The following is a 100,707-nucleotide window of genomic DNA, read 5'->3' on the forward strand; positions in this document are numbered from 1 at the left end:
AAATGGACAATGCCGATTCAGAACTGGAAACTGGCGATGAATCGATTTATGATTGATTTTGCTGATCGCCTAGACGATCACCGTTAAGTTGAAATGGGTGTTTACACAGAATTTGGGATAGGGTCGTTATAAGTTATCCCCAATAATTTGACAATGCCCTCTAATTTCCTCTGTGGAAATTTCAGTCATTAATTTATGTCCAAAATACTTCTTAATTTCCCTTTCGTAAGTCGCAAGTCTTAATGATCTTGTACTTTCCGCAAAATCAGTTTCGGCAATATATTTAAGTGCAAACGCTTCAAAATTATTCGCACTTTTTATTTGATTTTTCTTCTTCCGTTTTTCTGTGGCTGGAGAAATCCCATCACTCACCATTTTACGAGCCATCATTAGCTTTTCTCTTGCTTCAACAAGAGATATGCCGTCCTTTCCATATTTTCCTATTGTTAATGTTTCTCTTCGTCCGTTAATACGATAATCATACCTAAACGTAACCGTGCCGGCAGGAGATACAACAACGTACAATCCATCACGATCTGCTACTTTATAAGCCTTATCCTTTGCTTTTAAAGATTTAATTTTACTATCTGTCAGCATTCTCCCCCCTATTTTAAAATACCGTCAAATTAATGACGGTATTTTGATATTAAGGGATAAACAGGTCAATCTTTACCGACAATTTTTACGCAAAAAATTGAAATACTATGAAAAGCTGTGAATAAGTGGGATATTATTCCCACTCTATCGTAGCTGGGGGTTTTCCGCTAACATCATACACCACTCGAGAGATCCCGTTCACTTCGTTGATAATACGATTTGAGATTTTGCCTAATAGATCATAAGGTAAATGCGCCCAATGTGCGGTCATAAAGTCGATAGTTTCCACTGCACGTAATGAAACAACCCAATCATATTTACGTCCATCGCCCATTACGCCCACTGATTTGACTGGTAGGAACACAGTAAAGGCTTGGCTGACTTTGTAGTACCAGCCTGAAGCGTGTAGTTCTTCCATAAAGATCGCATCGGCACGGCGGACTAAATCGCAGTATTCTTTTTTGATTTCACCTAACACACGCACGCCTAAGCCTGGGCCTGGGAATGGGTGGCGGTTGAGCATTTCAACTGGTAAGCCTAGTGCCAAGCCGATTTTACGCACTTCGTCTTTGAATAATTCACGCAATGGCTCAACTAAGCCTAATTTCATATAATCCGGCAAGCCACCTACGTTGTGGTGCGATTTGATCACGTGTGCTTTGCCTGTTTTGCTGGCAGCGGATTCGATCACATCTGGGTAAATCGTGCCTTGTGCTAGCCATTTCACTGAAGTCAATTTTTTCGACTCATCATCAAACACATCAACGAAGACTTTACCGATGGTTTTGCGTTTCGCTTCAGGTTCATCAATGCCTTTAAGAGCATCTAAGAAACGATCTTCAGCGTTTACACGGACAATGTTTAAACCAAATTTATCGCCGAACATTTCCATCACTTGATCGCCTTCGTTTAAGCGTAATAAGCCGTTATCCACGAATACGCAGTGTAAGTTTTTGCCGATGGCACGATGTAAAAGTAGTGCGGTAACAGAGGAGTCCACGCCACCTGATAAGCCTAAAATCACTTCATCATCGCCAACTTGCGCTTTAATGCGAGCCACAGCATCTTCAATGATGTTTTCCGCTGTCCATTTGGTTTCGCAGCCACAAATGCCGACCACGAAATTTTTCAGTAGTTCTAAACCACTTTTCGTATGGGTCACTTCTGGGTGGAACTGCACACCATAGAAACGGCGATTTTCGTCCGACATTGCTGCAATTGGGCAAGTTGGGGTGACGCCTGTCACTTGGAAGTTTGACGGTAAACGAGTAACTTTATCGCCGTGGCTCATCCAAACGTCTAATTTTGGTTGAGAAGCGGTCAAATCATCGTTTAATTTTGCAAATAAACTGTCGGTTGCTTTTAACTCAACAGAGGCATAGCCAAATTCACGATGATCTGAAGTTTCAGTCAAACCGCCTAACTGCATCGCCATAGTTTGCATACCGTAGCAAATGCCAAGCACCGGCACGCCGGCGTTAAACACATATTCAGGCGCACGTGGGCTGTTTTCTTCGGTGGTACTTTCAGGACCGCCAGAAAGAATAATACCCGTTGGGTTAAATTCACGGATCTGTTCTTCCGTCACGTCCCAAGCCCAAAGTTCGCAGTAAACCCCAATTTCACGCACACGGCGTGCGATCAGTTGGGTATATTGTGAACCAAAGTCCAAAATTAAAATTTTATGGTTGTGGATGTTTGTCATTTTGTTTCTCTTGATATTTGATGGTTAAATTTTCTCCTGCTACAAGTTTTAGTAATGTGTAGCTTTCAGGTAGTATGGCATTAACTTCAGTATTTAGCTTGCTTGCTTTATTAGCAACAATAAGATTGCCATGTCGATTAGATTTTAAATTGCCCCCAAACTTATTAATTAATTCAATAATTTTACAATATTGAGCATCTATATTTGCTTTATCTTTTTTGTCAAATTGATAAAAATACATAATTGATTTTTCAACATTCCAAAATTTATTTAATAATTGATTATGGTAATTTAAAAAACTTTCAGGAGTTGAAGTAAAATCTTCTGAGCTGAATTGATAGATATAATTATCAAAATCTACGATAGCATTTATGAAATCTTTTCTTGCTTCAGGGATACGCTGAGCTCGCCACGACAAGGCCGTATAAAGTGCGACAATAAATAATAAAACTGTGCCGAATGCAATTATCCAATTTGTAACACTACCAGTATCAATTCTACTCCAGTCAGAAAAACCTAAACCAAATAGTATTCCAATTATTATACCAATAGATATTAAAAGAATTTGTTCTGTTATATTTTTCATTTTTTGTCAACCAAGCGGTCAAATTTCCACAAATTTTTGCAAAAACTAACCGTAATTTTGCCCCTACACACGGAAAAACTCACATGATTACGAGGCTCTAAGGACCTATGAGTTACTATGCAACTCTTTGTTCATTTGTAACTCCCAGCTCCGGAGGAGCTGAACTATGCGTAACCCCGTACGGCTTGCCGTGCGGGGAAAATATCGTTATTTCAACTTCTTTTTACTTTCCGCAATCATTTTCTTCGCCGATAAATCACTCACGACTTTTTTACCTGTTTTGCTCTCTAACTCTTGTAAAGCCACTTTAGCAACATTGCCACCTTGTTCGGCGACTTTTTGATTTTCTTCAAAGGTTTCAGGATTTACTGCTTGCGAAATATCTTTGGTTGAGGCTTCTGCAAGCATATTTAAAATCAACTCGGTGTTCGTCATATTATCGCGTAAGTTTTCTTTTTTTAATCCTTTGAATTGCTTATATTCTTTGGTAGTTTTTCCGCTCCACGCTTTAGTGATAATATCGGTTAAAACGGCAAATTGTTGCCCTTCTTTCACACCGCCCCGTTTCCATTCGTCCGTCAATTCTTTGCGGATTTCAATGCTTTTTAAACGTTGGTTAATCCAATTTTCCGAATAGCCTAATCGCAAGTAATCCTGCATTGCTCGATTGATAGTAAGTTCTGGATCTTGCAATTCATCTAAACGTTCACTTCCCACTTGTGCTAACCAAAGTTTAAATGGCTCAGCTTTCGGGGACGGAATGGATTGAATTAAGCGCAGTAGTTGCGGTACATCGGCTACGTCAGTTAGTCGTAACTTGCCATCTTCCGCTCTCATTTTCAACTGGTTACAATTTGTAACCGTTTCATTTCCTTCTTTTAATAAACGGCTTTTTAGAACTTTCCAATAGTTCCTTGCACCTTGATAATTGGGTTGTTCCGTCAAAATTTCGATTACATCAATAATCGAAAAATACCATTTTTCTTGTTCTTCGTCCCAAACGGAACGCACTTCTTTGTGTTCAAAAAGTTTGATGTCCATATTTTCAACCATTATTAAATTGCTAACTTAGTTTTGCTTATGCTGATTAAACCACCCAACATAATCAAACTGATCGTAAAAACGTTTCCCATTCAAACCGCAATACTCAAACAGATCGCCTATTTTTTGCTGTTGTTCAAAGCCTTGAATATAAACTGCGGAGGTTAGTTCTGGATATGGTTTATGGGTAAAGACAACTTTATTCTTAAACGGTAGTTGTTCAAATTCAAGCAGATCTTCATAGCGACAGCCATCTCGCTCTGCCATCATAATGAAAAGATTATTGAGATCCATTCGAGCGGTGCGTTCTTGCCATTTTTTTACAGCTTCTTGCTCTGAATGATAGTGCATAAAATAAATGTGAATATCGCCTAGTAGCCCAACGGGGTATTTTCTTTGAATTTCTTTGGGGAAAGTGATTTCTTGGGTTTGGTAGTGGGCAATATTTTTTACATATTTAATAAAATCAGTGGGGGTTAAAAATAAATTTACAAAAGGGGAATTAAAGCGTAAACCTAAATCGTGCAACATAAAAGCCCCTGTGCAGTTACTAGCAATTACAGTCAGGGTGTTAGTGTTTAATCGTTGGCGATTTTTGGCGTTGTGTTTTTTGCGAAAAAAATCGTTGATTTTATTTGTTATTTTTCTGATTAAAGGCATTTATATTCCTTGTTAGCGGTAAGATTTTCCCATTATTTTACCGCTTGTTTTCAGTATTATGTATCAAAGAAAGAAACAAGGGGCATCACGCTTGGTGTCCATCGAATAAAGCAGGACACCAAGCGTAGCAAAAAATTAACTCATTCGATAGTTCGGCGCTTCTTTCGTAATGGTTACATCGTGAACATGGCTCTCTTTGATACCTGCACCACTAATGCGGACAAATTGTGCTTTGGTGCGAAGTTCATCAATGGTTGCACAGCCAGTTAAGCCCATACAAGAGCGTAAACCACCCATTTGTTGATGGATAATTTCTTTGAGTAAGCCTTTGTAAGGAATGCGACCTTCGATACCCTCAGGAACTAATTTATCTGCGGCATTATCGGATTGGAAATAGCGGTCAGATGAACCTTTTGACATTGCCCCTAATGATCCCATTCCACGATAGGCTTTGAATGCTCGCCCTTGGTAAAGCTCGATTTCACCTGGAGCTTCTTCTGTGCCTGCAAACATTGAACCCACCATTACACAAGATGCACCTGCAGCAATTGCCTTAGCAATATCGCCTGAATAGCGGATACCACCATCTGCGATGACAGGAATGCCACGATCTTTTAAGGCTTCCGCCGCATCAGCAATTGCTGTGATTTGTGGCACACCTACGCCTGTAACAATACGAGTTGTACAAATTGAACCTGGACCGATACCAATTTTAACTGCGCTTGCTCCCGCATCAGCAAGGGCAATCGCACCTTCAGCAGTTGCCACGTTGCCTGCGACAATAGGTAAGTTCGGGTATTTCGCACGGGTTTCACGCACACGTTGTAACACACCCTCAGAGTGACCGTGGGAAGAGTCGATAAGCAAGACATCAACACCAGCCTGAACAAGAGCATCAATACGTTCTTCATTACCTGGACCAGCACCGACTGCCGCACCGACACGCAGACGACCTAACTCATCTTTACAGGCGTTCGGTTTTTGTTCAGCTTTTTGATAATCTTTAACGGTAATCATCCCTTTTAGTTTGAAGTTATCATCCACCATTAACACTTTTTCAACTCGGTGATCGTGCATAAGTTCTAAAATTTCTTCACGATTAGCCCCTTCTTTGATCGTCACTAAACGCTCTTTAGGTGTCATCACTTTAGAAACGGGCTTATTTAAATCACGCACAAAACGGGTATCACGAGCGGTGATAATACCTACAAGGTTATCTTCTGCATCTACGACAGGATAGCCTGCAAAACCATTTTTCTTCACTAATTCAGCTAACTCGCCTAATGTTAAATCAGGGGAAACGGTCACTGGTTCAGAAACGATACCGCTTTCAAACTTTTTCACTTTACGCACACGATCTGCTTGGCGTTCAATTGACATATTTTTATGGATAAAGCCAATTCCGCCCTCTTGAGCAAGGGAAATCGCTAACTTAGCTTCTGTCACGGTATCCATTGCTGCAGAAAGCATTGGGATATTTAAGCGAATGTCTTTGGTAAGTTGAGTAGAAAGGTTTGCGGTATTTGGAAGCACGGTAGAGTGTGCTGGGACAAGAAGAACATCATCAAAAGTCAGTGCTTCTTTAATTACTCGTAGCATTGCAATAGTTCCTTAATTTGAAAGTTAAAAAATAAAACTGGAAAAATTGCGAGCGGATTATACAGAGATTTAGTTGAGTTGTAAATTTACAAGTGGTTAGATTTGTTAAATTTTTTGCCAAAAAGATGGGCTATTAGCCCATCTATCTTTGTTAGACAATCTCGTAATACAACTCTTGATACTGCTGTGCCACTTTTGCCCAACCGAAATCTTGAGCAAGGGCATTTTGGCGTACACTCGACCACAATTTATTTTTACCCCATAAATTGATCGCACGCAGTACGGCATCGTAGAAATTATCTGCGTCAGGATAGTTAAACACAAATCCTGTTGCTGTGCGGTTTTCAATGCTTTCTTTGTGTGCGTCATTGACAGTATCGGCTAAACCACCTGTTCGGCGAACTAATGGTAGAGTACCGTATTTTAAGCCGTAAAGTTGGGTTAAACCACAAGGTTCAAAGCGACTTGGGACTAAGATAACATCACCACCTGCGATAATTTGGTGTGAAAGAGCTTCATCATAACCAATTTTTAAGCCGATTTTATGTGGGTAACGAGATTGTGCATCACGCAATGCCCATTCTAAGTCAGGCGATCCACTACCAAGCACTACAAGTTGAACGTTGTGTTGCATCATTTGGTCAATGCGTGCAAGTAAGAAATCTGCCCCTTTTTGTTCGGTTAAGCGAGTAACCATCACAAATAAGAGTGCATCTTTATCTTCTGGCAAGCCAAAGTAACGTTGTAGTTCCGATTTGTTTTTACCTTTACCTTGCATATAGTTCGGGCGGTAATTTGCCACGATGTTTGTGTCGGTTTCAGGGTTCCAAACAGCATCATCTACGCCATTTAAAATGCCACGCAATGCCCCTTCTGCAAGGCGTTGTTGCAGTAAGCCGTGCATTCCTGCCCCTGCAATTTGCTCAGTAATTTCACGAGCATAGGTTGGGCTTACGGTTGTTACACGATCTGCGTAGAATAAACCTGCTTTAAGATAGGAAATTTCGCCGTAAAATTCTAAACCGTGAACATTATAAAATTCCCAAGGCAAGGCTAATTCTGCTAAGTGGTAGGCTTGGAAACGTCCAGGGTAGGCGATATTGTGAATGGTGAAGACACTTTTAACAGGGCTGTTCCAGCTTTTGAGATAAGCACAAGCTAAACCTGCTTGCCAGTCGTGAGCGTGTAACACATCACTTCTGCCCCACCAATGATCTAAACCTGAAGCAAGTTGTGCTCCGAGATAACCTAATAGTGCAAAACGTTTGTAGTTATCGGTGTAATCTTGGTAGTTGTCGTCGTAGTAAGGTAAACGACGATCAAAGAGATGTGGGGCATCAATCACATATACGCCTAAGCCATTCAAATAAGCAAAACGAACAGTGACAACACCTGCAAAGGTACCGACGGTCGCAACTTCAACGGTTTCGCCTAACTTGGAAGCCACTTGTGGATAATAAGGAATTAATACTCGAACATCATTTCCAGCTGATTGTTGTGCATAGGGTAACGCTCCCATTACATCAGCAAGTCCGCCTGTTTTGATAAGCGGGTACATTTCTGAACAAATATGTAAAATTTTCATTAACTATTTACCAATTTAAATAAATTCTTCCCCCACTTGTGGGGGAAGTGGTTGAGTGAAACGAAACCGATGGGGGCAAATAATCCCCCATCCCCACCTTTGGTGGGACTTCCCCCGTAAACGGGGGAAGAATTATAAATTAAGCAGCCGCTTTATCTTTTGCCAATTTATCTAACATTTTTTGGCAAACTAAGACGATACCACCTTTACTGATACGGAAATATTTCGCATCTTCTTCTGGATTTACACCGATTTGTAAGCCATCTGGAATATCACAGTGACGGTCGATTACTGCACGTTTAATTACACAGTTTTTACCAATGTTCACTTGTGGAAGGATCACTGATTGTTCAATAATGGAATCTTCATGGACATGAACACGGCTAAAAAGTACTGAATTACTGATCTCTGCATCGGTAATCACACAGCCCCCTGCAATCAATGAGTTATCAAGGGTATGCGCACGCGCTTTTTTATAGAAGAAACGAGCTGGTGCAGTTTGTTGTGGACGACCGTGGATCGGCCAAGATTCGTCATATAAATCTAATTGAGGTTTTTCGCTGACTAAGTCCATATGGGCAGACCAGTAGCTATCAATCGTTCCTACATCGCGCCAGTAGATTGTTCCAGTGGTGTTACGACCTTCACAAGAACGCTCAAATGGGTGAGCATAAATCACTCCTTGTTCAACGGCTTTTGGAATAATGTCTTTACCAAAGTCGTGTGAAGTATCTGGGTTGCTGACTTCTTTTTCTAACATTTCATAGAGATAATCTGCGTCAAACACATAGATCCCCATAGACGCAAGAGATGAGTCTGGTTTGTCTGGCATTGCTGGTGGATCTGACGGTTTTTCCACGAAGGCTTTGACTTTTAATTTTTCATTAACCGCCATCACACCAAATTCCGTTGCTTGTTCACGTGGCACTTCGATACAACCTACGGTACATTTTGCCCCTGAATCAACGTGATCTTCAAGCATACGGTTGTAGTTCATTTTATAGATATGGTCACCCGCAAGAATAATCACATATTTTGGACGATAGTGCGATTTCATCATTTCCATATTTTGATAAACCGCATCAGCTGTACCACGATACCAAGTGTTCTCATCAATTTGTTGACGAGCTGGAAGCATATCAATGTATTGATTACGCTCATAAGGTAAGAATGACCAACCACGTTGTAAGTGGCGGAGTAGTGAATGCGCCGCATACTGTGTAATCACCCCAACTTTCAATAAGTTAGAGTTAATACAGTTGGAAAGGGCGAAGTCAATAATACGACGGCTACCACCAAAATAAACCGCAGGTTTTGCACGTTTGTCGGTTAATTCATAAAGGCGTGAACCACGACCGCCTGCTAAGATAAGAACTAAAGTTTGTGCAGTAAGATTACGTCTGTCAGTTGATGCTTCCTGTTTTAGCATATTGTTATCTCCAAATTGGGATGGTGAATATTAATTCCTTTGAAGTACACATACCTCAATGTGATTGAGAGTAACCGCAAGCGTATCGGTCATTAGAGTGGTTTCTTTTTCACCTAAAAGTATTTGCCAATCACCCTTAGGTAATAAAAATTGTTGCATTGCTTGTTTGGCATTGACCAAAATAAGCCATTTATCTTCTAATAGTATTTGTAAGGCTTTGGTTGAATAGTCTTGCCAATCTTTAAATTGAATAACATTCGCATCAGGGCGTAGCCACTGAACTTTTTCACCAGACCACCATTGATTATCACGAGATAACAAAGGGATCTGCTTACGAATAGCAATCAGCTTTGACGTATAATCAATCAATGCTTCGTCAGCGGTTTGCCAGTCAATCCAGCTAATCTCGTTATCTTGGCAATAGCTGTTATTGTTACCTTGTTGGCTATGCCCTAATTCATCACCAGCCAACAACATCGGTGTTCCGCCCGAGAGCAACATCGTCGCCAGCAGAGCTTTTTTCGCTAACTGCCGTTGCTCAATAATCGTTTTATCGTTGGTATCGCCTTCTACCCCGAAATTATGGCTGATATTATTTCCGTGTCCATCTCGATTTTGTTCACCATTTGCCAAATTATGTTTTTTGTTATAGCTGACTAAATCGTGCAAAGTAAAACCATCGTGAGCCGTAATAAAGTTCACACTGTTTGAAGGTAAACGATGGCGAGCAAAAATATCATCACTGCCTGCAAATCGGCGAACAAACAGCCCTAAATCACCGCTTGTTTGCAAAAAGAAACGACGCATATCATCACGGAAACGGTCGTTCCACTCGGCGAATGGTTTAGGGAATGCCCCTAATTGATAACCACTCCAGCCAATATCCCACGGCTCTGCAATCAACTTAACGTGAGATAATTTTGAATTACTATATACCGCCGTAAAAAAGGCGGATTTTTCCGAAAACGTTGGGGTACGTCCTAAGACTGCCCCTAAATCAAAACGGAAACCATCAACGTGACACTCTTTAACCCAATAGCAGAGGCAATCAATCACCCAACGCAACACCGCCACATCAGACGACACATTGAGCGTATTGCCACAGCCAGTCCAGTTTAGATAGTCACTATTATCAGTAAGCCAATAATATGCTTCATTATCAATGCCACGCTGAGATAGCGTTGGACCATCTTTACCAGCTTCCGCCGTATGATTAAAGACCACGTCCATAATCACTTCGATCCCTGCTTTATGAAGCGTTTTGACCAACTGCTTAAATTCCGTTAGCGGATCGGCTTTGTTATAAGCTAATTTAGGATCAACCGCAAAATGCCCTAAAACGTTATAACCCCAATAGTTGCATAACCCGATTTTTTGCAAATGCGGTTCATCAATGTGATAGGTAATCGGCAATAATTCCACTGCCGTTACCCCTAAACGTTTCAAATGAGCAATTGACGTTTCGTGGGCTAACCCTGCAAAAGTGCCTGCAATTTCGCTCGGCACTTTAGGATTAAGTTTACTAAACCCTTTAACGTGCGTTTCATAAATAATCGTTTCAGCCCAAGGGGTAAAAGGTTTATAGTCACCTTCCCAATCAAAAGTATCTCGTGCAACCACGACAGATTTTGGGGCTAGGTGAGCATTATCTCTCGGATCATTCCACTGAAACCATTTCACCGCTTCATCACTGGATAAATCAGGTTGTCCTACAATGCCATTTGCATAAGGATCTACCAGTAATTTATTGGGGTTAAACAGGTCGCCTTTTTCTTCATTTACACACCCTGTTACCCGATAGCCATATTGCGTCCCTGCTTTTAGACCGACCACAAACAAATGCCAAATTTCATCGGTTTTGATCATCGGTAAACGAATTTCTTTACCGTCGCAAAAAATTGCTAATTCCACACCGCTTGCACGGCGAGAAAACAATGCAAAATTTACGCCTTTTTCTCCATTTATTTCAGTTAATCGGCTACCTAATGGAAATGGTCTGCCTGCAAGGTACTTCATATACAGCCTTAGTACTTATTGTAGGGACACACTGCGTGTGTCCGACATCTTAAACAATTATATTATTTGAAATCTTCGCTCCCCCTGTTTACGGGGGGAGCTGGGCGAAGCCCTGAGGGGAGAACAATAATATCCCCCCTTCCGCCTTCGGCACCTTCCCCCGTAAACGGGGGAAGGGAATTTAATCAACTTTTTGTAACTACTACATAATGTAGAACATTTGAATTATTAGATTTGTAATTAATGGACACACGCAGTGTGTCCCTACATTATTTTGCTTTTTTTGCTTTTACTGCTTTGACTTTTTCCACTTTCGGCTCTTCCGCTTTTTTTTACCACTTTATGTAGATTTTTTCGCTTTTTTCACCGCTTGTGGTTTGGCTTCTTTGACGATAAAAATCGTCGCAAGCGGTGGGATAGTGAGCGAAATGGAATAAGGTTTGCCGTGCGACTCAATCTCTTCACATTGAATAGTACCGAAATTCCCTAAGTTACTACCCATATAGTAAGCTGAGTCTGAGTTGAGAATTTCTTTATATTCCGCATCTTCGTGAACGCCAAAACGGTAATTATCACGAGGGATCGGGGTAAAGTTACTGACCACAATAATGCTTGCTCCCTCTTTTGCTTTACGTTCAAAGGCAAACACAGACTGCTCTGCATCATCAACCACCAACCACTCAAAGCCAGCAGGATCGTAATCCAACTGATACAGTGCTGGATATTGACGATAAATACGGTTCAAATCACGCACCCAGTTCAACATACCTTTATGCCAACCGCCGTGTTCATCGTTAAGCAAGAACCAATCCAAACTCTCTTGATAATTCCACTCACGCCCTTGAGCAAACTCATTGCCCATAAAGAGCAATTTTTTACCTGGATAACCCCACATATAACCGTAATATGCTCTTAGGTTTGCAAACTGTTGCCAGCAATCCCCAGGCATTTTACCGAGTAACGAATATTTACCGTGAACGACTTCATCGTGGGAAAGCGGTAACATAAATTTTTCGCTATACTGATAAATCATACCGAATGTCATCAAATCGTGATGATATTTACGATAAATCGGCTCGGTCTTCATATAGCGTAATGTATCGTTCATCCACCCCATATTCCATTTATAATCAAAGCCTAAGCCGTGATGTTCCGTTGGGTGAGTAATACCAGCAAAAGAAGTGGACTCTTCCGCAATAGTCACACCGCCTTTGCCTTCTTTCGCTAACATATCATTCGTTGAACGTAAGAAATCTAACGCTTCCAAATTCTCACGACCACCATAGCGATTTGGGATCCACTCGCCATCTTTGCGAGAGTAATCACGATAAATCATTGAGGCAACCGCATCGACGCGCAATGCATCAATACCGAAACGCTCAATCCAATAAAGCGCATTACCCGTCAAATAGTTACGCACTTCGTGACGACCATAATTGAAAATCAAGGTATTCCAATCTTGGTGATAACCTTCTTTTGGATCGGAATGTTCATAGAGATGAGTACCATCAAAATACGCCAGACTATGTTCATCGGTTGGGAAATGTCCTACCACCCAGTCTAAAATCACATTAATCCCTGCTTCGTGAGCCTTACTGATTAAGGTGCGTAAACCTTCAGGTGAACCAAAACGACTGGTTGGGGCATAAATTCCTGTTGGTTGATAACCCCAAGAGCCATCAAATGGGAATTCTGTGACTGGCAATAACTCAATATGGGTAAAGCCCATTTCCTTCACATAAGGAATTAGCTCATTCGCAATCTCTTCATAATTTAGCCAATAGTTATTTTCTAAATTACGTCGCCAAGAGCCTAAATGCACTTCATAGACAGAAATCGGCTGATCAGGATCGTTCGCACGACGACGTTTCTCGTCACTCTCGACAATCGCAGGTAAACCAGAAGCAACAGAAGCCGTATCAGGACGGAATTGAGCTGAGAACGCATAAGGGTCTGATTTCAAACGGATTTGTCCATTTCTATCTAAAATTTCAAATTTATAGAGCGTTCCTTTTGGCAAGTTTGGCACAAAAATATCCCAAATACCGCTGTTTGGATGAAAACGCATTGAATGGCGACGACCGTCCCAATAGTTAAAATCACCCACCACAGATACACGGCGAGCATTCGGCGCCCAAAGGCTAAAGTGAATACCGCCAACTTCATTTTGGGTAACAAGATGAGCACCTAATTTTTCATAAGGGCGAACGTGGGTTCCTTCAGAAAGCAACCAATTATCTAAATCGGAAAAATGGGACTGGAAACGGTAAGGATCTTCAATATCAATTTCAGTGTGGGCATAACGCACTAACAAGCGGTAGGAAAGGTCAGTTTTTTCACCAACCAAATTCGCAGCAAAGAAGCCACGATCATCAATTTGCTCCATCTGCACAATCGGCTCACTGTTATCATTAATAACTGTTACCTGTTCTGCTTCAGGTAGATAAGCCCGAACAATCACGCCATCATCAACTTGATGAACCCCTAAATAAGCAAAAGGATCTTGGCAACACCCGTTCGCAAGCTGTTCTATGAATTGATTATCTTGCTTAAGTGAGGTGGTATTTTTAACTTTTTCTTTCATTTGCTCTCCTTGGCTGATTTATATACGCTGGGAATGATGAAATAAACGTTTGCGTAGCATTCTATTAAAAATAGCTTTACAAAACAATCACAATTTTTGATATAGATCATAATCTCATAGAGAAAAGCTCCAATAGTTAAAAATCAATAAGTTAAATAAAAAATGATAGATATAAAAAATTTTTCAAATGTATAAAAAATTTCATTTGAAATATGGAACTTAACTTTGTAAATAAAAGTAAATAAAGATGAATTACTTTATACTAACTCAGCAGTGCGGCACTGCCTAAAAGATAGGGAACGACTTCCATCGCATCAGATAAATGCACAAATAAGTGGCTGGTTTCCACCTTTGCATAAGCACAAACGCCCTGCGTTAAGCTGAGCGTAAATACAACAAAAAAGCGGTTAAAGTTGTTCAAACAATGATTTACCCAAGTAATCATTTTCATCTTTAACTCCTGCAAAGCACGCAAATAATCCGCTACCGATATGGGTAATGTATTCGTTCATCTTGTCGATATTGCCAAGGCTGTTTTGAATGGTAATAAATTGTTGCGGATCTTTTTGGAACGAGATAAACAACAAGCCTGCATCAAACTGCCCTGTTTTCGGATCAACACCGCTGGCATAAGAGAAGGAACGTCTTAACATCTGTAACCCTGTCTTTTTCGCCAAATGCAAATGGGAAATTTCAGGAATTACTGGATTGCCTTTTTCATCTTTCTGCTCAAGATTAACCGTATCAAACTCCTGTTTTTTACCAATCGGTGCACCGCTATCCCGATGGCGGCCAAAGGTTTCTTCCTGCCCGTTAAGATTTGTGCGATCCCAAGTTTCCAAATGCATTTGAATACGGCGAGCGACTAAAAATGTACCGTTTTTCAACCAGTTATCGCCCTGATACCAGATGGTTTCATCAAGAGCTTTGCCTTGCGGATTACCCGTACCGTCTTTAAAACCAAACAGATTGCGTGGCGTGTCGCCTCCTTCAAAGGAATTAAAACCGGCTTGGCTCCAACGCATCGTAATGTTCGCACGAGCAGCTCGCACCAAGTTACGCACGGCGTGGAATGCTACTTGCGGATCATTGGCACAGGCTTGAATACAGATGTCGCCTCCCGTGTAATGCTCTTTGAGCTGATCACGCGGAAAGTGCGGTAGATCTTTAAGCTGTTTTGGCTTGAATTGTGCGATACCCAGTTTATCAAAGAAAGATGCCGTGACACCAAAGGTCAGCGTGAGATTATACGGATAATAGATATTTTTAATTTTAGGCGTTGCTCTCGGCTCCAAGGCAAAAGCGGTGCCAGCCATCACGCCAGCACCCAATACCGCAGCTTGTTTAAGGAAGTCACGACGAGCAGTAGAATTTGTTCCGCTCATAACTTATCCCTATTTACCAAGAAGAATACCCATTTGAGCTAAAGGCTCGCCCAGTTTGTTCACTGCTTCTGCCAGTGCTTTAATCTCTTTATCCGTCAAAGTGTTGTAAGGCACGTAATCATAGCCGTCTTTTGACTTATTATGTTTCTCCAATAACACATTCACATCTTGGAAGCGATCAGCAATCTCTTTTGCCAATTTCGCATCTTTTTTCTCTAATTTTGCCTTAAAGATCTCATAAATTTTTTCCGCCCCTTCAATGTTGGCTTTGAAATCGTAAAGGTCAGTTTTTGAGAAAATCTCTTCTTCGCCCATTACTTTTGTGGTGGATACTTCATTTAACAAATCCACCGCACCGGTAATCATTAAATCAGGGGTTACTTCCTCCGTTGGAATTTTCGCACGCAATTCTTTCACATCTTTGATCAACTGATCAGCGGTCGCTTCTGTGCCTTTTGTGGTATTTTGCTCCCAAAGTACTTTCTCAATTTTATGGAAACCAGACCAATCTTTCTCGGTTTTTCCTTCTTCGCTTAAATCCGCAAGACGAGTATCAATACGAGGGTCTAAATCGCCAAAACTCTCTGCAATCGGCTCTGAACGCTCAAAGTACATACGTGCAAGCGGATAGATTTGCTTCGCTTTTTGCACATCACCAGCTTTCAAATACCCCACAAATTTCTCGGTATCTGTCACTAATTGATCGATTTGCCCAACGACAAATTCCTTATAAGTTTGGGTTTCTTTCGATAAATCCGTTGCAAAGACTGAACTGGCAACAAATAAACTTAAAATCGCAAGGGTGAGAGATTTTAAACGCATAGAAAGCTCCTTTGGTTTGTCTCATTAAGAGAAATAAATAAAACTTATTATCAATAAGAATAAAACTTTCATTTACGTTTTACAATTGAATTTACTACAAAATTAATAAAATTTTAATTTAGCTTAATTTTTAAGCTACAAAACAGTCAAAATAAAAACAGATTCTTTAAAAAGAAAAAAGCCGATCAACTATTTAGATGATCGGCATACAATAATTACATTTAATTTGACGTTACCGTTTCTTCGCAAACTCTTTTTCAAGTTCAGGTAACACTTCTTCACGATACCAACGAGGGTGGTGTTTCTTCGCCCAGCGGACTGTAACCCAACCTTCAACCATTCCTCGAATTGAACCTTTCACCCAGAATGCCATATACATATGCACCATGATGCCAGTGAACAACATAAAGGCACAAGCTGAGTGGAATAAGATCGCAATACGAATTACTGGAATTGAGAAATTATGTGCGAAATATTGACGCCACATAATAATTCCTGTAATCAGCAAGGTGAACATTGCAAGGATCAAAGTCCAGAACAACATTTTTTGACCAAGGTTATATTTGCCGTTGTCGGAAACTGCGTGTTCGTTACCTTTTAATACTTCCACAATGTTGATCAACCATACCCAGTCATTTTTCTCTGGAATATTATGATGCCAGTAAATACGAACCATATTTACGAAAGCAAGGAACATAATAATCCCTGTGAATGGGTGGATCATTCGGGCTAATTGTGGTGTACCTAAAATATCCACTAACCACGCAAAATCAGGGAAGAAGAATGCTAACCCTGATAAGCCAGTTGTGAAGAAGCAGATCACCAGTAACCAGTGGCTCCAACGAGCAGGCAATTTATGGCGAACGATTCGGTAATCGTTAGGGATTTGAATCTTACTCATCTTTGCCTCCTTTATGTTCTTCACCCTGTTCACCGTGGTGTTCTTCGTGTTCGTCAAGATCCTCTGTATTTGGACCGATTGCGATATAGTGTGCAATTTCAGAAAGAACCAAGCCGCCCATTGCCACTGCAGCAACTGGTTTGAGTACGTCTTTCCAAAGGGTGACACTTAAATCAATCTGCGGATCTTTCGGTAAACCTGAGTATAGCTCTGGCTTGTCTGCGTGATGTAACACATACATAACGTGTGTGCCGCCCACGCCTTCTGGGTCGTATAAGCCTGCATTTTCGTAGCCACGAGATTTGAGATCGGCAATGCGTTTAGACGCATATTCTTTCATCTCTTCTTTGCTACCAAAGCGGATTGCACCCGTAGGGCAGGTTTTCACACAAGCTGGCTCTTGTCCCACAGTGACACGATCCACACAGAGTGTACATTTGTACACACGGTGATCTTCAGGGTTCATTCGTGGAATATTAAACGGACAGCCTGCGATACAGTAACCACAGCCGATACATTTGTCTGATTGGAAATCTACAATACCGTTTGCGTATTGAATGATTGCACCTGGTGATGGGCAAGCCTTCAAACAGCCTGGCTCAGAACAGTGCATACAGCCATCTTTACGGATCAGCCATTCCAAGCGGTCGTTTTCTTCCACTTCGTTAAATCGCATTACCGTCCACGCTTTCGGATTGAGATCCGCAGGGTTGTCATAGACCCCAGTACAAGCTGCATCTGGGGTTGAACGAATGTCGTTCCACTCTGAACAGCCCACTTGACAGGCTTTACAGCCGATACAAGTGGTGACATCAATCAATTTCGCTACTTCCACTTGATGACTACGAGCCTGTGGCGGTGGAGTTAAGAATGAAATTGCAGAGGATTTAATAATATCTTGAGATTGAACTGTACTCATATTATGCCCCCACAATCTTCTCAATATTGACTAACATACATTTCGATTCAGGCGTTTGTGTATTTGCATCACCTGCACGAACCGTTAAGTTATTGGCAAAGAAACCTTTTTTCGCTCCAGTGGTTGCCGCAAAGCCCCAGTGGATTGGCACACCGATAGTGTGAATTGGTTTTCCATCTGACACTAATGGACGGATACGTTTTGTCACCACTGCGACCGCTTTAATATAGCCACGTTTAGAGCTGACTTTCACCATATCACCGTTATTAATGCCTTTTTCTTTCGCGAGTGCCTCGCCGATTTCCACGAATTGCTCCGGTTGAGCAATCACGTTTAAGAGAGCATTTTTCGTCCAGTAGTGGAAATGTTCCGTTAAGCGATATGTTGTCGCAACATAAGGGAACTCAGCAGAAGTACCAAGCTGTTCTTTATCCGTTGGAAAAATACGAGCAACTGGGCTTGAAACCACATTCGGGTGTAATGGGTTTGTGCCGATTGGCGTTTCCATTGGCTCATAGTGTTCTGGGAACGGACCATCAACCATACGCTCACGCACGAATAAGCAACTTACCCCTTCAGGTTGCATAATGTATGGCAATGTCGGGCTATCTGGCGGTGCAGCACCAAAGTCGGCAACGTCCACATAGTTCCAGTTTTTACCATTCCATTTAACAAGCTGACGTTTCGGGTTCCACGGTTTGCCTGATAAATCCGCAGAGGCACGGTTATAAATGATACGGCGGTTCATTGGCCACGCAAAGCCCCAACCTAAGGTATTACCTAAGTTAGATGGGTCTGAGTTATCGCGGTTTGCCATTTGGTTGCCTTTTTCTGTCCATTGACCCGTGTAGATCCAGCACGCACCTGAAGTCGTACCGTCATCACGCATTTGTGCAAAGCTTGAAAGTAGCTGACCTTTTTTCAAAATAACATTGCCATTTGCATCTAAAAGATCTTCTAAGGCATAGCCGTTATTCTCTTTTGCCACTTCTTCTGCTTTTGGTTCAAGTGGATTTGCATAGTTCCAGCTCATTGCCTCCAACGGTTCAAGCGGTGCTTTTCCGCCTTCTTTATGATAAAGGTGAATTAATTCCGCACGCAATTCAGAGAGGATTTCGCCGTCTGTTTTCGCCTCACCTGGTGGTTCTGCCCCTTTCCAGTGCCATTGTAACCAACGTCCAGAGTTAGCAATTGAGCCATCTTCTTCAACGAAACAAGTGGTTGGCAAGCGGAATACTTCTGTTTGAATTTCTTCGGTTTTCACGTCGTTAAATTCGCCGTAATTTTTCCAGAATTCAGAAGTATCGGTAATAAGCGGGTCGAAAATAACTAAATATTTCAAATTGCTTAATGCTTTAACAATTTTTTGAGAATTTGGATAAGAAGCAATTGGGTTCATTCCTTGACAGAAGAAACCTGTTACCTTGCCTTGATACATTTCTTCAATGTAACGCATATGATCCATTCCGTCTTTTGGTAATTTAGGCAAGTAATGGTAGCCAAATTCATTATCTTTCGTCGCTTTATCACCATAGAAGGATTTCAGCATACTCACCATAAATTTCGGTGTATTTGCCCAATAGTTCACCTGATCTTTCATCATCTGTTTCGGCGTAATACGTCCTAAGAATTTCTCTAAAGAAGTATCCGCTTCCGTTGGTAATGGAAGATAAGCTGGTAAACGATTTGGGAATAAACCTAAGTCGGTGATACCTTGTACGTTTGAGTGCCCACGCAATGCGTTCACACCGCCACCTGCAACCCCAATGTTACCTAATAACAACTGGATAATTGCCATTGTACGGATATTTTGTGAACCCACAGTATGCTGTGTCCAACCTAACGCATAAAGGAACGTTGCCGCTTTTTCTGGTGCAGCAGTTTTCGCAATTTCTTCACAGAAAATGTGGAAATCTTTTTGTGGTGTACCCGTAATACGTTCAACCATTTCAGGCGTATAACGTGAAACGTGTCCTTTTAGCATATTGATCACACAACGTGGATCTTGCATTGTCATATCACGTTTTGGTTGCCCTTCTTCATCAAATTGATAACCCCAAGTTGAACGGTCGTATTTACGCGTTTCAGGGTCATAACCTGAGAATAAACCGTCTTCAAACTTAAAGTTTTCATTCACTAAGAATGTCGCATTGGTATAGTGTTTAACGTATTCGTGTTGGATCTTATCGTTTTCTAAGAGATAACGAATAACACCCGATAAGAATGCAATGTCAGTACCTGGACGAAGTGGCATATAAATATCCGCCACAGCAGCAGTACGGTTAAAGCGTGGATCAACCACCATTAACTTCGCACCGTTCTGTTTTTTCGCCTCAATCGCCCAACGGAAGCCAACAGGGTGGGCTTCTGCGGCGTTACCGCCCATTACAATAACGAGATCAGCGTTTTTAATGTCAACCCAGTGGTTAGTCATCGCACCGCGACCAAATGATGGAGCAAGACTTGCTACCGTTGGTCCGTGTCAGATACTCGCTTGGTTGTCAGTAAAAACGATACCGAGAGAACGTACAAATTTTTGAGTAAGAATACCCGTTTCATTACTACACGCAGAGCCTGCTAAGAAACCTGCTGTCATCCAACGGTTTACCGTTTCACCCGCTTCATTTTTCTCAATAAAGTTAGCATCACGGTCATCTTTCATATGGCGAGCAACACGCTCAATTGCTTCGTGCCAAGAAATACGTTTCCACTCTTTTGAGCCTGCTTCACGCACTTCTGGATAACGTACACGGCGATCACTATTTACATAATCTAACGCACCAGCACCTTTCGGACATAACGCCCCACGGCTCACTGGGTGGTCTGGGTCCCCTTCAATATGAATAAGTTTCCCACGACTATTCATTGCTCCATCGCCAAGACTGTATAGCAACATACCACAGCCTACAGCACAATAAGTACAGGTGTTACGAGTTTCTTTTGCTCGTAATAGTTTGTATTCACGAGGTGCGGCTAATGCTGTTGCTGGGGCAAATCCCAACATAGCAGCAGACGTACCTGCCATACCACCTGCACAGATCTTGAAGAATTTTCTTCTACTGACCTGCATAAATCACTCCAAACCGCATTTGCGGTGTTTATTAATAAATAATAAAATTTTGTCTATTAACTAGGATTAAATACTAAATGAATTTCAGAAGGCGATTAGTAAATAAAAAATCTCCATAATGCCTTATTTTACAATTATTATGTATCAGATATTTTTCTGTTAAATAAGCCCCTTTGTAATAGTACACATCATCGGAAATTTTTATAATAGGGTTATTTTTTTTATTTTCTCAAAAAATAACGCTTGATTTTCTCTTGTTTTTTGCCTTTGTTTTTTAGCATCAACAAATGCCAAAATGGAAAATGTAACAAGTCCTAGGCAAAAAACAAAGACTAAATATTTAATAAATAACATAATTTAATCCTTTATAAAATAGTTTTAACAACCTAACAAAATAATTAATGATATTATCCTACTAAACCAACTTAAAAAGCAGCACTATTACGGATTAATTACCATCTATTTGATATAAGCTAAAATTCTGTAAATGATACAATTTTTTAACAAAATAAACTACTTAATAAACAAATTTTTTCGAGGAATAATGTGAAGAAGATCACAAAATCTGATGTAGATCGACTTTTTGTTGAGAATGGTTCTCTACAACAGCAATTTCAACAAGATAATATCATCAGAGAAGTGCCTGTGGCTCTCGTTTATAATGGAATTTCACATACAGTTATGATGTGTACCCCCGACAATTTAGCCGATTTTGCCTTAGGTTTTTCCCTTGCCGAAGGGATTTTAAAACAGAAAAGCGACCTCTACGGCTTAGACATTGTTGAAAGTTGTAACGGCATCGAAATCCAAATGGAAATTTCCACTCGTCAATTCACTCAATTGAAAGAGAAACGTCGTTCAATGGCAGGCAGAACAGGCTGTGGCATCTGTGGGGTTGAACAACTTGAACAAGTCAAACAGAGTTACCAAACTTTTCCACAATCGCACCGCTTGTCAAATATATCCCCTTTAATCTTAGATGATTGTTTAGCTCAATTAGAACAGGCTCAAACTCTTGCTAAAGAAACTGGGGCAAGCCACGCTGCTGCTTTTTTTAGCCCTGACGGCACACTCTTAGCTATCCGAGAAGATGTAGGGCGACACGTTGCCTTAGATAAACTGTTAGGCTGGTATGCAAAAGAAAATGCCCCACTTGGCTTTGTGTTTGTCACAAGCCGAGCCAGTTTTGAAATGGTACAAAAATGTTTAGCTTGTGGCATTGAAATGCTTTGTGCGATTTCGGCTACCACTGAAATGGCAGTCAATATCGCAAGGGAAAACGACTTTACACTACTCGCTTTTACTCGAAAAGGAAAGGCAACAGTCTATTCGGGGGGTAATCGTTTGTATTTTATTAAATAACCCATAATAACATCCGCATACAAAACATGCGGATGTTATTTTATCTCAAAGAGAAATTAAGCATTACCGCCAGTGATTTTCGCTACTTCTGCTGCGAAATCTTCTTCAACTTTCTCAATACCTTCACCTACTTCTAAACGAACGAAGTTAGCTACAGAGGTATTAACTGATTTTAAGTAAGCACCTACAGTTTGTGATGGATCCATAACGAATGGCTGACCAGTTAATGAAACTTCGCCAGTGAATTTCGCCATACGACCTTCAACCATTTTCTCTGCGATTTCTTTTGGTTTACCAGAGTTCATTGCGATTTCGATTTGGATTTCACGCTCTTTAGCAACGACTTCCGCAGAAACATCTTCTGGGTTTACGAAATCAGGTTTAGACGCAGCAACGTGCATTGCAACTTTCTTAAGTTCTTCTTCAGCACCTTGACCAGCAACTAATACACCGATTTTAGCACCGTGTAAGTATTGTGCAATCACTTGACCTTCTAAGTATTGAACACGACGGATGTTCATGTTCTCACCAATTTTAGCCACTAATGCAGCACGTTTTTCTTCGAATTGTGCTTGTAATGCTTCGATTGATGTACCTTTGTTTGCAAGTGCATAATCTGCCACTTCGTTTGCTAAACCAACGAAACCTGCATCTTTTGCTACGAAGTCAGTTTCGCAGTTCATTTCAACTAACACACCGAAACCTGCACCGATACGAGCAAGGATAACACCTTCAGCTGCTACACGACCTGCTTTTTTCGCTGCTTTCGCTTGACCTGATTTACGCATATTGTCGATAGCTAATTCGATATCACCGTTTGCTTCTACTAACGCTTTTTTACATTCCATCATACCAGCGCCAGTACGCTCACGAAGTTCTTTTACTAATGCTGCTGTAATTTCAGCCATTTTTTATTCCTCTCTTAATAGATAAAAAAGCAGGGGTATAATTGCCCCTGCTTCACAATGTTGAATGTGTTTTAAGGGCTTGCCTTAAAGACGATTACTCAGCCGCTTCTTCTGCAACAAATTCAGCAGCAACGGTTTCTTGACCACGACCTTCTTTGATTGCTGCTACTGCTGCATCTAAGTAAAGTTGGATCGCACGCGCTGCATCATCGTTACCTGGGATAACGTAGTTTACGCCAGCTGGGCTTGCGTTAGTATCAACGATAGCAAATACAGGAATACCTAAGTTATTTGCTTCTTTGATTGCGATATGCTCGTAGTCTGCACCGATAACGAAAATTGCATCAGGAAGACCAGACATATCTTTGATACCGCCTAAGCTTAATTCAAGTTTAGCCATATCACGAGTACGGTCTAATGCTTCTTTCTTCGTTAATTTGTCGAAAGTGCCGTCTTGTGATTGCGCTTCTAAATCTTTTAAGCGTTTGATTGATTGACGAACTGTTTTCCAGTTAGTCAACATACCACCTAACCAACGGTGGTTTACATAGAATTGTTGGCTTTCTACTGCTGCTGCTTTAACTGCGTCAGATGCTGCACGTTTTGTACCAACGAAAAGAATTTTACCGTTGTTGCTTGCAATGCGAGTTAATTCTGCTAATGCATCGTTGAATAATGGTAATGTTTTCTCTAAGTTGATGATATGAACACCGTTACGAGCACCGAAGATGAAAGGTTTCATTTGTGGGTTCCAGTAACGAGTTTGGTGACCGAAGTGAACGCCTGCGTTAAGCATATCGCGCATAGATACTTGTGCCATAAGAATAGTTTCCTTGTTGTTGTTTCTGCCGCGGCAGAAAGGGTTTTGCCTCCACATATCCTAAGTCATCGACCGTTTTTCAACAGCACCCCGACGCTTAGTCTGCGATATGTGTGTGATTTAGTGAATAAAAAATAAAATGTTTTTTGCCTACATTAATCTGCAAGGACAAAAAACGGGCGGATTTTACTTGAATCTGAAGCAAAAAACCAGTACTTTTCAATAAAACGTGTACAAGATTTTGAAAATTTATATATTAAGAAATTATTCCAATAGAATAACAACTAGTTTCGTAACATTATGCTATTGTTCCTCACGTTTAAACACCAATTCGGTGTCTGTTGAAGCCGTTTCATCAAACCAATAGCCACCATAATTAAAGGCTTTAAGCTGTTCAACGCTGGTTGGTTGGGTCTGCAACATAAACCGCACCATCATTCCACGGGCTTTTTTCGCATAAAAGCTAATCACTTTGTATTTGCCATTCTTTTCGTCTAAGAAAACGGGTTTGACAATTTTTGCGGTTAATCTCTCCGCTTGCACCACCCCGAAGTATTCATCAGAAGCAAGATTGACTAAGATGTTATCTTCTTGTGCATCAATAGCTTGCTGGAGATGTTGAGTAATGATGTTATCCCAAAAGTGATATAAATCTTTGCCTTTTGGGTTAGCCAATTTCGTTCCCATTTCTAAACGGTACGGCTGCATTAAATCTAAAGGTTTTAATAAGCCATATAGCCCCGATAACATACGCAAATGGCGTTGAGCATAGTCGATTTCAGCATTGGTTAGTGTTTCTGCTTCTAAGCCCGTATAAACATCACCTTTAAAAGCAAATAATGCCGCTTTGGCGTTTTGCTCATTGTGTTCCATTGTCCATTCGGCAAAGCGAGCAACATTTAGGCTTGCCAGTTTGTCGCTAATTGACATCAATGATGCCACTTCCGCAGGGGAAAATTGTTTGCAAATATCAATTAATTGCTGGCTGTAAGCGGTTAGTTCAGGCTGAGAAAATACAAATCCGTCAATTTTAGTTTCAAAATCAAGGGTTTTGGCTGGGGAAATAATGGCAAGCATTTTGACCTCAAATTAGTTTGATAGATAGAATTAAATGGCTAGCTTCTTAGCTCTAATACTGTTTCTGGGTGGCGAGCAGCAATTTTTAATAATGTGGCAGCTGCACCTGTTGGCTTACGTCTGCCCTGTTCCCATCCTTGTAAAGTGCGTACCGAAATGCCCATCACTTTCGCAAAAGCAGATTGTGATAAGCCTGTTTTCTGGCGTGCTTCTATTACTTCATTTGTTATCTGTCTCTCTGCACATTTCCCCATTTTAATTTGTCTTACGGAGGCAAGAAGTAACTCGCCCAACTCATCCTCAGTAAATTCATATTCCACTGCGTTAATATGGTTCAAATCTATAGCCATACTTCTAACTCCTGTTTCAATTGTTTCAATATATGTGCTGGGATATTTTCAGATTTAGCTTTCGTATAAATCAATAATAAACAAATTTTGCCATTTTCTAGGCGATTAAAGTAAATTACTCGACAACCACCCTGTTTTCCCATACATTGACGATGCCAACGTAATTTTCGACAACCACCTGAAGCAGGAATAACATCACCACATTCTGGCTCAGAAGCAATAAATGTCGCAAGTTCCTCTTGCTCTTTTTGCGTTAAAATATCAGCAACTAACTTAGTATAAATCTCAGACTCAACGATAGTGTACACCTCGATTCCCTCATTTTCATACGTCATTGTAGTATAATAAAAAATAATGTCAAAATACCTTTATTTAAACAGTATTTAAAATAGTTATTTCCAAAAAGCACAAGGGATACTAACTAAAGTAGTATCCCTATTTGCTTTTATAATGGGTAAATAAACCTATTTCTGACGCATTGCTGGGAATAGGATCACATCACGGATTGACGGTGCGTTAGCAAAAATCATCGCTAAGCGGTCGATACCTAAGCCTTCGCCTGCTGTTGGTGGTAAACCGTGTTCAAGGGCGACAACGAAATCGTCATCGTAGAACATCGCTTCATCATCACCCGCTTCTTTTGCTGCAACTTGTGCTTGGAAACGTTCCGCTTGATCTTCAGCATCATTTAATTCTGAGAAGCCGTTACCGATTTCACGTCCGCCGATAAATAATTCAAAACGGTCTGTCACTTCTGGATTTTCATCATTACGGCGTGCAAGCGGTGAAATTTCCGCTGGGTGAGCCATTAAGAAGGTCGGCTGAATTAATTGATGCTCTGCCACTTCTTCAAAAATCGCATTGACGATAGAACCTAAACCCCACGATTTTTGGATTTCGATATTTAAGCCTTTTGCAATTGCCACTGCTTTGTCGAAATCGTGTAGGTCGTCCATTGAAATACCGTTGCCATATTTCACAATCGCTTCGTGCATTGTGATACGTTCAAACGGTTTACCGAAATCAAACACATATTCGCCGTAAGGCACGGTCGTTGTACCTAAAATATCTAAGGCTAATTTGCGTAATAATTCTTCGGTGTTATCCATTAAATCGTGGTAATCTGCATAGGCTTGGTAGTATTCAATCATCGTAAATTCAGGATTGTGACGAACAGACACCCCTTCGTTACGGAAGTTACGGTTTAACTCGAATACACGCTCAAAACCGCCAACCACAAGGCGTTTTAAGTAAAGCTCTGGAGCGATACGCAGATACATATCCACATCTAATGCGTTATGGTGAGTAATAAAGGGTTTTGCCGCTGCACCACCTGGGATCACCTGCAACATCGGCGTTTCCACTTCGATAAAATCTTTCTCTAAGAAGAATTGACGGATACCTGATACCACTTTTGAGCGGATAACAAAAGCACGGCGAGATTCTTCATTCGCAATAAGATCTAAATAACGCTGACGATAGCGAGTTTCTTGGTCAGTTAAGCCTTTATGTTTGTTTGGTAACGGACGAAGCGCTTTGGTGAGCAGTTGTAATTCGGCTGCACGAACAGTTAATTCACCTGTTTTGGTTTTAAATAGCGTGCCTTTTACACCGATAATATCGCCTAAATCTAATAAGCCCACCGTGTTTTCATATTCACCTTCGTGCAAATTATCGCGAGCCACATAAAGCTGGATCTGACCGCTTACATCTTGAATAGTAACAAATGTCGCTTTACCCATCACACGACGCAACATAATACGCCCTGCAACTACCGCAGGAATTTCTTTGGCTTTGAGTTCTTCGCCGTCGACTTCATCATATTTTGCGTGAAGCTCTTCAGCTTTATCTTCACGACGGAATGTGTTTGGGAACGGATTACCACGCTCACGCAATTGAGCTAATTTTTCACGGCGAGCGATCATTTCGCCATTCAGATCTAATTCTTGGTTTTCGACTTCTGACATTGTATTACCTTAACATTTTAAAAATAAATTCGGTTTAATTCATTTAAGTTTGAAAGGGCGAGATTATAAGCGATTTTGGAAGATTTTGGTAGAAAACAAGCGGTAAGATCCGCTAAGTTTTTACAAAAAAATCAAGGTTGGAAAACCAACCTTGACTTAGAACATTTTAGATTAATTGTGCTTTTTGTAATGCTGCAGTAATTACCGGATGATACTGTTTAGATAATACTGTAAGCGGTAAACGTAAGCACGGATCACTAATTAATCCCATTTTATGAGCTGCCCATTTCACTGGAATCGGGTTGCCCTCAACAAACAGATTTGTATGTAAATCCATTAAGCGTTGGTTGATCTCTTCTGCTTCATCAAATTTACCTTCAAGAGCAAGTTCGCACATTTTTGCCATATCTGCTGCAGCTAGGTTATTAGTTACAGAAATCACACCTTGCCCACCTAATTTCATTGATTCTAAACCAGTCGCATCATCGCCACTTAAGAAGATAAAATCTTCGCCAGCAAGTGCTTTGATTTGTGCAACACGGCTTAGATCACCAGTTGCCTCTTTCACTGCAACGATATTTGGAATTTTAGCCAAGCGTGCAATTGTTTCAGGTTTTAAATCTGTTCCTGTACGACCTGGCACGTTATATAAAATCTGAGGTAACGATGTGCATTCTGCAATCGCTTTGTAATGTTGATATAAACCTTCTTGGGTTGGTTTATTGTAGTAAGGTACAACACTCAAACAGCCAGCAACACCACTGTCTGCAAGCAATTTTGTCATTGTAATTGCTTCACTTGTTGCGTTTGAACCTGTACCTGCAATAACGGGAACGCGTCCTGCTGCAAATTCAACAGTTTTCTTAATCACTTTCACATTTTCATCAATACTTAATGTGCTACATTCACCCGTTGTCCCAACAGAAACGATAGCGTGTGTACCCGCTTTAATATGAAACTCAACTAACTCTTTTAATCCATCAAAGTCAATTTCTCCGTGTTTCATTGGGGTAACCAAAGCCACAATACTGCCTGAAAAAAGAGGTTTTGACATAATTCTCTCCTGCATATCTTTTTGTAAAATAATGCGATAGCTTGCAAAATTCGGCTTCAATATGCAAGTATTTTCCACCAAAATTGCAAATTTTTTCTAAAATCCTACCGCTATTCAATGCCCTTTTGATAAGACATCATCACTAATGTTCTCCATTTTTCATTACCATCGCTGTCTTTCCCCATATTCGCAATATTTGGAAAACGCCCCCAACACTCAAAGCCGTGTTTTTTCATTAAATTCATACTTACTTGATTTAATTCAAAAACATATGCCATCAAAGTATGAATTCCACGTTCTAACATCTGTTCTTGCATATACTGGATAATTTTCGAGCCATAGCCTTTACCTTTTGCTTTTTCATCAAGGTAAAGGCTGATTTCTGAAGTATGCACAAATGCTGGGCGTTCATAATATGGGGAAAAGCTAAACCAGCCGATTACACCATTTTCATCTTCCACTGTCCATAAGGGATATTTCTCACTAGATAGATGAAATTCAAACCACGCTTTGCGTGTTTCTCTTGTTGCAAAATAAAGATCTGCAGTCATTTGGTGAGTCGGAATCGCTTGATTATAAATGGCTAAAATAGCATCAAAATCCGTTTCAACTGATTTGCGAATATGCATTCATAGATCCTTTTAATTTAGCTGTAATAATTCATTTAGCGTTTGAGCAATACTGTCTTCGTTATTTGAGCCGATCACTTTTTTCGCACTTTGCTGGACTTCCAGCTCTGATTCGCCCATTGCAATCCCCATACCAACCAGTTTTAACATACTAATGTCGTTAAAATTATCACCAAAGGCAATCACATTCTCTGTGTCAATTTGTTCACGTTTTAATAATTCTGCCAAACAAGCCCCTTTGCTATTTCCTGCTTTAGTAATATCGACACGATCTACCCAAGACCATTCAGCACTCACCTCAAGCGGTAATGTTTCGACAAATTTTTGCATTTTCTCTAGGTTAGGATCGCTAATTAACACTTTCCAAATGGTTGTGTCATTATCAATAAAGGTTTGGAAATTTTCGGCTTGATACACATTAGGGCGAACATTTTCAGGACAACTTGCCACCCATTTTAAGAATTTGGTGAAATGAGCATTTAGCACTTCATAGGTCATCGCATCACGAGTATAAACAGCAACATGAATCCCTTCTGCTTTTGCTGAATGAATTAACTTTTCTGCCAATGCATTACCTAACGGGTTAGCCGATAACACTTCATCATTATGAAAATCATACAAATAAGTCCCGTTACAACAGACAACAGGGGTATCTAACCCAAGTTCTGCATAATAAGGACGTACCGCCGTATGATGACGACCCGTTACAATATAAACCTTTAGTCCTTTCTCTTGTGCTTGCTTAATTGCTTTTTTACTTGATTCTAAAATGGTGCCTTGACTTGACAGCAGTGTGCCGTCAAGGTCGAATGCAATCGCTTGATAAGACATTACTTCGCTCCTTATAAAACAAAAAAAGGGTCATTCCCTTATGAATTGACCCTTTTATTTTACTACGTCATAAACATCAAAGCAGCAAATTATTTAGCTGGATTATATGAAGGAGTTTGATAAAGCGGAGCTGGGCCTTGAGGACCTGCAACATTACGACTTTCGTTCTGTTTTAATACACCACCATTAGCTGTAATTTCCACACGACGGTTTGGACGTAAACAGTCACGTAATGCTTGACCTGATTCACCATCACAAGCTTTAACTTGGTTTGCTTTACCATAACCAACAGCCTCAATCGGCGCTTTAATACCTTGCTCTACTAAATGAGCTTTAACCATATTAGCACGACGTTGTGACAAATCTAAGTTATATTCCTCAGAACCTAGGCGATCAGTGTAACCCACAACTTTAACCTTCTCTGCACCTGAAGATTTTAATTGTTCTGCAACATCATCAACAACCTCTCTGCCCTTTGTAGTTAATGTATCTTTATCAAAATCAAAGAGGAAATCACCGACTAAATTAAATGAAGAATTACCATTACAACCATTTGGATACCAAAAGAAACTTTGCGCATTCATATTTTTATCAAACAAAATTTTGAATTGACAAATTTTGTGTACGCCCTTTTCTCTATAGTTAAAAGCATAGTCCCACTCATGTACTTCATAAAGTCCTTCAGAAAAATGAGGGCGACCAATCAAATTATAAAGCTGATCTTTGTTCATCCCTTTTTCAATTTGACGAACATTTTCCCAATTCGGCCATGATCCAAATTGAGAGCCATCATGATTAAATTTTGATTCCGAAATTTTTGGAAATACCGGTTTTTCTGTTGTACCCTCATCAGACACCTTACTCAAACTACCACAAGCAGTAATTGTAATCGCTATAGCCGATAACACTCCACGAAAAAAAATTGTTTTTTTCATTCTTTACCCCTTAAATATCAAATTAACTATCTCTTAATATAGAATATTATCAGAAATATCTATACTTCTTTCTATAATAAAAACCTAGCTTAATTCTACTATACAAAATAGTCTTATTCTATCTTTTTTTATTTGAATTGATCCTCTTCTAATAAATATTCAATAAGTAGTTGGAGGTTTTTTCCTCCCCTAAATTCATTAATATCCAATTTATAAACAAATGTTGCCTGTTTAATAGATAAATCAGGATAGCATTTTACATCAACATTAAACCAGATAGCATCGAATAGCGTACCATATTCATTTTCCACCATCATTTTCAGATGTTTTCCAGCCAAAAGTTTCTGTTGCAAGATACGAAACCGTCCCTCAAACGTCGGCTCTGGAAAATGTTGTCCCCAAGGACCCGCTTGTTTAAGTAATTCCGCTGTGGCTAAATTAAATTCATGGGCGAACAACTCGCCGTCCGTATAAATCACACCTTGTAACCATTCAGGTTCCGCAACTTCATTTACTGTTTCGTCAAATACAGTTTGAAATTGAGCTAAATGATCTTGGTGTATGGTCAAACCAGCCGCCATTGCGTGTCCACCAAACTTGACAATCAAATTGTCATATTTAGCATCTATACGTTCTAGTAAATCTCGCATATGTAGCCCAGCAATAGAACGAGCAGATCCTTTTAAATATTCACTTTCATCACTTTCCTGAGCAAATGCAATAACAGGACGGTGAAACTGATCTTTAATGCGAGAAGCCAAAATACCAATCACTCCCTGATGCCAATCAGGTTGGTATAACACGATACCTTGTGCTTGATTTTGCTGAGAGAGCGTTGGCAACTTAGCACAAAGGGCTAAGGCTTCCGCTTTCATCTCTTGCTCAAATTCTTTACGAGTCTGATTTAATGAGTCCAGCTCTAAGGCAAATTGACGAGCTAAAGCGAGATTATCGGAAATCAATAGCTCTACACCTAAAGACATATTCTCTAATCGCCCAGCCGCATTTAATCTTGGGGCAATGGCAAACCCTAGATCACTGGCTTGCAAAGCATAGAGATCTCGTTTAGCCACTTCTGCCAATGTTTGAATCCCTACTCGGCAATGTCCTGAACGAATACGATTTAACCCTTGATTAACCAAAATGCGATTATTGTGATCAAGCGGAACAACATCCGCTACTGTTCCTAAAGCAACAAGATCTAGTAATTCTGCAATGTTAGGCTCTTTCTCTTTGAAATGCCCAAGCTCACGCATTTTAGCTCGCAGAGCCATCATCACATAGAAAATCACCCCGACACCTGCCAAAGACTTTGAGGGAAAAGTACAAGCGGCCAGATTTGGGTTTACCATTGCATCTGCATTTGGCAGGCTGTCTGCAGGTAAATGGTGATCGGTTACAAGAACCCGAATCCCTTGAGCTTTAAGTAAAGCAATCCCTTCAAAAGAAGAAATGCCATTATCTACCGTTAAAACAAAATCTGCCCCTTTTGCAATGACCATTTCCGCAACACTAAGGCTTAAGCCATAGCCTTGTGAAAAGCGATCAGGGATCAAATAATCAACCTGCTGAAAACCGAACTGCCGTAGCGCCAAAATCGCCAAAGCAGTACTGGTTGCACCATCTGCGTCAAAATCCCCCACAATCACAATCCGATCTTGTCGAGTTAAGCTATCTAACAACAAATCAACTGCTTGATCAATATTGGCAAGCCCCTTAGGGTGATGTAAACCTTTGAGAGATAAATCCAACTCTGCAGGGCTTTTTACCCCTCGACTTTGATAGATACGGTTTAATAGAGGATTTTCTGATAATCGTCGTTCTGTTAATTGGGGACGACGTTGGACTAATTTCTGCATAAAACCAAACTTAGTTGTAATAATATTTATCCATGCTTTAAAGTAGATATCATTCCGTTTGCTTACGATCTAGATAATGATAAGACTGAATTTTACGAATAGTACGAGAACGTCCTCGAATAAGTAAGGTCTCTGTCACTGCTAAATTTCCTTGACGTAGAATACCTTTAAGCAAATCTCCTGAAGTAATCCCAGTCGCAGAAAAAACTAAATTATCATCTCTAACTAGATCTTCAAGCTTCAATATTTCATTAATCGGTACATTCAATGCTTCGCAACGATTTATCTCTTTTTCCGCATAAGCAAAATTCTCTAAGGTATTGCCTTTAACTTGGTTCCGTGGAATTAATCTCGCTTGCATATCACCGCCTAAAGCACGAACTGCTGCCGCAGCCACGACACCTTCTGGGGCACCACCAATGCCATATAACATATCTAAATCTGCTTCAGGTAAACAGCACTGAACTGCTGCTGCCACATCACCATCAGGAATCGCCATCACACGAACGCCTAATTTTTGCATTTCAGCAATAACCTCTTTATGGCGTGGTTTATCTAATACAGCAACAGTTAATTGAGAAAGTAGTTTCCCTTTTTTAGAGGCAACACGGCGTAGATTTTGCTCAATAGGAAGACTTAAGTCGATCATACCTTTAGCTTCACTGCCTACCACCAATTTTTCCATATACATATCAGGAGCTTGTAAAAAGGTTTCTTTGCCCCCTGCAGCTAATACCGATAATGCATTCGCTTGCCCCATCGCTGTCATGCGAGTACCATCAATCGGATCAACCGCAATGCTGACTTCTTCATCTTCAGGACGGCATAAACCAATTTTTTCACCAATATAAAGCATCGGAGCTTGGTCAATTTCCCCTTCTCCAATCACGACTTCACCACGAATTTCCATTTGATTTAACAAAAAACGCATCGCTTTTACTGCAGCATCATCGGCAGCATTCTTATTGCCACGACCAAGCCAAGCAAATGCAGCCAGTGCTGCCGCTTCTGTTACACGGGAAAATTCGATAGAAAGGGATCTTTTCATTTTAGGTTCCTTAAATAGAGATGTGTTTGCAAAATTTTTGAGGAATCCTACCGCTTGTAGGAAGTTATGTGCGGAATGAAATTGTAGGCGTTAGAGATTTTTTAGTCAATTTTTATCGTAATTACTTGAACCATTTTGCGTTAAGCGTAATCAAGTGTAGAATGCAATGATATTTTTATTAAATGAGAGTAAATATGAGCAACGAAGAAATCTTAAACAACGAACATCACGATGTTCGAGCCAACTTTATTACCCATATTATTGATGAAGATTTAGCCTCAGGAAAACATGATAACGTTTATACTCGTTTCCCACCGGAACCAAATGGTTATTTGCATATCGGTCACGCAAAATCTATTTGCTTAAACTTCGGGATTGCAGAAGATTACAAAGGCTTATGTAACCTACGTTTTGACGATACTAACCCTGTTAAAGAAGACGTAGAATACGTTGATTCAATCAAAGAAGATGTGAAATGGTTAGGCTTTGAATGGGAAGGTGAGCCACGTTATGCGTCTGATTATTTCGATCAACTTTACGGCTATGCGATTGAATTAATTAACAAAGGTTTAGCCTATGTTGATGAACTATCGCCTGATGAAATGCGTGAATATCGTGGTACATTAACTGAGCCAGGTAAAAACAGCCCATATCGTGATCGCCCGATTGAAGAAAACTTAGCGTTATTCGAGAAAATGAAAAACGGCGAAATCGAAGAAGGAAAAATGAGCTTGCGTGCGAAAATTGATATGGCTTCACCATTTATCGTAATGCGTGACCCTGTATTGTATCGTATCAAATTTGCGAGCCACCACCAAACAGGCGATAAATGGTGCATTTACCCGATGTACGATTTTACCCACTGTATTTCGGACGCGATTGAGCGTATTACTCACTCAATTTGTACATTGGAGTTCCAAGATAACCGCCGTTTGTATGACTGGGTATTAGAAAACATTTCGATTGAACGTCCATTACCGCATCAGTATGAATTTTCACGTTTAAATTTAGAAGGCACATTAACCTCTAAACGTAAGCTGTTGAAATTGGTAAATGACGGTATTGTTGATGGTTGGAACGACCCTCGTATGCCGACAATTTCGGGCTTACGTCGTCGTGGTTATACCCCTGCTTCTATCCGTGAATTTTGCCGTCGTATTGGTGTAACAAAACAAGATAACGTAGTGGAATACAGTACGTTAGAGTCTTGTATTCGTGATGACTTAAATACCAACGCACCGCGTTCAATGGCTGTGATTAATCCGGTTAAAGTTGTGATTGAAAACTTTGAAGGCGAAGAGTGGCTAACCGCACCAAATCACCCAAACCGTGAAGAGCTTGGTAGCCGTGAATTGCCGTTTACCCGTGAACTTTACATTGATGAAGCAGACTTCCGTGAAGAAGCAAATAAACAGTACAAACGCCTTGTATTAGGCAAAGAAGTACGTTTGCGTAATGCTTATGTGATTAAAGCAGAACGTGTGGAAAAAGATGCAAGCGGTAAGATCACTACAATTTATTGCACCTACGATCCTGAAACCTTAGGTAAAAACCCTGCGGACGGGCGTAAAGTGAAAGGCGTAATTCATTGGGTGTCTGCGGTACATAATAAACCTGCGGAATTCCGTATTTACGACCGCTTGTTTACCGTTGCAAATCCAGGGGCTGAAGAAGACATCTGCTCTGTGGTAAATCCAACATCGTTAGTGGTTAAACAAGGTTTTGTTGAGCCAAGTTTAGCGAATGCAAAAGCAGAACAAGGTTATCAATTTGAACGTGAAGGCTATTACTGTTTAGACAGTAAAGACGGCAGTGCAGATAATCTTGTCTTTAACTTAACGGTAAGTTTAAAAGAGAGCGTAGCGTTTTAAGGCTATAAATAAGATAAGCAAATAAGCGGGCGGATAGCCCGCTTATTTTGTAAATTTTCTTGATCAAAGTAAACATTGGCTATAGATTTTCTCAAATTATCACAAGGAGATATAAATGAGAAAGCTCACATATCTAACTTCACTTGCTATTTTTACAAGTGCTTTACTTGGTTGCAGTTGTAGTTGTGAAAAAACGCAAAAACCACAGGAAGAGAAAAAGGATGATCAGGCGTTATTTGAGGAAACGCTAAACCCTACGCCCCCTTTACCAACAAGTCTGTTAAAACTGCCTGGTCCACCAACGGTCAATTTGTTAGCAACCAGTCCATCAAATACTGCCGAATTTAACGACTTTATCAGCATTATGGGACAAAATGGGGCGGTGATTACGATGTGGTCTGTTGATCGTCGTAGCTGGCTTTGGATGTATCCGCCGCTTAATTCTCAAGATTTTGGCAAATTGCGTAATTGGCGAATTGAGCGGAGCTTCCGTCAAGAACATTTCCGCTTTACTAATCAGCAGATGGGATCTTGTATGCAGGCTTATGGAAATGGTGTGATTCAAGATAGCTGTGATCCAAATAATTTAGATCAAGATTTTGAGTTACTGCCAACCTCGACAGGAGCGGTGTTCATTAAAAGTGTTTCTCAACAACGTTGCTTAACTTACAATGCGGTGAGTACCACTGGCTATTTTACGCTGACTTTGGATCGTTGTGATGATAAACGTATTACACCGTTACACGATCAAACGTTCTATCTCACACCACCATTACTTAGTGCTAATCCATTATAGGAGGAAAAATGACGTTATTTAATCGAGTTATAGCATTGGTATGTTGTTTACTTCCTCAAATTGTATTAGCAAATTTGGAAAACTATACGGTTGCAACGTGGAACTTGCAAGGTTCTTCTGCGATTAATGAAAGTAAATGGAACATCAATGTTCGTCAGCTTTTGACGGGGCCTCAAGCGGCAGGTATTTTAATGGTTCAAGAAGCTGGCTCATTGCCATCTACCGCCGTTCATACACGCCGAATGGTTCAGCCCGAGGGGGTTGGCTTTCCAATTGATGAATATGTGTGGAACTTAGGGACAAGAAGTCGTCCAAATAATGTTTATATCTATTACTCTCGCTTAGATGTCGGGGCAAATCGAGTTAATCTTGCGATTATTGCTCGTCGTATGGCAAGCGAAGTATATGTGATTAACTCTGGTTCTAGTGTATTAACCTCTCGTCCAGCCATAGGCATTCGTATTGATAATGATGCTTTCTTTAGTATTCATGCTCTTTCATCTGGAGGAGCAGATTCACTAAGTTTGATTCAAAATATTCATACGTTCTTTAATACTGAGGAAAGACGACATATCAATTGGATGGCAGTAGGTGATTTCAACCGAGCACCTGGTCGTATGCAAGAGGCTTTAGATTCTGAACCACAGCTTCGCAATACAACATTAATTGTTGCACCAACGGAACCTACCCATCGTTCTGGCAATGTATTGGATTATGCAGTGTTACACAATGCGAATCAAACCACACAAAATACAACGGTCAGTGCCAGCATTATGTTTAATCAGATGAGATCGCAGATTACCTCTGATCATTTCCCAGTCAGCTTTGTGAAAAAACGTTAAGGGGGAACTATGTTAAAGCGTTTTACTTTATTGATGACATTAGGACTATGCCAGTTTTCCCTTGCAGAAACACCACCGATGCCACCTGCACCTACGCCAACACCATCAACTTATCCTGATGTTGTTGAAATAAAGCCCCCTATTATCTCTTTACGCAGTTTAAATACGGGGGAGCCAGTATCTAATCGGAGCTACGATCGGAATGATCCAAGAGAGGTGCAGTGGAGACTTGTCGATGCTATTGTTAAAAATCGTCGGTTCGTACAATTTAAAGTAGTTGATAAAGAAGAGCGTTGCTTGGTTGGAGATGGTGGTACTTTGCCTTGTGGACAAACAGACACTTTATTTAGGTTAGTCCCAACCGACACGGGAGCATTTATTCTGACAGAACCCAACACAGGAAAATGTTTAACCAGCGAGAATTATGGCAGTTATGGTTTTCAAAACTGCTTACGGACTTCTTCAGCAGAACCTAGCAATATTCCGTTAAAACATCTTTGGATTATTGCTCCGCCTTTTGGACCTAGTAGGTTATTATAACATTACAATTTTTAGGGGCTAAATTGATTAGCCCCCATTCCAAATCAGTGCCTTCCTCAATGCCATAAAAAATCTATCATTTTCCTCTGCCAACCCGATACTGACACGCAAGGTTTGCATGCCATAACCTGCATCCAAACTATTACAATTAAACGGCTGACTCAAATCGTATCCCAATCTTTTGCTGGGATTTAACGTGCTATCTCATCAATCTCTTTAGGGACAAGCAGAATAAGCAAATTTTGTACAGATATCAATCAATTAAAATTTATTTCTATTTAGTAGGATAAATTTCATTTGACAGCGAAATAACAAAACGTTATTTCTATGCAAGTTTTTCGTGGCTGACGAAAGAAAGTTATAATGCAAATTATAGCGGGAGAGGTGCAACACTCAGATAGCTTATTTTAGGGAACTAGACCGTTTGAAGAATAAGTAACGGGGGTGATTGCCGAGGTGTGAATTCACTAGATAGGAATGATCATCGGCTGTATAGGTTGAATCTTATCAGCTGTCGTTTAACAACCGTTAAGCGGAGTGCTCTTAAATTTGTTTTTCAACAAACCAAAAGTAACTCAAAAATCCCATTTCCTATCTTTTTCACTTCATTGCAAACACAATTTTATTTATAGGAAATTTTCATGTCTCATCTTTCTGTTGCTAAATTTGGTGGAACTAGCGTTGCCAATTTTGAAGCAATGTCTGCCTGTGCAAATATCGTTACTACAGACGCAAATACTCGAGTTGTTGTGTTATCTGCTTCCGCAGGTGTGACAAACTATTTAGTTGAGCTGGCGAATGGTTGTGAAACAGAGCGTCGTGAAGAAATTTTAGCGGCAGTTTGTACCATTCAATACAACATTATCGAAAAATTACAAAACCCTGCTGCAGTTTCTGCGGAAATTGACGCATTATTAGAACACATTTCAGCCCTTGCCCTCTCTGCAAGCCTTGCAACCTCAGCAGCACTGACCGATGAGTTAATTTGTCACGGCGAAATGATGTCTACTAAAATCTTCACTCAGCTATTAAAAGAGCGTAATTATCCTGCGGTGTGGGTTGATGTGAGAGAGATTGTAGCTACCAATAACCATTACGGCAAAGCTGCACCAAACGATGAGAAAACCCAAGCTCAGTCAGATGCAATCCTTAAGCCATTAATTGCAGAAGGCAAAGTCGTTATTACTCAAGGCTTTATCGGTCGTGATGATGAAGGCAAAACAACCACATTAGGACGTGGCGGTAGTGACTATTCAGCAGCGCTATTAGCAGAAGTATTAAATGCAAACGATGTGTTAATTTGGACTGATGTACCAGGTATTTACACCACCGATCCTCGTGTTGTACCAGCAGCAAAACGCATTGATACAATGAGCTTTAACGAAGCCGCAGAAATGGCAACTTTCGGTGCTAAAGTTTTACACCCAGCGACCTTGTTGCCTGCGGTGCGTAGTAATATTCCAGTATATGTTGGCTCAAGTAAAGCCCCAGAACAAGGTGGTACTTGGGTAACTCGAGATCCACAACCTCGCCCAACCTTCCGTGCATTAGCACTGCGTCGCAATCAAATTTTGCTTACGCTTTCAAGCCTCAGCATGTTACACGCCCAAGGCTTCTTAGCCAATGTCTTTGCGATTTTAGCAAAACACAAAATCTCTGTTGATGTGATTACGACATCAGAAGTTAGCATTGCATTAACGTTAGATAAAACAGGTTCAGCATCGTCAGGTGCAGATATGTTATCCCCTGAATTATTGGAAGAGTTACGCCAATATTGCAATGTGAAAGTAGAAAACGATCTTGCTTTAGTGGCAATTATTGGAAACAACCTACATACACAAGCGGGTATTGCGAAACAATTATTTGCAACACTCTCACCATATAACGTTCGCTTAATCAGCTATGGTGCAAGCACAAATAATGTATGTACCTTAGTACAAAATAGTGAAGCAGATGATGTAATTCGTTCGCTACATTCTGCGTTGTTTGAATAATTGGCTCGCCATATCGAGGAGCCTCTCCCACAATTTGTGTAAATACCTGTTTCTGAGATAATACATTCAGACACAGGTATTTTATTATGAACGAAAAACAACCTCACGCCTTGGCAGCGGAATTTGCCAATTACCATTAAAACGGCACAGCACATTAATTTCCCCTTGAATTTGGGTAAGTTCAATAAGGCGGTCAAGATAGTCCATCATTTTTCATTAATACAATAAGCATGAGCTATCTCAACTTCATCTGAAAAATCACCGCTTCCGCTTGGCAACTAAATAAGAATTTCGCTTGTAACAAAAAGCCATCTTCGGTTTGGCTGATTTGGCTACTGATATTGCACGGATCGCTTTCAACTTCTCTTGCTTTTGCCGTTAATGTGGCCAGTCCTTGTTCTGCATCTGCTTGGGTTGGATAGACAAGGGCTAATTCAATGGTGCTGTCCGCATTGTCGAACATAGACGTGCTACTTGGTTTACAAATACCACCACAACAATTGGCTTGGTCACTAAAGGTTTTTGACATATTTACTCCTTGATATTTTGAAATTTAAGTAAAGCGTATCATAATATGGTAATCAATTCATTGAGGGGAAACAAATTATGTCTATTTCTAAACAAGCTATTCTTGATGCCTTCCATTATCGCCATGCTTGCAAGCAATACGATCCAACGAAAAAAATCAGTGATGAAGATTTCCAATTTATTTTGGAAACAGGGCGTTTATCGCCAAGTTCTTTTGGCTTTGAGCCGTGGCGATTTTTAGTGATTGAAAACCACGCTATCCGTGAGCTTATTCGTGATAATGCGTGGGGGGCAAAGGATAAGGTGATGGATTGTAGCCATTTTGTTGTGATCCTTGTTCGTCAGCCTGAAACTCTGCTTGCTGACGGCGAATATGTACAACATATTATGCGAGATGTTCACCATATTCCTGAAGAAGCGTTAAAAATGCGTCAAGGTTTTTATCGTAACTTCAGTGAAAAGGATTTTGGCTTGACCCAAGATCCTGTGGCGTTTTATCACTGGGCTTGTCGCCAAAGCTATATTGCATTAGCCAATATGCTAACAGCTTCAGCAATGATTGGCATTGATAGCACCGCGATTGAAGGTTTCCCATTGGAAAAAATGGATCAGCTTTTTGTCGAAAAAGGGTTGTATGATCCGAAAGTCTATAAACTTAGTGTGATGGTCGCCTTTGGTTATCGTGCGGTAGAACCTAAAGCGAAGACCCGTCAAGCAATCTCTGATGTGGTGGAATACATAGAATAATGCTTCTTAATACACCAATCCTAATATATCCGAATTAATATACCTATGATGATATCCACTACAAATATCTACCTTGTCGGTGGTGCAGTACGGGATCAACTACTCGGCTTAGCAGTCAAAGATCGTGATTGGTTGATTGTTGGGGCAACGCCCGAACAGCTTTTAGCTCAAGGCTATCAACAAGTCGGTAACGATTTCCCCGTATTTTTACACCCTAAAACCAAAGAAGAATACGCCCTTGCCCGTACCGAACGCAAAAACGGCAACGGCTACAACGGTTTTATCTGCGACTTTACCCCTGAGGTTACTCTTGAACAAGATTTAATCCGCCGAGATCTTACCATTAATGCGATTGCTCAAGATCTTGACGGCAACTACCACGATTTTTACGGGGGGATTGCAGATCTTAAACATCGCCTGCTTCGCCACGTTTCCCCTGCCTTTGCTGAAGATCCGCTACGGGTGTTGCGTGTGGCTCGCTTTGCCGCACGCTTCCATTCTCTCGGATTTCGGATTGCTCCTGAAACGGTAAAATTAATGCAAGAAATGACCGCTTGCGGTGAGTTAGCTCATTTAACAGCGGAGCGTGTTTGGCTGGAAACCCAAAAAGCCTTCGCCACCGACACACCACACATCTATTTCCAAGTGCTACGAGAAGTCGGGGCATTGAAAGTGCTATTTCCTGAAGTGGAAGCACTCTTTGGCGTTCCACAACCTGAAAAACATCACCCTGAAATTGATAGTGGCGTTCATACTTTGATGGTTTTGGAACAGGCGAAAAAATTAGCGGTTCAAGCAAATGATCCTGAAAGTGTGTTATTTGCCGCACTCTGTCACGATCTTGGCAAAGCTCTAACCCCAAAGGATATTCTGCCCCATCATTATGAACACGGACAGAAAGGCGTTGCCCCAACAGAACAACTGGCAAATCGCTTGAAAGTGCCAGCTCATACTAAAGCATTCGCTAAACTGGTAACGGAATTTCACACCCATAGCCATAAAATCACAGAGCTACGCCCTGAAACCGTGGTGAAATTGTTTAATAAACTTGATGTATGGCGTAAACCCGAACGTTTTTTTGATTTTTTATTGGTTTGCGAAGCGGATAGCAAAGGGCGTTTGGGCTTTGAAAATCGGGAATACCCACAAGCGGATTATGCAAAACAGCTCTATCAAGTCGCTTGTGAAGTGGATATTCAAGCGGTGATTAACGATGGCTTCGAGAAAGCGGGGATTAAAAGAGAAATTGATCACAGAAGACAGCTAGTTATCCTAGCTAGGAAAGAGGAAAACCTGAACTGTAAGAAGCCAAAAACATAGCTAAAAATAAAGTAGCTTTAATCCCCTACTCTCCAAGACTTAAAGCTACTTTTGTCTACTAAACCCTCCCAAACCCCTTCAATCCAACAACGTGTACATACTCTTGGTTATTGGTGATCTTACGCACTAACTTGTAGGTTGTACCACGTTCTGGGCTGATGTTTTCTGGGGCAGCGATCAGCAATTGCATATCCAAACGCTCGCAGAGTTCAAACAAGGTATTGATAGAAGTTGCGTCTAAACGAGCTGCTTCGTCAAGGAAAAGCAAGCGAGCAGGCAGAATATCTTTAGCACGCATACGGCGAGATTCTTCTTCCCAACTTTGCACCACCATTAACAAGATCGACATACCCGTACCAATCGCTTCTCCTGTCGATAACGCACTACTTTCCGCACGCATCCAACCGTCTGCACCACGGAAGGTTTCAACTTCCAGATCGAGATAATTACGGTAGTCCAATAGCTCTTCGCCAATGGTCTGCGGCGTACGTTGCCCTAGTTCAATATGTGGATTAACACGCTTGTAGAGCATTGCTAACGCTTCTGAGAAACTGAGTTTTTGGTTCTCAAACAGATCGCTATGTTGCTCACGGTCATTTGATAAAGCATTGAGTAAAATCGCGTGTGTATCACGAATGTTTACCACCAAACGCACCCCTTTCACCTGACCGAAGGCAATATTTTGCAAGCCTTGGTTCAGTTGCAAAATACGGTTTTGCTCACGCTGAATGGTTTTACGCAAGATATTTGCCACACTTTCAGAGCTGATCGCCAATTTTTTCTCACGGCTAGTCAGTTCGTTGGTTAAGCGAGATAGCTCAATTTCCATCTGCTCAATCGCATCAATCGGATCGTCCGTTTTAATGATGTCTTGGCGAATACGCTCACGCAAATGTTGGTAAACCAAAATAAAGAACGCCACTTTATTTTCAGGTTTACGGCTATCTTCTGACGCACGCAAGCTATCACGCAAGTATTCGTTATCTGCCACAGCGGTTCGCAACGCCCCAAGGGCTTTATCGGAAATCGAACGCAACTCTTCTGCCGATTGATAAGCAAGCTCACGACGATTTAAGCGTTTTTCTACATCGCTATTACGAGAGAGTTTCAGCACCAAACACCAGCTCACTTTTGCCTGTACCACAATTTCACGTTGAGTATGGTAATCACGCTCTGCTTTACGTACCGCTTTATTAAGATTATCCATTTCCGCTTGAATAACCGCCACTTGCTTATCAATATAAGATTTACGCATACGGTGTTGGCTTAAGCGTTGTTGCAATTCATCACGGCGTATTCTCGCACGCTCTTCTGCTCCATCATCATTGCGGATACCGTATTCGTCCATCTCTTGCAACAATTCTTGAAGCATCTGATTTTTCGCATCAAAGGCACTGCGTAACGACGTTAAAACTTGGTTATATTCGCTAAATTGTGCCGTCGCTTGGCGAAGCTGTTCACGAGCCTGCTCACGCTCACGTTGTGCATTGTCTAAACGTTGGCGAAGCTGTTCGTTAAGAGCCGAACCTTCCGCCCCCACCGTTTCTTGATAGCTGAAGTGCAAACGGCGGTTCATCACATCAGCAAGGGCAAAGACTTTCTGTTGTTGCAATTTTTGTTGCTCAACAGACCGCTTGTAATCCGCTTGTAGCTGTTCAAACTGGGTCGGATCGCTCTTTAACGCCACTGCAATCGGCTCAAGTTGTGCTAACGCATTGCCGAATTGACGGATAAATTGTTCGTCTTCCTGTGCTTCTAGTAGCTGTTCACGACACTCTTCCACACGATCTTGTAAGGTTTCATCGGCAAGAATGTTGAGTTGTGGCAACACTTTATTCAACAGTTGCAACTGTGCTTTGCTGTTTTCCAGCTGGTGACGTAATTGCTGTTCCGTACCGCTTGCTTGATTGAGTTCACGCTCAATTTCAACCCGTTTTTGTGCAATCTCTTGCATTGCCGCTTCAGGATCAGGCTGGAAAGCTAAAGCTAAATGCGTACCGACAAACTGGCTTAAATGTTGGTATAAACGTTGGCATTTCTGCACATCAAAGGCACGTTCTGCGTGTTTTTCTGTCGTTTCATCACGTTCTGCTTTTACTTTCTCAAGCTGTTTCTCACGAGAAGCACGACCAAAGACCGCAAATTCAGAGAACTTAGAGTAACGCCATTGACGGTCAGACAGTTGCACCACCACGCCATCGCCCAGTTCTTCCGATTTAAAGACATTATCGTCAAAGGCATTCGGATCACCTTCGATCAAATAGAGATTTTCAGGACAATCATCAAGTTGCTGTAATTGTGCTTTAACCGCTTCCAAATCACGCACCACAATAGCGTGGCGAGCGTCGCCATAGAGTGCTGAGAAATAAGGTGCATCTTCAATCGACACATCTTCATATAACTCTGAAATCAGCACACCGCCAAATTTTTCCGCCAGCTGATTTAAGCGAATATCTTCCGCACCGTCAGGCTGGCTTAGGCGTGAAATTTGCTCATCTAATAGCTGTTCACGGCGAGCAAGTTCATCACGTTCAAGGGTTGCTTCACGCTCACGGCTTAAGGTATTTTGCATAAACTGCATAACCGCTTGGCTACTGTCAAAGGTTTCGCCACACTGCTCTTGCAAGCGGGCTAATGCCGATTGTGCCGTATGCCACGCAGGTGCAGTTTGTGCAAGTTGTTGATATTGTTGATTTAATTGCTCACGTTGCTGACGTTGTGTTGAACGTACTTCAACAAATTCAGCCAGCTCTGCTTCCAAATCTTCAAGACGAGCTTGTTGCTCTTCATAATAGCTTTCAAGATCTTCTGCATCTTCCAACTCTGCTTGTGCTTTTTGATTAAACTCAGCAAGCAAACGTTCTGCATTATGTTGTTGATGTAAACGCTGTTCTAATTCTGTCAATTTTTGACGCAAAGCCACCGCTTGTTGTGCGTGGGCTTTTTGGCTTGGATACGCACTCAGCAATTCACGGGCAACGCTGTCTGCTTGTAAGCGGTCAGTTTCCCCTGCAATTTTGCAAACAAGTTCATAGGCTTTATCAAACTGGCTTTTCGCCATATCGGACACTGATAAACGCTGTTCAAGCTCAAACACCTTGTCGGTGATTTCGTCAGCTTGAGCCACAAATTCAGCGTGATAATCTTCGACATTGTGTAAATCTAAATTAGCCAGTCCGCTGATCTGTTTCGCTTTTTCTAACGCATTTACCGCTTGCTGATATTGCAATGCTCGAGTTTGCTGTGCGTCCAACGCCTGTTGATAATCCGCCATTTGAGAACGCAATTCTTCAACTTGATCTTCGGCTTCTGTTGCACGAGCTTGAGCCATCTCTTGACGTTCCGCCACTTCTTCCAACGCCATTTGTTGTTCTTCTAGGCGTTCATTTAGCTCTGCAACATCATCTTGATAACGTTCCACTTTTTCTTGATGACGAACCGCATTCATCACTAAATTGAGATGATCGGAAGCACTATTGTACTCGGCTTCAAGACTACTTTCGCCCTGTTCCAGATCTTGCATTTCACGGCTAAATTCAACCAAACGTTGCTGTTCAAGGGTTAATTTAGATTTAGACTGATACCACTCTTGACGCTTTTCAATCGCCTGTTGCACATTGCCACGGCGTTCGTTGGCGTGTCGCATATAGTCTGCCGACACATAATTAGTGGACTCGGTAATCAGCTTTTTGAACATATCCCGATCTGACTGCGTAACCTTGATTGCCTCAAGGGTCATACGGTTTTCACGCAATGCCGACTCCATATCCTGAAAGGCTTGGCGAACGCCAGTATTTTCAGGCAAAAGATAATCACGCAAAGATTTGGTAATAACGCTAGAAATACCGCCGTAAAGGGAAGCCTCAATCAACTTATAGAACTTGCTACGGTCGCCTGATGTGCGTAAACGTTTTGGAATAACGCCAAGATCAAAGAGAAAACTATGATAATCAGTAATCGAATGGTACTGTTTAAATTGCACCTCACTACCATCAAATTTCTCTTTTAGATCATTTAACGCCAGCACTCGTGCATTTTTCTCACCAACCTGCTCAGTTAAAATAGAGATAACCGATTGATTTTCATTGATATTTTGTAATGAAAACGAACGAATATCGACTTTCTTATCACGCCCTGCGATCTGCTGTAAACGCACACCACTAATCACACGTTGTCCACGGGAATTTTCGCTTTCCAACACCGCATAACAAACGCCTGCTTTCAATTTACCGTACAACCCTTTATCACGAGAGCTAGAAGTTGAACCTGCTTCGGTGGTATTACGGAAGTTAAGCAAGGTGAGATCAGGAATTAACGCCGTCACAAACCCAGCCATCGTGGTCGATTTACCCGCCCCGTTACCGCCTGAAAGGGTCGTTACCAGTTCGTCCAAGTCAAAGGTTCGAGCAAAAAAACCGTTCCAGTTGATTAAGGTTAGGGAACGGAATTTGCCACGCACAACAGCATCTTGGCGTTCATTTCGGATAACAGCCGGGGAAATTTGTTCATTATTTTGCAATGTGAAATCCGTGTTTTCCATCAGGATTTTTCCTCTGTTCGATTTAATTCTGTATTAATAATGGTCGCAAGTTGCGTAATTGATGTCGTATTAAGATCAAAGAGTTTTGACGTTCGAGAATAAACTTCAAAATAATCAGGCTTTCCTTCTCTTAAAACTCGTTCCGCATTTAAAGCAAGCTGTGCAACGACAACATCAAAATGCTCTCTTGGTACATACCGAGGCTGAATACCGCTACGTTGTTGTTCTTCTGCTCGCTTTAATGTACTTAGCCAACTGACCTCTTTTGGGCAAGTACAAATCAACACGGCGGTTTTATAGCCTTGCTGCTTAAATAAATTTAGTTCATTTAATGGAATATCGGCGGTACGAAAAGTGCCTTCAATTAACACATTAAAACGGTGCTTAATCGCCTCGTTGCGAATACGCTGTACCATTTTCCCAGTAAATTCAGCCGTATATTTTGCTGCTTCTTTTCCATATTTTTGGTAAATTTCGTGATATTGTTGATGATAGGGGCGAAATTCATCTCCATTGATAATCAATAAATCAAAATTTAACCGCTTACTCATTTCAAGCGTACCAAAAGATTTTCCAGCACCAGGCTGCCTACCTAGAAGAATGACAATAGGCTCTTTCTGGGGTGTAGTGTGATTTTCTGCCATTAAATTTGCCCAAATTTTGGCAAACTTACTTCCTACATCTGCATTAACATCATAATCTTGCATAAGATCGCCCTAGATCAATGGCAAATAATGATATTTATCGCTAATTTGCTTTACCTGCGTTGAAAGCAGTTGAAAATCGAGTGCATCTGGTTCTGAGCGATAAATTTCACTTCTCAATCGGCTTAAATAAATTTGGTCATCATTTAAAGGCAATTCCAGACGTTTACTCAAATCAGCCTGTGCCGTTGCGATTAACTCGATCAAGACATCTTTTTGCATTAAGGTACACATCTACTCTTCCTCACCATTCAATTCTTCTTCATTTGCAAATTCTTCGTCAAAACTGACCGCTTGTTCTTTAATAGCGGTAGGGTTTGTCGCCTCACCATCACGAATTAAACGAAGTTGAGCTTCACGAGGATCGTCCCCTGTTCTCACATCTGCGCCAAAACGGAACACAGACTCCGAAATCACAAATTTTTTGCTGTTTTGATCGCCAACACGAGTAATCATACCCAAACGCCCTAAACGGCGTAATGCACCGCCCACTTTCTCAGCTAACTTCGCTTTGTCTAAATCTGATCCTGTTGAACGTGGATTGATTGCTTTAAGCAACTTGGTTTCGTCCGCCAAATTAAGCAACTCATCGTACACTTCGTCATAGTGGAAAATCCCTTGCTGTGCAAGGCGTTCTGGACTGAGATAGAGATAACACAACACTTTTCCTACCAACATTTCCATTTCAGACATCGCCGAACGAGCAATCAAGGTACTTGCCTTAGGTCGAAGATAGAAAAAGCCTTCAGGCGCACGAATAAGCTCGACGTGATAACGGCGATAAAACTGTTCAAGCTCGCTTTGGTAATCCATCAAAAAAGCGTGTTCATCAAGGGCTTCTAAACTAATATGTCGCCCAGCTCTTAATTGACTGTCAAGTTGCGGAAAAATCGGGTTAGCAATCGCTTCAGCCAATTTGGTTGAGATAAGTTCTTGGGTGTTTGTCATTGTCGTTCTCTATTTTTGTAAAACTTTAATTAAAACTGACCGCTTGTTATTTATTGTATTGGTCAATCACATTCGCCTGTACTTCTGCGCCTTTATCATTAATCGACTGCCATTCTGGGTAAATCGCTTGGCTGTCTTGGCTTGCCATACCGAGTTTAACGGCTTGATCGACAATAATTCGTGCCACATCAAAATGGCGAGAAAGCGGGTACATTGCCAACTGTTCACGCAAAATCGCACCGAGATCAATCGGCTTGCCTTGTTCACGGAATGGGGCGAGATGGGCTTGCATTGTCGCAATAATCTGCTCCTGCACTTGGGTGAGGGACTCATATTCTAGCTCAGTCGGTAGCTCGCCTACGGCTTCCGCTTCATTTAATTCGGTTTCATCATCACGCAGATCCATCAAAGGATCTGCTTTGGCAATGTAAAGTTGCCACGGGCTTTCAAAATAATCTTGAATAGACTGGCGTAAACGTTGCCCAAAAACACGATTTTTATCCATATCAATGGCGGTACGGATAAATTTATGGACGTGGCGGTCATAGCCGATCCAAAGGTCAATTGCCTGCTGTCCCCAACTGATAATACGGTCAAGTTTATTCTGCAAATTCACAATCAACTGATCGACAAAATCCAAATCATCACGCCCAATCAAGCAACTTTGAATACGCAATAATTGGGATTGCAACTTATCCCCTGACGCATTTAATACATCTTGTAGCTCACGCAAATTCCCCGAAGTTTCGTCTAACAATTGCTGACAAGTCGCAATAGCTTCGTGCCAATTTTGGCTTAACAACATTGCAATACGTTCACGGATCTGCTGTTGATTTTCGTCCATCATACGCTGGGAAAGATCAATGCTGTCAAAAATTTCTGCAACCGAGAATTTTAATGGCGCAAACACTTGATTACGCCAGAAACGTTCATCACCGCCTTCTTCTGCTGCATTAGACGCACGCTGAATTTCATCGGCAACAATAGAAAGTTGGATCGATAGACGTAAAGTCGAAAATTCACGTTGGCGAATATAATATTCAGATACGCCTACACCAAGTGGTGTTAAGCGATAAATCGCCAAACCTTCGGTAAATTCGCTCGAAAAACGGTTTAAAAAACGTTGTCTGACAAGATCGTTGATTGCATTATTCGCGCGCTGTGTTTGTGTTGCTTCAGACTGCTCAAAGGCATTTGAAACATGACGGAAAATATCTTGTAAATCGCTTTCAAGCAATTCACCGTCAGTGCGTTCGTTATTATACAGGGCTATCGCCAATAAAAATGCCAAGCGGTCGGAAGAAAGGGAAAGCGAAAATTCTCGCTCTTTTGTCCATAAAATCAGTTCTGGGATCGTTTGTGCTAATTCGTGTTGCATAGGCGATATTATTTAAATATAAAAATAGGCATTATTGTACCTTAATCAGAGCAGAATGGAAAAGACAAGCGGTGAGATTTGTACAATTTATTACAGTTCTCACCGCTTATAGGCTATTAACTAAATTATCTCAATAAATATTGGATCATTAAATCTGCAATATCCACTTTAGTCACCTGCTCAATCATTTCAAGCCCAGGGCTTGCATTGACTTCTAACACCATTATGCCTTGTTGAGAACGGATAAGATCGACACCTGCCACATCTAAGCCGATAGCTTTTGCTGCTTGAACTGCGATTTTTTGTTCTGCATCAGACAGTTGAATGGCTTGGGCGGTGCCACCTCTGTGAATATTGGCTCTAAACTCACCGCTTGCACCAGTGCGTTCCATTGTTGCAACAACTTGCTCACCAATTACAAAAGCTCGAATATCTTGCCCTTTAGCCTCTGCAATAAAGGTTTGTAAGAGGCTTGGTACTTTGGCACTTTTTAATGTTTCAAGTAAACTCAAGGCACTGCTATAGCTTTCTGCCAACATTACGCCTACGCCTTGAGAGCCTGACAGTGTTTTAATAACCGCTGGCAAGCCTGATTGACTTAAACCTTCAGCAACGCTGTAAAGCTCTCCCATTAATAGCGTATCAGGTACTGGAATGCCACAGGCGGCAAGTCGCTGTAGGCTTTGCCATTTGTCACGAGCGAGTGCAAAAGCTGAAGATGAATTTAAAATGGGTATCTGTTTTTGTTCAAAATGCCGTAATACATTACAGCCTATTTCTGTGCTAGTTGTACCAAATCGAGGCAAGATACCTGCATATTCCCCGATTTTTTCGGGTTTTGCTCGAGTTTTGTCGTAGCTTTCCCCAGTTTGATAATAAAGCTCGAACCGCTCTTGCTGCAGTTGTAGCAAGAAGCGGTTTGGATCGAGAATATCCAGTTGGTAGCCATTCTGTTCTGCCGCTTGTTTAAGTCTTTGACAACTATATAAACGAGGATCACAACAGAGAATTAATAATTTTTTAGCATTCATTATGCGTAAGGCTGTAACTCAGGGTTAATTGGTGTGTCTGCGAGGTTGTTTGCATAATTACACAAACTAGCTAGACTAACACCAAGTACCACATCTAGGGCGTTTTGTTGGGTGTAACCTACAGCAAAAAATTCATTAAGTAGCGTTTCGCCAACTTTGCCTTTAGTGTTGATAACAGCGAGCGTAAAGCGTGCAAGGGTATCTAATTTGTTATCTTGAATTGGCGTAGCTTTGCGTAATGCTTGCAGTAATTCGTCAGGCATTTTGATCTGTTTAATGGAAATTGCGGTATGCCCTGCTACGCAGAAACCACAACCATTTGCGACCGCTGCGGTAATTTGTACAACTTCTCTCTCTGTTGGCGTTAAGCTGGTGCGTTGGTTAATTGCCCCGACGGTGCGATAAGTTTCTAATGCGGTAGGTGCATTTGCTAATACTCCGATTAGGTTAGGAATGAAGCCGTTATTATTTTTAACCGCTTGTAATGCTTCTTTTGCTGCTTCAGGTGCAGTGTCGATAGTATGAATTTGAAATTTAGACATAGTGAACCTCTGTAATAAAAAATAAAATCTGTCAAAAATTTGCGATTAATCTACCGCTTGTAAAATGTTTTTTAATTGTATGAGATAGTCTATTACCCCCTTGGAATTACCCCCCCAAAATAGCCCTGAGTGTCAGGGCTAATAGCTACAATTTTTCTAAATAATTTATTCCGCCAAGATTATTAACCTGTCGAATAATCCACTGTTGCCGAGCTCGCATTGTTTGGCTTGGCATTTTAACCCGATAAATCATCGGATTTGGCAAAGAGGCTGCTAATAAGGAAGCCTCGTGTAAACTAAGCTGGCTTGCTGATTTCTTAAAATAATGTTTAGCTGCCGTTTCTACACCAAAGATGCCATCGCCAAATTCAGCAATATTGAGATAGACTTCTAACACTCGCTGTTTATCCCAAAGTAATTCCACTAAAAAGGTCAAAGGCACTTCGATCCCTTTTCTTAGCCAACTTGTTCCGTGCCATAAGTAAAGGTTCTTTACCGTTTGCTGAGAAATAGTGGAAGCACCGCGAGGTTTCTTTTGAGATTTACTATTTCGCTTAATTGCTGCTTCAATCGCATCAAAATCAATCCCAAAATGAATTGGAAATTTTTGATCTTCCCCAGCAATAACCGACATTTGCATTTGCCACGAAATACGATCAAGACTAACCCACTGATATTGAATTTTATATAAGTCCCCTTGTATTAGGTGTTCCACTTTTTTCTGTAGCATATAAGCTGAAAAAGGCACGGGAATTACTGAAAATATCAATGTTAAAGAAACATAGAAAGTTGTGACTGCCACACCAATACGACTAACGCCAAACCAAAGCCAACTTTTTAAAGATAGCATCTGTTTGGGAATAAAAAAGCGGAAAATAGATTGTAGCAAGGATTTTTGCTTAGGTTTTGGTGCCATTCAGTTTTGTATCTATCCACTTTAAAATATCTGGCTCAACAGTTTTTAACATATTTGAACCCCGTGTAATAGTCGCCGCACTAGTATTCAATTGCTGTTGGATTTCACGCTGAGAAATTTGATTTTCGAGCAATGCGCGTACAATTTGCACTCGCAATCCCAACGAAGTTCGTTCGTCTGTTGTCAATAACATCGACAATAATGCATCTGTTTTATCTTCTGCTACCGCTTGTTTTAAAAGGTCAACAAATTGTTGCCATTCTTTTGGATCACGTTGTTGATAAAGGGTTCTCATACTTACTTATCCTGTTAGTACAATAGTACGGTAAGATCTGCAAATCTTACCGCTTTACTCTTTGTTATGCTTATTTTTTACCACGTTGATCGTCTAATTCAGCCCCTTTTGGCATACTAAAACTAAACAGACTTTCAGATAAATGAGCCGTTGAAATGTTGCGTAATACATAGAGATTACTTTGCCCGTCACGTTCAATAGTGCTAAAACCTTTGACTAAGCCACTTGCATCAATACGAATATCAAATTGTTTGATCGCACTTTTTTTCGATTTTGGTTTTAATACAAAATTATCTACATTTTGTGTGACATCATATTGATCCCAATGGCTTTTATCATTGCTTGTTAAAAGTACAAATGGTGTGTTGCTCACAGCATCTTTAACCCAATTTGCCGTTACCTGAGATACAAAAGGATCGTAAAACCACAAAGTTTTGCCATCAGATACAATTAAATTTTCTTGAGGACTTTGGGTGTCCATACGAAATAAGTTCGGACGTTTAACTTGAAACTTCCCTTGCCCTTTTTGAATTTCCTTTCCTTTACTTGAACGAACGGTCTGTTCAAAATCTGCACTGTATTGCATTGCTTTATCTAAACGTTGTTGTAACTCTGCTACAGCTTGAGCATCAGCAAAAGCAAAGCCATTTAATGAGAGAAATGCTAAACCTAGCAACGATTTTTTTAACAAATTTTTCATTGATTTCCCTTTAAATATCTATAGAAAAGTGTCTATTTGACAGCAAAGCCATAAAAAGTTCTTAGAAACGGATACCCGTACCGATTCCTAAGCCAATACCGACTCCATTAGAACCACCACCTGCATTCACTCTTCCACCAAAAGTACAACCTGCGAGCATTAAAATAGAGGCAATCACGAATATTTTTTTCATATTTATCCCTTGTATTAAAAACTATTATAAACTTTCAGCTTCAAAAGATGCGCATTCTACTCTGTTTTAACACTTTAAACCAATTCCAAAGGAGATTTTATGAAACTTTTACATAAACTAAGCTTACTCTTTTTGATAATTTTTCCTATGACTACTCAAGCGAGTCCGTTGAGTATTTCAGAGCAAGAAATCAATCAATATTTGGCTACGCGTTTAGCAGAAAAAGTACCTTTGCAAGATAGTTTAGGTGTACCAAGACTATTTCAACTAGACTATAAATTATCTGATTTATATACAAAGGTGGGACAAACAGATGAAAAGGTTGTTGATATTTCAGGCATCATCGACAGTCTATTACAGATAAAGGGTAAAGAATATCAAGTTAAACTTAATATAAATATGGATACTCTTCCTTTCTATGATATGGAAAAAGGTGCACTATTTCTAAAAAATGTTCGTTTAAAAAATTGGAACGCTACCCCTGAAAAATATCAAAATGAACTTCAGGTGTTTTTACCAATAATTGCTGATGGTCTTACAAATATCTTAAATAGCCACCCTGTTTATACATTAGATGAACGCAAAACAAAAGAATCCCTTGTAAAAAAATTTGGAAAACATATTATTGTTGAAAAAGGACATATTCGTTTAGAAACAAATATTTTTTGATAAAGATCCCTCTTATTTTAAATAAGAGGGATTCTGCATTCTATTCCTTTAAAAAACCTTCCAACAATTCATTTAAAAATAATTTGCCGTGCTGTGTAATCTGCCAATATGTATTGTTTTCTGTGATAAAATTTTTGCTCAATGCCCAATCCATTGTAGCTTGAACCTTTTTCCGATCTAGCCCCGTATATGCCTCAAATTCTGTTTTTGGGGTTGCTTCAAGTAAGCGAAAACGGTTCATAAAAAATTCAAAAGGGCGATCATCATTTTCAATCATCTCTTGATGATAACGATATTCCCCTCGCATATAGCCTTTCGGGTGTTTAGTTTTGCTAAAGCGGTAAATTTCCCCTGTTGGATAACTTATTTTCCCGTGAGCCCCACAGCCAATCGCTAAGTAATCACCAAATCGCCAATAATTCAAATTATGCTGACATTGATAACCCTTTTTGGCATACGCCGAGGTTTCATACTGTTCATAGCCTGCGTCAGTTAAAAGCTGATGCCCTTGTTCAAAAATATCCCAAAGCTCATCATCGTCAGGTAATGTGGGCTGTCGATAGTAAAACATCGTATTCGGCTCAATCGTCAATTGATACCACGAAAGATGTGGTGGATTTAACGCAATACCTTGCCGTAAATCATCAAGAGCCTGAGCAACAGATTGATTTGGCAACCCGTGCATTAAATCTATGTTGAAACTTCTCAAGCCTACTTTTGTTGCATTTTGAGCAAATCTAACCGCTTGCTTCGCTTCATTGCTATCGTGAATACGCCCTAATTTCAATAATTTCTCTGGTTCAAAACTTTGAACACCCATTGAAATACGGTTCACGCCACCTTGTACATACCCGATAAAACGTTCTGCCTCAGCAGTCCCCGGATTAGCCTCTAGGGTAATTTCGCATTCGTGAGAAAAATCTATCCGCTTGCGAATTTCTGCAAGTAAATAATGAATACCTTCAGCGGAAAAAAGACTAGGCGTACCGCCACCAATAAAAATTGAGTGGATCTTGCGATCAGCGATTGCTGTTTTATAGCTTATGAGATCTTGCTCAAGATCATTGAGCAAATGCTGAATATATTCTTGCTCAGGAATAATGCCCTTTTGTGCGTGGGAATTGAAATCACAATAGGGGCATTTTTGTACACACCAAGGGATATGGATGTATAGGCTTAAGGGGGGCTGCATTAAATTCACCATATCTTCCAGTACATAAAATCCAAATAAAAATTCTTACATATAGTACTAGTATAACACCTAAGATATCACAAAGCTTTCCTTATCAATATAAAATCAGTCTCCTTAAAAAATTAGGATGATTGTTCACATATACAATTATGCCTACCCATTTTTAAAATAACCTATTAATTTGATTTACTCTCCAGATAATCTCAAACACCCAACTCTTTAAACAACCGTCTGCAAGCTGTGCCATCTTCTTTAAATAAGCGGCAACGGTTTGGGTTGATACCAATTGACATTTCATCACCTTCTTCAACTAATACGATGTCGTTTTGGCGATAAACAAGGCTTTGTTTGATTGGTGGCATTTCAAGGTAAATTTGGGTTTCGTTTCCAAGTTGCTCCACGACTTTTACTGTTCCTTTAATGCACACTTCACTCTGATCACAAGGTAGTAAATGCTCCGGACGAATACCTAAAGAGATATTGTCGCCGATATTCACACCTGTGTTATCTACTGGGATCCAGAAGTTGAGATGGGTGGAGTCAGGTAATTCAATTTTTACCCCACCTTCTCTTACATCAATCACTTTTACAGGTAAGAAGTTCATTTTTGGTGAACCGATAAAGCCAGCAACAAAGCGGTTGGCTGGGTAGTGATAAAGTTCTAATGGTTTACCAACTTGAGCAACGTTAGTGGTAATTTGTGTATTGTTTCCGAGCGCTTGTAACACCACGATTTTATCGGCAAGGGTCATTGCTTCCACTTGGTCGTGGGTGACATAAATCATTGTTCTACCTAATTTTTTATGCAGTTTGGAAATTTCCACACGCATTTGTACACGAAGGGCTGCATCAAGGTTTGAGAGCGGTTCGTCTAATAAAAACACTTCAGGTTGAGAAACAAGCGTACGACCAATCGCTACACGCTGACGCTGACCGCCAGAGAGTTCCTTCGGTTTACGTTGTAGTAAGTGAGCAAGTTGGAGAATTTCTGCGACTTGATTTACTCGTTGCTCGATTTCTGCTTTCGCTTTACCTGCCAGTTTTAAGCCGAAGGACATATTTTCAGCCACATTCAGATGTGGATAAAGTGCGTAAGACTGGAAAACCATTCCGATATTACGTTGAGCAGGTGGCACATCATTCATTCGGGTATCACCAATAAAGAGATCGCCTGATGTAATATCTTCCAAGCCTGCAATCATACGCAATAGGGTGGATTTACCACAGCCAGATGGGCCTACAAATACGACAAATTCCCCTTCTTTAATATCAAGGTTAATATTGCGTGAGATATGCACATCGCCGTATGATTTATTTACACCAATAATTTTTACATCTGCCATTGTCTTATCCTTTGCCTTAGGGTTACTACTTTTTGACGGGTGCCAAGATTACTTATTTCCTCTTGTCTTGAAATCATACTTTGTGAAAAAATTTTTCACTACCTTGTAAAAAATTTTTTCGCAGAAAAGCAGATTTTTTGTGACTTAGATCACAAATTCATACGCTTTTTTTGTGATCTCTTTCACACTTATTTTAAAAACAATCAAAAATGTGATACAGATCACTAAAAGGATAAGGGGGGAGGATAAGGGGGTATGATGAAGTATGAGAAGAAATCCTCCACTATTCGACTGTCAAAATTTCATTTCACTAAACTGAGGGAAAAACAATGAAAAAATTAACCAAAGCAGCATTAGCGGTATTAGCAGGATTATGTATCGCACAAGGTGTAAATGCAAAATTAGTTGAAGGACAACTCAACATCTGGATCAATGCCGATAAAGGTTATAACGGCTTAGCAGAAGTGGGTAAAAAATTTGAAGCAGAAACAGGGGTAAAAGTTGTTGTTGAACACCCAAGCAAATTAGAAGAATTATTCCCACAGGTTGCGGCAACTGGTGATGGTCCTGATATTGTGATCTTTGCTCACGACCGTTTTGGTGGCTATGCTCAATCAGGCTTATTAGCAGAAGTTCACCCAAGTGCAGAATTCAAAGCAAAATTATCTGATATCGGTTGGGAAGCTACAAAATATAATGGTAAACAGATCGCTTACCCGATTGCCGTTGAGTCGCTCTCATTGATTTATAATAAAGATTTAGTACCAAATCCGCCAAAAACTTGGGAAGAAGTGGAGAAATTAGATAAAGATCTCAAAGCGAAAGGCAAAAATGCGATTATGTGGAACTTAGCAGAACCGTATTTCACTTGGCCAATCATCTCTTCTCAAGGTGCTTATGCGTTTAAAGTGACCGCAAACGGCTATGATGCAAAAGACATCGGTGTAAATAATGAAGCTGCACAAAAAGGCTTACAATTTGTGGTTGATTTAGTGAAGAAAAAAGTGATTAACGCAGACACTGACTACTCTGTGGCTGAAGCTTCTTTCAATAAAGGCGAAACGGCAATGACTATCAATGGTCCGTGGTCTTGGGCAAACATTGAGAAAAGCGGTATTAACTATGGCGTAGCGGTATTACCAACCTTAAACGGTAAAGCAGGTAAACCGTTCGTTGGCGTATTAAGTGCAGCGGTAAATGCATCTAGCCCGAACCAAGACTTAGCGAAAGAGTTCTTAGAAAACCACTTATTAACGGATGCTGGTTTAGAAACCGTGAATAAAGATACACCGTTAGGTGCAGTAGCACTTAAGAGCTACCAAGCAAAATTAGCGGCAGATCCGCGTATTGCGGCAACAATGGCAAATGCGGAAAATGGTGAAATTATGCCAAACATTCCACAAATGAGCCGTTTCTGGTATTCAGAAAAAGCAGCGATTGACAGTGCAATCAACGGTCGCCAATCTGTTAAAGCCGCATTAGATGAAGCACAAGCGAAGATTGAAAAAGAGTAATTTTTAATAAATAAAAAATGTAGGGACACACTGCGTGTGTCCGTTAAATAATCCAAATTAGACGGACACAAGCAGACTAGTGGACACACGCAGTGTGTCCCTACGAGTATCAAGCGGTCACATTCTTCTCATTTTTTGCAATTTCCTCTTCGCAGTACTAAAACAAGGAAAATAAAATGCTAACTTCAACTCATTCCTCGATTTCGTCTGCTCAACTTTGGGGCAAAAGGGCTTTTGTCGGATTACTTTACCTACTTGCTTTTTACTTGGTTTTTACAATTTATCTGCAAGGTGAAATTTTATTTGCATTACTAACCTTAGTCGTAGTGGCTTCAGGTATTTTTGTGTTTAGCTCAGAACGGGCTTATCGCTGGCGTTATCTGTTCCCAGGCATATCCGCAATTGGCATATTTGTAGTCTTTCCACTTGTCTGTACTGTTGTTATCGCTTTTACTAATTACAGCGGTTCAAACCAGCTCGCCTTTGAACGTGTAGTTAATCAATTGCAAAGCCAACGCTATTTTTCGGGCGAACGTTACGATTTCAAATTACTTGAAACAGCGGATAATCAATATCAGCTTGCCCTTGAAAATAAAAATGTGCAAAAAACTTACCTTTCTGCACCGCTTGCACTAGCCGATTTAAAAGGGGAAATCAAATTAGAAGAAGTGGCAACATTGCCAGAAAGCAAAGTTGCACCGTTTAAAACCATTACCCAAAATCGCCAACAACTTCAAACGGTGAATGCGATTTTACCAAGCGAAGAAATGCTCACGATGAGTTCACTTCGTCAATTTTCTCAACAAAGCTACCGCTTTAGCTTTGATGCAGAGAGCCAAATTTTAACCAACCACGAAACCAATGAACGTTATAAACCCAATGATGATGTCGGTTTCTTTGAGCAAATTGATGAGCAAGGTAACTTTACGGGTAAACGTGTTGAGCCGGGTTATACAGTAGCAATTGGCTGGCAAAACTTCGTGAAAATCTTAACGGACGAAGGTGTACAAAAACCCTTTATTCAAATCTTTATTTGGACAGTTACCTTTGCATTCTTAACTGTCGTGTTTACCACATTACTCGGTATGATTTTCGCCTCTCTAGTACAATGGGAAGCGTTAAAAGGCAAAGCGGTTTATCGTTTACTGTTAATCCTGCCTTATGCGGTACCGGGCTTTATCTCTATCCTTGTATTTAAAGGTTTATTTAACCAAAGTTTCGGTGAGATCAACTTAATTTTAAATAACTTATTCGGTATTCGCCCAGAGTGGTTTAATGACCCATTCTTAGCCAAAACAATGTTGTTAATTGTGAATACTTGGTTGGGTTATCCTTATATGATGATTGTTTGTATGGGTTTACTCAAAGCGATCCCAACAGACTTATATGAAGCCTCAGCGATTGATGGTGCATCGGTATGGCAAAACTTCACCAAAATCACAATGCCGTTGTTAATTAAGCCGTTAATGCCATTGATGATTGCAAGTTTTGCCTTCAACTTCAATAACTTCGTGTTAATCCAATTATTAACCCAAGGTCGTCCGTCAATGATCGGAACCAGCACACCGGCAGGACATACCGACTTGTTAGTGAGCTACACCTACCGTATCGCCTTTGAAGGTAGCGGTACGCAAGACTTCGGTTTAGCGGCGGCAATCGCAGTAATCATCTTCTTACTCGTCAGCGGATTAGCGTTGTTCCAAATTCGTTTGACTAAATTACAACAGGATTAAGGGGGATAAAATGGCTATCGTTCAACCTAAATCAATGAAAGCTCGCTTATTTGCAACGCATTTCTTTCTTATTGTGTTCTGTGCGTTGATTATGTTCCCTTTACTGATGATTTTAGGGATCTCACTTCGCCCGGGTAACTTGGCATTAGGGGAAATTATCCCAAGCCAAATTTCCCTTGAACACTGGAAACTGGCACTCGGTTTTAGCGTCACCAATGCGGACGGCACTGTTACTCCGCCGCCATTCCCTGTACTACTTTGGTTATGGAACTCAGTGAAAGTCGCAGGTGTCACGGCAATTATTACCCTAGCACTTTCCACTACGGCAGCTTACGCTTTCGCACGTTTACGCTTTGCAGGGAAATCAATGCTGTTACAAAGTATGTTGATTTTCCAAATGTTCCCAGCGGTACTTTCACTTGTGGCGTTATATGCATTATTTGACCGCTTAGGAACCTATGTGCCATTCTTGGGCTTAAATACCCACGGCGGTGTGATCTTCGCTTACCTTGGCGGTATCGCAATGCACGTTTGGACGATCAAAGGCTATTTTGAAACCATTGATAAATCGCTCGAAGAAGCAGCCGCACTTGACGGTGCAACCCCATGGCAGACATTCCGTTTGATTTTATTACCATTGTCAGTGCCAATTTTAGCTGTGGTGTTCATTCTTGCCTTTATCTCGGCAATTATCGAAGTGCCTGTTGCCTCTCTCTTATTGCGTGATGTGGAAAACTACACCCTTGCGGTCGGAATGCAACAATATCTACACCCACAAAACTACCTATGGGGAGATTTCGCAGCTGCGGCAATTTTATCCGCTATTCCAATTACGTTAGTCTTTATCATCGCACAGCGTTGGTTAGTCGGCGGATTAACGGCAGGTGGGGTAAAAGGATAAAATAAAATTGTAGGGACACACTGCGTGTGTCCGCTATTCAAACGAAAAATAATCAAATGGACACACGCAGTGTGTCCCTACAAAAAATAATACCATTCGGGAAACAATAACAATGAAACAAAATCACCCATTTTTAAATCGTTACTTCGTGGATGAACACGGTCGCCGTGTTTATGCCCAACCGTCCGTTTATGGCAAAGTGGCAAAATTGCTCGGTTCGCCAAAAAGTCGCAAAATCCTACCGCTTGTCAAAGTCGTCAAACAGGGCGAGCAAGTTTTTATTCCGCTTTTTGTAGCGGACAAAACCCAAACCGTTCACGCAAACTGGACGCTGACCCTTGAAAGCGGTGAGATTTTAACGGGAAAATGCAAACGCAATAGCATTGACCTGCCTCGTGATTTACCCCTTGGTTATCATCAATTAAGCCTGAACGGCACAACCGCAGAATGTCGTATTATCGTTACGCCTGAACGTGCCTACCAACCGCAAGAGTTGGCAGAGCATAAAAAATTATGGGGAGCAATTTTACAGCTTTACACCCTACGTTCAGAGCAAAACTGGGGGATCGGCGATTTCGGCGATTTAGCGGAGTTTTTAACGAAATTAGCGGAAAAAGGCGGTGATTTTGTCGGCTTAAACCCAATTCATTCATTATTCCCAGCTAATCCTGAAGGAGCAAGCCCTTACAGCCCCTCTTCTCGTTTATGGCAAAACATTGCTTACATCAACGTTGGGGCGATTGACGCTTTCCAACAAAGCCGTGAAGCACAAGCGTGGTTTAATTCGGCGGATATTCAGCGCCAATTACACGAAGCTCGCCAAAAAGATTATGTCGATTATTCACAAGTGATGTGGCTGAAATTACAAGGCTTACGCTTAGCCTACGAACAATTTAAACAGCAAGATCAAACCGCTTTCGAACAATTTATTGCTGAAAACGGCGAAGCCTTGAAAGTGCAAGGTACTTTTGATGCTCTACATCAATGGCTTTCTTCTCAATTCTGCGAACAATGGGGCTGGAACTGCTGGGACGCAAAATATCAAGATTATCACACCGCTTCCGTGCAACAATTCCAACAAGAACAGAGCGATTTAGTCCGTTTCTATATGTGGTTGCAATTTGTGGCACAACAACAGCTTAAAGCCTGTAACGAACTGGCAAAACAGCTCGGTATGCCAATTGGTTTCTACCGTGATTTAGCCGTTGGCGTGGCAGACAACGGAGCAGAAACCTGGGCGGATAAAGATCTGTTCGTGTTAGGTGCATCTGTGGGCGCACCACCGGATATTATGGCACCGCAAGGGCAAAACTGGGGCTTATCGCCAATGCACCCTGAAGTGTTACAAGAGCGAGGCTATCAGCCGTTTATCGACCTACTGCGTGCCAATATGAAAGATTGCGGGGCGTTGCGTATCGACCATATTCTCGGCTTTGCCCGTTTATGGTGGGTGTCGAAAGGCGACTCGGCGAAAAACGGCGCTTATGTGAAATATCCGTTGGAAGATTTGCTTTCAATCTTAGCCCTTGAAAGCCAACGCCACCAATGCTTAATCATCGCAGAAGCCTTAGGTACTGTGCCGAAAGGAATGTTGGAAACCCTTGAAAGCAAAGGTATTTTAGCCTACAACATTTTCTATTTTGAGTACGACCATCAAGGAAGCAAACCATTAGCTAACTATCCGTATCAAGCAATGACCACCCTAAGTACTCACGATTTACCAACGGTACAAGGCTACTGGAAAGGCTATGATTTCGAATTAGGGCAAAAATATGGCGTTTACCCGAATGAGAAAGTGCTGAACATTTTAAGAAATGCACGCCACTCAAATAAAGAAGCGATCCGCCGAGCCGTTGAAGCGGTACAACCGCTAGAAGCAGATAGTGCTGGCGTTACACAAACCTTCAACCATCAGTTACAAAGCTATGTGGCAGATACCAACAGCGTATTATTCGGTTCACAACCGGAAGACTGGCTAAATATGCTAGAGCCGGTAAATATCCCTGGAACAAGCACCGAATATCCAAACTGGCGCAGAAAATTGAGCAAAACCACACAAGAGATTTTTGCGGATCAGACGATTGTGCAGTTGTTAGAAAAGATTGAGGCGAAACGGAGAGGAATATTAAATTAAACTTAGACTCTATTGTTTTTGAAAAATCATAACCTTCTTATATACTTGCCATTGCAATAGCTATATAGGAAAACTAGTACAATCTGAATGTTTTCCCCCTCAATTTTGCAAATTTAATTTGCCAAATGCAGAGAGTTCTGTTATTTATACGCGCTTTCAAAACACCCTAAATAGAGCGGTAAAATTAGGGAAGAAAAATTCCAAAAACAGGAGTGAAATATGACAGTGGCAAAACCCACTTCTTTAAGTTTATTAGCCCTTGCGGGCGTGTCGCCTTACCAATTAGGTAAAGACGAAGAGTATATGAATGAAGCTCAAATTGAGCATTTCCGCAAAATTTTAAAAGCGTGGCACGCACAAATTATGGAGGAAGCGGAACGTACCAAAAGTCAAATGCAAGATGAAGTGACTAACTTCGCTGATCCTGCTGACCGTGCAACGCAAGAGGAAGAATTTAGCCTTGAATTACGCAACCGTGACCGTGAACGTAAATTGCTTAAACGTATTGAGCAAACCTTAATCAAGTTAGATGAAGGTGACTACGGTTACTGCGATACTTGTGGTATTGAAATCGGCTTAAAACGTTTAGAAGCTCGCCCAACGGCAGAACTTTGCGTAGATTGCAAAACCCTTGCAGAACTACGTGAAAAACAGATGGGCGGTTAATTAAGTAGGGTGGGTTTTAACCCACCACTTCCGCATATAAATTGAAACTGTGGGTCAAGACCCACCCTACAATTTTATATAATTGAGGTGATCTATTTTAAATTACATCAAATCTTTTTTTAGTCGTAAAAAAAAGGATACAAACCCACCGCTTGTTGAAACAGATCAAGCCAAGAAAGTTGCTCGCCCAATGCGTTCAGCCCCAGAATTGACTGAACCGCACCGACACACACCAAAGAAAAAATCAAACCATAAACAACAAGCTGTACCGCCCCATATTCTGCATAAAAAATTTACCCAACCTGCAGGACATTACGGTATTTCGCCAAAAGATTTTCCAAGTAACGCCATTGCCATTATCAATAAACTGCAAAAAAATGGCTATGAAGCCTATATGGTCGGCGGTTGTATTCGGGATTTATTACTAGGGCAAAAAGCCAAAGACTTTGATATTACGACCAATGCTCGCCCAGAAGAAATTCAAAAAATCTTTGGTCGCCAGTGTCGCTTAATCGGACGACGCTTCCGCTTGGCTCATATTGTCTTTGGGCGTGAGATTTACGAAGTCGCTACATTCCGAGCTGATCATCACAGCAATGCGACGGAAAAAATGTCGAAAACCAGCGAAGCAGGAATGCTGTTGCGAGATAATGTTTATGGCACACTTCAGGAAGATGCAGAGCGTCGTGATTTTAGCGTTAATGCCTTTTACTATGATGTTAGCCATAATTTGATCTACGATTTTTTCAATGGCATAGACGATCTGAAAGCAGGAAAACTCGCCTTGATCGGCGATCCTGTTACTCGTTATCAAGAAGATCCTGTACGAATGTTGCGTGCAATTCGCTTTATGGCAAAACTGGATATGTTCCTAGATAAAGCGAGTGATGAACCTATTCGCAAAATGGCAGTATTACTGAAAAATATTCCTGCCGCACGCCTATTTGATGAGTCGTTGAAATTACTGCAATCAGGCTACGGTCACAAAACCTACGAATTATTACGCAAATATGGTTTATTTGAACAACTTTTCCCTGTATTAAGCCCATTTTTTACCGAATATGGCGACAGCAACAGCGAAAGAATGATCAGCAAGGCTCTCAATTCCACTGATGAACGTATTCGTGATGATTTACGAGTTAATCCTGCCTTTTTATTTGCAGCACTACTTTGGTATCCGCTACGCGAGAAAATTGACGAATTGAAAAACCAAGGTGGTTTAAACAGCCACGATGCAATGATGTTGGCTGCCAATGAAATTTTGGCAGAGAGTGTCAAAGCGGTCGCATTACATCGTCGTTATACGACCGTTATTCGTGATATTTGGTCATTACAGTTCCAATTTCCAAAACGTACGGGAAAACGTCCACAGCAAACTCTCGAACATATTAAATTCCGTGCAGGCTTTGATTTACTCGTGATGCGAGCTGAAATTGAAGGTGGCGATTTAGTCGAATTAAGTGCGTGGTGGCACGAATACCAATTTAGCAATGAAGCACAGCGTGCGGAAATGTTAAAAACAGTCAAACAGTTACCCACTTTCCGTGACGAAGAACCAAAGAAAAAACGTCGTCCACGCCGAAAATTCAACCGCAAAAAGAAAGTCGTAAAAGGGGAAGAATAGTGACAACCGTGTATGTGGCTCTTGGCTCTAACTTAGAAGATCCGCTTGCTCAACTTAAGCAAGCGGTTGTTTCGTTGCAAACCTTTGCAAAAAATCTAAAAGTCAGCTCTTTTTACGGCAGTAAACCATTAGGTCCACAGGATCAGCCTGATTATGTGAATGCCGTGGTAAAATTTGACACGGATCTCACCGCTATCGAGCTACTTGATAAGTTGCAAAGCATTGAGAATGAACAAGGGCGAGTTCGTTTTCGTCGTTGGGGAGAACGCACCCTCGATCTTGATATTTTGCTCTATGGCAATGAACAAATTCAAAGCGAACGTCTAACTGTTCCCCACTACGATATGCACAACAGAGAATTTGTGATTGTGCCGTTATATGAAATCAGTCCTGAATTGGTTTTGCCGAGTGGGAAATCTTTAGCACAACTTTATCCGCAATTTGCAGAGCATCAGATGAATATAATAGTTTTATAATGCCGATTATTATGTAAAACTATTAATAAAATTGATAAATAGGTAGCATAATAAGTGGCATAGTAGACAAACATATTCTGAGTTTTGAACGTTAGTGAGAAACTTTATTTAATTTATAGTTATACCAACTTTTTAACACATTCCCCTTCTCATCACAAAACTCAACAAAGTTTTCACCGACTTTAAATTTAAAATCATTACTTAAATGAAGCACATCATCTTTATCCTGATCCCAAACATAAGTCCCTTTTTCTGTAAAAGGATATTGCTCTTTATTCTTAAAATAAACCGTGTTGTATTGATAGGTTTTATCACTATTTAAAATTAATTGTGCTTCGATTTTTTCGCAATCTGCACAAGGTAGTGTACCTTGATAAGTGCCAGAAACACTTTTTTGAGGCCATAGCGAACAGGCACTTAACATTGCGATAATACTGGCAAATGCAATTTTTTTCATAGTCATATCCTCTTAGGTTAAGCAGATTTAAAATTAGGATTTACCTTAAAGTCTAAGGCGGTTACTTCAGGAAAATCTGCCTGAATTAAGTGTAATAGCGCGGTTTGTTGCAACAATAGCCCCTGACGAATAGTGCCATTTTGTACTTCAAACCTAAGTAAATTATCGGATAAATTCAAAATTCGGTAAAGCCCACGGTATTGTTCGGGCAGTAATTGCTGAATTTTTCGATTTAATTCATTGAGTTCATTGGCTCGTTGGACAATTTTCGTCAAGCTAGAGTTCTGCAAAATCTCATTGATATTTTTTATTGTTGAATTTTTCATCTTTCCTGCTGTGCTTTAACTTGTTTTTGGTGAGATTGTCCTTATATTCTGCCTATTCTACAAAAATTATCGTATAATCAACATTATTTTTTTATTGAGTACTAAATGAATTTTTTACGTCGCTTTCATAAACCTGCATTGATTTCGCAATTCCTGCTTGGCATTGTGGCGATCTTTGCTTTGCCAACGGCTCAGCCGTTAGCGAATGAAAGTGAAACATTGCCTACAAATCAACTTGTATTACGCTTAAGTGATTTTTCTTCAGTTCAAAAAGTTGAGTTAGAGGCAGCACACTTATTACATTTAGAACAACAACCTCTCGTTATTCCAACTAAACAAGCGGTCGTTTTTTGCGAATTTTTTGCAAAATCATACCGCTTGTATCAAGTGTCAAATCCGCCGATTAGGGCTGGACCAACAGAGTAATTCTTCTATCTTCCTTCCTCTGTTTACGGGGGGAAGGTGCCGAAGGCAAAAGAGGAAGCTAAAGTTGCAAGTTAGTCGCAAAATCCCCCCTCAGCCTTCGGCAGCTCCCCCCGCAAGCAGGGGGAGCGTAAACTCGTTACTAATACTTATTACCTTATATTTTTTTGGAAAAAATTGATATGTTTACAAAATTAATGACTGCTATTTTTGGCAGTAGCAATGATCGTACTTTACGCCGTTTAAACAAGCGTGTCGCACAAATTAACCGTTTAGAAGCTGAATTTGAAAAATTAACCGATGAGCAATTACAAGCAAAAACCGCTGAATTTAAACAACGTTTAGCGGAAGGGGCAACTTTAGATAGCTTATTGCACGAAGCCTTTGCCACTGTGCGTGAAGCGAGTAAGCGTGTGTTAGGTATGCGTCATTTTGATGTACAGTTAATCGGCGGTATGGTGCTGACCGAACGTAACATTGCAGAGATGCGTACGGGTGAAGGTAAAACTTTAACTGCAACCTTACCTTGTTACTTAAATGCTTTAACGGGTAAAGGGGTTCACGTTGTGACAGTGAATGATTACTTGGCTCGTCGTGATGCGGAAACTAACCGCCCGTTATTTGAATTTTTAGGAATGACCGTTGCGGTGAATATCCCTGGGCTACCGTCCGATGTTAAACGTCAAGCTTATTTAGCGGACATTACTTATGCAACGAACAGCGAGCTTGGCTTTGACTATCTGCGTGATAACTTGGCTCATTCGAAAGAAGAGCGCTTCCAACGTCCATTACACTATGCTCTAGTGGACGAAGTGGACTCGATTTTAATTGATGAAGCGCGTACACCGTTGATTATTTCAGGCCCAGCCGAAGATGCGACACAAATTTATCAAGCGATTGATAAAGTCATTCCGCATTTAATTGCTCAAGATAAAGAAGATACCGAAGAGTACACAGGCGACGGCGATTTCACCCTTGATCTGAAAAGCAAACAAGCCCACTTGACCGAGCGTGGTCAAGTGAAAGTCGAAAATATTTTGACTGAAATGGGCTTAATGCACGAAGGAGAAAGCCTTTATCACCCAGCTCGCATTAGCTTATTACACCACGTTTATGCAGCATTACGCGCCCACAAACTGTTTGAAGTGAATGTTGATTATATCGTGAAAGATGGCGAGATCGTGATCATTGACGAACATACTGGTCGAACAATGGCTGGTCGTCGTTGGTCAGATGGTTTACACCAAGCGATTGAAGCCAAAGAAGGGGTGAACATTCAGGGCGAAAACCAAACTGTTGCCTCTATCACTTATCAAAACTACTTCCGTCTGTATGAAAAATTAGCCGGTATGACGGGAACAGCGGATACCGAAGCCTTTGAGTTCCAACAAATCTACGGCTTAGATACCGTGGTGATCCCAACTAACCGTCCGATGATCCGTGACGACAAAACCGATTTAATGTTTAAGAGCGAACCAGAGAAATTCCAAGCGGTGATTAAGGATATTCAGGATTGTATGGCTCGTAATCAGCCTGTATTAGTCGGTACGATTTCGATTGAAAAATCAGAAGCACTGTCAGAAGCACTAAAACAAGCTGGTATTCCGCATAAAGTATTGAATGCCAAATTCCACGCACAAGAAGCGGAAATCGTTGCTGATGCAGGTTACCCAGGGGCTGTTACTATTGCCACGAATATGGCTGGTCGTGGTACGGATATTGTGCTTGGTGGCAACTGGAAAGCTGAAATTGCAAAATTAGAAAACCCAACCCAAGAGCAAATTGACGAGATCAAAGCCAAATGGCAAGAGCGTCACGACATTGTAATGCAAGCGGGTGGTTTACACATTATTGGTACAGAACGCCACGAATCTCGCCGTATCGACAACCAGTTGCGTGGTCGTTCAGGCCGTCAAGGTGACCCAGGTTCATCACGTTTCTACCTATCATTAGATGATGCGTTAATGCGTATTTATCTCAACGAAGGTAAGCTCAATATGATGCGTAAAGCATTTACTGAAGAAGGCGAAGCAATGGAATCGAAATTGCTGACTAAAGTGATTGCTTCAGCTCAAGCAAAAGTAGAAGCACACAACTTTGACGGACGTAAACAGCTTCTACAATACGATGATGTCGCAAACGAACAACGTAAAGCAATTTACGAGCAACGTAACTACTTACTTGAAACGGACGATATTTCAGTGATGATCAACACTGTGCGTGAAGATGTGTTTAATGCGGTCATTGACCAGTATATTCCACCACAATCGATCGAAGAAATGTGGGACGTTCCGGCATTAGAAAACCGCTTGAAACAAGAGTTTGGTATGGAACTGCCGATTGTAAAATGGCTTGAAGCAGAAGATGATTTACACGAAGAAACCTTGCGTGAACGTATCATCAACATTGCTAAAGAGCAGTATCAAGCGAAGGAAGCGATGGTGGGTGCAGAAGTAATGCGTAGTTTTGAAAAAGGCGTAATGTTGCAAAACCTTGATGAACTTTGGAAAGAGCATTTATCTGCAATGGACTACTTACGCAAAGGGATTCACTTACGCGGTTATGCCCAAAAAGATCCGAAGCAAGAGTATAAAAAAGAGTCCTTTGCAATGTTTACCGATATGCTCGACCACTTAAAATCAAACGTGATCAGCGTATTAAGCCGTATCCAAGTGCGTAGCCAAGAAGAAGTAGAACAAGCAGAACGTGAACGACAAACTCACGCTGAACAAGAGTCATCTCACTACCACGCAGAAGGTGAAGAGCAGGATTTCAGCGATCTTCATATCGGACGCAACGAGCCTTGCCCTTGTGGTTCAGGTAAGAAATATAAGCATTGTCACGGTAGCAAAGCGAAATATGCATAATTAGCAAGCGGTCAGATAAGTAAATTATTTTACAGATCTGACCGCTTGGTTTTATACAAGGAATTATTATGTCTAAACCTCTTATTCAAGTTTCAGCTGGAATTATCCGCAATGAATTTGGGCAAATTTACTTAACACAACGTTTAGAAGGACAAGATTTTGCTCAGTCGCTAGAATTTCCTGGCGGTAAGGTGTCGCAAGGTGAAACACCTGAGGAAGCACTACGTCGCGAATTAGAAGAAGAAATCGGTATTTATGTGTTAAGTGCTTTCCCGTATGAACATTTCAGTTTCGAGTATCCAACTAAAGTGATTGAGTTTTTTTTCTATTTGGTGGAAGAGTGGGTAGGTGAACCTTTTGGTAGGGAAGGGCAAGAGGGATTTTGGATTGCTCAACAAGATTTAGAAGAAGGGCAATTTCCGCCTGCAAATAATACATTGATTAATAGGCTGAAATTTGAAGCCAGCTACTCATTAGAAAAATAATAAAAACTAACGATATTTTTCTATATGCTTAAAAATAGCGACAAGAAATAGTAGCATTGTCGCTATTTTATTGTTCTATGCTATGCAAAATGTCGACCTAGGACAAAATAACTTTAACATCCTTACCTCAGAATCGCAGAAGCTATCCGATAAACCCGATCAAACTGTTCCAACCCGTTTAGACGATGGGTAATCATCAGCAAGGTTTTTCCTTGAGTATGGGATAAAATCTGTTTTAGTATCTGTTGCTCTGTATCTCGATCTAATCCTTCCGTTGCTTCATCAAGTAAGAGAATATCGGCAGAGCTGAGTAATAGGCGTGCTAATCCTAATCGGCGTTGTTCGCCACCAGAGAGTGGACGACCGCCTTCGCCTAACCATAAATCTAAGCCTTGTTCTTCGAGAAGGTAGCTTAAATTAACTTTTGCCAGCGCTTCAGATAAAGCTTCGTCTGTGGCTTGTGGGTTGCCAAAGCGTAGGTTTTCACGCAGGGTATTGCTGAAAATGTGGACGCGTTGGCTAAGTACGGCAATTTGTTGGCGTAATGTTTTTTCAGGGTAATCTTTGATATTGCAACCATTTAAGAGGATCTCGCCGCTTGTGGCATCGTAATTGCGGGTGAGTAGTTGGAAAATTGTTGATTTTCCGCTACCCGTTTTACCTAATATGGCAATGCGTTCACCTTTTTTTATCTCAAATGAAATATGGTTGAGTACTTGCTCGTGCTCTGGTGAATAGGAAAAACTTACCTGATTAAAGCTAATAAGCGGTTGGTTAGCCTCGGTTTGTTTCCATTGAGCTGTGCCATTAAATTGGACTGTCGGTTGCTGTGCGGTAATTTCACTGATCCGTTCTGCCGCTTCAATCACTTGTCCTAGATGTAAGAATGCCATTCCGATCGGCATTAAGATTTCAAGGGAAGCAAGCACGCAAAAGACAACTAAGGCGATAAGAGCTTCGGGGTTGTCTGCCTGTGGTACATTAATGGCGGCCGCTGATAAGTAAATCACGGCAGTGACTAAAATGCCGTTAATAAACATTAAGAGGGCATTTGACAAACCGCCTAACTGGCTTTCGTGGCTTTGTGCCTTGAGCCATTGCTGTTCTGTCTGTTTTAGTCTGTCTGTGGCTTTTGACAATACACCAAATAGTAAAAATTCGCCGTTAAGTTGGATCCACTCGATAAACTGTGAGCGGTAGGTGGCTCTGGATTGTATCGCGATTTTGCCTAATTTTCTGCCTAAATGGTAAAAAAGTGTCGGGAAAATCAGCAATAATACAACTAAACTGCCACAAATTACCCACGCTAATAAAGGCGAAACAAAAGATAAACCTATCCCCATAAACAGAATAACCATAATGGCACTGATAAAAGGGGAAAGTAGGTTTAGATAGAGTGTATCAAGGGTATCAACATCTGCAACAAGGCGGTTAAGCAACTCACTGTGGCGATAACGATTTAATCCTGCAGGGCTAAGGGGAATGAGTTTGCTAAATACCGCAATGCGTAAATTAGCCAGTACACGAAAGGTGGCATCGTGTGTGACTAAGCGTTCAAAATAACGAGAAATAGTGCGACCGATAGCAAGTCCTCTTACCCCTGATGATGGATAAAAGAAATTAAAAAGTAGGCTTGAGCCAACTAAAGCAGACGCCGCTAAAAACCACCCCGATAAACTGAGCAAGCCGATACTCGCAGTCAGACTGGTGATCGCCAAAATGATACCTAATGTTAAACGCCCAAAATGAGTTTTATACAGGGCAAGAAAAGGGAAAAGTGAACGCATAGCTTATTGATTTCCTAATAATTCTGCAAAAAAACCTTGTAAGGCAAGCTCGGTAAAGTTTCCACGTTGGATAATTTGCCCTTGTTTCATTACCCAAATTTCATCAGCTTCTTTTAAATCTTCAATACGATGGGTAATCATCAATGTGGTTTGCTCTCGGCTGAGATTGTTCAATGCACTTAGCACCTGTTGTTCCGATTGCATATCAAGGCTAGCGGTAGGTTCATCAAGTAATAGCAGTTGAGATCGGCGTAATAAGGCTCGAGCAATGGCAATACGTTGAGCCTGTCCGCCCGAAAGCCCGATGTTGCTATCTTGGATTTCTCGATCTAATCCCAAACGATAGACAAATTCATCAGCCTTTGACAAGGCAAGAGCATTTGTTAAATCGGTTTCGTTGGCGTGTTCATTACCTAATAGAATATTTTCTCGCAGTGAGCCTCGCATTAGCTGTGGATTTTGTCCAACCCACGCCAAAGTCGCACGCCATTGAGCCATATCGAGTTCTCTTAACTCAATGCCATTAATTTTCACGCTACCTTGATAAGATAAGAAACCCAGCAACATATTCATCAGTGAGCTTTTTCCTGCCCCACTTTGCCCCACTAAGGCAATATGTTGATGAGCCTGTAGTTGGAAATTTAACGGTTCCGTTAATGCTTTACCTTGTGGCGAGAGGATCACACAATCTTGAGCGTGAATTTCAAGCGGTTGGTTTGGCACTTTTTTTTGCCCGGTGGTTTGAGCTAAAACTGTTTCACTTAAAAAATGCTCTAGGCTATCCGCCGCCCCGATTGCGGCTGCTTTATCGTGATAATAAACCCCTAATTCACGCAATGGTTGATAAAATTCGGGGGCTAACATCAAACAAAAAAAGCCGATAAAGAGGGTAACAGAAGTATCGTAAGCTCCAAAATTGAGTTCACCTAAATAGGTAAAACCGAAATAGACCGCCATTACCGCAATAGAAATGGCGGTAAAAAACTCTAATACCGCAGAAGAAAGAAATGCCATTTTCAGCACGTCCATTGTACTTTGGCGAAATTCTTCGGTGCGTTGGTAAATTTGCTCTGTCTGTTTGTCGGCTTGCCCAAACAAGCGGATCGTTTCTAGCCCTTTTAAGCTATCTAAAAACTGTCCGCTCAAACGAGAGAGAATACCGATATTTCTTTGATTTGCTTCAGCAGCTTTAATACCAGCTAACGCCATAAACAATGGCAACAGAGGCAAGGTAGCAAATAGAATTAAGCCAGCCGCCCAGTTCAACGGAAAAACAGCCGCCAAAATAGCAAGCGGTACGATGAAGGATAGATATTGCTGTGGCAAGTAGCGAGCGTAGAAATTATGGATATTTTCTACTTGTTCTAACATTAACGTTGCCCAGCTTCCTGCAGGGCGTTGTTGGATCGACATTGGACCGATTTGAGACAACTTAGCCATTACTTGCTCACGCAAATGAACACGCAACATTTGCCCAGCTTTAAAACCTGTCCGTTCTCTTAACCAAAGCAATATCGCTCTGCCTGCAAAGCAAGCCAGTAATAATCCAAGTTGTGACAGAAATTCTGTCGGTGAACGATGCTCGACAATCATCTGATGTAACATTGTGGCAAGTAAACCCATTTGTGCGATTAATAACATTGCACTGAATGAGCCGAATAAGACATTTAAATAAAGCCACTTTTTTACAATTTTTTGCTGTTGGCGTAGCCATTTTTGTAATTGTTTTTGACGTTGTTTTTCCACGAGTGTCCACTTATATGTGCGTAAATGATGAAATTTCAATTAAATTACTGAGATTTTTCAAAACCCTGATAATATTCTTCAAGCAATTTAAAATTACAACAATATTGTTCAAAGTTATCTTTTTTATTAATTGCTTTTGAATAAACTTTAGTTGCTTTCTCCTTTATTTTTCTTTGATTTATTGGGTTATTGATAAAAAGCATTTCTTTCATCAACAATGAAGCATATTTATGCTCTTCTTCAAATTCTTTAGTAAGATCTATGTCTTCAATAACAGTATCTAAAACAGGAAACATATTGTTTAGTTTAATACCCGCAATAGTTTTTTTATTATCGAAACCCGTTGTAATTTTAATAACAAAACGCTTATCAAATGGTTTCTTATTATTTTTAGTATTGGGGGCTGATGATAATGGAGCAAAATAAGAAATATGGTTAATTGTTAATACAACGCCAACAAAAATACGCCTTTTATTTTTATCCAATTCTTTTTCGGGAGAAATACGAGTATCAATAGAGTGTAAAAATTTTGTATATTCAGGATTAATTCTGCACAATTTGAGTTGAAGTTCTTGTTTCATATTGATATTCCTTTATAAACACAAAAAGGCACTTACCGTGCCTTTTTGTTTTATATCGCACTTTAATGGTAGCGTTCACCACATATACATCGCACTTTAATGGTAGCGTTCACCACATATACATCGCACTTTAATGGTAGCGTTCACCAAATCAGGATATTAATCCTATCGCCTTTGATGGTATAAATTTTCTATATAAAAGTCAATCTTTATTTGGCGTGCTAATTTCCATTAAAAACTAATCAAATTCATACCGATACATCAAATCTACCGCTTGATTGATACTTGACACCCATTGCAAATAGAGACTTGGGGCAAGGCGGTAGCGTAAGGTTAATTCGGTAAGAGGGGCGAAAAGTCCTACGCCATATTTTACTTTGAATTTCGGTGTTAAACTACCACTGACGACGACTTTTGTGTTGTCGCCAATCCCTGCGGTAGTGACATTGAGATCGTTGATACCAAAGGCACTGCCGACGGTGCCAACGGTTTTACTGCTTTTTGATAAACTCATTCCAATTAAGGCGGCAGCAACGGAATTGCTTGAACCTGCATCGCTACCACCGTCTAATCCTCGTCCAGTTAAAATGTAGGATAATGCCTGATCCTGTGACATTGACGGGGTTGAGAAGATTTTGACTTCGGGGGCATCAGCAATTCCCGTGACTTTAACCCCTGCAGTTACATTGGCATCTTCCATTGCTTCTGGGTTGCGGATCGCTTCAATGTCTAGGGTTGGTTGGGAAGGCAATCCAGTAAAGGATATAAGCCCTTTGCGGATAACGAGATCTTGCCCAAATGAGGCAAAGGTGCCGTTTTTTAAATGGACTTGTCCATATAAACCTAATCCTCGATTTCCTTGTTGGACTTTGATAATGCCGTTTAGATCTGTTTTAAGACCATAGGCATCTAATTTTACGTCGTTACCAATGTTAATAGCGACATCAGCTTTGATTGCCATTCCGTTGTTATTTTGAGGCAAGTTCTTGTTTAGTAAAGCGGTAGCTTTGTTCTTGTTTTTTGCTGATCCGTCCATAATCACTTCGTCGCTACTGATGGTAACAGCACTTTCAGGTAGTTCTTCTACGGCAATTCTTGCCCAAGGAATATCAATATTTCCGCCAAGGATTAACTCTTTTGGCGTAGCTTTTATTTCAATATGTGGGCTGAGATCAACTTTGGCGATATTAGGAATATCAACACGGAGGCGGTTGGCCTGTGCTTTTATTCGTGTATGCCAAGCCTCTAGTTTTTGCCAATTTGCATCGCCTTCAAGTAATAGTTGGCTTTCTTTCGTTTGAATATTGCCTTTTAAGGTTGAACTTGCACCTTTAAAGTTTAAGGCAAGCATTCCACCTGTTACATCAAATGGCATTGATTTAGAATGCACTTGTAGCCCTGTTAAGTTTAAATTGCCTAACAGTTGTGGAGATAGAGCTGTTCCACCCAGTGTTAAACGAGCGTTAATATCCCCATTAACTTTTTCATCTGTGCTAAGTAGCGGTTCGATTAAACGTAAATTTAGCTGATCTATATTGATGTTGCCAGACAGTCCTCGCTGTTTGGTAAGTTCTTTCATCAGTAGCTTGCTGGTTAAACGCCCGTTATTTTCTATGCGAATATCGCTATCCAAGCTCAAATTGTTTTCTGCGATTTTGCCATTTAATTTCAATGATGAAAGGGACAGAGGGAAACTGCGTCCGTTCAGTTTTTGTGTAAATTTAAGGCTATTTGAAAGTAGCTCTACATTAACTTCTGGCGATTTTTGGCTAAACCAAGCTACGTCGCCTTTGGCATTGATGATACCCGTCAATATACTCTCTTTCGGCAAGTATTCTTGTAGCATTTCAAGGTTAAATTGTTTGATTTCAAACGGCACTTTCCCCTCTTTACCTGCACTAAATGTTTGTGGCAAGCAGAGCGTTGCTTTTGGATTTCGCCAACAATGTGCGGAAACATCTGCTTTAAGTTCTTGATTGTGATAGCTAACTTGTAGATTTTTATCATTTTTCCATTCGCCAACAGGGGTATGGATATTGAGATTACTTAGTTCACCTTGCCATTGTTGTTTGCTACGATCAAACTTCCCTGCTAACTGAAGCTGGATACCCACAGGCTTTCCTTTAGCGGTCAGTTTCAGGCTATGATTTGCTTCACTACCATTTGCTGTAAGATTAGCGTTCTCTAGCGTTATTTCGCCGTAAGTTAATTGACGCAAGCCTATTTCGAGATCACCTTGCACTTGTTGTGCGGTTCTTACTTTCCCTTTGGCATTGAGATGTTGTAGCTGAAATTGATCATAGGCTACATTATTAGCGATAAGATCGAGATCTAAACTAGGTTCATTGATATTTCCCTGTAGCTTAATTTGTCCGTTGATATTGGCTTTTAAGTGTGGGATTAAACCTTGTAAATTCGGGGCTTTAATGGTGGCATTGAAATCAGATTTTTCGCCTAAAACACCTTGCATTACAATGCGGTTTTCGCCATAAATTAAACTTGCTTCAGGGATATTGAGTAAGGTGTTATGATCTGCTGTCAAGGTGCCTTTTAACTGTAAATGCTTTTGCTGTAAGTTGCCGTGCAAATCCACATTGTCTAGTACAACCGCCCATTCATTGCCTGTTTCACCTCGCCCAACAAAGCCTTGAGAACGAAATTCCCCCGATAGTAACGCAACCCATTCAGGAAAAATGGATTTAGTATTGACATTCTGTAAGGCAAGGTTGGATTGCCATTCTAAGCCGTTTGTCCAATCGACTTTGCCACTGAATTTGGTTTGCCCTTGTAGTGCGTTGAGCAATGCTTCATTGACTGCAAAATAGGTTAATTCCCCCTGCCCTTTTAGGCTTAAATCTGCTGGGGGAATGTTCATACCTTTGGCGGATAAGCTACCGTTTAAGTAGTAATTGAGTAGATCGCCTTTTAAAGCGAGGTCGATTTTTTCAAAGACAAGCGGATCTTTACCTTTCCCTGAGATAAAAGGATAGCTGAATTTTGGGCTTTTAATGCTGAGATCAAGCGGTGTTTTAGGCTCCGAAAATTGCACAGTGCCGTGTATATTTGCCTTGAAAGCACCGCTTGTTTTGAGATCTAATTTTGCGATGCCAAAGAGTTCCCCAGACAAAATAAGCTCTGCCTGACTTGTCGGGATTGCAAGCTCTTTTAAATGTGGAATTTGGGCATTGAGCTTCCAATCTAAAGGATAATTACCTGACAAGGTGAGTTTGCCAATTCCTGAAATGGTGCCTTTGTCGCTTTGCAGGTTGAGTTTTTGCAATTCCACCGATTGTTCGTCAGATTTCGCTTGTAACTCAAGCAAACTGATTTTTAATAGCGATTTTTCGCTTATACCTTTAGCGGTCTTAACTTTCTGGCTCAACTGCAATTGTTTTGCTTGAAATTCCGGCACAGAGAGATTAACAGGTAATTGAATAGGATCTAATTTGGTTAAGATCGGTTGTGCAAGTTGTTGTTTTAAGGCTTCCCAATCTATTGGCTGAGAGGGTGAGTCAGCGACTTTTTGAGGCTTTTCCGTGGTTTGTTGCGGTGCAAGGGAAACGGTTAAACCTTGTAATTGAGTTGGGGATAATGAAAGGCTCTTCCCTTTTCCTTGAATGCCCGATTGGAAATGCTGTAAGCCAATATTAAGTTCATCAACTTGAACCTTCACATTGTCTATGCTTATCTGTTTTAACGATACGCCAATTGGAAGATTAAACTCACCGCTTGTTTGTGTATTTGGAGTGGACGGGGGAAGTTTGCTGGTATCAACCGCCACTTGCGTGTCTTTGATTGCAATCTTTTCCACACAGGCTGAATATGTCAATAAGCAACTGAAATCTAAATGTAATTCCGCTTGTCCAACTCGAACATTGACCCCGTTGAGCTGATACGCAGTATCCGTAAGCGTTAAGCCATTTTGTAGGCTTCCCTCCACTTTGCCAATCGAAAGCGGATCTAACCATTTATCTGCAAGGGTTAAAGCGGTTCTTTGCCCCATTCCTGTTGCAAGAAAAGCTAAAGGCAATAAAAGCAAAATCAGTAGCACACATAAACCACGCCATAACCAACGCCATTTTGTGTTGTGGGGTTTTACTGCTGTATCATTGGGTGATTGTGCTAAAGATTGCTCTTTTTCCATAACATTATCTCACTAAAGTTCTGTGCCTAAGCCAATGTAGAATTGTAGCCCTTTTTTATTATCTGGCGATCGTACTGGCATTGCTAGGTCAAATTTAACTGCCCCGATAGGCGAAGCCCAACGTACACCAATTCCTGCCCCTGAATGTAGGGCTTTGCCACTGAATTTTTTATCGGATAAGCCCGTATCGTAAAAGGTCGCTGCCCACCAATCTGGGTACACTTGGTACTGATACTCAACAGAACCTGTTGCTAAATGCGATCCCCCTATTAGTTTACCTTGGTTATTTTTAGGGGAAATCTTTTTGTAACCAAAACCTCTTACGCTCATATCCCCCCCTGCAAAATAACGTAAGGAAGGTGGAATACGTTCAAATTCCGCTGATTTTAAATAGCCTATCTCTGCTCTTGCAACGATACGATGATTATCAAAATAGGTTCTTACCCACGCCGTTGAGGCTTTAAAACTGTAGAAGCTCACTTCTGAAATGAAGGCTTTATCCCCAAAATTGATCGTAACCTTCTGGCTATCCCCCCATAAAGGAAAGCGTCTGCCATCAGAACGCGTGCGATTTAGAGAGGCTGTTGGATAGAGCAAGAAGGTCTTAAATTTATCACTACCCTGCTCAAAAGCATCATAACGGGTTTTAACCCCGAAGGAAAACGCCCAGCCTGTTTCGTGGTTCCAGAAACGCTGAAAAGCAGAATATGCCCCTGTAAATTGGGTATCGTTTTGATTTTCTCGATCAAGCCCACCTGACACCTGATAGTAGTAATGAAGTGGCTGTGCTTTTACAGGCATTTTGTAACCAAACTCCACTCTCTGTTTAGGCTTAGATAAATAGCTATTTAGCTCTAAACTATGTCCACGCCCGTTTATCCAAGGTTTTTTCCAGTTAAATTGCAAACGAGGACCGACATCTGTGGCATAGCCAATACCTACTTCAATATCATTTTTCTTTTTAGGTATTAATAATATGTCTAAATCCACCTCTTTTGAGGGCTGCTTTACACTTGGTTCAACTAAAACAGATGAAAACCAGCTACTTGAAGAAAAATCGTTCGATAGTATCGATAAATCGTTCAAATAATAATAGTCACCAGACTTAATACGCAATATATTCGTGAGATATTCCTCTCGAATTTGATTGCCTTTAAACCCTATTTTGCCATAGCGGTAACGTTTCCCACTATCATAGCCCAATCGCCAATCGGCAAGATATTCCTTCGGATGGACTTCTAAACGGTGATACAACCACTGCCCATCAAAATAGCCGTTTGTTTGAGAGAGTTTTTCTATACTGCTTTTAAAGTTGTCGTAGGTTTCGTGATTAAGCACGGTTCCCATTGGCGGAACCTCTTTGGCTAATAACCGTTTAAAATCATCGTCTTGCTCGGCTTGTCCGGTGATCTTGATTTCCCGTTCATCTAATTTAACTGGCTGATCCAATTGTACATATAGCGTTAAGAGATCTTTGTTAGAAGAAGTACGAGGGGTTAGTTCAAAGCGATATTGAGTATTGTAATATCCCTTTGCTCGTAAGGCTTTATCGACAGTTTCTTGTACAAGCTGTTGGTAACGTTCTGAGCTGTCCGCATCATCGTTGCTTAACTGCGAGAGGTAAATACGCACATTTTGATAGAGATCTTTATCTTTGATCCCATCAACTTCAAGTAACACTGTTTGCTCTGCATTCGCTATACCAATTAAAACTAATAACGAACAAAAAGATAATCTTGTTTTCATCGTGTTATTCTACTTAAATTAACATAAACCTATTCCTGAGGTATCCCTCTTAATAACGGTACTGCCCGATAAGGTGCTTTAGAGGTTAAAGCAGGTTCAATCTCAAACAACATAATAAATGGTTTAACCGGTTCGACATTTTCCGTTTTCCATAAACTACTCAAACTCGCCAGCTGAATATCCGCAGGTAAATTTGCAATCCCCAGTTCAAGCACGGCGATACTGTGCTTACGAGGATGTCCAATCATAATCGCAATACCGTGTTTGCGAGCATATTGAACGGCGTGTTGAAATTGCCGTTGTACATCAGCAAACACATCACTATTATCTAAAAAAATGTGGCGTTCTAATGCATTTAACCCATAAGCTTTTGCTGTTTGATAAGCCACACTATCCCCTGCGGTTTTACTGTCTAAAAACCCCAACCCTTGCTGTGATAAGGCTTTCATCAAGTGTTGCATTGTCGTTTTATCCGCAGTCGCTTTACTACCCATATGATTATTCAAGGCAATGGCGTAAGGCACTTGCTGTTGAGCCTGATGAATTAACTCACTCACCTCGCTTTCCCCCATTCCCACTAATAATGCCCCAGCTTCAATAGGCTGTTTCACTTTGGGTTGCATAGGTAAATGGATTAAGATCTCTCGTCCTTGTTCTTTCGCTTTATTTGCTCGGACTGTGGCATAAGGTGCAGAAGGAATAATGGCAACATTGACCTCTTTGGGTAAGGCATAAATGGCATTATCTTCTTTTATTCGATAGCCAATATCATCAATAACGATCACCAATTTATTCGCATAAGCAAGCGGTGCAAAAAGCCCGAAAATTTGCAAAAGCAACAAAATAATAGACCGCTTGTTTATCCATTTGTTCATTTTACTGTACCCATTTCAAAGGATTGACCGCCACACCTTTACGGCGAATTTCAAAATAGAGAGCTGAACGACTTTGACCGCCAGAGTTTCCAACGCTTGCAATCACCTGCCCTGCTTGAACTCGCTCACCTTTACGCACATTGACTGATTGATTATAGCCATACAACGACATATCGCCTTTACCGTGTTCAATCACGACCACTTCCCCATAACCTTGCAACCAAGTTGCTAAAATCACTCGTCCACCAGCTATTGCTCTTACAGGTGTGCCTGCACTTGCTTGAATTACCACACCATTCCATTTAATTTCACCCATCTGTGTTGAGCCAAAGCGATTGATGATTTTCCCAGAAACAGGCATACGATATTTCCCAGATAAGCCATTACCTGCCCGAACTTGCTGTTTTTCAGATTCCGTTGCGCTACGACGTTCTTCCGTATTCTTTTTCTGTTCAAGTTTCGCAATATCTTGTTTTTCTTGCTGTTCAGACTCATTGCTTGCTTGTACCAACTGATTTCGCAACGCCTCTTCATTCGCTTTCAGATTTTCTAAATGACCTTGATCTTGAGCTAAACTTTTATCAATAGAACGCAATGTACTTTCACGTTCATTTTTGACTTTCTGAAGATCTTTTTCTTGCTTCTTCTGTTTATTAAGTTGCGTCTGTTGCCCTTTTTGTTGCTCTTTTAACTCATCTCGGCGAGCTTTAAGATCCGCTTGTGTGCGACGTAACTCATAGATCGCATCAATCCTCACTTGATTGATATGCTCATAATAAGCCCCCATTCGATCTGCATTTTTGGCTTCTTCGGATAACAATCTCTCTAAGACTGAAGGGTGAATACCCGAACGATAGGCAGAATCCAATTGTTCCTTAAGCTTCTCTTTTTGTACCGCTTCCTGCTTTTCTAACCGCTTGATCTCTTGTTCTGTGCGTTTAATCGATGCCCTTGTTTCAGACAAAGTCATTTCTGTTTGTTTTAAACTATTAAGGACTTTCCCCATTTCAATTTCTTGATTTTTTAATGTAGATTGCAAACTATCACGTTTTTTCTTTTGCTCATCAATTTTGTTTTTTAATGCCTGACTTTTCTGCTGAATTTTAGACAAATCACCAGCCATCGTTTCTGTAAACAGCGTTGGAACAGCATACACTAAAACAATCAGAGCAAAATATTTAATTAATTTCAAAAGAGATCCTTAATTCAGATTAATATAATGACTAGTGGTATATCTCAACCGCAGATATACCACTTATTCTCACTACAATTTTCCTTCCATCTGTGATTTCACTCGAGCAACTTCCTCATCTCTCAACACACGGCGTAAAATCTTGCCAATGTTACTTTTCGGTAGCTCATCACGGAATTCAATTTCACGAGGAATTTTATAGCCTGTTAAATGCTGGCGACAGTGATTACGTAATTCCTCACGGGTCAGACTTTCATCTTTTTTAGTCACAAAGACCTTAATACTTTCACCCGATACTTCACTTGGAATACCAACCACAACCACTTCATTCACTTTCGGATGTAATGCCACAACATCTTCGATCTCATTAGGATACACATTAAAACCAGATACAATAATCATATCTTTTTTACGATCAACAATGCGTAAATTGAGGTCTTGTCCCAGCTCAACAATATCACCTGTTGCCATCCAGCCATCTTTTAGCACTTCTGCGGTATCTTCAGGGCATTGCCAATAACCTTGCATTACTTGAGGGCCTTTTACCCATAACTCGCCACGCTCACCTATCGGTAAATCATTACCAGCATCATCAACAATACGAATGTCGGTATTTGGTACTGGCACACCAATAGATCCCGAATACTCCGTAGAATCGTTACGTGTTGCCGCAATCAATGGGGAACATTCGGTCATGCCATAACCTTCAATAATGTGGCACCCCGTTGTCTTATGCCAACGATCCGCCACCGCACGCTGAATTGCTGCACCACCGCCTACAGAGAGCTTCAAGTTAGAAAAATCAACTTCTTTCAGTTGAGGATTATTCAGTAACGCATTAAACAAAGTATTTACCCCTGTAATCGCCATCACAGGATACTTCTTCAACTCTTTCACAAAAGCTGGAATATCACGAGGGTTAGTAATTAACAACCCCGTTACACCTAGTTCGATAAATAATAAACAATTCACTGTCAAAGCAAAAAACGTGATAGAGCGGCAGAGCAATTACCCCAATTCGCTCTTGGCTTCGTTGGATTAAAGGATAGGCTACCCATTTTGCTTGAAGAATATTGGCAATCACATTGCTATGACTTAGCATTGCCCCTTTAGCCACTCCTGTTGTTCCGCCTGTATATTGAAGAAACGCCAGATCATTTTTATAGAGCGTTGGTCTTACATATTGACGCTGTTTCCCGATACTTAATGCCTCACGGAAACTGACCGCATGTGGCAATTTATATTTAGGCACCAATTTTTTCACATACTTCACAACAAAGTTGACCAGCGTACGCTTACCAAAAGAGAGCTGATCGCCCATACGGGTCAAAATAACGTGCTTCACCTGCGTATTGAACACCACTTTTTCTAAGGTTGCCGCAAAGTTTGACACGACGACAATCGCCTTAGCTCCACTATCATTCAATTGATGCTCTAATTCACGCGGTGTATAAAGCGGATTGACATTCACCACCACTAACCCTGCACGCAACGCACCAAACAACGCAATCGGATATTGCAACAAATTCGGCATCATCAACGCAATGCGTTCACCTTTCTCAAGGCGTAATTCATTTTGCAAATATGCAGCAAAAGCACGGCTACGCTCTTCCAATTTACGAAATGTAAGTACCTGGCCCATATTAATATAAGCAGGAATATCAGGGTGGCGTTGTACCGCCTTTTCAAACATCTCCACCAACGACTCGTAAGGCTCCACATCTAAGGTACGTTCAGCCTCTGCTGGATAATTATCAAACCAAATTTTTTCCATTACATCTCCTTTAAACTTTACCCAAAAATACAGGAATAAACTGAGCCTGAGATTTTTGAGCAATAGCTCTTTTAATCATAAAAAAAGTCACTGCCGTAGTACACAACACCCCAGCAGCCACCCATAATTCATTGTGAAGCCATTGCGATAAAACCAATGTTGATAACACAATCACAAATAATGGCACCGCATATAACCAAAAAACACCTTCTAACAAACTTCTCTCGGCTAACCCAATTTTCACTTTATCACCGACTTGCAAAGGCATTGCAATCACTAAATCAAATTGCGGTGCAAATTTTTCCCCCGCCAATGCAGAAAGGGCTTTTGAACCGCAATGGCTTTGAGCTACACAACCGCCACAACTAGATTTTGCTTGGCATTGCACTCTAGCAATTCCATTTTGATACTGAATAACAGTGGCTTGTTCAATCATCATTGTTTTTCACCCTGCGAGCTAAATTCAATCTCTTGCACAATATGGCGTGCCGATGCTAATGGAATTTCACCCACAATAATCACATCTTTATCCCCGATTGTCTGGCTATAAACACTGGTTTTTCCCTCACGCCAAAACTGATCTTGAAATGAAATCCCCTTATTTTGTAAGAGATATACCGTAAAAGAGAACAGACCATCACTGTATAATCGACTTTCAATCTGCTCATCTTGAGCCAGTATCTCAGACAAATTTTGTTGCCCCGAAGCCACCTGCTTAAATCCACGAGGTACCCATTTTAGTTGCCATTCTAAAGGTTTTAGTTCCGAATGTATTTTAGTTTGCAACAGCGTTGGAAGAATTAATGTACGAATCGGTTCCACAATGTACAATAATTGATCACCTACCACAGATTGAATTGTCCTAAATTGCTCTAACACATTATTATCTCTATCCAACAAGTGACTCTGCAACAGCAGATAATTTTCCTCATCAATCCACAACATATATTGATAACGGAAATCATCTCTTGGCACAATTCGAATAACCCTCGCAATACGATCTGCCACACGCATTTTCCCATTATCTAAAAATGCATAGCCATCAAGCTGAGAAAAATCACTATAAACGACCGTCGGGAAATCATCTAAAATATGGGGTGTTTTCAAACTAAACGGCTGATAATCACCAAAATAACCCACCACATTTTCCCTTAAAATCATCTCCTCTCTTATCGCATCAAGATGAAGTAATTGAGCATACTCATGCCCATTATAATAAGCATGCCGATAACGTAACGAAGTTACATCATCACCTTTTTGAAAAAGATAAAGCTGCTCATAGTTTAAAGTTTGATGAGCTTTATTCATCGCAGTCAAATAGTCTAATGGCGTAGATAACGGCTGTGCTATCCCCATTATAGAGATAAACAAGCTAATTAATAAGGCAATATATTTTTTCATAAAACACCTACACCATTTAAACAAGCGGTAATATTCTGCGGCTTTTTAGCATTACATTTGCGGAAAAGTGCGAAATATATTACCAAATATAATACTAAAATTGTAATAGTATGATTATTACTATGAACCCCATGTCCCAACATTCTCAACGCCCATATTAATGAAGATTAAAACAGCATAGATTCTTGACACATCATATCCCTGCATCTTGCAAGCAGAGTTTTACGGCACAGAGCTGATAAAAAATCCTCTTTTACACCAAAAGAGGATTTTCCTAGTACAATGAATTATTTCTTCGTCGGACGTTGCCAACCTTGAATATGGCGTTGTGGTACACGGGTAATAACCAGTTCATCAGCCGCCACATCTTTGGTGATGGTTGAACCAGCCCCAATGGTTGCACCGCTTGCGACAGTCACAGGGGCAACTAACTGAGTATCAGATCCGACAAACACATTATCACCAATGATAGTTTTAAATTTATTAGCTCCATCATAGTTACAAGTAATAGTGCCAGCGCCAATATTCACATTTGCACCAATTTCACTGTCGCCAATATAGGTTAAATGCCCCACTTTTGAACCTTCACCAATGGTAGATTTTTTGATTTCCACAAAGTTACCAACGTGAGCTTTTGCTGCCAGCTCTGTACCTGGACGCAAACGTGCGAATGGGCCAACATCAGCACTTTCGCCGATCACACTATCTTCTAAGACAGAATAAGGCTTAATCTCAACATTATCACCTAGCACCACATTTTTCAGCACACTGCCAGCCCCAATTTTAACGTTATTGCCTAACTGGATAGCACCTTCTAAAATCACATTCACATCAATAACCACATCTTTACCGTGCGTTACCGTACCTCGCAAATCAAAACGAGCAGGATCAATGATCGTCACGCCAGCCAATAACAATTTTTCCGCTTGTGCTTTTTGGTAATAACGCTCTAGTGCAGCAAGTTGCAAGCGGTTATTTGCCCCTTCAACTTCCATTAAATTTTTTGCCTGAACAGCTTCAACTTTATAACCATCACGGTTTGCCATTGCAATCACATCAGTAATGTAATACTCGCCTTGAGCATTGTTATTATCTAATTGCGATAACCATTTTTTGAAACTAGCACCACTTGCAACCATTACCCCTGTATTAATCTCTTGGATCTTTAATTGCTCAGGGTTAGCATCTTTTTGTTCCACAATCGCAACTACGGAACCATTTTCACGGATGATACGACCGTAACCCGTTGGGTTATCCAATACCACTGTTAATAACGCTATCCCATTTTCAGGTTTAGCCGCAATCAATTTCTCTAAAGTTGTCGCAGTAATCAAAGGCGCATCGCCATAAAGCATTAAAATGTTTTCATCATTGGCAAAAAATGGAGCAGCCTGTTGCATTGCGTGTCCTGTGCCTAATTGCTCCGCTTGTAAAACCCAATTTACTGGCTCTGCAGATAAGCGTTGTTGTAATAAATCACCGCCGTGACCATAAATTAAGTGAATTTGTTTTGCCGACAGCTGTTTTGCTGTATCAATCACGTGTTTTACCATCGGTTTTCCTGCAATCGGGTGCAAAACTTTTGGTAAATCTGAATACATACGAGTGCCTTTACCCGCTGCTAAAATCACAACGCTTAGTTGAGTCATATTAACTCCTTAATTAAAATAACTAGAGGATACTGAAAACTTTTACATTACTAAAACCATTCTCTTTCAAATAAAGAGCTTGCAATTTGCTCATCACACCACGCTGACAATAGAGCAGATAGATTTTCGATTGATCTAAGTTGCCGAAATGATTAGAGAGTTTATAGAACGGTAGCTCTTTGACTTCAACTCCTTCAAGGCTGAACGGTTTTTCATCCACTTCTTCAGGGCTACGAATATCCAAAATCACATCGTTTTCGCCTAATTCCGAAGTGGTTTCGACAGATACCACCTCTTTTTCCGTCTGTTGAGCAATTTCACGAATATCTAAATAATGGGCGTTTTGTACCGCTTGTTCGAGAACGTCAAAGTTGAAGTTGCCTTCTTCTTCGATAATTTTACTTTCAATCGCTTTTACTGTTGGATTTTTTGAAATCACGCCACAAAATTCCGGCATCGATTTGGCAATATCATCTGTGCCAATCTCTTTTGCCATTGCGATGATTTGCTCTTTATCGTGGGTAATCAGTGGCCGTAACACTAAAGTATCGGAAGCCTTGTCGATCAAACGTAAGTTGGTCAAGGTTTGGCTAGATACTTGCCCTAACGCCTCACCAGTCACAATCGCTTGAATATCAAAACGTTCGGCAATTTTGCTGGCAGCACGCACCATCATTCGTTTTAACACCACACCCATCTGTCCGTTATCGACTTTTTCTAAAATCTCGCCGACCACATTTTCAAAGTTGATTGCTACAAAGCGCACTTTATGGGACGAGCTGTAACGGCTCCAAATATGGTACGCCATCTGTTTCACACCGATTTCGTGTGCCGCACCGCCAAGATTGAAGAAGCAATAATGCACACGAGAACCACGGCGAATTAGCATATAACTTGATACGCCTGAGTCAAAACCGCCAGAAATCAGCGATAGCACATCTTCCTGCGTACCAATCGGATAACCGCCTAAACCTTCGTGACGAGCCTTGATGAGCAACATCTTATCCTGGTCAATATCAATACGCACCGTTACATCAGGATTAGTCAATTTCACACTTGCCGATTCGATATGCTGATTTAAGCCGCCGCCCACATAACGTTCCACATCAAGCGAGCGGAAATCGTGCTTACCTTTACGGCGAACACGCACGCAGAAGGTTTTACCCTCTAATTCCCCTTTTACTTTCGCAAGGGTATGCTCAAAAATGTCATGCATTGTGGTAAACGGCATTTCTTCTACTTCAAGAATATGATGAATACCAGGAGTGCGTTTGAGTAAACCCAGCACGAGTGGAGCTTCTTCAGCGACTTTTGCTCGCACTTCAATAAAATCCCAGTTGCGAATTACTGCCACATTTTCTGTTTCACGCAGTAACACATTACGGATATTGGAGGTTAAAATTTTGATAAAGCGTTTACGCACGGAATCGCTTTTAATCATAATTTCAGGGAAAAGTTTGATAATAAATTTCATAACTTACAATATTTGTACCTACTTCAAATAATACTTGCCTATTAATTATTTCAGCATTACTACCTCTACCTAATCACACATCACATAAGATGATCGAGGAAAGTAATGTTATATTCCATAGACATAATTAAGCACTAAACCAAACACTTATTTGTTAATTAACGATAAGAACTCTTTGCGAGTATCTCTGTCTTGCAAAAACACACCGCCGAATGCAGATGTCATTGTTTGGCTATGCGTATCTTTAACACCACGACATTTCACACAGAAATGGGTTGCTTTCACATAAACCGCCACATCTTCCGTTTCTAAAATGGTTTGAAATGCCGTTAAAATCTGCTCGGTAAAACGTTCTTGAACCTGTGGACGTTGCGCAAAAAACTGCACAACACGGTTAATTTTTGATAATCCAATAACCCAATCTTTTGGGTAATACGCCACGGCCACTTTACCATCAATTGTTACAAAGTGATGTTCACAGGTGCTGGTTAGGGTAATATCGTCCACCAAAACCATCTCGCTCACTTTCATCTGGTTTTTGATTTTTGTGATTTTTGGAAAGGTTTCATAATCTAAACCGCTAAAGATTTCGTCCATATACATTTTCGCTAAACGATGTGGCGTTTCTTCTAAACTGTCGTCGCGTAAATCCAAACCTAATAATTCAAGGACAGCACGCATATGTTGCTGGATTTCATTACGACGAGAATCTTTATCTTTCTGATGGCAAACCGTTGGGGTTTCAATCCCTTTTGCAAGAAGTGCATCACGCACACTTTGGGCTTCTGGAGAGATGTTGCTCATTGATGATCCTCTAAAAATTTAAGCGAAAGATTCTACCAAATTGCCTTAAAAATACAACGCAATCCACAAAAATCGTGTAGAATCATTCGCAATTACATCAAAAAGAGAATAATAAAATATGTATTACCATTTTAATACTCAACTTGTCGCCGATGAAAAACAATCTTTTGTGCAGCAATTACTAGATTGCAAAGATTTCAGTCAATCCAACCGCTTGTTAGGTTCATCAAAAGGGCGTGGTACAACTTGGTTTCTCAACACCGAAAAAGAACTCGGTGTAAATAGTGTGCTTCGTCATTATTATCGTGGTGGCTTATTTGGTAAGCTCGTCAAAGATCGCTATCTTTTTCAAAGCCATGAAAAAACACGAGCAATGCAAGAATTTCGTTTGCTCGCTCAGCTCTCTAAATGGCAAATTCCAGTGCCTCGGCCGATTGCAATTAGAGTGAAACGTCAATGTTGTTTCTATCAAGCGGATATTTTGTTAGAAAAAATTGCAGATACCCAAGATCTGAGCCAATATCTACAAACAAAGAGCTTAACACCAGCACAATATCAGCAGATTGGGCAACTGATTCGCCTGCTACACGATCATCAAGTTCATCACTCAGATCTCAACATTCATAATATTTTGATCGACAATCAAGGAATATTTTGGCTGATTGATTTTGATAAATGCCAAATCCAGCAAGGGAATGAATGGAAGCAAGGCAATTTGGATCGGCTATTGCGATCTTTTAATAAAGAGAAAGGAAGATTATCTATCCATTTTTACCCACAAGACTGGGAAATCCTATACCAGAGCTATATGAACAACTAAAACGCTCACTTTGACGTCCCCCATACCCAAAAGGACAGGGACGTCAACATAGTTCTCCCAAATAAGACTTCCCCTTGCAAACGCTAGACGTTTTCCATACTTAAAAACCAAAATAATATTGAAAAATTGCGTAAAACTCACCGCTTGTAAATCACTTTTATGCTACTATTCCCACCAATTTTATTTTTTAAGATGTAACTCCAATGGCAACCAAATCAAAATATCAAGATAAACAAATTGAAGCACTATTAAACGATCTTATTGTACCCCTTGAAAAACACAAAGCCCCAGTCGTTCTCTCGTTAATGGTTTTGGGGAATATGGTAACGAACATTTTAGTCACCAACGTGCAAAGCCCACAGCAACGTGAAGTGCTTGCTGAGGCATTTAGCTCTGCCTTAAAAAACTCATTAAAATCGGCGAAATAATATGTTAAATCAACTTCGCCACCTTCTTCCTGAAAATTCTCGGCAATATCGAGAAGAGATCTCACAACGTATTAGTTGGGGTCACTGGTTTGCGTTATTTAATATCGTTGTGGCGTTGCTGATTTCCTCTCGCTATGCCTTTAATGCCGACTGGCCAAACACCCTTTTCGGCAAGCTCTATTTTTTTATTAGCTTATTTGGGCATTTTAGCTTTGTCGTCTTTGCACTATATCTGCTGTTGCTCTTTCCCCTGAGCTTTCTGATTAAAAATAACCGAGCTTTCCGTAGTATTTCAGTGATATTTGCCACTGTCGGAATGACGATCCTATTAGTTGATACCGAAGTCTTTAAGCGTTTTTACCTCCATTTGTCACCGCTTGTTTGGGATCTATTAGTCAATCCTAACGACGACGGCGAACTGACACGCCAATGGCAATTGCCTTTTGTGCCAATGCCACTCATTTTATTAGCAGAAATGCTTTACTCTCGTTGGTGTTGGAATAAGCTCCGTAGTTTCAATCGTCAGAAGTGGGGAAAATATGTTGCAATACTGTTTCTAACTTGCTTCACAGCTACCCATTTACTCTATGCGTGGGCGGATATGACCCTATATCGCCCGATTACCGCCCAAAAAGCAAACTATCCGCTTTCCTACCCAATGACTGCGCGTAGTTTCCTTGAAAAACACGGACTTATCGACCGAGCAGTATTAGAACAGCAGATCGAAGAAAGCGGCCGGTTAGACACCTTTTATCTCAACTACCCACGCAAAGCCTTGCAATTTGTTGAACCACAGCATAAGCCTAATGTACTTTTCATTAATCTCTCTGGCTTAAAAAATGAAGCGATTACCGCAGAAACAATGCCATCGCTTTACCAAGTCAGCCAAAATGCTCGCCGTTTCACCCAACATTACAACAGCAGTGATAGTCTAAGCGGTAGCGTCGTTGGACTATTTTACGGATTAAGTGGACGCTATTTAGACGCAATTTTGAACGAAAAAGCCCCTTCGCTACTGATCGCTCGTTTACAACAGCTAAACTACCAATTTGGGCTATTTTCACACAACAGCTTTGCAGAACCTATTTACCACAGAGCCTTATTTACCCATTTCAAATTACCTAAAACAAAAAGCAATCTTGAAGCCATTGAGAAATGGAAAAACTGGATCGGCAAACGTAGCGACAAAGCATTTTTTAGCTATCTAGATCTACAACTTCCAGCAGGGATAGACTATGCCCAACAAAGCAAAAGTTTAGATTGGCAATTCAATGAAATTTGGCAAACTCTTGAACAACAAGGCTTAACCCAAAGTACTTTAGTTGTAATTACCTCTGATATTGCTGAACAAGCGGTCACTAGCGACAACAGTTTTGCACAAGCTCGGATCCAAGTACCAATGCTTATCTACTGGCAAGGTGATAACCGCACCTATAGCTTACCTTCTAGCCATTTAGACATAGCTCCAACACTGTTAAGCCAGTTCTTCGGGGTAACATCGCCAATTAGCGATTATGCACAAGGTATTGATTTAACGAAAGAAAATAGCCGAAAATGGCTTCTAGCCTCAAACTATAAATGGAATGTAGCGATAATGCCAAATGGCGAGCAATTTCATATTAACCGTAAAGGCGATTTTGAACATTTTGATCTACAAGGCGAAAAACAGACTAGCCGTCCGCCACTCGCCCTGTTTTTACAACTTATTCAACAAAGTAATCTATTTATTGAAAAATAAATCAAAGGGCTAAGTATCGTATTCCACCAGACTTAGCCCTCTACCTTTATCTATGTCTTTCTACCCACTTGCCATCAAGGTAATCCACAATCCATTTGGTTGCCTTGCCGTTTTTCTCAGAGGTCACATACTGACGTTTTTCTTTACGGCTAAAGCGGATAATGGCTTCATTGCCTTCAGGGTCTTGTTGTGGTGCGTCTGCAAGGTATTGCAGTTTTTCAGGCAAACGATCACGGTATAAGGCTAATTCTGCCACTTTCGGAGCGCGTGTTTCACGGGATTTCGGGAAGTTGTGTGCCGACATAAACACACCACTTGCGCCATCTCGTAGCACAAAATAAGCGTCCGATTTTTCGCATTTTAACTCAGGGAATGCCACTGGTTCTTCTCGTGGGGGGGCGACTTCGCCATTTTTGAGAATTTTGCGAGTGTTGTCACAGTTGGTACAGCCCATATATTTGCCGAAACGCCCAAGTTTTAAGTGCATATCCGAACCGCATTTGTCACATTCGACAATCGGGCCGTCATAGCCTTTAATTTTGAAAGAACCTTCTTCGATCACATAGCCGTCGCAGTTCGGGTTATTTCCGCAAATGTGAATTTTACGTTGTGGATCGATCACATAGCTGTCCATTGCCGTATCACATTTCGGGCAACGTTTGCGTTTCATTAATGCGTTCGTTTCCGAATCTTCGTCTAACACATTCAGCAATTCCGCTTCTGGAATTAAGTTCATCGTGGTTTTGCAACGCTCTTTTGGCGACAAGGCATAGCCTGTACAACCTAAGAACACGCCTGTGCTTGCGGTGCGGATCGCCATTTGGCGTTGGCAAGTCGGGCAGTGAATATCCGTTGCTACTAAATTATTCGGACGCATTCCACCTTCAAGTTCATCAAGCTCTGCGGTAGTTAATTTTTCTGAGAAATCGGCAAAGAAGCGGTTTAATTCGACTTTCCAGTTGCTATTGCCCGACGCAATTTGGTCGAGAGTATCTTCCATATTTGCTGTAAAATCGTAGTTCATTAAATCGCTAAAGGCTTCGTTTAAGCGATCTGTTACGATCTCGCCCATTTTCTCTGCATAGAAACGGCGGTTTTCTACTCGCACATAGCCACGCTCTTGAATGGTTGAGATAATTGCTGCATAGGTTGATGGACGACCGATCCCACGTTTTTCCAACTCTTTCACCAACGCCGCTTCGCTATAACGTGCTGGCGGTTTGGTAAAGTGTTGGCTAGGTTCAACGGCGTTCAGTTTCAAGGTTTCATTCAAACTAACTTCTGGCAACTCTTGATCTTCCGCTGTTTTGCCTTGAATTGGCAGTACTTTTGTCCAACCGTCAAAACGTAATACACGCCCTTTGGTTTTGAGTTCGTAATCCCCTGCCGTTACCGTTAAACTAGTTGAGTCATATTCCGCTGGAGTCATTTGGCAAGCAAGGAATTGTCGCCAAATCAAGTCATATAGGCGTTCTGCATCTTTTTCCATACCGCTTAGATCTTGCATTTTCACCATCACATCAGACGGACGAATGGCTTCGTGAGCCTCTTGCGCTTTCTCTTTGCTGGCATAAAAATTCGGTTTTTCAGGCAAATAACGCTCACCAAATTGCTTTTCGATATAGCTACGAGCCATCGTCAGTGCATCTTGGCTCAAGTTAGTTGAGTCGGTACGCATATAGGTGATGTAGCCAGCTTCATACAGACGCTGTGCCAACATCATTGTTTTCTTCACGCTAAAACCTAAACGGGTACTTGCCGTTTGTTGTAAAGTGGAAGTGATAAACGGCGCTTTCGCTCTTGATGAAGTTGGTTTTTTATCAATTTCAGTGACGATAAATGCAGAATTTTGCAAAGATTTTACCGCTTGTTCTGCTTCTTTTTGGTTTTTCGCTGAGAATTTTTTGCCTTTATGCTGTACAAGTTCTAAAGCGAGATCGCCTTTTTTCGCAGACGTTTTGGCTAAAATATCCCAAAACTCTTCAGGCTGGAACGCCTTGATTTCACGTTCACGCTCAACCAACAATTTCACCGCCACAGACTGCACACGCCCAGCCGATAAGCCACGAGCCACTTTTTTCCAGAGCAACGGCGACACCATAAAGCCCACCACACGATCTAAGAAACGGCGTGTTTGTTGAGCATTTACTCTATCCATATTGAGCTGTTCAGGCTTTTCAAAGGCTTGTTTGATCGCATTTTTGGTAATTTCATTGAACACCACACGGCTAAAACGCTCGTTCTCACCGCCAATCACCTCGCGCAAATGCCACGCAATCGCCTCCCCTTCTCTATCCAAGTCGGTGGCGAGATAAATATGATCAGCTTTCTTGGCAAGGGATTTCAGCTCTGAAACCACTTTTTCTTTACCTGGTAAAATTTGGTAAGTTGCATTCCAGTCGTGATAAGGATCCACGCCCATACGCTTCACTAAAGCGGTACGTTCTTTCTCTGATTTTACTAAGGCTTTTTGTTCTGCCGTCATACCTTTAGTCGAAACCGCTTTAGCTTTTTCGGTTTTTTCCTCTTTTTCTGCACCGCTTGTTGGTAAATCACGGATATGTCCGACACTTGATTTCACCACAAAGTCACTGCCTAGATATTTATTAATTGTTTTAGCTTTAGCTGGCGACTCGACAATTACTAATGATTTTCCCATTGAGAATACCTAAATTAAATAATAATATAAATAATATTGAAATTATTTCTTAAAAGTAAATATTAAAATTGAATTGCATCAAAATTTTTGTAACAATAGCAAGCATTTCCCTAAAAGACAATATCAAGCTAACATCTATGGATAAACTCAAGGCAATAAACCTATTTTGTAAAGTCATTGAAACCCAAAGTTTTACCCAAGCGGCACAACAAGAGCAGATTTCTCTTGCAATGGCGAGTAAACTGGTTGCTCAATTAGAAGAACACCTCAACGTTCGCTTATTACAACGTACCACACGCCGTATCAGTCCAACGGAAGCAGGTTTACTTTTTTACCAACGCTGTCAGCCCATTTTAAACGAACTCAAAGATGCTGAAGCCTGTGTAACGAACATTACCTCAACACTACAAGGGAAGCTCACAATGTCGTTGCCGATGGATTTTGGCTCCCGTTTTGTTGCCCCACATTTACACCGTTTTACCGAAACCTATCCACATCTGCAACTTAATTTAGAATTTAGCGACCGACGTGTTGATATCGTCGCGGAAGGATACGACCTCGTTTTGCGTATCGGGAAGCTCGAAGACAGTTCTATCGTGGCAAAACGGATCGCCCAAGCCCAACATTTCATTGTTGCCTCCCCTCGCTATTTGGAAAAATTTGGTGCGCCACAAACCGCTTTAGAGTTACAGCAACATCAATGTCTGCTCTATGAAAGCCAAACATTATGGCAATTTAATGAAAACGGTCATAAAATTAAATTTAAACCACAAAGTCAAGTTTATAGTAATAATGGCTATGCTCTTGTGCAAATGGCAAAAGCTGGACACGGGATCATTAATATCCCTAAATTTTTACTTAAAGATGAGCTTGCCTCTGGTGAACTGATACCGATTTTACCTCATCTTGAACAAGAGTTATCAGATATTAGTTTACTCTACCCAAATCGCCGTTATCTTTCCCCTAAAGTTAAAGTGACGATTGAATTTTTTAGTCAGCTTATGCAAGAACAGAAAATACACCTCTAACAGACTTAACCAGCACCATCCTATTAAAAACCACACAAAGAATCAAAGGCTGCCATCAATACACTTGAAGGCAGCCTTTATTATTAATATTTACTCAGATATTTAATATCTTACCACTGTAATGCAATACCTGCACCAGCATTGTATTTGCCTTGCGAAGTTGCACCTGCAGAAACTTTAAGAATCACACGACCATTATCAGACATTCTTGAGAATCCAACAGCAACTGCATTTTGTCCCTCGAAAGTACCAATACCAGCACCCAATGTGCTTTTACCTGGTAAAGTCACTTGTGGAATATTGCTCATAGCCGTTGTTGCAGCAATACCCGCACGAAGTTGACGACCTTCGCTCTCTAACTTCGCACCCAATCTATAGGCAACATTATACAACTGGCTACCATTAATCGCATCGGTTGAAGTAGAAGAAATTTCCCCTGTTGCAACATTTTGGATACGGCGCTCATCACCTGCAGCACCTACGGAAACCACACCGTTTGCGGTTGCACCAGCGAAGCCATCATAAATCATGTTACCCACCGTTACACTTGATACTGTACCAGTCGATCCTGCTGTAGTCGTTGAACCTCTAGAACCATCTTGTTTCCAGTTTTTGAGAGAGCCTGTTTGACTACCATCACCAGCTGTAGCCGTCGTATTGTTACCTAAATAAACGGAATTCTCAACCGTCCCTTCAGGAGTTGCAGACATCCAAGTTAATGCACCATTACTATCACGCTTATTATTCACATTATTACCAAGAACAAAGGTATTGCTTGATGTAATTACATTATCATTACCGAATGCATAGCTTCCATCAATGCCTTTATAGATTGGATTACCTGCACTGTCAGTACCAATTTGAACACCACGAATGATATTCGGGTCACCAAACGCACCTGATTTATTCGCAATTACTTGGTTACCAGTACCGATAGCAATTGAGTTTTTACCCGATGCGGTTGCACCTTTACCTATAGCTAATGCATTATCACCTGCCGCAACAGCTTTATAACCTACAGCTGTTGCATAAGTACCTGAAGCACTTGAGTCAATATCGTTAGATGCTTGGTTAATAGGCTCTGCTACACCATCATTTGTATGGAAGAACTTGATACCTTGTTCGTTCATATTATGAATCGCAGTAATCACAGAGTTTGTAACAAACTCAGTTTGACCTTTCACGTTGTAAGTGGTAAGTGTGTACTCTTTAGCTTGTACAATCTCGTTACCATCAGCATCCAATTCAGGATTGCCATTCTTATCGCGTTTAACTTCAGTAATGACTGAACCATCTTTGTCCTTAGCATAGGTTACTGTAGAACCATCTTTTTTCTGTTCAACTTGGTTACCATTGGTTAAAGCGTAAACTTGGCGACCATTCACTGCATCAGTACTATTCGGTGAAATATCACCATCAGCAATACCACTCAATTTCACACGAGGATCAACTTTCTCTTTATATTTCTGGAGATTGCCATCCTTATCATAAATAGGTTGTTTGGTCACTGGATCCCATTTAACAAACTCTTCCTCGACTTTCTCTCCTGCACCAGTAAGGTTGATTGTATTCTTATCACCAGTCATTGTCGCAGTGCCTAAAGTCACAGAATTTAAGTTCGTTAAATCCTTAGCACCTGTAGGATCTTGTGGACCCACTGGACCTTGCTCTCCTTTAGGACCTTCTGGGCCTGTATCGCCTTTCGGACCTGTTGGACCCGCAGGACCTGTCGGACCAACTGGACCCTCAGGACCTGTTGCACCAGCAGGGCCCTGAGGACCTGCTGGACCAGCTTCACCTCTTGGTCCTTGATCACCCTGTTCACCTTTATCACCCTTAGGTCCTGCTGGACCTATAGGACCTGGTTCACCCTTAGCACCTGCAGGACCTTGTGGACCCATTGGACCAACTTCACCTCTATCGCCCTTAGGACCAGCTACTCCTGGAATCCCTTGTTCACCTCTAGGACCTTGTTCACCCTGAGCCCCTGCTGGACCCGCAGGGCCTGTCTCTCCTTTTGGACCAGTATCCCCTTTCGGACCTTGCTCGCCTCGCTCTCCCACTGGACCTTGATCACCCTTAGCACCTGCTGGACCCGCAGGACCTGTCGGACCAGTTTCACCTTGTGGTCCCGCATCACCTTTATCACCCTTAGGTCCTATTGCACCAGCAGGGCCCTGAGGACCTGCTGGACCCGCAGGACCTGTCTCTCCTTTTGGACCAGTATCCCCTTTCGGACCTTGCTCTCCTCTAGGACCTTCTGGGCCTGCATCCCCTTTCGGACCGCGCTCACCTGGTGCACCTTGTGCTCCTGTTTCTCCTCGATCACCCTGTTCACCTTTATCACCTCTATCGCCCTTAGGACCAGCTACTCCTGGAGTCCCTTGTTCACCTCTAGGACCTTGTGGACCCTCTGGACCCGCAGGGCCAGTGTCGCCTTTTTCTCCCCTAGCACCAGCAGGACCCATCGGACCTGTCGCACCAGTTTCACCTTGTGGTCCCGCATCACCTTTATCACCCTTAGGTCCTATTGCACCAGCAGGGCCCTGAGGACCTGCTGGACCCGCAGGACCTGTCTCTCCTTTTGGACCAGTATCCCCTTTCGGACCGCGCTCACCTGGTGCACCTTGTGCTCCTGTTGGACCCGCTGGTCCTTGTTCTCCTCGTTCACCTCTAGGACCTTGCTCACCCTTAGCACCTTGTGGACCAACTGGACCCACTGGACCCGCAGGACCTGCTGGACCAGTTTCACCTTTTAGTCCCTGATCACCCTGTTCACCTTTGTCACCTTTAGGACCCTTTTCACCTCTAGGACCTGCTGGACCCATTGCACCTGCAGGACCTGTCTCTCCTCTTGGACCAGCATCCCCTTTCGGACCTGGATCACCTTTAGGACCCGCAGGGCCCCGAGGACCTGCTGGACCCGCATCCCCTTTCGGACCTTGCTCACCCTTAGCACCTGCAAGACCTTGTTCACCTCTAGGACCTTGTGGACCCATTGGACCTGGTGCACCTTGTGGTCCTGTTGGACCCGCTGGTCCTTGTTCTCCTCGTTCACCTCTAGGACCTGGTTCACCCCGCTCTCCTCTAGGACCTTCTGGGCCTGCAGGACCGCGCTCACCTGCAGGACCTGCTTCACCTCTTTGTCCTTGTTCACCCCGAGGACCTGCTGGGCCCGTAGGACCTGCTGGACCTACTGGACCCGCGGGACCCATTGCACCTGCTGGACCTGCTTCACCTTTCGGACCAGCTTCACCTCTATCGCCCTTAGGACCAGCTACTCCTGGAGCCCCTGCTGGACCCGCAGGACCGCGCTCACCTCGCTCTCCCGCAGGACCTGGATCACCCTTAGCACCTTGTGGACCTGCTGGACCAACTGCACCCGCAGGACCTACTGGACCTGCTGGGCCCGCAGGACCGCGCTCACCTGTTTCTCCTCGCTCACCCTTAGCACCTTGTGGACCTACTGGACCTGCTGGACCTGGTGCACCTTGTGGTCCTGTTGGACCCGCTAGTCCTGGTTCTCCTCGTTCACCTCTAGGACCTGTTTCACCAGCAGGGCCCCGAGGACCAACTGGACCCGCAGGACCTGCTGGACCAGCATCCCCTTTCGGACCTTGCAGACCAGCATCCCCTTTCTGACCTGGATCACCTTTAGGACCCCTAGGTCCTGCTGGACCTGTTTGTCCTGTTGCACCCGCAGGACCAACTGGACCCTCTTTCCCTTGCGGTCCTTGTGGACCCATTGGACCTGGTGCTCCTGGTTCTCCTCGTTCACCTCTAGGACCTGTTTCACCAGCAGGGCCCCGAGGACCAACTGGACCCACTGGGCCCGCAGGACCAGCATCCCCTTTCAGACCTTGCTCACCTGCAGGACCCACAGGGCCCCGAGGACCTGCTGGACCCATCGGACCTGTTGCACCCGCAGGACCGCGCTCTCCCGCAGGACCTGCTTCACCCCGAGCCCCTGCTGGACCCGGAGGACCCATCGGACCTATTGGTCCCTGATCACCCTGTTCACCTTTAGGACCCTTTTCACCTCTAGGACCTGCTGGACCTGGTACACCTTGTAGTCCTTGTTCTCCTTGTTCTCCTCGTTCACCTCTAGGACCTGTTTCACCAGCAGGGCCCCGAGGACCTGCTGGACCCGCAGGACCAGCATCCCCTTTCGGACCTTGATCACCTTTAGGACCCCTAGGTCCTGCTGGACCTGTTTGTCCTGTTGGACCCGCAGGACCTGTCGGACCTGGTTCACCCCGCTCTCCCCTTGGACCCGGAGGACCCATCGGACCTGTTGCACCCGCAGGACCTGGTTCACCCTTAGCACCTTGTGGACCCATTGGACCTGGATCACCTTGTGGTCCTCGTTCTCCTCGTTCTCCTCGTTCACCTCTAGGGCCCGCAGGACCTGGTGCACCATCTCTACC

General features: G+C 41.3%; 82 protein-coding genes, 1 pseudogene and 1 riboswitch. Of the genes and pseudogenes, 23 read left to right on the plus strand and 60 right to left on the minus strand.

All coding sequences use genetic code 11. The annotated features are described in order from the left end of the window. Positions 1–126: 126 nt before the first annotated feature. From B0183_RS00005 to B0183_RS12195, 17 genes are all read right to left on the minus strand, one after another. Positions 127–597: an Arm DNA-binding domain-containing protein gene (locus B0183_RS00005; protein ID WP_078208139.1), complete on the minus strand. Its 471-nt coding sequence runs from the start codon at positions 595–597 to the stop codon at positions 127–129. 133 nt (positions 598–730) lie between these two features. After that, the gene (gene guaA, locus B0183_RS00010) at positions 731–2,302 is read right to left on the minus strand and encodes a glutamine-hydrolyzing GMP synthase (protein ID WP_078208140.1); all 1,572 of its coding nucleotides are present in this window, start codon (positions 2,300–2,302) and stop codon (positions 731–733) included. Further along, entirely contained in the window at positions 2,280–2,888 is a 609-nt protein-coding gene (locus tag B0183_RS00015) for a hypothetical protein (RefSeq protein WP_021113517.1), read from the minus strand. Before B0183_RS00015 ends, guaA begins: the two co-directional genes overlap by 23 nt. A 207-nt stretch (positions 2,889–3,095) precedes the next feature. After that, positions 3,096–3,929 (minus strand): BRO family protein, encoded by an 834-nt coding sequence (locus tag B0183_RS00020; protein WP_234802011.1) that lies wholly within the window; start codon positions 3,927–3,929, stop codon positions 3,096–3,098. 27 nt (positions 3,930–3,956) lie between these two features. After that, a complete protein-coding gene (locus B0183_RS00025) occupies positions 3,957–4,589 on the minus strand; it encodes a DUF1919 domain-containing protein (RefSeq protein ID WP_016528013.1) in 633 nt (210 codons plus the stop codon). Positions 4,590–4,724: 135 nt separating this feature from the next. Beyond that, positions 4,725–6,188 carry an IMP dehydrogenase gene (guaB, locus tag B0183_RS00030; protein WP_005712302.1) on the minus strand — a complete coding sequence of 488 codons (1,464 nt, stop codon included), beginning with the start codon at positions 6,186–6,188 and terminating at the stop codon, positions 4,725–4,727. Between the two features lie 151 nt (positions 6,189–6,339). Then, positions 6,340–7,773 carry a glycogen synthase GlgA gene (gene glgA / locus B0183_RS00035; protein WP_016528014.1) on the minus strand — a complete coding sequence of 478 codons (1,434 nt, stop codon included), beginning with the start codon at positions 7,771–7,773 and terminating at the stop codon, positions 6,340–6,342. 139 nt (positions 7,774–7,912) lie between these two features. After that, complete coding sequence (gene glgC / locus B0183_RS00040; RefSeq protein WP_021116791.1) at positions 7,913–9,202, minus strand: glucose-1-phosphate adenylyltransferase; 1,290 nt, start codon at positions 9,200–9,202, stop codon at positions 7,913–7,915. Between the two features lie 30 nt (positions 9,203–9,232). Continuing rightward, positions 9,233–11,218, minus strand: coding sequence for a glycogen debranching protein GlgX (gene glgX, locus B0183_RS00045; protein ID WP_075592995.1), 1,986 nt, complete (start codon positions 11,216–11,218; stop codon positions 9,233–9,235). Between the two features lie 340 nt (positions 11,219–11,558). Then, on the minus strand, positions 11,559–13,802 hold the full coding sequence (gene glgB, locus B0183_RS00050; RefSeq protein WP_078208141.1) for a 1,4-alpha-glucan branching protein GlgB: 2,244 nt from the start codon (positions 13,800–13,802) through the stop codon (positions 11,559–11,561). A gap of 262 nt (positions 13,803–14,064) precedes the next feature. Then, the gene (locus tag B0183_RS00055) at positions 14,065–14,253 is read right to left on the minus strand and encodes a hypothetical protein (RefSeq protein ID WP_038514082.1); all 189 of its coding nucleotides are present in this window, start codon (positions 14,251–14,253) and stop codon (positions 14,065–14,067) included. Beyond that, complete coding sequence (locus B0183_RS00060) at positions 14,210–15,187, minus strand: Dyp-type peroxidase (RefSeq protein ID WP_078208142.1); 978 nt, start codon at positions 15,185–15,187, stop codon at positions 14,210–14,212. Before B0183_RS00060 ends, B0183_RS00055 begins: the two co-directional genes overlap by 44 nt. A gap of 9 nt (positions 15,188–15,196) precedes the next feature. After that, positions 15,197–16,009, minus strand: a complete 813-nt coding sequence (efeO, locus tag B0183_RS00065) for an iron uptake system protein EfeO (RefSeq protein ID WP_078208143.1) — start codon at positions 16,007–16,009, stop codon at positions 15,197–15,199. 232 nt (positions 16,010–16,241) lie between these two features. Then, complete coding sequence (locus B0183_RS00070; RefSeq protein WP_021116784.1) at positions 16,242–16,910, minus strand: formate dehydrogenase subunit gamma; 669 nt, start codon at positions 16,908–16,910, stop codon at positions 16,242–16,244. Further along, positions 16,903–17,829 carry a formate dehydrogenase subunit beta gene (fdxH, locus tag B0183_RS00075; RefSeq protein ID WP_010786847.1) on the minus strand — a complete coding sequence of 309 codons (927 nt, stop codon included), beginning with the start codon at positions 17,827–17,829 and terminating at the stop codon, positions 16,903–16,905. Before fdxH ends, B0183_RS00070 begins: the two co-directional genes overlap by 8 nt. A gap of 1 nt (position 17,830) precedes the next feature. Next, a complete protein-coding gene (fdnG, locus tag B0183_RS00080; protein ID WP_147285047.1) occupies positions 17,831–20,899 on the minus strand; it encodes a formate dehydrogenase-N subunit alpha in 3,069 nt (1,022 codons plus the stop codon). Between the two features lie 201 nt (positions 20,900–21,100). Further along, the gene (locus tag B0183_RS12195) at positions 21,101–21,253 is read right to left on the minus strand and encodes a hypothetical protein (protein ID WP_160148335.1); all 153 of its coding nucleotides are present in this window, start codon (positions 21,251–21,253) and stop codon (positions 21,101–21,103) included. A gap of 192 nt (positions 21,254–21,445) precedes the next feature. Here B0183_RS12195 and fdhD point away from each other — a divergent pair, with 192 nt between their 5' ends. Further along, on the plus strand, positions 21,446–22,261 hold the full coding sequence (gene fdhD / locus B0183_RS00090; RefSeq protein ID WP_035493633.1) for a formate dehydrogenase accessory sulfurtransferase FdhD: 816 nt from the start codon (positions 21,446–21,448) through the stop codon (positions 22,259–22,261). 56 nt (positions 22,262–22,317) lie between these two features. On the opposite strand, the gene tsf is transcribed toward fdhD, so the two are convergent. From tsf to glpX, 12 genes are all read right to left on the minus strand, one after another. After that, the gene (tsf, locus tag B0183_RS00095) at positions 22,318–23,169 is read right to left on the minus strand and encodes a translation elongation factor Ts (RefSeq protein ID WP_010786850.1); all 852 of its coding nucleotides are present in this window, start codon (positions 23,167–23,169) and stop codon (positions 22,318–22,320) included. 94 nt (positions 23,170–23,263) lie between these two features. Continuing rightward, positions 23,264–23,989, minus strand: coding sequence for a 30S ribosomal protein S2 (rpsB, locus tag B0183_RS00100; RefSeq protein ID WP_005712277.1), 726 nt, complete (start codon positions 23,987–23,989; stop codon positions 23,264–23,266). Positions 23,990–24,292: 303 nt separating this feature from the next. Then, a complete protein-coding gene (gene yaaA / locus B0183_RS00105) occupies positions 24,293–25,066 on the minus strand; it encodes a peroxide stress protein YaaA (protein ID WP_021113504.1) in 774 nt (257 codons plus the stop codon). Positions 25,067–25,104: 38 nt separating this feature from the next. Beyond that, positions 25,105–25,416 (minus strand): helix-turn-helix domain-containing protein, encoded by a 312-nt coding sequence (locus B0183_RS00110; RefSeq protein WP_035496156.1) that lies wholly within the window; start codon positions 25,414–25,416, stop codon positions 25,105–25,107. Beyond that, complete coding sequence (locus tag B0183_RS00115; protein ID WP_021113502.1) at positions 25,407–25,724, minus strand: hypothetical protein; 318 nt, start codon at positions 25,722–25,724, stop codon at positions 25,407–25,409. Before B0183_RS00115 ends, B0183_RS00110 begins: the two co-directional genes overlap by 10 nt. A gap of 156 nt (positions 25,725–25,880) precedes the next feature. Then, entirely contained in the window at positions 25,881–27,383 is a 1,503-nt protein-coding gene (lysS, locus tag B0183_RS00120) for a lysine--tRNA ligase (RefSeq protein WP_021113501.1), read from the minus strand. A 166-nt stretch (positions 27,384–27,549) separates the two neighbouring features. After that, positions 27,550–28,437: a 4-hydroxy-tetrahydrodipicolinate synthase gene (dapA, locus tag B0183_RS00125; protein WP_078208145.1), complete on the minus strand. Its 888-nt coding sequence runs from the start codon at positions 28,435–28,437 to the stop codon at positions 27,550–27,552. A 110-nt stretch (positions 28,438–28,547) separates the two neighbouring features. Further along, positions 28,548–29,066, minus strand: coding sequence for a GNAT family N-acetyltransferase (locus B0183_RS00130; protein WP_021113499.1), 519 nt, complete (start codon positions 29,064–29,066; stop codon positions 28,548–28,550). Positions 29,067–29,078: 12 nt separating this feature from the next. After that, a complete protein-coding gene (locus tag B0183_RS00135; protein ID WP_062923840.1) occupies positions 29,079–29,897 on the minus strand; it encodes a pyridoxal phosphatase in 819 nt (272 codons plus the stop codon). An 89-nt stretch (positions 29,898–29,986) separates the two neighbouring features. Further along, positions 29,987–30,832, minus strand: coding sequence for an OmpA family protein (locus tag B0183_RS00140; RefSeq protein ID WP_078208146.1), 846 nt, complete (start codon positions 30,830–30,832; stop codon positions 29,987–29,989). A 128-nt stretch (positions 30,833–30,960) separates the two neighbouring features. Next, the gene (recJ, locus tag B0183_RS00145; protein WP_078208147.1) at positions 30,961–32,691 is read right to left on the minus strand and encodes a single-stranded-DNA-specific exonuclease RecJ; all 1,731 of its coding nucleotides are present in this window, start codon (positions 32,689–32,691) and stop codon (positions 30,961–30,963) included. 49 nt (positions 32,692–32,740) lie between these two features. Then, the gene (glpX, locus tag B0183_RS00150) at positions 32,741–33,739 is read right to left on the minus strand and encodes a class II fructose-bisphosphatase (protein WP_005712261.1); all 999 of its coding nucleotides are present in this window, start codon (positions 33,737–33,739) and stop codon (positions 32,741–32,743) included. 182 nt (positions 33,740–33,921) lie between these two features. On the opposite strand from glpX, the gene glnS reads away from it, so the two are divergent. The 5 genes from glnS to lysC all read left to right on the plus strand — a co-directional run bounded on the left by glnS (position 33,922) and on the right by lysC (position 39,782). After that, positions 33,922–35,610, plus strand: coding sequence for a glutamine--tRNA ligase (glnS, locus tag B0183_RS00155; RefSeq protein WP_035522256.1), 1,689 nt, complete (start codon positions 33,922–33,924; stop codon positions 35,608–35,610). A 115-nt stretch (positions 35,611–35,725) separates the two neighbouring features. Next, the gene (locus B0183_RS00160; RefSeq protein WP_035520231.1) at positions 35,726–36,406 is read left to right on the plus strand and encodes a cytolethal distending toxin subunit A/C; all 681 of its coding nucleotides are present in this window, start codon (positions 35,726–35,728) and stop codon (positions 36,404–36,406) included. An 8-nt stretch (positions 36,407–36,414) separates the two neighbouring features. Beyond that, positions 36,415–37,248, plus strand: a complete 834-nt coding sequence (locus B0183_RS00165; RefSeq protein WP_078208148.1) for a cytolethal distending toxin subunit B family protein — start codon at positions 36,415–36,417, stop codon at positions 37,246–37,248. Between the two features lie 9 nt (positions 37,249–37,257). Then, positions 37,258–37,788: an RICIN domain-containing protein gene (locus tag B0183_RS00170; protein ID WP_016527999.1), complete on the plus strand. Its 531-nt coding sequence runs from the start codon at positions 37,258–37,260 to the stop codon at positions 37,786–37,788. Positions 37,789–38,159: 371 nt separating this feature from the next. Next, positions 38,160–38,339: riboswitch (Lysine riboswitch) on the plus strand. Between the two features lie 90 nt (positions 38,340–38,429). Next, the gene (gene lysC, locus B0183_RS00175) at positions 38,430–39,782 is read left to right on the plus strand and encodes a lysine-sensitive aspartokinase 3 (RefSeq protein WP_078208149.1); all 1,353 of its coding nucleotides are present in this window, start codon (positions 38,430–38,432) and stop codon (positions 39,780–39,782) included. Between the two features lie 235 nt (positions 39,783–40,017). Here lysC and B0183_RS00180 read toward each other — a convergent pair whose 3' ends face one another. Then, positions 40,018–40,311: a YfcZ/YiiS family protein gene (locus tag B0183_RS00180; RefSeq protein WP_021109443.1), complete on the minus strand. Its 294-nt coding sequence runs from the start codon at positions 40,309–40,311 to the stop codon at positions 40,018–40,020. Between the two features lie 77 nt (positions 40,312–40,388). Here B0183_RS00180 and B0183_RS00185 point away from each other — a divergent pair, with 77 nt between their 5' ends. Both B0183_RS00185 and B0183_RS00190 read left to right on the plus strand, forming a co-directional pair. Next, a complete protein-coding gene (locus B0183_RS00185) occupies positions 40,389–41,057 on the plus strand; it encodes an NAD(P)H-dependent oxidoreductase (RefSeq protein ID WP_021109442.1) in 669 nt (222 codons plus the stop codon). A 48-nt stretch (positions 41,058–41,105) separates the two neighbouring features. Continuing rightward, positions 41,106–42,377 carry a multifunctional CCA addition/repair protein gene (locus B0183_RS00190; protein ID WP_106406630.1) on the plus strand — a complete coding sequence of 424 codons (1,272 nt, stop codon included), beginning with the start codon at positions 41,106–41,108 and terminating at the stop codon, positions 42,375–42,377. A 58-nt stretch (positions 42,378–42,435) separates the two neighbouring features. Here the strand turns inward: B0183_RS00190 and mukB are convergent, their stop codons facing one another. The 11 genes from mukB to B0183_RS12895 form a co-directional block, all read right to left on the minus strand. Continuing rightward, positions 42,436–46,917 carry a chromosome partition protein MukB gene (mukB, locus tag B0183_RS00195; protein ID WP_078208151.1) on the minus strand — a complete coding sequence of 1,494 codons (4,482 nt, stop codon included), beginning with the start codon at positions 46,915–46,917 and terminating at the stop codon, positions 42,436–42,438. Next, positions 46,917–47,624 (minus strand): zeta toxin family protein, encoded by a 708-nt coding sequence (locus B0183_RS00200; RefSeq protein WP_078208152.1) that lies wholly within the window; start codon positions 47,622–47,624, stop codon positions 46,917–46,919. Before B0183_RS00200 ends, mukB begins: the two co-directional genes overlap by 1 nt. Positions 47,625–47,633: 9 nt before the next feature. Next, on the minus strand, positions 47,634–47,855 hold the full coding sequence (locus B0183_RS00205; RefSeq protein ID WP_021118127.1) for a hypothetical protein: 222 nt from the start codon (positions 47,853–47,855) through the stop codon (positions 47,634–47,636). Next, positions 47,856–48,569 carry a chromosome partition protein MukE gene (gene mukE, locus B0183_RS00210; RefSeq protein WP_021110624.1) on the minus strand — a complete coding sequence of 238 codons (714 nt, stop codon included), beginning with the start codon at positions 48,567–48,569 and terminating at the stop codon, positions 47,856–47,858. It lies immediately after the preceding gene. Positions 48,570–48,615: 46 nt separating this feature from the next. Further along, complete coding sequence (mukF, locus tag B0183_RS00215; RefSeq protein WP_078208153.1) at positions 48,616–49,947, minus strand: chromosome partition protein MukF; 1,332 nt, start codon at positions 49,945–49,947, stop codon at positions 48,616–48,618. A gap of 125 nt (positions 49,948–50,072) precedes the next feature. Beyond that, positions 50,073–50,978: an ATP-grasp domain-containing protein gene (locus B0183_RS00220; RefSeq protein WP_071610170.1), complete on the minus strand. Its 906-nt coding sequence runs from the start codon at positions 50,976–50,978 to the stop codon at positions 50,073–50,075. Further along, positions 50,978–51,520 (minus strand): carboxymuconolactone decarboxylase family protein, encoded by a 543-nt coding sequence (locus B0183_RS00225; RefSeq protein ID WP_012621633.1) that lies wholly within the window; start codon positions 51,518–51,520, stop codon positions 50,978–50,980. Before B0183_RS00225 ends, B0183_RS00220 begins: the two co-directional genes overlap by 1 nt. A 145-nt stretch (positions 51,521–51,665) precedes the next feature. After that, positions 51,666–52,436 carry a monofunctional biosynthetic peptidoglycan transglycosylase gene (gene mtgA, locus B0183_RS00230; protein WP_035490599.1) on the minus strand — a complete coding sequence of 257 codons (771 nt, stop codon included), beginning with the start codon at positions 52,434–52,436 and terminating at the stop codon, positions 51,666–51,668. After that, complete coding sequence (gene trpR, locus B0183_RS00235; RefSeq protein ID WP_021109436.1) at positions 52,420–52,731, minus strand: trp operon repressor; 312 nt, start codon at positions 52,729–52,731, stop codon at positions 52,420–52,422. The genes mtgA and trpR overlap by 17 nt, the downstream gene beginning before the upstream one ends. 70 nt (positions 52,732–52,801) lie before the next feature. After that, positions 52,802–53,431 (minus strand): outer membrane lipoprotein chaperone LolA, encoded by a 630-nt coding sequence (gene lolA, locus B0183_RS00240; protein WP_010785742.1) that lies wholly within the window; start codon positions 53,429–53,431, stop codon positions 52,802–52,804. Between the two features lie 61 nt (positions 53,432–53,492). Continuing rightward, positions 53,493–53,624, minus strand: a complete 132-nt coding sequence (locus B0183_RS12895; protein ID WP_021109435.1) for a hypothetical protein — start codon at positions 53,622–53,624, stop codon at positions 53,493–53,495. A 99-nt stretch (positions 53,625–53,723) separates the two neighbouring features. On the opposite strand from B0183_RS12895, the gene B0183_RS00245 reads away from it, so the two are divergent. Further along, positions 53,724–54,293, plus strand: a complete 570-nt coding sequence (locus tag B0183_RS00245) for a DUF1439 domain-containing protein (protein WP_021109434.1) — start codon at positions 53,724–53,726, stop codon at positions 54,291–54,293. A gap of 40 nt (positions 54,294–54,333) precedes the next feature. On the opposite strand, the gene hemW is transcribed toward B0183_RS00245, so the two are convergent. Both hemW and malK read right to left on the minus strand, forming a co-directional pair. Beyond that, the gene (gene hemW / locus B0183_RS00250) at positions 54,334–55,494 is read right to left on the minus strand and encodes a radical SAM family heme chaperone HemW (RefSeq protein ID WP_035490616.1); all 1,161 of its coding nucleotides are present in this window, start codon (positions 55,492–55,494) and stop codon (positions 54,334–54,336) included. A gap of 194 nt (positions 55,495–55,688) precedes the next feature. After that, complete coding sequence (gene malK, locus B0183_RS00255) at positions 55,689–56,828, minus strand: maltose/maltodextrin ABC transporter ATP-binding protein MalK (protein ID WP_078208154.1); 1,140 nt, start codon at positions 56,826–56,828, stop codon at positions 55,689–55,691. Positions 56,829–57,157: 329 nt separating this feature from the next. Here malK and malE point away from each other — a divergent pair, with 329 nt between their 5' ends. From malE to folK, 7 genes are all read left to right on the plus strand, one after another. Next, the gene (gene malE / locus B0183_RS00260; RefSeq protein WP_005710817.1) at positions 57,158–58,342 is read left to right on the plus strand and encodes a maltose/maltodextrin ABC transporter substrate-binding protein MalE; all 1,185 of its coding nucleotides are present in this window, start codon (positions 57,158–57,160) and stop codon (positions 58,340–58,342) included. A 176-nt stretch (positions 58,343–58,518) separates the two neighbouring features. After that, positions 58,519–60,075: a maltose ABC transporter permease MalF gene (gene malF / locus B0183_RS00265; protein WP_035490600.1), complete on the plus strand. Its 1,557-nt coding sequence runs from the start codon at positions 58,519–58,521 to the stop codon at positions 60,073–60,075. 10 nt (positions 60,076–60,085) lie between these two features. Next, the gene (malG, locus tag B0183_RS00270; protein WP_005826016.1) at positions 60,086–60,976 is read left to right on the plus strand and encodes a maltose ABC transporter permease MalG; all 891 of its coding nucleotides are present in this window, start codon (positions 60,086–60,088) and stop codon (positions 60,974–60,976) included. A 112-nt stretch (positions 60,977–61,088) separates the two neighbouring features. After that, positions 61,089–63,110, plus strand: coding sequence for a 4-alpha-glucanotransferase (gene malQ / locus B0183_RS00275; protein ID WP_078208155.1), 2,022 nt, complete (start codon positions 61,089–61,091; stop codon positions 63,108–63,110). Positions 63,111–63,329: 219 nt separating this feature from the next. Further along, positions 63,330–63,776, plus strand: a complete 447-nt coding sequence (gene dksA, locus B0183_RS00280) for an RNA polymerase-binding protein DksA (RefSeq protein ID WP_021110613.1) — start codon at positions 63,330–63,332, stop codon at positions 63,774–63,776. A 190-nt stretch (positions 63,777–63,966) separates the two neighbouring features. Further along, positions 63,967–65,400 carry a polynucleotide adenylyltransferase PcnB gene (gene pcnB / locus B0183_RS00285; protein ID WP_078208156.1) on the plus strand — a complete coding sequence of 478 codons (1,434 nt, stop codon included), beginning with the start codon at positions 63,967–63,969 and terminating at the stop codon, positions 65,398–65,400. Continuing rightward, a complete protein-coding gene (gene folK, locus B0183_RS00290) occupies positions 65,400–65,876 on the plus strand; it encodes a 2-amino-4-hydroxy-6-hydroxymethyldihydropteridine diphosphokinase (protein WP_078208157.1) in 477 nt (158 codons plus the stop codon). The genes pcnB and folK overlap by 1 nt, the downstream gene beginning before the upstream one ends. A gap of 91 nt (positions 65,877–65,967) precedes the next feature. Here folK and B0183_RS00295 read toward each other — a convergent pair whose 3' ends face one another. Both B0183_RS00295 and B0183_RS00300 read right to left on the minus strand, forming a co-directional pair. Next, complete coding sequence (locus tag B0183_RS00295) at positions 65,968–66,333, minus strand: copper resistance protein NlpE (protein WP_021112280.1); 366 nt, start codon at positions 66,331–66,333, stop codon at positions 65,968–65,970. 17 nt (positions 66,334–66,350) lie between these two features. Further along, positions 66,351–66,659 (minus strand): DciA family protein, encoded by a 309-nt coding sequence (locus tag B0183_RS00300; RefSeq protein ID WP_021112290.1) that lies wholly within the window; start codon positions 66,657–66,659, stop codon positions 66,351–66,353. Positions 66,660–66,764: 105 nt separating this feature from the next. On the opposite strand from B0183_RS00300, the gene secM reads away from it, so the two are divergent. The 3 genes from secM (at position 66,765) to mutT (ending at position 70,434) form a co-directional block, all read left to right on the plus strand. Beyond that, a complete protein-coding gene (secM, locus tag B0183_RS00305; RefSeq protein ID WP_021112261.1) occupies positions 66,765–67,085 on the plus strand; it encodes a secA translation cis-regulator SecM in 321 nt (106 codons plus the stop codon). 179 nt (positions 67,086–67,264) lie between these two features. Next, a complete protein-coding gene (gene secA / locus B0183_RS00310) occupies positions 67,265–69,949 on the plus strand; it encodes a preprotein translocase subunit SecA (protein WP_078208158.1) in 2,685 nt (894 codons plus the stop codon). Positions 69,950–70,017: 68 nt separating this feature from the next. Next, complete coding sequence (gene mutT / locus B0183_RS00315; protein ID WP_005710841.1) at positions 70,018–70,434, plus strand: 8-oxo-dGTP diphosphatase MutT; 417 nt, start codon at positions 70,018–70,020, stop codon at positions 70,432–70,434. A 122-nt stretch (positions 70,435–70,556) separates the two neighbouring features. On the opposite strand, the gene cydC is transcribed toward mutT, so the two are convergent. The 13 genes and pseudogenes from cydC to folE form a co-directional block, all read right to left on the minus strand. Further along, complete coding sequence (gene cydC / locus B0183_RS00320) at positions 70,557–72,221, minus strand: heme ABC transporter ATP-binding protein/permease CydC (protein ID WP_021116764.1); 1,665 nt, start codon at positions 72,219–72,221, stop codon at positions 70,557–70,559. Between the two features lie 3 nt (positions 72,222–72,224). After that, the gene (gene cydD / locus B0183_RS00325; RefSeq protein WP_021115843.1) at positions 72,225–73,967 is read right to left on the minus strand and encodes a heme ABC transporter permease/ATP-binding protein CydD; all 1,743 of its coding nucleotides are present in this window, start codon (positions 73,965–73,967) and stop codon (positions 72,225–72,227) included. Between the two features lie 44 nt (positions 73,968–74,011). Next, positions 74,012–74,548, minus strand: coding sequence for a type III toxin-antitoxin system ToxN/AbiQ family toxin (locus B0183_RS00330; RefSeq protein WP_012621620.1), 537 nt, complete (start codon positions 74,546–74,548; stop codon positions 74,012–74,014). Between the two features lie 238 nt (positions 74,549–74,786). Continuing rightward, on the minus strand, positions 74,787–78,692 hold the full coding sequence (gene tamB / locus B0183_RS00335) for an autotransporter assembly complex protein TamB (RefSeq protein ID WP_078208159.1): 3,906 nt from the start codon (positions 78,690–78,692) through the stop codon (positions 74,787–74,789). Between the two features lie 12 nt (positions 78,693–78,704). After that, a complete protein-coding gene (gene tamA, locus B0183_RS00340) occupies positions 78,705–80,438 on the minus strand; it encodes an autotransporter assembly complex protein TamA (RefSeq protein WP_078208160.1) in 1,734 nt (577 codons plus the stop codon). Positions 80,439–80,467: 29 nt separating this feature from the next. Beyond that, the gene (locus B0183_RS00345; RefSeq protein ID WP_021109424.1) at positions 80,468–81,313 is read right to left on the minus strand and encodes a divergent polysaccharide deacetylase family protein; all 846 of its coding nucleotides are present in this window, start codon (positions 81,311–81,313) and stop codon (positions 80,468–80,470) included. Position 81,314: 1 nt separating this feature from the next. Further along, positions 81,315–82,505: a murein hydrolase activator EnvC gene (gene envC, locus B0183_RS00350; protein ID WP_021112260.1), complete on the minus strand. Its 1,191-nt coding sequence runs from the start codon at positions 82,503–82,505 to the stop codon at positions 81,315–81,317. A gap of 72 nt (positions 82,506–82,577) precedes the next feature. Beyond that, positions 82,578–84,279 (minus strand): annotated as a pseudogene (gene fadD / locus B0183_RS00355) (long-chain-fatty-acid--CoA ligase FadD). A gap of 10 nt (positions 84,280–84,289) precedes the next feature. Next, positions 84,290–84,718 (minus strand): SoxR reducing system RseC family protein, encoded by a 429-nt coding sequence (locus B0183_RS00360; protein ID WP_021110597.1) that lies wholly within the window; start codon positions 84,716–84,718, stop codon positions 84,290–84,292. Beyond that, on the minus strand, positions 84,715–85,680 hold the full coding sequence (locus tag B0183_RS00365; RefSeq protein WP_078208161.1) for a MucB/RseB C-terminal domain-containing protein: 966 nt from the start codon (positions 85,678–85,680) through the stop codon (positions 84,715–84,717). Before B0183_RS00365 ends, B0183_RS00360 begins: the two co-directional genes overlap by 4 nt. Positions 85,681–85,967: 287 nt before the next feature. Then, a complete protein-coding gene (glmU, locus tag B0183_RS00370; protein ID WP_078208162.1) occupies positions 85,968–87,329 on the minus strand; it encodes a bifunctional UDP-N-acetylglucosamine diphosphorylase/glucosamine-1-phosphate N-acetyltransferase GlmU in 1,362 nt (453 codons plus the stop codon). Positions 87,330–87,351: 22 nt separating this feature from the next. Beyond that, positions 87,352–88,803, minus strand: coding sequence for a tRNA uracil 4-sulfurtransferase ThiI (gene thiI, locus B0183_RS00375; protein ID WP_021114795.1), 1,452 nt, complete (start codon positions 88,801–88,803; stop codon positions 87,352–87,354). A 147-nt stretch (positions 88,804–88,950) separates the two neighbouring features. Continuing rightward, on the minus strand, positions 88,951–89,607 hold the full coding sequence (folE, locus tag B0183_RS00380) for a GTP cyclohydrolase I FolE (RefSeq protein WP_021110593.1): 657 nt from the start codon (positions 89,605–89,607) through the stop codon (positions 88,951–88,953). A gap of 118 nt (positions 89,608–89,725) precedes the next feature. On the opposite strand from folE, the gene B0183_RS00385 reads away from it, so the two are divergent. The 3 genes from B0183_RS00385 to B0183_RS00395 all read left to right on the plus strand — a co-directional run bounded on the left by B0183_RS00385 (position 89,726) and on the right by B0183_RS00395 (position 92,593). Next, positions 89,726–90,427: a 3-deoxy-D-manno-octulosonic acid kinase gene (locus B0183_RS00385; RefSeq protein ID WP_021110592.1), complete on the plus strand. Its 702-nt coding sequence runs from the start codon at positions 89,726–89,728 to the stop codon at positions 90,425–90,427. A gap of 203 nt (positions 90,428–90,630) precedes the next feature. After that, a complete protein-coding gene (locus B0183_RS00390; protein WP_078208163.1) occupies positions 90,631–90,855 on the plus strand; it encodes a YejL family protein in 225 nt (74 codons plus the stop codon). Between the two features lies 1 nt (position 90,856). Continuing rightward, positions 90,857–92,593 carry a DUF3413 domain-containing protein gene (locus B0183_RS00395; RefSeq protein WP_078208164.1) on the plus strand — a complete coding sequence of 579 codons (1,737 nt, stop codon included), beginning with the start codon at positions 90,857–90,859 and terminating at the stop codon, positions 92,591–92,593. A gap of 46 nt (positions 92,594–92,639) precedes the next feature. On the opposite strand, the gene topA is transcribed toward B0183_RS00395, so the two are convergent. Beyond that, positions 92,640–95,252, minus strand: a complete 2,613-nt coding sequence (gene topA / locus B0183_RS00400; RefSeq protein ID WP_078208165.1) for a type I DNA topoisomerase — start codon at positions 95,250–95,252, stop codon at positions 92,640–92,642. Positions 95,253–95,389: 137 nt separating this feature from the next. On the opposite strand from topA, the gene B0183_RS00405 reads away from it, so the two are divergent. Continuing rightward, positions 95,390–96,280, plus strand: a complete 891-nt coding sequence (locus tag B0183_RS00405; protein WP_021112293.1) for a LysR family transcriptional regulator — start codon at positions 95,390–95,392, stop codon at positions 96,278–96,280. Positions 96,281–96,390: 110 nt separating this feature from the next. On the opposite strand, the gene B0183_RS12900 is transcribed toward B0183_RS00405, so the two are convergent. Then, on the minus strand, positions 96,391–100,707 hold a 4,317-nt coding region (locus B0183_RS12900; protein ID WP_165688504.1), incomplete at its 5' end, for a YadA-like family protein.

The sequence above is a fragment of the Glaesserella parasuis genome (assembly GCF_002015085.1).
Lineage (GTDB): Bacteria > Pseudomonadota > Gammaproteobacteria > Enterobacterales > Pasteurellaceae > Glaesserella > Glaesserella parasuis.

What these genes read in the sequence shown, in the direction of transcription:
- B0183_RS00005 (WP_078208139.1), bottom strand. Translation starts at nt 597, where the DNA reads ATGCTGACAGATAGTAAAATTAAATCTTTAAAAGCAAAGGATAAGGCT.
- guaA (WP_078208140.1), bottom strand. Translation starts at nt 2,302, where the DNA reads ATGACAAACATCCACAACCATAAAATTTTAATTTTGGACTTTGGTTCA.
- B0183_RS00015 (WP_021113517.1), bottom strand. Translation starts at nt 2,888, where the DNA reads ATGAAAAATATAACAGAACAAATTCTTTTAATATCTATTGGTATAATA.
- B0183_RS00020 (WP_234802011.1), bottom strand. Translation starts at nt 3,929, where the DNA reads ATGGACATCAAACTTTTTGAACACAAAGAAGTGCGTTCCGTTTGGGAC.
- B0183_RS00025 (WP_016528013.1), bottom strand. Translation starts at nt 4,589, where the DNA reads ATGCCTTTAATCAGAAAAATAACAAATAAAATCAACGATTTTTTTCGC.
- guaB (WP_005712302.1), bottom strand. Translation starts at nt 6,188, where the DNA reads ATGCTACGAGTAATTAAAGAAGCACTGACTTTTGATGATGTTCTTCTT.
- glgA (WP_016528014.1), bottom strand. Translation starts at nt 7,773, where the DNA reads ATGAAAATTTTACATATTTGTTCAGAAATGTACCCGCTTATCAAAACA.
- glgC (WP_021116791.1), bottom strand. Translation starts at nt 9,202, where the DNA reads ATGCTAAAACAGGAAGCATCAACTGACAGACGTAATCTTACTGCACAA.
- glgX (WP_075592995.1), bottom strand. Translation starts at nt 11,218, where the DNA reads ATGAAGTACCTTGCAGGCAGACCATTTCCATTAGGTAGCCGATTAACT.
- glgB (WP_078208141.1), bottom strand. Translation starts at nt 13,802, where the DNA reads ATGAAAGAAAAAGTTAAAAATACCACCTCACTTAAGCAAGATAATCAA.
- B0183_RS00055 (WP_038514082.1), bottom strand. Translation starts at nt 14,253, where the DNA reads ATGAAAATGATTACTTGGGTAAATCATTGTTTGAACAACTTTAACCGC.
- B0183_RS00060 (WP_078208142.1), bottom strand. Translation starts at nt 15,187, where the DNA reads ATGAGCGGAACAAATTCTACTGCTCGTCGTGACTTCCTTAAACAAGCT.
- efeO (WP_078208143.1), bottom strand. Translation starts at nt 16,009, where the DNA reads ATGCGTTTAAAATCTCTCACCCTTGCGATTTTAAGTTTATTTGTTGCC.
- B0183_RS00070 (WP_021116784.1), bottom strand. Translation starts at nt 16,910, where the DNA reads ATGAGTAAGATTCAAATCCCTAACGATTACCGAATCGTTCGCCATAAA.
- fdxH (WP_010786847.1), bottom strand. Translation starts at nt 17,829, where the DNA reads ATGAGTACAGTTCAATCTCAAGATATTATTAAATCCTCTGCAATTTCA.
- B0183_RS12195 (WP_160148335.1), bottom strand. Translation starts at nt 21,253, where the DNA reads ATGTTATTTATTAAATATTTAGTCTTTGTTTTTTGCCTAGGACTTGTT.
- tsf (WP_010786850.1), bottom strand. Translation starts at nt 23,169, where the DNA reads ATGGCTGAAATTACAGCAGCATTAGTAAAAGAACTTCGTGAGCGTACT.
- rpsB (WP_005712277.1), bottom strand. Translation starts at nt 23,989, where the DNA reads ATGGCACAAGTATCTATGCGCGATATGCTTAACGCAGGCGTTCACTTC.
- yaaA (WP_021113504.1), bottom strand. Translation starts at nt 25,066, where the DNA reads ATGCTTGCCATTATTTCCCCAGCCAAAACCCTTGATTTTGAAACTAAA.
- B0183_RS00110 (WP_035496156.1), bottom strand. Translation starts at nt 25,416, where the DNA reads ATGGCTATAGATTTGAACCATATTAACGCAGTGGAATATGAATTTACT.
- lysS (WP_021113501.1), bottom strand. Translation starts at nt 27,383, where the DNA reads ATGTCAGAAGTCGAAAACCAAGAATTAGATCTGAATGGCGAAATGATC.
- dapA (WP_078208145.1), bottom strand. Translation starts at nt 28,437, where the DNA reads ATGTCAAAACCTCTTTTTTCAGGCAGTATTGTGGCTTTGGTTACCCCA.
- B0183_RS00130 (WP_021113499.1), bottom strand. Translation starts at nt 29,066, where the DNA reads ATGCATATTCGCAAATCAGTTGAAACGGATTTTGATGCTATTTTAGCC.
- B0183_RS00135 (WP_062923840.1), bottom strand. Translation starts at nt 29,897, where the DNA reads ATGTCTTATCAAGCGATTGCATTCGACCTTGACGGCACACTGCTGTCA.
- B0183_RS00140 (WP_078208146.1), bottom strand. Translation starts at nt 30,832, where the DNA reads ATGAAAAAAACAATTTTTTTTCGTGGAGTGTTATCGGCTATAGCGATT.
- recJ (WP_078208147.1), bottom strand. Translation starts at nt 32,691, where the DNA reads ATGCAGAAATTAGTCCAACGTCGTCCCCAATTAACAGAACGACGATTA.
- glpX (WP_005712261.1), bottom strand. Translation starts at nt 33,739, where the DNA reads ATGAAAAGATCCCTTTCTATCGAATTTTCCCGTGTAACAGAAGCGGCA.
- glnS (WP_035522256.1), top strand. Translation starts at nt 33,922, where the DNA reads ATGAGAGTAAATATGAGCAACGAAGAAATCTTAAACAACGAACATCAC.
- B0183_RS00160 (WP_035520231.1), top strand. Translation starts at nt 35,726, where the DNA reads ATGAGAAAGCTCACATATCTAACTTCACTTGCTATTTTTACAAGTGCT.
- B0183_RS00165 (WP_078208148.1), top strand. Translation starts at nt 36,415, where the DNA reads ATGACGTTATTTAATCGAGTTATAGCATTGGTATGTTGTTTACTTCCT.
- B0183_RS00170 (WP_016527999.1), top strand. Translation starts at nt 37,258, where the DNA reads ATGTTAAAGCGTTTTACTTTATTGATGACATTAGGACTATGCCAGTTT.
- lysC (WP_078208149.1), top strand. Translation starts at nt 38,430, where the DNA reads ATGTCTCATCTTTCTGTTGCTAAATTTGGTGGAACTAGCGTTGCCAAT.
- B0183_RS00180 (WP_021109443.1), bottom strand. Translation starts at nt 40,311, where the DNA reads ATGTCAAAAACCTTTAGTGACCAAGCCAATTGTTGTGGTGGTATTTGT.
- B0183_RS00185 (WP_021109442.1), top strand. Translation starts at nt 40,389, where the DNA reads ATGTCTATTTCTAAACAAGCTATTCTTGATGCCTTCCATTATCGCCAT.
- B0183_RS00190 (WP_106406630.1), top strand. Translation starts at nt 41,106, where the DNA reads ATGATATCCACTACAAATATCTACCTTGTCGGTGGTGCAGTACGGGAT.
- mukB (WP_078208151.1), bottom strand. Translation starts at nt 46,917, where the DNA reads ATGGAAAACACGGATTTCACATTGCAAAATAATGAACAAATTTCCCCG.
- B0183_RS00200 (WP_078208152.1), bottom strand. Translation starts at nt 47,624, where the DNA reads ATGCAAGATTATGATGTTAATGCAGATGTAGGAAGTAAGTTTGCCAAA.
- B0183_RS00205 (WP_021118127.1), bottom strand. Translation starts at nt 47,855, where the DNA reads ATGTGTACCTTAATGCAAAAAGATGTCTTGATCGAGTTAATCGCAACG.
- mukE (WP_021110624.1), bottom strand. Translation starts at nt 48,569, where the DNA reads ATGACAAACACCCAAGAACTTATCTCAACCAAATTGGCTGAAGCGATT.
- mukF (WP_078208153.1), bottom strand. Translation starts at nt 49,947, where the DNA reads ATGCAACACGAATTAGCACAAACGATCCCAGAACTGATTTTATGGACA.
- B0183_RS00220 (WP_071610170.1), bottom strand. Translation starts at nt 50,978, where the DNA reads ATGAATGCTAAAAAATTATTAATTCTCTGTTGTGATCCTCGTTTATAT.
- B0183_RS00225 (WP_012621633.1), bottom strand. Translation starts at nt 51,520, where the DNA reads ATGTCTAAATTTCAAATTCATACTATCGACACTGCACCTGAAGCAGCA.
- mtgA (WP_035490599.1), bottom strand. Translation starts at nt 52,436, where the DNA reads ATGGCACCAAAACCTAAGCAAAAATCCTTGCTACAATCTATTTTCCGC.
- trpR (WP_021109436.1), bottom strand. Translation starts at nt 52,731, where the DNA reads ATGAGAACCCTTTATCAACAACGTGATCCAAAAGAATGGCAACAATTT.
- lolA (WP_010785742.1), bottom strand. Translation starts at nt 53,431, where the DNA reads ATGAAAAATTTGTTAAAAAAATCGTTGCTAGGTTTAGCATTTCTCTCA.
- B0183_RS12895 (WP_021109435.1), bottom strand. Translation starts at nt 53,624, where the DNA reads ATGAAAAAAATATTCGTGATTGCCTCTATTTTAATGCTCGCAGGTTGT.
- B0183_RS00245 (WP_021109434.1), top strand. Translation starts at nt 53,724, where the DNA reads ATGAAACTTTTACATAAACTAAGCTTACTCTTTTTGATAATTTTTCCT.
- malK (WP_078208154.1), bottom strand. Translation starts at nt 56,828, where the DNA reads ATGGCAGATGTAAAAATTATTGGTGTAAATAAATCATACGGCGATGTG.
- malE (WP_005710817.1), top strand. Translation starts at nt 57,158, where the DNA reads ATGAAAAAATTAACCAAAGCAGCATTAGCGGTATTAGCAGGATTATGT.
- malF (WP_035490600.1), top strand. Translation starts at nt 58,519, where the DNA reads ATGCTAACTTCAACTCATTCCTCGATTTCGTCTGCTCAACTTTGGGGC.
- malG (WP_005826016.1), top strand. Translation starts at nt 60,086, where the DNA reads ATGGCTATCGTTCAACCTAAATCAATGAAAGCTCGCTTATTTGCAACG.
- malQ (WP_078208155.1), top strand. Translation starts at nt 61,089, where the DNA reads ATGAAACAAAATCACCCATTTTTAAATCGTTACTTCGTGGATGAACAC.
- dksA (WP_021110613.1), top strand. Translation starts at nt 63,330, where the DNA reads ATGACAGTGGCAAAACCCACTTCTTTAAGTTTATTAGCCCTTGCGGGC.
- pcnB (WP_078208156.1), top strand. Translation starts at nt 63,967, where the DNA reads ATGCGTTCAGCCCCAGAATTGACTGAACCGCACCGACACACACCAAAG.
- B0183_RS00295 (WP_021112280.1), bottom strand. Translation starts at nt 66,333, where the DNA reads ATGAAAAAAATTGCATTTGCCAGTATTATCGCAATGTTAAGTGCCTGT.
- B0183_RS00300 (WP_021112290.1), bottom strand. Translation starts at nt 66,659, where the DNA reads ATGAAAAATTCAACAATAAAAAATATCAATGAGATTTTGCAGAACTCT.
- secM (WP_021112261.1), top strand. Translation starts at nt 66,765, where the DNA reads ATGAATTTTTTACGTCGCTTTCATAAACCTGCATTGATTTCGCAATTC.
- secA (WP_078208158.1), top strand. Translation starts at nt 67,265, where the DNA reads ATGTTTACAAAATTAATGACTGCTATTTTTGGCAGTAGCAATGATCGT.
- mutT (WP_005710841.1), top strand. Translation starts at nt 70,018, where the DNA reads ATGTCTAAACCTCTTATTCAAGTTTCAGCTGGAATTATCCGCAATGAA.
- cydC (WP_021116764.1), bottom strand. Translation starts at nt 72,221, where the DNA reads ATGCGTTCACTTTTCCCTTTTCTTGCCCTGTATAAAACTCATTTTGGG.
- B0183_RS00330 (WP_012621620.1), bottom strand. Translation starts at nt 74,548, where the DNA reads ATGAAACAAGAACTTCAACTCAAATTGTGCAGAATTAATCCTGAATAT.
- tamB (WP_078208159.1), bottom strand. Translation starts at nt 78,692, where the DNA reads ATGGAAAAAGAGCAATCTTTAGCACAATCACCCAATGATACAGCAGTA.
- tamA (WP_078208160.1), bottom strand. Translation starts at nt 80,438, where the DNA reads ATGAAAACAAGATTATCTTTTTGTTCGTTATTAGTTTTAATTGGTATA.
- B0183_RS00345 (WP_021109424.1), bottom strand. Translation starts at nt 81,313, where the DNA reads ATGAACAAATGGATAAACAAGCGGTCTATTATTTTGTTGCTTTTGCAA.
- B0183_RS00360 (WP_021110597.1), bottom strand. Translation starts at nt 84,718, where the DNA reads ATGATGATTGAACAAGCCACTGTTATTCAGTATCAAAATGGAATTGCT.
- B0183_RS00365 (WP_078208161.1), bottom strand. Translation starts at nt 85,680, where the DNA reads ATGAAAAAATATATTGCCTTATTAATTAGCTTGTTTATCTCTATAATG.
- glmU (WP_078208162.1), bottom strand. Translation starts at nt 87,329, where the DNA reads ATGACTCAACTAAGCGTTGTGATTTTAGCAGCGGGTAAAGGCACTCGT.
- thiI (WP_021114795.1), bottom strand. Translation starts at nt 88,803, where the DNA reads ATGAAATTTATTATCAAACTTTTCCCTGAAATTATGATTAAAAGCGAT.
- folE (WP_021110593.1), bottom strand. Translation starts at nt 89,607, where the DNA reads ATGAGCAACATCTCTCCAGAAGCCCAAAGTGTGCGTGATGCACTTCTT.
- B0183_RS00385 (WP_021110592.1), top strand. Translation starts at nt 89,726, where the DNA reads ATGTATTACCATTTTAATACTCAACTTGTCGCCGATGAAAAACAATCT.
- B0183_RS00390 (WP_078208163.1), top strand. Translation starts at nt 90,631, where the DNA reads ATGGCAACCAAATCAAAATATCAAGATAAACAAATTGAAGCACTATTA.
- B0183_RS00395 (WP_078208164.1), top strand. Translation starts at nt 90,857, where the DNA reads ATGTTAAATCAACTTCGCCACCTTCTTCCTGAAAATTCTCGGCAATAT.
- topA (WP_078208165.1), bottom strand. Translation starts at nt 95,252, where the DNA reads ATGGGAAAATCATTAGTAATTGTCGAGTCGCCAGCTAAAGCTAAAACA.
- B0183_RS00405 (WP_021112293.1), top strand. Translation starts at nt 95,390, where the DNA reads ATGGATAAACTCAAGGCAATAAACCTATTTTGTAAAGTCATTGAAACC.